The 115100-nt window shown below is 59.3% G+C and carries 107 protein-coding genes and 1 riboswitch (2 of these 108 running past the window's edge); of the genes, 31 read left to right on the plus strand and 76 right to left on the minus strand.

All coding sequences use genetic code 11. The features are described from left to right. From rfbA to mtnA, 14 genes are all read right to left on the minus strand, one after another. A protein-coding gene (gene rfbA, locus ACYZTR_RS19590; protein WP_461973384.1) for a glucose-1-phosphate thymidylyltransferase RfbA crosses the window boundary here: on the minus strand, positions 1-465 show its 5' portion. Its footprint begins 426 nt before the window's first position; 465 of the gene's 891 nt are visible here — the first part of the coding sequence; its start codon is at positions 463-465; its stop codon lies off the left edge, out of view. After that, a complete protein-coding gene (gene rfbD / locus ACYZTR_RS19595; RefSeq protein WP_461973385.1) occupies positions 462-1355 on the minus strand; it encodes a dTDP-4-dehydrorhamnose reductase in 894 nt (297 codons plus the stop codon). The genes rfbA and rfbD overlap by 4 nt, the downstream gene beginning before the upstream one ends. Continuing rightward, a complete protein-coding gene (gene rfbB, locus ACYZTR_RS19600; RefSeq protein ID WP_461973386.1) occupies positions 1352-2428 on the minus strand; it encodes a dTDP-glucose 4,6-dehydratase in 1077 nt (358 codons plus the stop codon). Before rfbB ends, rfbD begins: the two co-directional genes overlap by 4 nt. 229 nt (positions 2429-2657) lie before the next feature. Continuing rightward, positions 2658-2897, minus strand: coding sequence for a LapA family protein (locus tag ACYZTR_RS19605; RefSeq protein WP_461973387.1), 240 nt, complete (start codon positions 2895-2897; stop codon positions 2658-2660). A gap of 11 nt (positions 2898-2908) precedes the next feature. Next, entirely contained in the window at positions 2909-3217 is a 309-nt protein-coding gene (ihfB, locus tag ACYZTR_RS19610; protein WP_054051920.1) for an integration host factor subunit beta, read from the minus strand. 152 nt (positions 3218-3369) lie between these two features. Further along, entirely contained in the window at positions 3370-3648 is a 279-nt protein-coding gene (locus ACYZTR_RS19615; protein WP_461973388.1) for a hypothetical protein, read from the minus strand. 217 nt (positions 3649-3865) lie between these two features. After that, positions 3866-5560 carry a 30S ribosomal protein S1 gene (rpsA, locus tag ACYZTR_RS19620; RefSeq protein ID WP_140681797.1) on the minus strand — a complete coding sequence of 565 codons (1695 nt, stop codon included), beginning with the start codon at positions 5558-5560 and terminating at the stop codon, positions 3866-3868. 119 nt (positions 5561-5679) lie between these two features. Further along, a complete protein-coding gene (cmk, locus tag ACYZTR_RS19625) occupies positions 5680-6369 on the minus strand; it encodes a (d)CMP kinase (protein WP_461973389.1) in 690 nt (229 codons plus the stop codon). Next, complete coding sequence (locus tag ACYZTR_RS19630) at positions 6366-8573, minus strand: bifunctional prephenate dehydrogenase/3-phosphoshikimate 1-carboxyvinyltransferase (protein WP_461979806.1); 2208 nt, start codon at positions 8571-8573, stop codon at positions 6366-6368. Before ACYZTR_RS19630 ends, cmk begins: the two co-directional genes overlap by 4 nt. 28 nt (positions 8574-8601) lie before the next feature. After that, on the minus strand, positions 8602-9714 hold the full coding sequence (gene hisC / locus ACYZTR_RS19635) for a histidinol-phosphate transaminase (RefSeq protein ID WP_461973390.1): 1113 nt from the start codon (positions 9712-9714) through the stop codon (positions 8602-8604). Between the two features lie 12 nt (positions 9715-9726). Continuing rightward, entirely contained in the window at positions 9727-10821 is a 1095-nt protein-coding gene (gene pheA / locus ACYZTR_RS19640; RefSeq protein ID WP_045060590.1) for a prephenate dehydratase, read from the minus strand. Next, the gene (gene serC / locus ACYZTR_RS19645) at positions 10821-11906 is read right to left on the minus strand and encodes a 3-phosphoserine/phosphohydroxythreonine transaminase (RefSeq protein ID WP_461973391.1); all 1086 of its coding nucleotides are present in this window, start codon (positions 11904-11906) and stop codon (positions 10821-10823) included. The genes pheA and serC overlap by 1 nt, the downstream gene beginning before the upstream one ends. A 241-nt stretch (positions 11907-12147) precedes the next feature. Further along, positions 12148-14820, minus strand: coding sequence for a DNA gyrase subunit A (gene gyrA / locus ACYZTR_RS19650; RefSeq protein WP_461973392.1), 2673 nt, complete (start codon positions 14818-14820; stop codon positions 12148-12150). A gap of 424 nt (positions 14821-15244) precedes the next feature. Beyond that, the gene (gene mtnA / locus ACYZTR_RS19655; RefSeq protein ID WP_461973393.1) at positions 15245-16321 is read right to left on the minus strand and encodes an S-methyl-5-thioribose-1-phosphate isomerase; all 1077 of its coding nucleotides are present in this window, start codon (positions 16319-16321) and stop codon (positions 15245-15247) included. 108 nt (positions 16322-16429) lie between these two features. Here mtnA and ACYZTR_RS19660 point away from each other — a divergent pair, with 108 nt between their 5' ends. The 5 genes from ACYZTR_RS19660 (at position 16430) to ACYZTR_RS19680 (ending at position 21277) form a co-directional block, all read left to right on the plus strand. After that, complete coding sequence (locus ACYZTR_RS19660; protein ID WP_461973394.1) at positions 16430-17764, plus strand: TRZ/ATZ family hydrolase; 1335 nt, start codon at positions 16430-16432, stop codon at positions 17762-17764. 57 nt (positions 17765-17821) lie between these two features. Continuing rightward, positions 17822-18520, plus strand: a complete 699-nt coding sequence (gene ubiG / locus ACYZTR_RS19665) for a bifunctional 2-polyprenyl-6-hydroxyphenol methylase/3-demethylubiquinol 3-O-methyltransferase UbiG (protein WP_461973395.1) — start codon at positions 17822-17824, stop codon at positions 18518-18520. 4 nt (positions 18521-18524) lie between these two features. After that, entirely contained in the window at positions 18525-19196 is a 672-nt protein-coding gene (mupP, locus tag ACYZTR_RS19670; protein ID WP_461973396.1) for an N-acetylmuramic acid 6-phosphate phosphatase MupP, read from the plus strand. A gap of 185 nt (positions 19197-19381) precedes the next feature. Beyond that, the gene (locus ACYZTR_RS19675; RefSeq protein ID WP_461973397.1) at positions 19382-20122 is read left to right on the plus strand and encodes a YciK family oxidoreductase; all 741 of its coding nucleotides are present in this window, start codon (positions 19382-19384) and stop codon (positions 20120-20122) included. 228 nt (positions 20123-20350) lie between these two features. After that, positions 20351-21277, plus strand: a complete 927-nt coding sequence (locus ACYZTR_RS19680; protein ID WP_461973398.1) for a GGDEF domain-containing protein — start codon at positions 20351-20353, stop codon at positions 21275-21277. Positions 21278-21326: 49 nt separating this feature from the next. On the opposite strand, the gene ACYZTR_RS19685 is transcribed toward ACYZTR_RS19680, so the two are convergent. From ACYZTR_RS19685 to ACYZTR_RS19700, 4 genes are all read right to left on the minus strand, one after another. Further along, positions 21327-23201, minus strand: a complete 1875-nt coding sequence (locus ACYZTR_RS19685) for an MFS transporter (RefSeq protein ID WP_461973399.1) — start codon at positions 23199-23201, stop codon at positions 21327-21329. A 97-nt stretch (positions 23202-23298) separates the two neighbouring features. Further along, a complete protein-coding gene (locus ACYZTR_RS19690) occupies positions 23299-24450 on the minus strand; it encodes a TDT family transporter (RefSeq protein WP_461973400.1) in 1152 nt (383 codons plus the stop codon). Positions 24451-24554: 104 nt separating this feature from the next. After that, positions 24555-24866 carry a cupin domain-containing protein gene (locus tag ACYZTR_RS19695; protein WP_461973401.1) on the minus strand — a complete coding sequence of 104 codons (312 nt, stop codon included), beginning with the start codon at positions 24864-24866 and terminating at the stop codon, positions 24555-24557. A 43-nt stretch (positions 24867-24909) separates the two neighbouring features. Beyond that, positions 24910-26103 carry an MFS transporter gene (locus ACYZTR_RS19700; protein WP_461973402.1) on the minus strand — a complete coding sequence of 398 codons (1194 nt, stop codon included), beginning with the start codon at positions 26101-26103 and terminating at the stop codon, positions 24910-24912. A 91-nt stretch (positions 26104-26194) separates the two neighbouring features. Between ACYZTR_RS19700 and ACYZTR_RS19705 the strand changes: the two genes are divergently transcribed. Next, positions 26195-26734 carry a TetR/AcrR family transcriptional regulator gene (locus tag ACYZTR_RS19705; protein WP_461973403.1) on the plus strand — a complete coding sequence of 180 codons (540 nt, stop codon included), beginning with the start codon at positions 26195-26197 and terminating at the stop codon, positions 26732-26734. A 248-nt stretch (positions 26735-26982) separates the two neighbouring features. Further along, positions 26983-30453 carry a hybrid sensor histidine kinase/response regulator gene (locus ACYZTR_RS19710; protein ID WP_461973404.1) on the plus strand — a complete coding sequence of 1157 codons (3471 nt, stop codon included), beginning with the start codon at positions 26983-26985 and terminating at the stop codon, positions 30451-30453. 190 nt (positions 30454-30643) lie between these two features. Here the strand turns inward: ACYZTR_RS19710 and ACYZTR_RS19715 are convergent, their stop codons facing one another. Together ACYZTR_RS19715 and ACYZTR_RS19720 are read right to left on the minus strand one after the other, a co-directional pair. Next, positions 30644-32008: a DNA recombination protein RmuC gene (locus tag ACYZTR_RS19715; protein WP_461979808.1), complete on the minus strand. Its 1365-nt coding sequence runs from the start codon at positions 32006-32008 to the stop codon at positions 30644-30646. A 175-nt stretch (positions 32009-32183) separates the two neighbouring features. Continuing rightward, complete coding sequence (locus tag ACYZTR_RS19720; protein WP_461973405.1) at positions 32184-32507, minus strand: sel1 repeat family protein; 324 nt, start codon at positions 32505-32507, stop codon at positions 32184-32186. A gap of 996 nt (positions 32508-33503) precedes the next feature. On the opposite strand from ACYZTR_RS19720, the gene ACYZTR_RS19725 reads away from it, so the two are divergent. From ACYZTR_RS19725 to ACYZTR_RS19735, 3 genes are all read left to right on the plus strand, one after another. After that, entirely contained in the window at positions 33504-33728 is a 225-nt protein-coding gene (locus ACYZTR_RS19725; RefSeq protein WP_003214941.1) for a hypothetical protein, read from the plus strand. 277 nt (positions 33729-34005) lie between these two features. Next, positions 34006-34488 carry a hypothetical protein gene (locus ACYZTR_RS19730; protein WP_461973406.1) on the plus strand — a complete coding sequence of 161 codons (483 nt, stop codon included), beginning with the start codon at positions 34006-34008 and terminating at the stop codon, positions 34486-34488. Positions 34489-34633: 145 nt separating this feature from the next. Continuing rightward, a complete protein-coding gene (locus ACYZTR_RS19735; RefSeq protein WP_461973407.1) occupies positions 34634-35905 on the plus strand; it encodes an OmpP1/FadL family transporter in 1272 nt (423 codons plus the stop codon). Between the two features lie 87 nt (positions 35906-35992). Here ACYZTR_RS19735 and ACYZTR_RS19740 read toward each other — a convergent pair whose 3' ends face one another. The 14 genes from ACYZTR_RS19740 to cobO all read right to left on the minus strand — a co-directional run bounded on the left by ACYZTR_RS19740 (position 35993) and on the right by cobO (position 47427). Beyond that, a complete protein-coding gene (locus tag ACYZTR_RS19740) occupies positions 35993-36544 on the minus strand; it encodes a glutathione peroxidase (RefSeq protein WP_461973408.1) in 552 nt (183 codons plus the stop codon). Positions 36545-36599: 55 nt separating this feature from the next. Then, the gene (locus tag ACYZTR_RS19745; protein WP_256657562.1) at positions 36600-36722 is read right to left on the minus strand and encodes a hypothetical protein; all 123 of its coding nucleotides are present in this window, start codon (positions 36720-36722) and stop codon (positions 36600-36602) included. Further along, entirely contained in the window at positions 36719-37918 is a 1200-nt protein-coding gene (locus ACYZTR_RS19750; protein ID WP_461979810.1) for an MFS transporter, read from the minus strand. Before ACYZTR_RS19750 ends, ACYZTR_RS19745 begins: the two co-directional genes overlap by 4 nt. Before the next feature lie 61 nt (positions 37919-37979). After that, the gene (locus ACYZTR_RS19755; RefSeq protein WP_461973409.1) at positions 37980-38384 is read right to left on the minus strand and encodes a MarR family winged helix-turn-helix transcriptional regulator; all 405 of its coding nucleotides are present in this window, start codon (positions 38382-38384) and stop codon (positions 37980-37982) included. Positions 38385-38438: 54 nt separating this feature from the next. Beyond that, positions 38439-39170 (minus strand): adenosylcobinamide-GDP ribazoletransferase, encoded by a 732-nt coding sequence (locus ACYZTR_RS19760; RefSeq protein ID WP_461973410.1) that lies wholly within the window; start codon positions 39168-39170, stop codon positions 38439-38441. Between the two features lie 2 nt (positions 39171-39172). Continuing rightward, the gene (gene cobC, locus ACYZTR_RS19765; RefSeq protein ID WP_461973411.1) at positions 39173-39748 is read right to left on the minus strand and encodes an alpha-ribazole phosphatase family protein; all 576 of its coding nucleotides are present in this window, start codon (positions 39746-39748) and stop codon (positions 39173-39175) included. Further along, positions 39745-40800, minus strand: coding sequence for a nicotinate-nucleotide--dimethylbenzimidazole phosphoribosyltransferase (gene cobT, locus ACYZTR_RS19770; protein ID WP_461973412.1), 1056 nt, complete (start codon positions 40798-40800; stop codon positions 39745-39747). The genes cobC and cobT overlap by 4 nt, the downstream gene beginning before the upstream one ends. Next, positions 40797-41318 (minus strand): bifunctional adenosylcobinamide kinase/adenosylcobinamide-phosphate guanylyltransferase, encoded by a 522-nt coding sequence (gene cobU / locus ACYZTR_RS19775; protein ID WP_461973413.1) that lies wholly within the window; start codon positions 41316-41318, stop codon positions 40797-40799. Before cobU ends, cobT begins: the two co-directional genes overlap by 4 nt. A gap of 122 nt (positions 41319-41440) precedes the next feature. Then, positions 41441-42901, minus strand: a complete 1461-nt coding sequence (locus tag ACYZTR_RS19780; protein WP_461979812.1) for a cobyric acid synthase — start codon at positions 42899-42901, stop codon at positions 41441-41443. Positions 42902-42930: 29 nt separating this feature from the next. Further along, positions 42931-43923 (minus strand): threonine-phosphate decarboxylase CobD, encoded by a 993-nt coding sequence (gene cobD / locus ACYZTR_RS19785; protein WP_461973414.1) that lies wholly within the window; start codon positions 43921-43923, stop codon positions 42931-42933. Beyond that, positions 43916-44824 (minus strand): adenosylcobinamide-phosphate synthase CbiB, encoded by a 909-nt coding sequence (gene cbiB / locus ACYZTR_RS19790; RefSeq protein ID WP_461973415.1) that lies wholly within the window; start codon positions 44822-44824, stop codon positions 43916-43918. The genes cobD and cbiB overlap by 8 nt, the downstream gene beginning before the upstream one ends. Further along, a complete protein-coding gene (bluB, locus tag ACYZTR_RS19795) occupies positions 44821-45471 on the minus strand; it encodes a 5,6-dimethylbenzimidazole synthase (RefSeq protein ID WP_461973416.1) in 651 nt (216 codons plus the stop codon). The genes cbiB and bluB overlap by 4 nt, the downstream gene beginning before the upstream one ends. Next, a complete protein-coding gene (locus tag ACYZTR_RS19800; protein WP_461973417.1) occupies positions 45468-46805 on the minus strand; it encodes a cobyrinate a,c-diamide synthase in 1338 nt (445 codons plus the stop codon). Before ACYZTR_RS19800 ends, bluB begins: the two co-directional genes overlap by 4 nt. 10 nt (positions 46806-46815) lie before the next feature. Then, positions 46816-47427, minus strand: a complete 612-nt coding sequence (gene cobO, locus ACYZTR_RS19805) for a cob(I)yrinic acid a,c-diamide adenosyltransferase (RefSeq protein ID WP_461973418.1) — start codon at positions 47425-47427, stop codon at positions 46816-46818. A gap of 81 nt (positions 47428-47508) precedes the next feature. After that, positions 47509-47742, minus strand: a riboswitch (cobalamin riboswitch). 154 nt (positions 47743-47896) lie between these two features. On the opposite strand from cobO, the gene ACYZTR_RS19810 reads away from it, so the two are divergent. Together ACYZTR_RS19810 and ACYZTR_RS19815 are read left to right on the plus strand one after the other, a co-directional pair. Beyond that, on the plus strand, positions 47897-48481 hold the full coding sequence (locus ACYZTR_RS19810) for a hypothetical protein (RefSeq protein ID WP_449645672.1): 585 nt from the start codon (positions 47897-47899) through the stop codon (positions 48479-48481). A gap of 68 nt (positions 48482-48549) precedes the next feature. Further along, a complete protein-coding gene (locus ACYZTR_RS19815; RefSeq protein ID WP_461973419.1) occupies positions 48550-49863 on the plus strand; it encodes a PQQ-dependent sugar dehydrogenase in 1314 nt (437 codons plus the stop codon). Positions 49864-49867: 4 nt separating this feature from the next. On the opposite strand, the gene ACYZTR_RS19820 is transcribed toward ACYZTR_RS19815, so the two are convergent. The 6 genes from ACYZTR_RS19820 to ACYZTR_RS19845 form a co-directional block, all read right to left on the minus strand. After that, positions 49868-50521 (minus strand): O-methyltransferase, encoded by a 654-nt coding sequence (locus ACYZTR_RS19820; protein WP_461973420.1) that lies wholly within the window; start codon positions 50519-50521, stop codon positions 49868-49870. A gap of 15 nt (positions 50522-50536) precedes the next feature. Then, complete coding sequence (locus tag ACYZTR_RS19825; RefSeq protein WP_461973421.1) at positions 50537-51073, minus strand: C40 family peptidase; 537 nt, start codon at positions 51071-51073, stop codon at positions 50537-50539. A 166-nt stretch (positions 51074-51239) separates the two neighbouring features. Further along, complete coding sequence (locus ACYZTR_RS19830) at positions 51240-51890, minus strand: C40 family peptidase (protein ID WP_461973422.1); 651 nt, start codon at positions 51888-51890, stop codon at positions 51240-51242. A 214-nt stretch (positions 51891-52104) separates the two neighbouring features. Continuing rightward, entirely contained in the window at positions 52105-52809 is a 705-nt protein-coding gene (hda, locus tag ACYZTR_RS19835) for a DnaA regulatory inactivator Hda (RefSeq protein WP_008148645.1), read from the minus strand. A 1053-nt stretch (positions 52810-53862) separates the two neighbouring features. Beyond that, a complete protein-coding gene (locus ACYZTR_RS19840) occupies positions 53863-54936 on the minus strand; it encodes an AI-2E family transporter (protein WP_461973423.1) in 1074 nt (357 codons plus the stop codon). A gap of 39 nt (positions 54937-54975) precedes the next feature. Then, positions 54976-56034, minus strand: a complete 1059-nt coding sequence (locus ACYZTR_RS19845) for a DUF2066 domain-containing protein (RefSeq protein ID WP_461973424.1) — start codon at positions 56032-56034, stop codon at positions 54976-54978. 380 nt (positions 56035-56414) lie between these two features. Between ACYZTR_RS19845 and purM the strand changes: the two genes are divergently transcribed. From purM to ACYZTR_RS19860, 3 genes are read left to right on the plus strand one after another with little or no spacing between them, the layout of a single operon-like run. After that, positions 56415-57473 (plus strand): phosphoribosylformylglycinamidine cyclo-ligase, encoded by a 1059-nt coding sequence (gene purM / locus ACYZTR_RS19850; RefSeq protein WP_461973425.1) that lies wholly within the window; start codon positions 56415-56417, stop codon positions 57471-57473. Between the two features lie 11 nt (positions 57474-57484). Next, positions 57485-58135, plus strand: a complete 651-nt coding sequence (gene purN / locus ACYZTR_RS19855) for a phosphoribosylglycinamide formyltransferase (RefSeq protein WP_461973426.1) — start codon at positions 57485-57487, stop codon at positions 58133-58135. 8 nt (positions 58136-58143) lie between these two features. Beyond that, a complete protein-coding gene (locus ACYZTR_RS19860) occupies positions 58144-58857 on the plus strand; it encodes a DUF3108 domain-containing protein (RefSeq protein WP_461973427.1) in 714 nt (237 codons plus the stop codon). 64 nt (positions 58858-58921) lie between these two features. On the opposite strand, the gene ACYZTR_RS19865 is transcribed toward ACYZTR_RS19860, so the two are convergent. Both ACYZTR_RS19865 and ACYZTR_RS19870 read right to left on the minus strand, forming a co-directional pair. After that, the gene (locus tag ACYZTR_RS19865) at positions 58922-60100 is read right to left on the minus strand and encodes a cystathionine gamma-synthase (RefSeq protein ID WP_461973428.1); all 1179 of its coding nucleotides are present in this window, start codon (positions 60098-60100) and stop codon (positions 58922-58924) included. Beyond that, complete coding sequence (locus tag ACYZTR_RS19870; RefSeq protein WP_461973429.1) at positions 60097-61473, minus strand: pyridoxal-phosphate dependent enzyme; 1377 nt, start codon at positions 61471-61473, stop codon at positions 60097-60099. The genes ACYZTR_RS19865 and ACYZTR_RS19870 overlap by 4 nt, the downstream gene beginning before the upstream one ends. 277 nt (positions 61474-61750) lie before the next feature. Here ACYZTR_RS19870 and ACYZTR_RS19875 point away from each other — a divergent pair, with 277 nt between their 5' ends. Together ACYZTR_RS19875 and ACYZTR_RS19880 are read left to right on the plus strand one after the other, a co-directional pair. Then, positions 61751-62167 carry an OsmC family protein gene (locus tag ACYZTR_RS19875; RefSeq protein WP_461973430.1) on the plus strand — a complete coding sequence of 139 codons (417 nt, stop codon included), beginning with the start codon at positions 61751-61753 and terminating at the stop codon, positions 62165-62167. A 61-nt stretch (positions 62168-62228) separates the two neighbouring features. Beyond that, positions 62229-63116, plus strand: coding sequence for a pirin family protein (locus tag ACYZTR_RS19880; RefSeq protein ID WP_461973431.1), 888 nt, complete (start codon positions 62229-62231; stop codon positions 63114-63116). A 144-nt stretch (positions 63117-63260) separates the two neighbouring features. Here the strand turns inward: ACYZTR_RS19880 and htpG are convergent, their stop codons facing one another. The 3 genes from htpG to ACYZTR_RS19895 form a co-directional block, all read right to left on the minus strand. Next, complete coding sequence (gene htpG / locus ACYZTR_RS19885) at positions 63261-65165, minus strand: molecular chaperone HtpG (RefSeq protein WP_461973432.1); 1905 nt, start codon at positions 65163-65165, stop codon at positions 63261-63263. 81 nt (positions 65166-65246) lie between these two features. After that, positions 65247-65699, minus strand: a complete 453-nt coding sequence (locus ACYZTR_RS19890; RefSeq protein ID WP_461973433.1) for a PaaI family thioesterase — start codon at positions 65697-65699, stop codon at positions 65247-65249. Beyond that, positions 65696-66172 carry a PaaI family thioesterase gene (locus ACYZTR_RS19895; protein ID WP_461973434.1) on the minus strand — a complete coding sequence of 159 codons (477 nt, stop codon included), beginning with the start codon at positions 66170-66172 and terminating at the stop codon, positions 65696-65698. Before ACYZTR_RS19895 ends, ACYZTR_RS19890 begins: the two co-directional genes overlap by 4 nt. A 158-nt stretch (positions 66173-66330) precedes the next feature. On the opposite strand from ACYZTR_RS19895, the gene ACYZTR_RS19900 reads away from it, so the two are divergent. Next, positions 66331-66564 carry a hypothetical protein gene (locus ACYZTR_RS19900; RefSeq protein ID WP_109635983.1) on the plus strand — a complete coding sequence of 78 codons (234 nt, stop codon included), beginning with the start codon at positions 66331-66333 and terminating at the stop codon, positions 66562-66564. 76 nt (positions 66565-66640) lie between these two features. On the opposite strand, the gene ACYZTR_RS19905 is transcribed toward ACYZTR_RS19900, so the two are convergent. From ACYZTR_RS19905 to sdhC, 12 genes are all read right to left on the minus strand, one after another. Then, complete coding sequence (locus ACYZTR_RS19905; protein WP_282377557.1) at positions 66641-67042, minus strand: MAPEG family protein; 402 nt, start codon at positions 67040-67042, stop codon at positions 66641-66643. Beyond that, positions 67042-67779 (minus strand): DUF599 domain-containing protein, encoded by a 738-nt coding sequence (locus ACYZTR_RS19910; RefSeq protein WP_461973435.1) that lies wholly within the window; start codon positions 67777-67779, stop codon positions 67042-67044. Before ACYZTR_RS19910 ends, ACYZTR_RS19905 begins: the two co-directional genes overlap by 1 nt. Positions 67780-67937: 158 nt before the next feature. Continuing rightward, on the minus strand, positions 67938-69251 hold the full coding sequence (brnQ, locus tag ACYZTR_RS19915) for a branched-chain amino acid transport system II carrier protein (RefSeq protein ID WP_461973436.1): 1314 nt from the start codon (positions 69249-69251) through the stop codon (positions 67938-67940). Between the two features lie 402 nt (positions 69252-69653). Further along, the gene (gene sucD / locus ACYZTR_RS19920; RefSeq protein WP_003210566.1) at positions 69654-70535 is read right to left on the minus strand and encodes a succinate--CoA ligase subunit alpha; all 882 of its coding nucleotides are present in this window, start codon (positions 70533-70535) and stop codon (positions 69654-69656) included. Next, positions 70535-71701: an ADP-forming succinate--CoA ligase subunit beta gene (sucC, locus tag ACYZTR_RS19925; protein WP_103498765.1), complete on the minus strand. Its 1167-nt coding sequence runs from the start codon at positions 71699-71701 to the stop codon at positions 70535-70537. The genes sucD and sucC overlap by 1 nt, the downstream gene beginning before the upstream one ends. Positions 71702-71900: 199 nt before the next feature. Continuing rightward, positions 71901-73337, minus strand: a complete 1437-nt coding sequence (gene lpdA / locus ACYZTR_RS19930; RefSeq protein WP_461973437.1) for a dihydrolipoyl dehydrogenase — start codon at positions 73335-73337, stop codon at positions 71901-71903. A gap of 107 nt (positions 73338-73444) precedes the next feature. After that, on the minus strand, positions 73445-74665 hold the full coding sequence (gene odhB, locus ACYZTR_RS19935; protein WP_461973438.1) for a 2-oxoglutarate dehydrogenase complex dihydrolipoyllysine-residue succinyltransferase: 1221 nt from the start codon (positions 74663-74665) through the stop codon (positions 73445-73447). A 42-nt stretch (positions 74666-74707) separates the two neighbouring features. After that, positions 74708-77539, minus strand: a complete 2832-nt coding sequence (locus ACYZTR_RS19940; protein WP_461973439.1) for a 2-oxoglutarate dehydrogenase E1 component — start codon at positions 77537-77539, stop codon at positions 74708-74710. A 276-nt stretch (positions 77540-77815) separates the two neighbouring features. Next, a complete protein-coding gene (locus ACYZTR_RS19945; RefSeq protein ID WP_461973440.1) occupies positions 77816-78520 on the minus strand; it encodes a succinate dehydrogenase iron-sulfur subunit in 705 nt (234 codons plus the stop codon). 11 nt (positions 78521-78531) lie between these two features. Further along, entirely contained in the window at positions 78532-80307 is a 1776-nt protein-coding gene (sdhA, locus tag ACYZTR_RS19950; RefSeq protein ID WP_449642348.1) for a succinate dehydrogenase flavoprotein subunit, read from the minus strand. A 3-nt stretch (positions 80308-80310) separates the two neighbouring features. Then, complete coding sequence (gene sdhD, locus ACYZTR_RS19955) at positions 80311-80679, minus strand: succinate dehydrogenase, hydrophobic membrane anchor protein (RefSeq protein ID WP_007945134.1); 369 nt, start codon at positions 80677-80679, stop codon at positions 80311-80313. After that, positions 80673-81047 carry a succinate dehydrogenase, cytochrome b556 subunit gene (sdhC, locus tag ACYZTR_RS19960; protein ID WP_282377550.1) on the minus strand — a complete coding sequence of 125 codons (375 nt, stop codon included), beginning with the start codon at positions 81045-81047 and terminating at the stop codon, positions 80673-80675. Before sdhC ends, sdhD begins: the two co-directional genes overlap by 7 nt. A 363-nt stretch (positions 81048-81410) precedes the next feature. Here sdhC and gltA point away from each other — a divergent pair, with 363 nt between their 5' ends. Further along, on the plus strand, positions 81411-82700 hold the full coding sequence (gene gltA / locus ACYZTR_RS19965) for a citrate synthase (RefSeq protein WP_461973441.1): 1290 nt from the start codon (positions 81411-81413) through the stop codon (positions 82698-82700). Positions 82701-83574: 874 nt separating this feature from the next. Here the strand turns inward: gltA and ACYZTR_RS19970 are convergent. The 3 genes from ACYZTR_RS19970 to ACYZTR_RS19980 all read right to left on the minus strand — a co-directional run bounded on the left by ACYZTR_RS19970 (position 83575) and on the right by ACYZTR_RS19980 (position 86631). Beyond that, positions 83575-85233 (minus strand): cation acetate symporter, encoded by a 1659-nt coding sequence (locus tag ACYZTR_RS19970; protein WP_461973442.1) that lies wholly within the window; start codon positions 85231-85233, stop codon positions 83575-83577. Continuing rightward, a complete protein-coding gene (locus ACYZTR_RS19975; protein ID WP_461973443.1) occupies positions 85230-85541 on the minus strand; it encodes a DUF485 domain-containing protein in 312 nt (103 codons plus the stop codon). The genes ACYZTR_RS19970 and ACYZTR_RS19975 overlap by 4 nt, the downstream gene beginning before the upstream one ends. Positions 85542-85779: 238 nt before the next feature. Next, positions 85780-86631, minus strand: a complete 852-nt coding sequence (locus ACYZTR_RS19980) for a glycine betaine ABC transporter substrate-binding protein (RefSeq protein WP_461973444.1) — start codon at positions 86629-86631, stop codon at positions 85780-85782. A gap of 300 nt (positions 86632-86931) precedes the next feature. On the opposite strand from ACYZTR_RS19980, the gene ACYZTR_RS19985 reads away from it, so the two are divergent. Continuing rightward, positions 86932-88527: a glycoside hydrolase family 17 protein gene (locus ACYZTR_RS19985; RefSeq protein WP_461973445.1), complete on the plus strand. Its 1596-nt coding sequence runs from the start codon at positions 86932-86934 to the stop codon at positions 88525-88527. A 139-nt stretch (positions 88528-88666) separates the two neighbouring features. On the opposite strand, the gene ACYZTR_RS19990 is transcribed toward ACYZTR_RS19985, so the two are convergent. Next, entirely contained in the window at positions 88667-89035 is a 369-nt protein-coding gene (locus tag ACYZTR_RS19990; RefSeq protein ID WP_461973446.1) for a hypothetical protein, read from the minus strand. A 224-nt stretch (positions 89036-89259) separates the two neighbouring features. Here ACYZTR_RS19990 and ACYZTR_RS19995 point away from each other — a divergent pair, with 224 nt between their 5' ends. Both ACYZTR_RS19995 and ACYZTR_RS20000 read left to right on the plus strand, forming a co-directional pair. After that, on the plus strand, positions 89260-90558 hold the full coding sequence (locus tag ACYZTR_RS19995) for a serine/threonine protein kinase (RefSeq protein ID WP_461973447.1): 1299 nt from the start codon (positions 89260-89262) through the stop codon (positions 90556-90558). Next, the gene (locus ACYZTR_RS20000; protein ID WP_461973448.1) at positions 90551-91339 is read left to right on the plus strand and encodes an MlaA family lipoprotein; all 789 of its coding nucleotides are present in this window, start codon (positions 90551-90553) and stop codon (positions 91337-91339) included. Before ACYZTR_RS19995 ends, ACYZTR_RS20000 begins: the two co-directional genes overlap by 8 nt. Positions 91340-91503: 164 nt before the next feature. Here ACYZTR_RS20000 and ACYZTR_RS20005 read toward each other — a convergent pair whose 3' ends face one another. Continuing rightward, the gene (locus ACYZTR_RS20005) at positions 91504-92418 is read right to left on the minus strand and encodes a DUF808 domain-containing protein (RefSeq protein WP_461973449.1); all 915 of its coding nucleotides are present in this window, start codon (positions 92416-92418) and stop codon (positions 91504-91506) included. A 133-nt stretch (positions 92419-92551) separates the two neighbouring features. Here ACYZTR_RS20005 and ACYZTR_RS20010 point away from each other — a divergent pair, with 133 nt between their 5' ends. Further along, the gene (locus ACYZTR_RS20010) at positions 92552-93157 is read left to right on the plus strand and encodes a TetR/AcrR family transcriptional regulator (protein ID WP_461973450.1); all 606 of its coding nucleotides are present in this window, start codon (positions 92552-92554) and stop codon (positions 93155-93157) included. 129 nt (positions 93158-93286) lie between these two features. Here the strand turns inward: ACYZTR_RS20010 and ACYZTR_RS20015 are convergent, their stop codons facing one another. Both ACYZTR_RS20015 and ACYZTR_RS20020 read right to left on the minus strand, forming a co-directional pair. Further along, entirely contained in the window at positions 93287-93745 is a 459-nt protein-coding gene (locus tag ACYZTR_RS20015) for an REP-associated tyrosine transposase (RefSeq protein WP_461973451.1), read from the minus strand. A 196-nt stretch (positions 93746-93941) separates the two neighbouring features. Further along, positions 93942-94382, minus strand: coding sequence for a GlcG/HbpS family heme-binding protein (locus ACYZTR_RS20020; RefSeq protein ID WP_461973452.1), 441 nt, complete (start codon positions 94380-94382; stop codon positions 93942-93944). Positions 94383-94647: 265 nt separating this feature from the next. Here ACYZTR_RS20020 and gcl point away from each other — a divergent pair, with 265 nt between their 5' ends. The 6 genes from gcl to ACYZTR_RS20050 all read left to right on the plus strand — a co-directional run bounded on the left by gcl (position 94648) and on the right by ACYZTR_RS20050 (position 102173). Then, positions 94648-96423, plus strand: coding sequence for a glyoxylate carboligase (gcl, locus tag ACYZTR_RS20025; RefSeq protein WP_461973453.1), 1776 nt, complete (start codon positions 94648-94650; stop codon positions 96421-96423). 126 nt (positions 96424-96549) lie between these two features. Next, a complete protein-coding gene (gene hyi / locus ACYZTR_RS20030; RefSeq protein ID WP_461973454.1) occupies positions 96550-97332 on the plus strand; it encodes a hydroxypyruvate isomerase in 783 nt (260 codons plus the stop codon). Between the two features lie 50 nt (positions 97333-97382). Next, positions 97383-98273: a 2-hydroxy-3-oxopropionate reductase gene (locus ACYZTR_RS20035; RefSeq protein WP_461973455.1), complete on the plus strand. Its 891-nt coding sequence runs from the start codon at positions 97383-97385 to the stop codon at positions 98271-98273. A 160-nt stretch (positions 98274-98433) separates the two neighbouring features. Further along, the gene (locus ACYZTR_RS20040; protein WP_461973456.1) at positions 98434-99714 is read left to right on the plus strand and encodes a glycerate kinase type-2 family protein; all 1281 of its coding nucleotides are present in this window, start codon (positions 98434-98436) and stop codon (positions 99712-99714) included. Continuing rightward, positions 99704-101119, plus strand: coding sequence for a pyruvate kinase (pyk, locus tag ACYZTR_RS20045; protein WP_461973457.1), 1416 nt, complete (start codon positions 99704-99706; stop codon positions 101117-101119). Before ACYZTR_RS20040 ends, pyk begins: the two co-directional genes overlap by 11 nt. A gap of 139 nt (positions 101120-101258) precedes the next feature. Continuing rightward, a complete protein-coding gene (locus ACYZTR_RS20050) occupies positions 101259-102173 on the plus strand; it encodes an urea transporter (protein WP_461973458.1) in 915 nt (304 codons plus the stop codon). Positions 102174-102190: 17 nt separating this feature from the next. On the opposite strand, the gene ACYZTR_RS20055 is transcribed toward ACYZTR_RS20050, so the two are convergent. Together ACYZTR_RS20055 and ACYZTR_RS20060 are read right to left on the minus strand one after the other, a co-directional pair. Further along, positions 102191-103006, minus strand: coding sequence for an alpha/beta hydrolase (locus ACYZTR_RS20055; RefSeq protein WP_461973459.1), 816 nt, complete (start codon positions 103004-103006; stop codon positions 102191-102193). 61 nt (positions 103007-103067) lie between these two features. Then, positions 103068-105647: an autotransporter family protein gene (locus ACYZTR_RS20060; protein WP_461973460.1), complete on the minus strand. Its 2580-nt coding sequence runs from the start codon at positions 105645-105647 to the stop codon at positions 103068-103070. A 204-nt stretch (positions 105648-105851) separates the two neighbouring features. Between ACYZTR_RS20060 and ACYZTR_RS20065 the strand changes: the two genes are divergently transcribed. Both ACYZTR_RS20065 and ACYZTR_RS20070 read left to right on the plus strand, forming a co-directional pair. Then, positions 105852-106676 carry an ion transporter gene (locus tag ACYZTR_RS20065; RefSeq protein WP_461973461.1) on the plus strand — a complete coding sequence of 275 codons (825 nt, stop codon included), beginning with the start codon at positions 105852-105854 and terminating at the stop codon, positions 106674-106676. 104 nt (positions 106677-106780) lie between these two features. Beyond that, the gene (locus ACYZTR_RS20070) at positions 106781-107779 is read left to right on the plus strand and encodes a sulfate ABC transporter substrate-binding protein (RefSeq protein ID WP_461973462.1); all 999 of its coding nucleotides are present in this window, start codon (positions 106781-106783) and stop codon (positions 107777-107779) included. A gap of 147 nt (positions 107780-107926) precedes the next feature. Here the strand turns inward: ACYZTR_RS20070 and ACYZTR_RS20075 are convergent, their stop codons facing one another. The 10 genes from ACYZTR_RS20075 to ccmA all read right to left on the minus strand — a co-directional run. Then, positions 107927-108331 carry a hypothetical protein gene (locus tag ACYZTR_RS20075; RefSeq protein ID WP_461973463.1) on the minus strand — a complete coding sequence of 135 codons (405 nt, stop codon included), beginning with the start codon at positions 108329-108331 and terminating at the stop codon, positions 107927-107929. A 14-nt stretch (positions 108332-108345) separates the two neighbouring features. Next, on the minus strand, positions 108346-109548 hold the full coding sequence (gene ccmI / locus ACYZTR_RS20080; protein WP_461973464.1) for a c-type cytochrome biogenesis protein CcmI: 1203 nt from the start codon (positions 109546-109548) through the stop codon (positions 108346-108348). Continuing rightward, positions 109541-110014, minus strand: a complete 474-nt coding sequence (locus tag ACYZTR_RS20085; RefSeq protein WP_461973465.1) for a cytochrome c-type biogenesis protein — start codon at positions 110012-110014, stop codon at positions 109541-109543. Before ACYZTR_RS20085 ends, ccmI begins: the two co-directional genes overlap by 8 nt. Beyond that, the gene (locus ACYZTR_RS20090) at positions 110011-110547 is read right to left on the minus strand and encodes a DsbE family thiol:disulfide interchange protein (protein WP_347804879.1); all 537 of its coding nucleotides are present in this window, start codon (positions 110545-110547) and stop codon (positions 110011-110013) included. The genes ACYZTR_RS20085 and ACYZTR_RS20090 overlap by 4 nt, the downstream gene beginning before the upstream one ends. After that, positions 110544-112547, minus strand: coding sequence for a heme lyase CcmF/NrfE family subunit (locus tag ACYZTR_RS20095; protein ID WP_461973466.1), 2004 nt, complete (start codon positions 112545-112547; stop codon positions 110544-110546). Before ACYZTR_RS20095 ends, ACYZTR_RS20090 begins: the two co-directional genes overlap by 4 nt. 3 nt (positions 112548-112550) lie before the next feature. Then, on the minus strand, positions 112551-113006 hold the full coding sequence (gene ccmE / locus ACYZTR_RS20100; protein WP_461973467.1) for a cytochrome c maturation protein CcmE: 456 nt from the start codon (positions 113004-113006) through the stop codon (positions 112551-112553). Next, on the minus strand, positions 113003-113179 hold the full coding sequence (ccmD, locus tag ACYZTR_RS20105) for a heme exporter protein CcmD (protein ID WP_008145547.1): 177 nt from the start codon (positions 113177-113179) through the stop codon (positions 113003-113005). The genes ccmE and ccmD overlap by 4 nt, the downstream gene beginning before the upstream one ends. After that, positions 113176-113931, minus strand: coding sequence for a heme ABC transporter permease (locus ACYZTR_RS20110; protein ID WP_461973468.1), 756 nt, complete (start codon positions 113929-113931; stop codon positions 113176-113178). The genes ccmD and ACYZTR_RS20110 overlap by 4 nt, the downstream gene beginning before the upstream one ends. A 95-nt stretch (positions 113932-114026) precedes the next feature. Then, complete coding sequence (ccmB, locus tag ACYZTR_RS20115; RefSeq protein WP_090188533.1) at positions 114027-114695, minus strand: heme exporter protein CcmB; 669 nt, start codon at positions 114693-114695, stop codon at positions 114027-114029. Next, on the minus strand, positions 114692-115100 hold the 3' portion of the coding sequence (gene ccmA, locus ACYZTR_RS20120) for a cytochrome c biogenesis heme-transporting ATPase CcmA (protein WP_461973469.1). 227 nt of this gene lie beyond the right edge of the window; the window shows 409 of its 636 coding nt (coding positions 228-636); the start codon falls outside the window, past its right edge; it ends in the stop codon at positions 114692-114694. The genes ccmB and ccmA overlap by 4 nt, the downstream gene beginning before the upstream one ends.

Genomic DNA, 115100 nt, shown 5'->3' on the forward strand with positions numbered 1-115100 from the left:
GTTGTCGAACTCGACAACACCGAAGCGTTCCGGGTCGGAGACGTGGTAGCCGAATACGGTAGCGCCATGCTGTTGAGAGCTGGCGGAACGCAAGTTATCCGAGAAGTGCTGACCGTAGAAAATGTTGTCGCCCAGGATCAGACAGCAAGGATCTTTGCCGATGAACTCTTCGCCAATGATGAAGGCTTGTGCCAGACCGTCCGGACTAGGTTGCTCGGCGTAGGTCAGCTTGATGCCGTACAGGCTGCCATCACCCAGCAACTTGCGGAAACATGGCAAGTCTTCAGGCGTTGAGATAATCAGGACTTCACGCATGCCCGCCAGCATAAGCACCGACAGCGGATAGAAGATCATCGGCTTGTCGTAGATCGGCAGCATCTGCTTGGATACGCCGAGGGTCAACGGGTGCAGGCGCGTGCCCGAGCCGCCAGCGAGGATGATGCCTTTACGATTGGTCGTGCTCATTTATTCAGAACTTCCCTAAGCATTCGGGTTACGCCACTTTGCCAATCCGGCAAGTGTAGAGAAAAATTGTCACGCAGCTTCTGAGTATTCAAACGCGAATTCAGCGGGCGGCGCGCCGGTGTTGGATAAGCGATCGTTTCAATCGGATTGATCGCCGTTACGGCGAGCTGCTCACCGTTGGCTTGGGCGAAGCCGATCACATGGCTAGCATAGCCGTGCCAGGACACTTCGCCACTGGCCGCCAAGTGATACAAGCCCGCCAGCTCGGGACGTTGCAGAACTTGCTGAATGGCCAACGCGGTCACATCGGCAATCAAGTCTGCACCCGTCGGGGCTCCGATCTGGTCGGCGATGACGCTCAAGGTTTCGCGATCCTTGGCCAGACGCAGCATGGTCTTGGCGAAGTTGTTGCCGCGAGCGCCATAGACCCAACTGGTACGAAAGATCAGGTGTTTGCAGCCCGACGCGGTAATCGCCTGTTCACCAGCCAGTTTGCTGGCGCCGTAGTGATTCACCGGGGCGACTGCATCTGACTCTTGCCACGGAGCAGAACCCTGGCCACTGAAGACGTAGTCAGTCGAGTAGTGAACCAGCCAAGCACCCAGGGTCTTGGCCTCTTCGGCCATGACTTGGCTTGCCAGACCGTTTACACAGTCGGCCAACTCGGTCTCGGACTCGGCTTTATCGACAGCGGTGTAGGCCGCAGCGTTGACGATGATGTCGGGTTTTACCTGGCGGATCGTCGCGCGCAGGGCATCGAGATCGGACAGATCGCCGCACAAACCATCGACCACATGGCGGTCCAAGGCGACTAACTCACCCAGCGGCGCGAGGGAGCGTTGCAGCTCCCAGCCGACCTGGCCGTTTTTTCCGAGCAGAAGGATCTTCATGCCTTGTTCGAACGATCTGCGTAGTTCTGATCGATCCACTGCTGATAGCTGCCGCTTTTCACATGAGCGACCCATTCAGTGTTGTTGAGGTACCACTCGACCGTTTTGCGGATGCCGGTTTCAAAGGTTTCTTCCGGCGTCCAACCCAGTTCACGCTGGATTTTACTGGCGTCGATTGCGTAGCGTTGGTCATGGCCCGGGCGATCCTGAACGTAGGTGATCAGGCTGGCATGTGGACGGTGAGCAGAATCGGGACGCAGTTCGTCAAGCAGCGCGCACAGGGTATGCACCACTTCGATGTTTTGCTTTTCGTTGTGGCCACCGATGTTGTACGTCTCGCCGATCACGCCTTCGGTCACGACCTTGTACAGTGCGCGGGCGTGGTCTTCGACGTAGAGCCAGTCACGGACCTGATTGCCTTTGCCGTAGACCGGCAGCGGCTTGCCTTCCAGTGCATTGAGAATGATCAGCGGGATCAACTTCTCTGGGAAGTGGCACGGACCGTAGTTGTTCGAGCAGTTGGTGACCAAGGTCGGCAAGCCGTAAGTACGGCTCCAGGCGCGAACCAGGTGATCGGAACTGGCCTTGCTGGCGGAGTAAGGCGAGCTTGGCTGATACGGCGTGGTTTCGGTGAAGAGGTCTTCCGGACCTTCGAGGTCGCCGTAAACTTCGTCAGTCGAAATATGGTGAAAACGGAAGTTGGCTTTACGCGCATCATCCAGCGCCGCCCAATAGTGGCGTGCAGCTTCCAGCAAGGTGTAGGTGCCGATGATGTTGGTCTGGATGAATTCAGACGGGCCGGAGATTGAGCGGTCGACGTGGGACTCTGCGGCCAGGTGCATGATCGCATCCGGTTGATGTTCACGCAGGACGCGGTCGATCTGATCGCGGTCGCAGATGTCGACGCGCTCGAACACGTAACGCGAGTTCTGGCTAACTTCGGCCAATGACTCAAGGTTACCGGCGTAAGTCAGCTTATCGACGTTAACGACAGCATCGGTAGTGTTGGAGATGATATGACGGATGACTGCCGAGCCGATAAACCCGGCGCCGCCGGTTACTAGAATTTTCACGCGAAACCATACCCTTGAGTTACTGACAGGGCCGCCAACCGAGCACTGTCTAATCCATGAATGCAAAGGCCATCAAGTCAGCTGAGGCCTCTGACAGAGTCAGTTTGAACCGACGTGGCATATGCCACTATCGGACAAGCGCAGCATTTTACAGCTTAATGACGGTTTTACTAATGGATATAGACAAGCCGTGGCTAAAGTTTAGTGCGCCTTTCTAACTATGTCGCAGTCAGACAAGGCGCTTGCGTGAGACTCTGGACGTACGTCCCAGAAACCAGCCCAGAATCGGCCCAATCACCATCCCGATCAGCAGCGCAACAACCATGATCAGCGATACCGGAAGTTGCGGTCCCGCCCAACCCAGGAACAGCAGGGAAACCGATTGTTGATTTTCCAGGACAAACGCTAGAACCGCCAGAATCAGCAACAGGATAACTACGCCAAGGAGTACACGCTTGAGGTTACGCATACGCCGACCCTTTAGTTATGGAGGTCAAAACCTTCCTCCTCTTCCTCGTTCACCCGATCACGCAGTTCCTTGCCTGGCTTGAAATGCGGCACGAACTTGCCGTCGAGGCTGACGGACTGACCGGTTTTTGGATTGCGACCTACGCGCGGCGCGCGGTAGTGCAAGGAGAAGCTGCCAAACCCACGAATCTCGATGCGATCACCGGTGGCCAGGCATTGGGACATTTGTTCAAGCATGGTCTTGATGGCCAGCTCCACATCCTTGGATGAGAGCAGCCCTTGATGGGTGACAATTCGTTCGATCAACTCCGACTTCGTCATATTTTTCCCTTCTTTTTCAAGCAGCTAGATCAGCGCTTCAAAGGTTTTAGCACGCCCGGATCAATTTGAACAGCCCGAGTTTTTGACATATTCCAGCAGCGTTGAGATGCCCTCTTCCAGAGCAGCGGAACACTGATCGTGCACTCTCGCACTCACCTACAGATAACCAGCATGGTGCGCGTCAGATAGCCCGCGGGGTTGAAGCCAAAGGGGTACTCATCCTCGTCTTTGGCATCATCGGACCTGGCTACGACTTTGTAGCCCGCTGCCTTGCACTCCTTGTTCGCTCGCTTGTGGCACTTCTCCCACCCCGAACCCAATCCCGAACAATCAATCTCGATGCCACTGACCCCACGCACCGCGTGAGTCTTGGCATTAGTGGTACAGCCCGCCAGTGTCATTACTGCTATTACGGCAATGAGCTTGTTCATTCGCTTCCTTAGGCCGGGCACGCGCCAGACTGTCGTTCGCTTCAGGCTAGAGACTAGCTGTAAATAAACGATTGATCCTATTAAAGAAAGAGACAACTTGTCGGGAGGATTGGTTTCACGGCAATCAACTGCAGCGCCGCGTGACCCTCAGAATCACTAAATCACAGGCGCAAAAAAGGGCGACCGAAGTCGCCCTTTTTCTATGGTCTGACAGAACTTAGTTCTGTTTTTCCATTTGTGCACGCAACAGGTCGCCCAGAGTGGTAGGACCAGGAGCAGCGGTATCCGAAGCTGGCTTGTCGCGCAGGCTTTGGATGGCTTCTTTCTCTTCTTCAACGTCTTTCGACTTGATGGAGAGCTGGATTACACGGCTCTTGCGGTCAACGCTGATGATCTTGGCTTCTACTTCTTCGCCTTCTTTCAGAACGTTGCGCGCGTCTTCAACGCGGTCACGGCTGATTTCGGAGGCTTTCAGAGTCGCTTCGATATCGTCGGCCAGAGTGATGATGGCGCCTTTAGCGTCAACTTCTTTCACGATGCCTTTAACGATTGCGCCTTTGTCGTTCTCTTGAACGTACTCGGAGAACGGATCGCTTTCCAGTTGCTTGATACCCAGGGAGATACGCTCGCGCTCTGGGTCAACCGACAGGATAACGGTGTCCAGCTCGTCGCCCTTCTTGAAGCGGCGAACGGCTTCTTCGCCCACTTCGTTCCAGGAGATGTCGGACAGGTGAACCAGACCGTCGATGCCGCCGTCCAGACCAATGAAGATACCGAAATCGGTGATCGACTTGATGGTGCCGGAGATTTTATCGCCCTTGTTGAACTGGCCAGAGAAATCTTCCCATGGGTTAGATTTGCACTGCTTGATGCCGAGGGAGATACGACGACGCTCTTCGTCGATGTCCAGAACCATAACTTCCACTTCGTCGCCGACTTGTACGACTTTCGAAGGGTGGATGTTCTTGTTGGTCCAGTCCATTTCGGAAACGTGTACCAGGCCTTCAACGCCTTCTTCCAGCTCAGCGAAGCAGCCGTAGTCGGTCAGGTTGGTGACACGAGCGGTAACGCGAGTGCTTTCTGGGTAACGGGCTTTGATAGCAACCCATGGATCTTCGCCCAGTTGCTTGAGGCCCAGGGAAACACGATTGCGTTCGCGATCGTACTTCAGAACCTTGACATCGATCTCGTCGCCAACGTTGACGATTTCGGAAGGATGCTTGATACGTTTCCAAGCCATGTCGGTAATGTGCAGCAGGCCATCGACGCCACCCAGATCGACGAATGCGCCGTAATCGGTGAGGTTCTTGACGATACCTTTGACTTGTTGGCCTTCCTGCAGGGATTCCAGCAGAGCTTCACGCTCAGCGGAGTTCTCGGCTTCGAGGACGCTACGACGGGAAACGACAACGTTGTTGCGTTTCTGGTCAAGCTTGATGACCTTGAATTCCAGCTCTTTGCCTTCCAGGTGCGTGGTGTCGCGCACTGGACGAACGTCAACCAGAGAACCTGGCAGGAACGCACGGATGCCGTTAACGTCGACAGTGAAGCCGCCTTTAACCTTACCGTTGATAACGCCCTTGACCACTTCTTCGGCTGCGAAGGCTGCTTCCAGAACAATCCAGCATTCAGCGCGCTTGGCTTTTTCACGGGACAGCTTGGTTTCACCAAAGCCGTCTTCAACCGAGTCCAGAGCAACGTGAACTTCGTCACCGACGTTGATAGTCAGTTCGCCAGCATCGTTGTAGAACTGCTCAAGCGGGATGAGTGCTTCAGACTTCAGGCCAGCGTGAACGGTTACCCAGCGAGCTTGGTAATCGATATCAACGATAACACCGGTGATGATGGAGCCTGCCTGAAGGTTCAGGGTTTTTAGGCTTTCTTCAAAGAGTTCCGCAAAGCTTTCGCTCATTTTAATTCCTGATGATAAGGGCGAAGAATACGCCCATCTCCACATCCCAGACGACGTGGGTTACGTTCATTTAAAGAAACAGCGCAGGACTATGACTGGTCCCCTGCGGAGTCTCTTGGTCACCCGGCGATATCGCGGAGTGCGATCTCGCTCATGATGCGTTCCAGCACCTGATCGATGGATAATTCCGTGGAATCCAGCTGTATGGCGTCAGCCGCCGGCTTGAGCGGGGCTACCGCTCGCTGGGTGTCACGCTCATCGCGGACACGTATCTCATCTAGCAGACTCGACAGACTAACACCATCGACTTTGCCCTTCAACTGCAAGTATCGACGGCGCGCACGCTCCTCGGCACTGGCGGTCAGGAATATCTTCAATGGCGCGTCGGGGAAAACCACCGTGCCCATGTCGCGACCATCGGCTACCAGACCCGGCGGCTCCTGAAACGCCCGCTGGCGCTGCAGCAACGCGTCGCGCACCGCCGGCAACGCGGCCACTTGCGAGGCCCATGCGCCGACTTGTTCATTGCGCAAATCATCAGTGACATCGTCACCTTCGAGAATGATTCGTTGCGGATGACCTTCGGTCGCGCCGACGAACTGCACGTCCAGATGAGCGGCCAGTAGCTTCAGCGACTCTTCATTGGTCAGATCGACGCCATGGTTACGCGCGGCGAATGCCAGCAGACGGTACAGCGCACCGGAATCCAGCAGGCACCAGCCCAGACGCTTGGCCAGAATCCCGGCAATAGTGCCCTTGCCCGAACCGCTAGGCCCGTCGATGGTGATGACCGGCGGCTTGATAATCACGACTGAGCCTCTTGTGCAACACGGATACCGACCTGCGCACACAGCGCGAGGAAGTTCGGGAACGACGTCGCGACGTTGGCGCAATCATGGATGCGGATCGGTGCAGTGGCGCGCAGCGAGGCCACGCTGAAGGCCATCGCAATCCGGTGATCGCCGTGGCCGTGCACTTCGCCGCCGCCGATCTGGCCGCCGTCGATAATGATGCCATCCGGGGTCGGTTCGCATTTAACGCCCAGCGCCAGCAAGCCATCCGCCATGACCTGAATCCGGTCCGACTCCTTGACCCGCAGCTCTTCAGCGCCACGCAGGATGGTGCGCCCTTCGGCACAGGCGGCGGCCACGAACAGCACCGGGAATTCGTCGATGGCCAGCGGAACCAGCGCTTCGGGAATCTCGATACCCTTGAGTTTAGCTGCACGTACGCGCAGGTCCGCCACCGGTTCACCGCCGACTTCACGCTGGTTTTCCAGGGTGATGTCAGCGCCCATCAGGCGCAGAATATCGATCACGCCGGTACGGGTCGGGTTGATGCCGACGTGCTCAAGCACCAGCTCCGAACCTTCGGCGATCGATGCGGCCACCAGGAAGAACGCCGAAGACGAGATGTCGCCCGGCACTTCAATGTGGGTCGCGGTCAGTTTATGGCCGGACTCGACCGAAGCAGTCGCACCGTTGACGCTGACCGGGTAGCCGAAGCCGCGCAGCATGCGCTCGGTGTGATCGCGGGTTGGAGCCGGCTCGGTGACGGTGGTCTTGCCTTCGGCGTACAAACCCGCCAGCAACAGGCAGGACTTAACCTGGGCACTGGCCATTGGCATGGTGTAGGTCAGGCCTTTGAGCTTATTGCCGCCACGAATAGTCATCGGTGGACGACCTTCAGCCGCGGTCTCGATCACGGCGCCCATTTCACGCAGCGGATTGGCCACGCGATTCATCGGACGCTTGGACAGCGAAGCATCGCCCGTGAGCGTGCTGTCGAAGTTCTGCGCAGCCAACAGGCCAGACAGCAGACGCATCGACGTGCCGGAGTTGCCCAGATAGATCGGGCCCGGCGCAGGCTTCAAGCCATGCAGGCCGACGCCGTGAATGGTCACGCGACCGTGGTGCGGACCTTCGATCACGACGCCCATGTCACGGAAGGCTTGCAAGGTTGCCAGGGCGTCTTCGCCCTCGAGGAAACCTTCCACTTCGGTGACGCCTTCAGCCAGGGAGCCGAGCATGATCGAACGGTGGGAAATCGATTTATCGCCCGGTACACGAATCCGCCCAGTCAGGCGGCCACCAGGTTGTGCCAGGAAAATCAGGTCGTTGGAGTTCATAGCGTCCACATAGGCCCGGCGGGCCAGGATTTTACTGAAATGCTCGCGGGCAACCCGGGCGCGAGTGAACACGCCCAACAATTGGTGCCCATCCCCTGCATCGACCGCGTCGCGCAAGGCGTCGAGGTCGCTGCGAAATGTATCGAGTGTGCGCAGGACAGCTTCGCGATTGGCGAGGAAGATGTCGTGCCACATGACCGGGTCGCTACCCGCAATTCTTGTGAAATCGCGGAAACCGCCCGCAGCGTACCGGAAGATCTCAAGGTTTTCATTGCGCTTGGCCAACGAATCGACCAAACCGAACGCCAACAAGTGCGGCAAATGGCTGGTCGCCGCCAACACTTCATCGTGACGCTCGACCTGCATGTGCTCGACATCGGCGCCCAATTCGCGCCACAAACGGTCGACCATTGCCAGGGCTGCCGGGTCAGTTTGATCCAGCGGCGTCAGAATCACTTTATGGCGACGGAACAGCTCCGCGTTGGAGGCTTCCACCCCGCTCTGCTCGGAGCCGGCAATCGGATGCCCCGGCACGAAACGCGACGGCATGCCGCCAAACGCCTCGGTTGCCGCACGCACCACGTTGCCTTTGGCGCTGCCGACGTCGGTCAGAATCGCTTGCCTCAGGTCCATGGCGGCCAAACGGCCGAGCATTTTTTCCATGGCAAGGATTGGTACGGCGAGTTGAATCACGTCAGCGCCCTGGCAAGCAACGGCCAGGTCTTCTTCGCAGCGATCCACCACACCCAACTCGACCGCCAGTTTGCGCGACTGCGGGTCGAGATCGACCCCGATCACTTCGCGGCACAGACCGCTTTCACGCAAACCCTTGGCAAACGAACCGCCGATCAGCCCCAGACCGACCACCACCAGGCGACCGATCATAGGTTCAGCAGATGGCAGTGCAGTGACATCAACCACGAGCCAGAACCTTGGTCAGCGCTTCGAGGAAGCGGCTGTTTTCTGCCGGCAGACCGATGGTGATGCGCAAGTGGTTCGGCATGCCGTAGTTGGCCACCGGACGCACGATCACGCCTTCGCGCAGCAAACCCTGGAAGACTGGCGCCGCCACTTGCCCCAGATCGACGCAGATGAAGTTGCCTTTCGACGGAATCCAGCTCAACCCCAGCTCACGAAAACCCGCTTGCAGTTGCTGCATGCCGGATTCATTCAGGCGACGGCTTTCAGCCAGGTACTCGGTGTCTTGCAGCGCAGCGCACGCAGCGGCCAGGGCCAGGCTGTTAACGTTGAACGGCTGACGCACACGGTTCAGCACATCCGCAACCACCGCAGTGGACAAGCCATAACCGACCCGCAACGCCGCCAGACCGTAGGCCTTGGAGAACGTGCGCGAAACCAGCAGGTTCGGATAGGCCGCGAGGTAGTCCAGACCATCAGGCAAGTCGCTGCCTTCGGCGTATTCGATGTAGGCCTCGTCCAGCACCACCAGCACGTGCTCCGGTACGTCCTGCAGGAATTCGTCCAGCGCCTCGGCGTCGAACCAGGTCCCGGTCGGGTTGTTCGGGTTGGCGATGAACACCACACGGGTATTGGCATCGATCGCGGCCAGCATGGCCGACAGATCATGGCCCCAGTCTTTGGCCCGGATCACTTTTGCCTGAGCGCCAACGGCTTGGGTCACGATCGGATAGACCGCAAACGCGTGCTCGCTGAACACGGCATTCAAACCCGGCGCCAGATAGGCACGCGCGACCAGTTCCAGAAGGTCGTTGGAACCGTTGCCCAGCGTCACCTGATTGAGCTCGACGCGGCATTGATCGGCCAGCAGGGTCTTGAGTGCAAAACCGTTGCCGTCCGGATAACGGGTCAGCTCGGCCAGCGCTTCGTGAATCGCTGCCAGCGCCTTGGGACTGGCGCCCAACGGGTTTTCGTTGCTGGCCAGTTTGACGATGCTGGCCGGATCGATGTTCAGCTCGCGCGCCAGTTCGTCCACGGGCTTGCCGGGAACGTAAGGCGAAAGTTGTTGCACGCCCGGCTGTGCCAGAGCGAGGAAGTCACCACTCATTTGCTACCGCCCTTAGAGAACTGCTTTCGGGTAGGAACCCAGCACTTTGAGTGCCACTGCTTCCTGACTGATCTTTTCCAGCACACCTTTTATCAGCGGATCGCGGTGGTGGCCGACGAAGTCGATGAAGAACACGTAGGTCCATTTACCGCTGCGCGACGGACGCGTCTCGATGCGCGTCAGGTCGATGCCGTTATCGTGGAACGGCACCAGCAACTCGTGAAGTGCGCCGGGCTTGTTGCTCATGGAGACGATGATCGAGGTCTTGTCGTCGCCGGTCGGCGGCACTTCCTGGCTGCCGATCATCAGGAATCGCGTGGAGTTGTCCGGGCGATCCTCGATTTTCTCGGCCAGACGGGTCAGCCCGTACAAGCCTGCGGCCATGTCGCCGGCAATCGCCGCCGAGTTCCACTCACCTTTGACCCGCTTGGCCGCTTCGGCGTTGCTGGACACCGCCACGCGCTCGACATTCGGGTAATGGGCGTCCAGCCATTTGCGGCACTGGGCCAGCGACTGGGCGTGGGAGTAAATGCGGCTGATGCTGTCGGTCTTGGTGTTTTCACCGACCAACAGGTGGTGGTGAATCCGCAGCTCGACTTCGCCACAGATCACCATGTCGTGTTCGAGGAAGCTGTCGAGGGTGTGGTTGACCGCGCCTTCGGTGGAGTTTTCCACCGGGACCACGCCAAAGTTCACCGCACCGGCCGCCACTTCACGGAACACTTCGTCGATTGCTGCCATCGGCTTGCTGATCACCGCGTGGCCGAAGTGCTTCATGGCCGCCGCTTGGGTGAAGGTGCCTTCAGGGCCGAGGTACGCCACTTTCAACGGCTGCTCGAGGGCCAGGCACGAGGACATGATTTCGCGGAACAAACGCGCCATCTCTTCGTTGCCCAGCGGCCCCTGGTTACGCTCCATCACGCGCTTGAGCACCTGAGCTTCGCGCTCAGGACGATAGAACACCGGCACTTCGCCTTCGGCCAGCGAGGCCATCTTTACTCGCGCAACTTCCTGGGCGCAGCGTGCGCGCTCACTGATCAGCTCCATGACCTTGGTGTCCAGAGCATCAATGCGAACGCGCAGTGCCTTGAGTTCTTGCTCAGACATTAACCGTGTTCCTTCTCGAACTCTGCCATGTACGAAATCAGTGCGTTGACCGCAACGATGTCGACGGCGTTATAGATGGAGGCACGCATGCCACCCACGGAACGGTGACCCTTGAGGTTCAACAGGCCACGCGCTTCGGCACCGGCCAGGAATGGCTTGTCGAGACGATCGTCAGCCAGACGGAACGGCACGTTCATCCACGAGCGATCCGACTTGTTGATCGGGTTGCTGTACAAACCGCTGGCGTCGATGAAGTCGTACAGCGTGCGCTGTTTAACGTCGTTGAGCTTGCCGATGGCTTCGACACCACCCTGCTCCTTCATCCACTCGAATACCAGACCCGAGAGGTACCAGGCCAGGGTTGGCGGGGTGTTGTACATCGAGCCGTTATCGGCCGCGACCTTGTAGTTGAGCATGGTCGGGCACAGGGAACGGGCGTGACCCAGCAGGTCTTCGCGAATGATGTTCACGACGATGCCGCTCGGGCCGATGTTTTTCTGGGCACCGGCGTAGATCATGCCGAAGCGCGAGACATCCATCGGACGCGAAAGAATGTCCGAGGACATATCGGCGACCAGCGGGACATCACCGGTTTGCGGGATCCACTGAAACTCCAGGCCGCCAATGGTTTCGTTCGGCGCGTAGTGAACGTAGGCCGCGTCTTTGGACAGGTTCCATTCGTTCTGGCCGGGAATAGCGAAATAGTCGTAAGGCTTGGCAGTTGCAGCAACGTTGACGTGGCCGTAACGCGAGGCTTCTTCGATGGCTTTCTGCGACCAGATACCGGTGTCGATATAGTCGGCGGTGCCGCTTTCCGGCAACAGGTTCAGAGGGATCTGAGCAAATTGCTGGCTGGCGCCACCTTGCAGAAACAGCACTTTATAGTTCGAGGGGATATTCAGCAGATCACGCAGGTCCTGCTCGGCCTTGGTGGCGATGGACACGAACTCATCACTGCGATGGCTCATTTCCATGACCGACAGACCTTTGCCGTGCCAATCGAGGAGTTCACCCTGAGCGCGCTTCAGGACAGCTTCAGGAAGCGCCGCAGGACCGGCACAGAAGTTATAGGCTCTCTTGCTCACATCCAATCTCGCTCTGATTTGGTGGTATCACGCAATAAATCTATTTGATCTGTTGATCGTTCCCACGTCGAGGCGTCGAACCGTCCGCGTGGAATGCATCTAATGACGCTCTGCGTCATAGGGACGCGGAGCGTCCCGGGTGGCATTCCCACGCAGAGCGTGGGAACGATCAAACCATTCCACAGTTCCTGGAGGACAAACAACAAGGGGGCGAATTTTCATCCGCCCCCTGCTTGCCCGCTTATTCCTGCGGTTCTTCGTCGGCTGCGGCGGCGTCGAGTTGCTGGTCTTCGGCGACGTCGTCGATCACGACTTCACCGTCGAACACTGCACTCGCTTCACCTTCGAGCTCATCACCTTCCAGCTCTTCACCTTCGACTTCCGACGGTTCCTGAACCCGTTCCAGACCTACCAGTTTTTCATCGCTGGCCAGTTTGATCAGGGTCACGCCCTGGGTGTTACGACCCAGGCTGGAGACTTCGTCGACACGCGTACGCACCAGGGTGCCCTGGTCGGAAATCAGCATGATTTCCTCACCGTCGAGCACCTGGACTGCACCGACCAGACGGCCGTTACGGTCGTTGCTGACCATGGCGATAACGCCCTGACCGCCACGTTTGTACTCAGGGAACTCGGTGATCGCCGTACGCTTGCCGTAACCACGCGCCGAAGCGGTGAGGATCTGGCTGCCTTCTTCCGGGATCAGCATCGAAATCAGCTTCTGGCCTTCCGGCAGACGCATGCCGCGGACACCGCGAGCGGTACGGCCCATGGCGCGAACATCGGTTTCCTTGAAGCGAGTGACCTTGCCGCCGTCGGAGAACAGCATGACTTCGCGCTCGCCATCGGTAATGGAGGCAGAAATCAGCACGTCGCCTTCGTCCAGCTCCAGCGCGATCAGACCGACGCTGCGTTGACGGCTGAAGGATTCCAGCGGGGTCTTCTTCACGGTGCCGTTGGCGGTGGCCATGAAGATGAAGTGACCTTCGGTGTACTCATCGACCGGCAGCATGGTGGTGATGTATTCACCCTCGCCCAGCGGCAGCAGGTTGACCAACGGACGACCACGGGCAGCGCGGGACGCTTCCGGGATTTCGTAGGTTTTCAGCCAGTACACTTTGCCTTTGCTGGAGAACAGCAGCAGCGTGGTGTGGCTGTTGGCGACCAGCAGGTGAGCGATGTAGTCCTCATCCTTGACGCCGGTCGCCGATTTGCCTTTACCGCCACGACGCTGAGCCTGGTACGCAGCCAATGGCTGGGTCTTGGCGTAGCCGCCGTGGGAAATGGTCACGACGCGCTCTTCTTCCGGGATCATGTCACCCAGGGTCAGGTCGAGACGGGCATCGAGAATCTCGGTGCGACGCACATCGCCGTATTCGGCGCGGATCACTTCCAGTTCTTCGCGGATCACTTCCATCAGGCGCGTGGCGCTGCTGAGGATGCGGATCAGTTCGCCGATCTGGTTGAGGATCTCTTGATACTCGGCCAGCAGCTTTTCGTGTTCCAGACCGGTCAGACGGTGCAGACGCAGTTCCAGAATGGCTTGCGCCTGTTCCGGCGACAGGAAGTACTTGCCTTCGCGCAGACCGTATTGCGGATCCAGGGTCTCTGGACGGCACGAATCGGCGCCGGCACGCTCAACCATCGCGACCACGGCGGAAGATTCCCACGCAGTCTTGATCAGCGCTTCCTTCGCTTCCGACGGCGTCGGCGAAGCCTTGATCAGGGCGATGACCGGGTCGATGTTCGACAGGGCAACGGCTTGACCTTCCAGAATGTGACCCCGTTCGCGCGCTTTACGCAGTTCGAACACGGTACGGCGGGTAACGACTTCGCGACGGTGACGAACGAAAGCTTCCAGCAGGTCCTTGAGGTTCAGGATGCGTGGACGGCCGTCGATCAGCGCAACGATGTTGATACCGAACACCGCTTGCAGCTGGGTCTGGGCGTAGAGGTTGTTGAGGATCACCTCAGGCACTTCGCCGCGACGCAGCTCGATCACGACGCGCATGCCGTCCTTGTCGGACTCGTCGCGCAGTTCGGTGATGCCTTCGAGCTTCTTCTCTTTTACCAGCTCGGCGATCTTCTCGATCAGACGGGCTTTGTTCAGCTGGTAAGGGAGTTCGGTGATGACGATCTGCTGACGGCCACCGACCTTGTCGATGTCTTCGATCATCGAGCGGGCGCGCATGTAAATGCGCCCGCGACCGGTGCGGTAGGCTTCGATGATGCCGGCGCGACCGTTGATGATCGCGGCGGTCGGGAAGTCCGGACCGGGGATGTATTGCATCAGCTCATCGATGGTCAACTCAGGGTTGTCGATGAGTGCCAGGCAACCGTCGATGACTTCACCGAGGTTGTGCGGCGGAATGTTGGTCGCCATGCCCACGGCGATACCGCTGGAGCCGTTGACCAACAGGTTGGGAATACGGGTCGGCATGACCGCCGGGATCATTTCGGTGCCGTCGTAGTTCGGCACCCAGTCCACGGTTTCTTTGTGCAGGTCAGCCAGCAGCTCGTGCGCCAGCTTGGTCATGCGCACTTCGGTGTATCGCATGGCGGCGGCGTTGTCGCCGTCCACGGAACCGAAGTTGCCTTGACCGTCTACCAGCAGGTAGCGCAGCGAGAATGGCTGCGCCATCCGAACGATGGTGTCGTACACCGCGGTATCACCGTGAGGGTGATACTTACCGATCACGTCACCGACAACACGGGCAGATTTCTTGTACGGCTTGTTGAAGTCGTTGCCCAGCTCGCTCATCGCGAACAGCACACGCCGGTGCACGGGCTTCAAGCCATCGCGCGCATCCGGCAGTGCCCGCCCGACAATTACGCTCATCGCGTAGTCGAGGTAGGACTGCTTCAGCTCGTCTTCGATATTGACCGGGAGGATTTCTTTGGCCAGTTCGCCCATGAGAAGCCTGATTCCTTTTTCTGGTGAAACCTCGTCACATCCATATGGGACGAACGAAGCTCGCCGCTGCAGGCTGAGTGCCATGCACCGACTTACGACAAATCAACGAGTTATGCCATGGATCTGCGCAGTAAAGGCAGCCACATCGGGCTACCTTGGAAACCGCCGAATGTTATCACAAGAGCCGCCACGCACCTATCCCCCTGATGCGCATGGAGTGTAGTTAGTTGACTGGTGACAGGCTGATAGGGGACGAGAGAGGCTTAGAGAGTTGTCGAATGAGGATTTCAGGCTGATTTGTTGACTTTGCGGGCCCTATCGCGAGCAAGCTCGCTCCCACAGTTGACCGTGCCTGATTGAAGAACGCGATCAAATGTGGGAGCGAGCTTGCTCGCGATGGCGATTTATCTGACACCAGAGACCATCAATGCAGACGCTTGCGGCACATCAACTGCGCCATTTTCGCGGTGTCCGGGCGCTCGACGATGCCTTTTTCGGTGACGATCACATCGATCAAGTCAGCCGGCGTCACGTCGAATACCGGGTTGAACGCATCGACATCGGCGCCGACCCGCTTGCCGCCGACTTCCAGCAACTCGCGACCATCGCGCTCTTCAATCGGGATGTCATCACCGCTGGCCAGGTTCATGTCGATGGTCGAACTCGGCGCCACCACCATGAAGCGCACGCCGTGGTGCATGGCGTTCACTGCCAGCTGATAGGTGCCGATCTTGTTGGCCACGTCGCCATTGGCGGTGATCCGGTCAGCGCCGACGATCACCCAGGTAATGCCTTTGGTCTTCATGATGTGCGCAGCAGCGGAGTCGGCATTCACCGTCACAGGAATGCCTTCATTCGCCAATTCCCATGCGGTCAACCGCGAACCTTGCAGCCAGGGACGGGTTTCGTCGGCATAGACGCGCTCGACCATGCCCTCGATGAACGCCCCACGAATGACGCCAAGTGCCGTACCGAAGCCGCCGGTGGCCAGTGCGCCGGTGTTGCAGTGGGTCAGAATCGCCTGGGCGTTGCCCTGATGCTTGCGGATCAGGTCCACACCCAGTTGCGCCATGGTCAGGTTGGCTTCGCGGTCACTCTCGTGAATGGCGATAGCCTCCGCTTCCAGCACCGCCAGCGGATCGGCGTGATGCTTCAGACGCTCAAGTCGGTCGCGCATGCGGCCCAGGGCCCAGAACAGGTTAACTGCGGTGGGACGGGAATCGGTGAGCAGCGCGAAATCCTCTTCCAGCGCCGCCTGCCAGTCGCCGCCCTGGGCAAACCGCGCGCGAGCCGCCAGCACGACGCCATAGGCGGCACTGATGCCAATCGCCGGCGCGCCGCGCACCACCATCGAACGAATGGCCTCGGCCACGCCAGCGGCGCTGGTGTAGGCAATCCACGTTTCCTCGAACGGCAAAATACGCTGATCCAGCAGGTACAGGGCGCCATCACGCCAATCGATGGCCTTCACCTTCTCCGCAGCCAACAGTCGATCGCGCATCCCACACCCCGCACTCATGAACAAAAGCCGTCGATTATAGCGATCACCCTGCGAAGACGCTCGGGTATACTTCGCCATCCTTTACAAAAGCTCTGGAACCGACTCTCGATGCCGAACACTGCCGCTGCGCTCGACCTGTTATTACTGCCGACCTGGCTGGTACCGGTCGAACCCGCTGGCGTTGTCCTTAAAGAGCACGCCCTCGGCATCCGTGACGGGCGCATTGTCTTTATCGGCCCGCGCGCCGCAGCACTGAAGCTTAACGCAACCGAAGTCCGCGAATTGCCGGACATGTTGCTTTGCCCTGGCTTGATCAATGCCCACGGGCATGCGGCGATGACGCTGTTCCGTGGTCTGGCCGATGATTTGCCCCTGATGAGCTGGCTGGAAAACCACATCTGGCCGGCCGAAGCCAAGTGGGTCGATGAAGCGTTTGTACGTGACGGCACTGACCTGGCGATCGCCGAGCAGATCAAAGGTGGCATCACCTGCTTCTCTGACCTGTATTTCTTCCCGAAGGTTGCCAGCGAGCGCGCCCATAACAGCGGCATTCGCGCGCAAATCGCGATTCCGATCCTCGACTTCCCGATCCCGGGCGCCAGTACGGCGGACGAAGCCATTCGTCAGGGCGTCGAATTGTTCGGCGATCTCAAGCACCACGAGCGCATCAAAGTGACTTTCGGCCCTCACGCACCCTACACCGTGGGCGACGAGACCCTGGAGAAAATCCGGGTGATCACTGAAGAACTGGACGCCTCGATCCATATGCACGTGCATGAAACGGCTTATGAAGTGCAGCAGTCCGTCGAGCAGCGCGGTGAACGCCCATTGGCCCGCCTCGGGCGTTTGGGTTTGCTGGGGCCGCGCTTTCAGGCGGTTCACATGACTCAGATCAGCGATGAAGACCTGGTGTTGCTGGTAGAAAGTAATACCAACGTGATTCATTGCCCGGAATCGAACCTGAAGTTGGCCAGCGGGTTCTGCCCGGTGGAACGCTTGTGGCAGGCTGGCGTCAATGTGGCGGTCGGCACCGATGGCGCGGCCAGCAACAATGACCTGGACCTGCTCGGCGAAACCCGCACCGCCGCATTACTGGCCAAAGCCGTCGCCGGCTCGGCCACCGCACTCGACGCCCATCGCGCCCTGCGCATGGCCACGCTCAATGGTGCCCGTGCGCTTGGGATCGAGGCTGACGTCGGTTCGCTGGAAGTTGGCAAAGCGGCAGACATCGTCGCGTTCGACCTCTCCGGCCTGGCGCAGCAACCGGTCTACGACCCGGTTTCGCAGCTTATATATGCCACCGGCCGCGATTGCGTGAAACACCTTTGGGTCGCCGGCAAGCAACTGCTCGACGACCGTCGCCTGACTCGCCTGGATGAAGAACAGCTGTGCGCCACCGCCAAGGCCTGGGGCCAGCGCATCAGCGGCCATACCGAATCGTAAGCACCCCGGACCTACCACCGGGGCAACAGGATTTTTCAAGTTTTAGAGGACTTAACCATGAGCAACGTCGACTACGCCGAAATCGCCAAATTCGAAGCCCTGGCCCATCGCTGGTGGGACCGCGAGAGCGAGTTCAAACCGCTGCACGACATCAACCCGCTGCGGGTCAACTGGATTGACGAACGCGTCAGTCTGGCCGGCAAGAAAGTCCTCGACGTCGGTTGCGGCGGCGGCATCCTCAGCGAAGCCATGGCCCAGCGCGGCGCTACCGTCATGGGCATCGACATGGGCGAAGCGCCGCTGGCGGTCGCGCAACTGCATCAACTGGAATCCGGCGTGAGCGTCGAATACCGGCAGATCACCGCCGAAGGGCTGGCCGAAGAAATGCCTGAGCAGTTCGACGTGGTCACTTGCCTGGAAATGCTTGAACACGTGCCGGACCCGTCCTCGGTGATCCGCGCCTGTTTCCGCATGGTCAAACCCGGCGGCCAGGTGTTCTTCTCCACCATCAACCGCAACCCGAAGGCGTACCTGTTCGCCATCGTCGGCGCGGAATACATCATGAAGCTGCTGCCGCGCGGCACCCACGACTTCAAGAAATTCATCCGCCCGTCCGAGCTCGGCGCCTGGAGCCGCATGGCCGGCCTGACCGTCAAGGACATCATCGGCTTGACCTACAATCCGCTGACCAAGCACTACAAACTGGCCGGCGACGTGGACGTCAACTACATGATTCAAACCCTGCGCGAGGAATAAGCCGATGCGTATCAGAGCAGTTCTTTTCGACATGGACGGCACGCTGCTCGACACCGCGCCGGACTTCATTGCCATCTGTCAGGCAATGCGCGCCGATCGTGGTCTGCCGCCAATCGATGACAAGCACATTCGCGACGAGATCTCCGGCGGCGCCAAGGCGATGGTCGCGGTGACCTTCTCCATGGACCCGGAATCACCGGGTTTCGAGGCGTTGCGCCTGGAGTTCCTGGAGCGCTACCTCGCCGGTTGCGCGGTTCACAGCAAACTCTTCGACGGCATGGGCGAACTGCTGGCCGACATCGAGAAGGCCAACCTGATCTGGGGCGTGGTCACCAACAAGCCGCTGCGGTTTGCCGAGCCGATCATGCAGCAGCTTGGGTTGGCCGAGCGCTCGGCGCTGTTGATCTGCCCGGACCATGTGAAGAACAGCAAACCGGACCCCGAGCCGTTGATTCTGGCGTGCAAGATGCTCGACCTGGACCCGGCCTGCGTGCTGTTTGTGGGTGATGACTTGCGCGATATCGAGTCCGGTCGCAATGCCGGCACCAAAACGGCCGCCGTGACCTATGGCTATATTCATCCGGACGACAACCCGCGGCATTGGGGCGCGGATGTGGTGGTGGATCATCCGCTGGAGTTGCGCAAGGTGCTGGATAGCGCTTTGTGTGGTTGCTGATCTGACTGGCTTACCGGGAACATTGTGGCGAGGGGATTTATCCCCGCTGGGTCGCGAAGCGGCCCCAAACCGGTAATTGCGGCGGATCAGATACGCTGCATGCAATGATTTACGACTGCTTCGCAGCCGAACGGGGATAAATCCCCTCGCCACTAGTTCGATGCACGATTTTGTTGAGGTTTTTTATGTTTGATTATTCCGCCCGCCCAGAATTGCTCAAGGACCGGGTCATCCTGGTCACCGGCGCTGGCCGTGGCATCGGCGCTGCCGCCGCGAAAACCTTCGCCGCGCACGGCGCCACCGTGCTGTTGCTGGGCAAGACCGAAGCCAATTTGACTCAGGTCTATGACGAAATCGAAGCCGCCGGCCATCCACAAGCGGCGGTGATCCCGTTCAATCTGGAAACCGCCCTGCCCCATCAATACGATGAGCTGGCAGCGATGATCGAAACCGAATTCGGCCATCTCGACGGCTTGCTGCACAACGCGTCGATCATTGGCCCGCGTACGCCGATCGAGCAGCTGTCTGGCGAAAACTTCATGCGCGTGATGCACGTCAACGTCAACGCCATGTTCATGCTCACCAGCACCCTGCTGCCGCTGCTCAAGCTGTCTCAGGATGCCTCGGTGGTGTTCACTTCCAGCAGCGTCGGTCGCAAGGGTCGCGCGTATTGGGGCGCTTACGGCGTCTCCAAGTTCGCCACCGAAGGTTTAATGCAAACATTGGCCGACGAAGTCGATACCGTGGCACCGATGCGCTCCAACAGCATTAACCCGGGCGCTACCCGCACCAGCATGCGCGCCCAGGCTTATCCCGGTGAAAACCCGCTGAACAACCCGACGCCCGAGGAGATCATGCCGGTCTACCTCTACCTGATGGGTCCGGACAGCACCGGCATCAACGGCCAGGCGTTCAACGCTCAGTAACGCCCGCGCAATGCTTTTGTGCTGCGACGGCTTCCCGTCGCGGCACTCAACGTGCGCCACAGCCACACTGATGCAAGTCAAACAACTGTCACCGCGTTCGGAAAAATTTTTAAAACAACTATCAAGCTATTGATTTATAACGCTTTATATTCGACTGAACTGAATGGCACGACTTTCGCTCTAAATTTGCTCAGACACGCAGTGTGAAAGCAATCGGGCGGACGCCATATGAAATCACCTTCCCAGACCAACGCAATTGACTTCGATGTTGCCAAATTGCAACGCCTGGGCCTTGGTCAGCAATCTTCCCTTCGGGAGAGGCCTGTCAGCCTTGCGCAACTGCGCCAGAAGCTGAGCCTGCAGCTGCAAACCAGTCTTGAGCCGCAACGCATTCTCGGGCTCTTCTTTCGTGAAATTCAGCGACTTGTACCGCTCGACACCTTGATCTATCAGCACAAGGCCAGCGACTTGCGCCTGGAGTTCGGCCTGCGCGGCCATCACTCGATCAGCTACAGCCTCAGCCATGAAGGCGAGCATCTGGGTGATCTGATGTTCCGCCGCAATCAGCGGTTCAGTGAACAGGAACAGTGCCACCTTGAGTCGCTGCTGTCCGCATTGATGTATCCGATGCGCAATGCCTTGCTCTACCGCGCCGCCACCCAAAGTGCCTTGCGCGATCCGCTCACGGACACCGGCAACCGCATCGCCATGGATCAGACCCTGCAACGGGAAATCGAGATGGCGCGTCGGCATCTGCAACCCTTGTCGCTGCTGATGCTGGACATCGATCACTTCAAACACATCAATGACAACCACGGACACAGCGCCGGCGATGACGTGCTCAAGGCCGTCGCAGCCTCGATCAAAAGCCAGTTACGCAACGTGGACATGGTTTTCCGGTTTGGTGGCGAGGAGTTCCTGATCCTGCTGTCCAACACCAACCGAGAAGCGGCCGCCCTGGTCGGCGAGCGACTGCGGTTTGCCGCGCAGGCTGAGGATTATGCTGCCGATGGCAATAGGGTCGAGCTGACGGTCAGCCTTGGCTGCTCGACCCTATTGCCCGGCGAGTCTGCCGATAGCCTGTTGCGACGGGCCGACAGTGCGTTGTATGTGGCCAAGCGCGAGGGGCGCAACCGATTGGCGATGGCGGGCTGAACATCCGCCAGAGCGGGCTCGCTGGTGCAGCGGCCCGCATGGACAGGTATTAGCGACTAGTACCGCGCAAATCCCCCACCAACCCTTGCAACCGGACGGGTTCTGCCGATTCAACCGACACCGCAGGCCCTGCCACCAGCGTCACCCGCGACCACAACCGGCGAAACACGCCCTTTTGCGGGTCGCGGCTGAAGAAACTTCCCCACAAACCCTGCAATGCCAACGGGATCACCGGCACCGGCGTCTGTTCGAGAATCCGCGTCAGCCCGCCCTTGAACTCGTCGATCTCGCCATCGGCGGTCAATTTGCCCTCAGGGAAGATGCACACCAACTCACCGTCCTTCAGATATTGAGCAATGCGCGTGAACGCTTTTTCATAGATCTGAATGTCTTCCTGCCGCCCCGCGATCGGAATGGTCCCGGCCGTGCGAAAGATAAAGTTCAGCACTGGCAAGTTGTAGATCTTGTAATACATCACAAAGCGAATTGGCCGACGCACCGCACCGCCAATCAGCAATGCATCGACGAAGGACACGTGATTGCACACCAGCAACGCCGCGCCTTCATCGGGAATCAGCTGCAGATTGCGATGCTCCACGCGGTACATGGAATGGCTGAGCAGCCAGATCATGAAGCGCATGCTGAACTCGGGGACGATGCTGAAGATGTAGGCGTTGACGCCGATGTTCAGCAGCGACACCACCAGGAACAACTGCGGGATCGACAGCTTGACCATGCTCAGCAAGACGATCGAGACAATCGCCGAGATCACCATGAACAGCGCGTTGAGAATATTGTTGGCGGCAATCACCCGCGCCCGCTCGTTCTCGGGGGTACGTGATTGAATCAGCGCGTACAGCGGCACGATGTAGAAACCACCGAACACGCCAAGCCCCAGAATGTCGATCAACACCAGCCAGGCGTGGCCAAAACCCAGGACTTCGATCCAGCCATGGCCGGTAACGCTGTCGGGAATCCCCCCGGAATGCCACCACAGCAGCAGACCAAACACGGTCAGGCCGAACGAGCCGAACGGCACCAGACCGATCTCGACTTTGCGTCCGGACAGTTTTTCGCAGAGCATCGAACCGAGTGCGATACCGACCGAGAACACGGTAAGAATCAGCGTCACCACGGTTTCGTCGCCGTGCATCCACTCCTTGGCGTAGGCCGGGATCTGCGTCAGATAAACCGCCCCGACAAACCAGAACCACGAGTTGCCGACAATCGAACGCGACACTGCTGGGGTCTGCCCCAAGCCCAGCTTCAACGTGGCCCAGGACTGGCTGAAGATGTTCCAGTTCAGACGCATTTCAGGTGAGGTGGCCGCCGCCCGTGGAATGCTGCAACTGGCCAGATACCCGAGCACCGCAATACCGATGATCGCGGTGGAGACGATTGGCGCGTAATAACTGGACGACATCATGATCCCGGCGCCGATGGTCCCGGCGAGGATCGCCAGGAAGGTGCCCATTTCCACAAGGCCGTTGCCACCCACCAGCTCTTCGTCACGCAAGGCCTGCGGCAGGATCGAGTATTTCACCGGCCCGAACAGCGCTGAGTGAGTGCCCATGGCAAACAGCGCCACCAGCATCAGCGACAGGTGATCGAACATGAAACCGACTGCGCCGACCGCCATGATGGCGATTTCCCCGAGCTTGATCAGACGGATCAATGCGTCCTTGGCGAACTTTTCACCGAACTGCCCGGCCAGTGCCGAGAACAGAAAAAACGGCAGGATGAACAGCAGCGCACACAGGTTGACCCAAATCGAGCGATCACCCTCGATAGTCAGCTTGTAGAGAATGGCGAGGATCAGCGACTGCTTGAAGATGTTGTCGTTGAACGCCCCGAGCGACTGCGTGACGAAGAATGGCAGGAAGCGCCGGGTGCGAAGCAAGGTGAACTGTGAGGAGTGACTCATCTTCCATGTGTCCCTGATGTGGGGTAGAGAGTGGCGTGGATACCGTTATTGGAATATCGAACGACGATCCAGGCCACACATTACCTATCTTCGCCGGTTATTTCTTCAATCCGGCTATGCACGGCGAGACAAATAACTCGCCCCGCCACGCCCCTTGCACCGTCCGTTTGGCGACGATCAGCCACATCACCGCCAGCAACACCACCAGCACGCAGCCGAAAGCACTGAAAAACGTCAGGTTCAAGGTGCTGGCCAGTTTCAACGTCGCCAGAGAATAGACGCCCAACGGGAAGGTAAAACCCCACCAGCCGAGATTGAAAGGGATACCAACGCGCAGGTAACGCAGGGTGATGAGCACCGCGAGCAGCATCCACCACAGACCAAAGCCCCACAGCGTAATCCCGGCCACCAACCCCAGCCCTGCGGCGATTTCACCGATGCCCGGCAGACCGTTGGCCGCAAAGATGGCCGGCGCATCGGCACCCAGCAGCAACATGCCCAGCGCTCCGGTGCCGATTGGGCCCAGCGCCAGCCAGCTGGAGGCGGCCATGTTTTCGTGGGGTAACTTATGCAGCGCCATGCGCAGCAGCAGGATGGTCAGAATGCTGAACGCCACCGGTAAGGAATAGGCCCAAAGCACGTAGCTCGTCACCAGCACCACCTGTTGCGAATGGGCATCCGCCAGGTGCGGCGCCAACAGACCACCGCTGGCGGCCGCCACTTCCGCCGCCACCACCGGCAACAGCCAGACGGCAGTCATCTGGTCGATGCTGTGTTCCTGACGGGTGAACATCAGGTAGGGAATCAGCACGCCGCACGCCAGCGACATCGCCACATCCAGCCACCACAGCACCTCGGCGACATGAATCACGCCATCGCCCCGACGCGGCAAACCGAACAACAGAAAGCCATTGATGATGGTCGCCAGGCCCATAGGGATGGTGCCAAAAAACATCGACACCGTGGAGTGGCCGAAAATCCGCCGCGCCTCATCAAAAAACAGCACCCAACGCGCCGTGTATAACGTCGTGAACAAAACGAACAGCCCAATGTTGAACAGCCAAAGGGCTTCGGCAATCGCGCGCAAACCGGGGTTTGCAAAAGGCAGCTGCGCCAGCGCCAACGCCAACACGCCGGTGCCCATGGTGGCGGCGAACCAGTTCGGCGTGAACTGGCGGATGACTTCGCGTGGGTGCTGCAAATGACTGAAAGGCTTGAAACCGGCTGGGGCAGTGTTGGGGCATGTCATGGTGAACTCCTGTCCTCTGGTGAGGTGGAGCTCATGGTAGGTCTGAATCGAATATCGATATAACGGTTAATATCTCTAACTGTTATCTGTTTTGCAGATAAGCGTCAGACGCTGCCTTCAGTCTCGATCACCAGGATTCGCGCCGCCCCCTGCGGATGGGCAACGTGCTCGGTACCGACATCGGCGTAAAAGATATCGCCTACGCCCAATACCACTTGTTTCTCCTGACCGTCTTCGCGATAACGCATCTGCACGACGCCATCCAGCACCACGAACACTTCTTGCCCATCATTGACGTGCCATTTATAGGGCTGATCGGTCCAGTGCAAACGCGTGGTGATGCCGTTCATGTTGGCGATATCCAACGCGCCCCAGGCACGGTCAGCGGTGAAGGAGTTGCTGCGGATGATTTTCATGCGGAGGGTCCGTCGAAATGAATAGCGGTGCCAAGGCTAGCGGTCATCGAACTTCGACGCCACAGACTTTCACGGACCGCTGACGCATCAATGTGAGCAGAGCGCCGACCGAGAGAATAATCAGCACCGCGCCGTAACCATCGGTGGTGGCCACCAGCCCAAAGGTCCGGGTCAAGCTCCCAGCCAGCAACGACGGCAAGCAGAAAGCCAGATAACTGAGCACGTAGAAAGCCGACATCAACCCTGCCCGTTCATGGGGCAAGGCCAGCGGCACGACACTGCGCAACGCCCCCAGGAAACCGGCGCCGAAACCGCACCCGGCCACCAGCGTCCCGACGAAAAACAGCGTCAGGCTGGCGCTGTGCACCGCCATCAGAATCAGCGCGATGCCGACAGGCAGCAGACTGCCGCCCAATCGCAAGACCTTGTCGGCCGGCTGATTGCGCAGGGTGTAGATCATCAACGCGCCGGTCACCGTCAACACAGCCACCGTCGCACCGCCAATCAGATTTGAGGTCGATCCGGTGGCCGTGCGAACCAGAGACGGAGCCAAAGAAGCGTAAAAACCACCGAGCGCCCACACCGTGATGTTGATCGGCAGCACCAACCACAACGCGCGCCGCGCCTGGATCGGCACATGCAATGTCGGGCGCAGCGAAGCCCAGGCTCCCGGTTGCCGACTGACGCTTTCCGGCAAGCGCCAGACGTACAGTGCCTGCATCACAAACAGTGCGACCAACACCCAATAGGTCAACTGCAACGGCAGCGGTGCAAACTCGGCCAACAAGCCGCACCCCATGGCACCCGCCGCCATGCCCAGCAACGGCGCAACACTGTTGACCAGCGGCCCTTGCTGGCGATCGGTGTCCAGCAGCGCCGCACTCAATACGGCAGTGGCCATCCCCGTGGCAAAACCCTGAAGCACTCGTGCACTGATCAACCAGGCGACACTGTCTGCATCGATAAACAGCAGCATCGCCAGCATGTTCAACATCACAGCGGTAAAAATCACCGGTTTGCGCCCCAGGTAATCCGAGAGCGAACCGACCGTGAGCAACGCCGCCAGCAAGCTAATGGCGTACACGCCGAAAATCAGGGTGAGGGTCGCTGCCGAAAACTGCAGGTGTTCCTGGTACAAGTGATACAACGGCGTCGGCGCCGTGGACGCGGCGAGAAAACTGAGTAAGGTAATCGCCAGGAACCACAGGCTTGAACGATTGGAAGTTGAACTGGACATGGGCATACTCCGCAAAAGCTAACTTTTCGCTTTTGCGGAGTGTGCTACTGGCTGGCGCTTAAAGCAAATTCTTTGTCTTAAGGTTCGATGCATGGCTATTAAAGAAGGATTACGCCCGGGCGGTAGAAGCGCCCGAGTGCAAGAGTCGGTTCATTCGGCGGTCCGCGATCTTCTCGAAGAACAGGACCGTGCCACCGTGACCGTCCCGCAAATCGCCGCGCGCGCCGGCGTCACGCCGTCGACCATCTACCGGCGCTGGGGCGATCTGTCGGTGTTGCTGGCGGATGTTGCCCTCGCCCGCATGCGCCCCGAGAGCGAGCCGGCCAATACCGGCAGCCTGCGCGGTGACGTGCGCGCCTGGGCGGAGCAGTATCTGGACGAGATGAGTTCCGAGCCCGGCCGCCACATGTTGCGCGACGTGCAATGCAGCACCACACCGGCCGTATGCGCGACGATCATTGGCGGGCAGTTGCAGACGATTATGGATCGTTACCCCGGTCAGCCAAAGCCCAACGTTGATCGGCTGATTAACATGGTGGCGGCGCCGACGGTGTTTCGTATCCTGTTTTCGGCGGCGCCGCTGGAGGTTGGGGAATTGCATCGGTTGATCGAGATTGCGTTGAGTCAGTAAGGCCGCCTTCGCGGGCAAGCCACGCTCCCACAGGTTTCGTGTTGACCGCATGATTCGGATACGACACGAAACCTGTGGGAGCGTGGCTTGCCCGCGAAGAGGCCCGCTTAGGCGCCCAAGATCCAACTGGCACACACCCTGCGGCACCCCGCCGCGCCGCGACCTTGGTCGACACTGACTAACCCCTGACATCGTGCGAGACTGTCTGTCCGGGCGCGAATCCCGGGTGTCTTTTGTCTGGAGTTCCCATGTCGCTGTCCAGCGGGCTGATCGCCGCCGTCGCCCTGGCCTATATGGCCATCTTGTTCGCCATCGCCTTCTACGGCGACCGTCGCAGCACGCCGTTGCCGCCGCGGGTGCGCGCCTGGGTGTACAGCCTGTCGCTGGCCGTTTATTGCACCAGCTGGACCTTCTTTGGCGCCGTGGGCCAGGCCGCCGAACAGCTCTGGTCTTTCCTGCCAATCTACCTCGGGCCGATCCTGCTGCTGGTGTGCGCGCCGTGGGTCCTGCAAAAAATGGTGATGATCAGCAAGCAGGAGAACATCACCTCCATCGCTGACTTCATCGCCGCGCGCTATGGCAAATCCCAGTCGCTGGCGGTGGTGGTGGCGCTGATCTGCCTGGTCGGCGTGTTGCCCTACATCGCGTTGCAACTGAAGGGCATCGTGCTCGGGGTGAACTTGCTGATCGGCGCCGGTGCCGACGCCATGGGCACGCGCGCCCAGGACACCGCGTTGATCGTGTCGCTGGTGCTGGCGCTGTTCACCATCGTCTTCGGTACCCGCAACCTGGACGCCACAGAACACCACCGCGGCATGGTGCTGGCGATTGCGTTCGAATCGCTGGTCAAGCTGTTCGCTTTTCTCGCGGTCGGTGCGTTTGTGACCTACGGCCTGTACGACGGTTTCGAAGACCTGTTCGACCAGGCCATGCTCGCACCGCGCCTCGAAGAATATTGGAAGGAAACCATTAATTGGCCGTCGATGGTGGTGCAGACCGGCGTGGCAATGATGGCCATCATCTGCCTGCCCCGACAGTTCCACGTAACCGTGGTGGAAAACATCGACCCTCAGGATCTGCGCCTGGCCAAATGGGTGTTTCCCGCCTATCTGGCGCTGGCGGCACTGTTTGTCGTTCCCATCGCCCTCGCCGGCCAGATGCTGCTGCCGAGCTCGGTACTGCCGGATTCTTTTGTCATCAGCCTGCCGCTGGCCCAATCCCATCCTGCCTTGGCGATGCTGGCGTTTATCGGTGGCGCCTCGGCGGCAACCGGCATGGTGATCGTCGCCAGCGTGGCGCTGTCGACTATGGTTTCCAACGACATGCTGTTGCCATGGTTGCTGCGGCGCAACAACGCCGAACGGCCGTTCGAAGTGTTCCGCCAGTGGATGCTCTCGGTGCGCCGAGTGAGCATCGTGGTGATTCTGCTGCTGGCCTATGTCAGTTATCGCCTGCTCGGCTCGACGGCGAGCCTGGCGACCATCGGCCAGATCGCCTTCGCCGCCGTGACCCAACTGGCGCCGGCCATGCTCGGCGCGCTGTACTGGAAACAGGCCAATCGTCGCGGTGTGTTCGCCGGTCTCGCTGCCGGGACGTTCCTGTGGTTCTACACCTTGATCCTGCCGATTGCCGCCAACAGCCTCGGCTTGTCCTTGAGCAGTTTCCCCGGCCTGGCCTGGTTACACAGCAACCCGTTGAACCTGCCGATTACCCCGCTGACCCAGGGCGTGGTGCTGTCGCTTGCGGGCAACTTCACGCTGTTCGCCTGGGTTTCGGTGCTGTCACGTACCAGGGTTTCGGAACACTGGCAGGCGGGTCGCTTCATCGGCCAGGAAATCAGTGCCCGCCCCAGCGCCCGTTCGATGCTGTCGGTGCAGATCGACGATTTGTTGCAACTGGCGGCGCGCTTCGTCGGCGAAGAACGCGCCCGTCAGAGTTTTATCCGCTTCGCCTACCGCCAAGGCAAAGGTTTCAACCCGAACCAGAACGCCGACGGTGAATGGATCGCCCATACCGAACGTTTGCTGGCCGGTGTGCTCGGCGCTTCTTCGACCCGGGCGGTGGTAAAAGCCGCTATCGAAGGTAGGGAAATGCAACTCGAGGACGTCGTCCGTATCGCCGATGAAGCCTCGGAGGTGCTGCAATTCAACCGCGCGCTGCTGCAAGGCGCGATCGAGAACATCACCCAGGGCATCAGCGTGGTCGACCAGTCGCTGAAACTGGTGGCCTGGAACCGGCGCTATCTGGAGTTGTTCAATTACCCTGATGGGCTGATCAGGCTTGGCCGACCGATTGCCGACATCATTCGCTACAACGCCGAGCGCGGCCTGTGCGGCCCCGGCGAAGCCGAAGTGCACGTCGCCCGCCGCTTGCACTGGATGCGTCAGGGCCGCGCCCATACCTCTGAAAGACTTTTCCCCAATGGCCGTGTGATCGAGCTGATCGGCAACCCGATGCCGGGCGGCGGTTTCGTCATGAGCTTCACCGACATCACCGCGTTCCGCGAGGCTGAGCAGGCGCTGACCGAGGCCAACGAAGGTCTGGAGCGACGGGTTACCGAGCGGACCCACGAATTGTCGCAACTTAACGTTGCCCTGACCGACGCCAAAGGCACCGCGGAGTCGGCCAACCAGTCGAAAACCCGTTTCCTCGCGGCGGTCAGCCATGACTTGATGCAACCGTTGAACGCCGCGCGACTGTTCTCCGCCGCTCTTTCCCACCAAGACGACGGCTTATCCGGCGAGGCGCAGAAACTGGTCCATCACCTGGACACTTCACTGCGCTCGGCCGAAGATTTGATCAGCGACCTGCTGGACATTTCCCGCCTGGAAAACGGCATGATCAACCCTGATTCAAAACCGTTCGTGCTCAATGAGTTGTTCGACACCCTCGGTGCCGAGTTCAAGGCGCTGGCCCGAGACCAGGGGCTGAAATTCCGTGTCAGGGGCAGTACGTTGCGAATCAACAGCGACATCAAACTGCTGCGTCGAATCCTGCAGAATTTTCTGACCAATGCCTTCCGCTACGCCAAAGGCCCGGTGCTGCTGGGCGTTCGCCGGCGCAAGGGCGAGCTGTGCCTGGAGGTCTGGGACCGTGGTCCGGGCATTCCAGAGGATAAACAGCGGGTCATTTTCGAAGAATTCAAACGCCTCGACAGCCACCAGACCCGTGCGGAAAAAGGCCTGGGGCTGGGCCTGGCCATTGCGGACGGACTGTGTCGCGTACTGGGTCATACCTTGCGCGTACGCTCCTGGCCGGGGCGCGGCAGCGTGTTCAGCGTCAGTGTGCCGTTGGCTACCGCTCAAACCGCCCTGCCGACCAGAACCGCCGAACTCAACGGCAAATTGCCGGGCGGCGCGCAGGTGCTGTGCATCGATAACGAAGACAGCATCCTGATCGGCATGAACAGCCTGCTCACCCGCTGGGGTTGTCAGGTTTGGACCGCCCGTAACCGCGATGAATGCGCGGCGCTGCTCAGTGAAGGAATGCGACCGCAATTGGCGCTGGTGGATTACCACCTGGACCATGGCGAGACCGGAACCGAGTTGATGGCATGGTTGCGCACCCAACTGGGTGAGCCGGTGCCTGGGGTAGTCATCAGCGCCGATGGGCGACCAGAGAGGGTGGCCCAGGTGCATGCGGCGGGGCTGGATTACCTGGCAAAACCGGTGAAACCGGCGGCGTTGCGGGCGTTGCTGAGTCGGCATTTGCCGTTGTAGAGATCACTTCTGGTTAGCCCAAACCTGTGGCGAGGGAGCTTGCTCCCGCTCGACTACGTAGTAGTCGCAAAACCTGTGAACCCGATTTGTCAGGCAAACTGCGGTTGCAGAGTTTGGGGCTGCTTCGCAGCCCAGCGGGAGCAAGCTCCCTCGCCACAAATACAATGCAGTCTGAACCTTTCGTATTGGCTTACTCCGGCAACTCGACCAAGCCATCCACATCGGTCATCGCCCGCTCCAGCAAGTCTGCCGGAAGGCTCTTGCTCGCCCGCGCGCCAAGCAACTTGAGCTGCTCGCTACGGCTGACCAGATTGCCACGTCCCTCTGTCAGCTTGTTGCGCGCAGAGCTGTAGGCCTTATCCAGTTGCTGTAACCGATTGCCGACTTCATCCAGATCTTGGATGAACAACACGAACTTGTCGTACAGCCACCCGGCGCGCTCGGCGATTTCCCGGGCGTTCTGGCTTTGGCGCTCCTGCTTCCACAGGCTGTCGATGACGCGCAGGGTCGCCAGCAAAGTGGTCGGACTGACAATCACAATGTTACGGTCGAAGGCCTCCTGAAACAGCGTCGGCTCAGCCTGCAATGCGGCGGAAAACGCCGCTTCGATCGGTACGAAAAGCAGGACGAAATCCAGGCTGTGCAAGCCATCGAGACGCTTGTAATCCTTGCCGGCCAGCCCTTTGACGTGATTACGCAAGGACAGCACATGCTGCTTGATGGCGATCTCGCCGATGGCATCGTCTTCGGCCGCGACGTATTGCTGATAGGCCGTGAGGCTGACCTTGGAGTCGACCACCACCTGCTTGTCACCCGGCAGATAAATGATCACGTCCGGCTGGAAACGCTCACCGTCCGGGCCTTTGAGGTTGACCTGGGTCTGGTACTCACGCCCCTTCTCCAGGCCTGCGTGTTCAAGCACCCGCTCAAGAATCAGCTCACCCCAGTTGCCTTGGGTTTTCTGGCCTTTCAAGGCGCGGGTCAGGTTGGTGGCTTCATCGCTAAGGCGCAGGTTCAGCTGTTGCAGCCGCTCCAGTTCCTTGGCCAGGGAAAAACGTTCGCGGGCTTCAGCCTGATAGCTTTCCTCGACGCGCTTTTCGAAGGACTGGATGCGTTCTTTCAACGGATCGAGCAACTGACCGAGGCGTTGCTGACTGGTTTCGGCAAAGCGCTGCTCGCGCTCGTCGAAGATCTTGCCGGCGAGCTCCGCGAACTGCGCTCGCAGTTCGTCTCGCGAGCCCTGCAGGTCGTCCAGGCGCTGCTGATGGCTTTCCTGCTGCTCACGCAGCTCGGCGTTGAGCGAGGCGGTCTGGGCGTCCAGACGGCGCAACTCGGCCTCTTTGCCGGCGCGTTCCAGATTCCAGGCGTGGGCGGCATCGCGGGCATCGTCACGTTCGATCTGCAGCAGTTCGACTTCACGGCGCACGGCGGCCAGGTCTGCTTGCTTGGCAGCATTGGCCTGGCCCAGATCACCGACTTCATCGCGACAGGCTTCGAGTTGGGCGTTCAATCCGTCCTGGGCCAGATGGGCCGTGGCCAGACGCTCTTCAAGCAGCGCAACCTTTGACTGCGCGGCGCTCGCTCGACGTTGAAGTTCCCAGGCCAGTACCAATAACGGCAGCGCAGCGCCCGCCAGACCGAGCAATGCGCTGGTCAAGTCCATAGCCATAGCCACTCCTGCCAATTGAATAAAGCTTGAAGGTTAACCAAGGCGTCAGGTCTTGGACAGCTCAGTCTTCGATCAGACCAAGCTCCTGCTGGGCGCGCCGATCCCCTGCCCGCGCGGCCTGACGCAAAAGGTCCTGGCCGATTCGGCGATCCCGGGCATTCCCGCATTCACGGCACATCAACTGACCGAGACGGCTTTGCGCGGCCACGACCCCGTCACGGGCCGGCTGTTTGAGCAAACGTCCGGCGAGATGTTTGACGTTGGAGTTTTCGCCCAGACGCGGGCTGTCCAGCAACCACTCAGCCACACGCATCGAAAATCGTTTGGGCGGGGTCACGCTGGGAGGTGTCGAGGTTGCAGAAACTGATACTGAACGAAACTTCATAAAGCACTGTGGGGCAGATCGGAAGGCGCGCCACTCTACTCTTTTTTTCTGACAGGTAAAGCCTAAAAAACCCTGCACGCCCGTCCTAGAGCAAGCGCTTGGGACAATCCACAGAAGCTGTGGATAAGTCAGTGGACAACCGCCTTTGAACTCTCGCAAAGCCCTATGGAATGGGGCCCGCAGTCAAACTGACGATTTTTTCACCAGTTAAAAAAAGCGATGTTTTTCATTGACTTAAATTTCGGTTACAGGCACCCACTGCGTTTGAAGGGAAGATGACAGCGTCGTGACAACGTGCGTGACTTATGTGCACAACTATCTTCGAGGCAGTTATATCGATGCGCTTTTTCGGCGCATTTGGTCGTTTGCTTGGGGGTAAACCTTGGCAAACCCGCGGTCCAGGCTGATCCTGGCCCATTGAACCTCGACTACCAACGGTCGGAATTTGTGCTATTACAGGGCGCGTCTGCGGGTAAAGACCTTCCGAACGCCAAGCCGGACGTTGAATGAGGGGAGTTAAGAGAACTTTTTTCGCTAACTCACTTCCCTTCAGCTATTCAATCCGTTAGTATCCGCGGCGTTAGTACCAAGCTGAAAGTCAATTCTGGTCGAACAAATCCCCCCGGTCAGCCTTCCCCAAGGAAGCCTCCACCGACAAAGCGGGATCGACCACCTCGATGGTTTCCAGGTAAACCTTGCGCCAACACAGCCTTTGAATCGAAAGCAAAGGGTGTTGCGAAGCTCACTTACTCTGACCGAACCAACCTGCAAATTGATCAGGATCTTCACCCCGGGCCCAGAACCTTTGCCCTTGATGTGCTGCCTGCCCTCCTAAGTACCTACCTGCCAGCCCAAGCGCGCCAATTTATCAGCGCTTCAAACTGGCTGCTTTGTTCCAGTCGGGTTCTTCGTTCGACCAATGGTGGTCGTCGTCACTGGAACGTTTTAACTTTGCACGGTTCTTATCCGTGTCGCTTGTAGGAACACCCAATGACTATGTCTACTCAAATCCACACCCAGGATGCGATCCGCACCCTAACCAACGCTTTTGCACCAATGAACTGCCTGATCATGGCTGCTCGCAAAGGCTGCTTCAGCTTCACCCTGGTCAACGAACACGGCATCGCTCGTCACAGTGAACGCCTGTACCCCGATCAATACTCCAGCGCCGAGCCGCTGCAGGCCGTGATCGATCGTACCCGTCAGGCACTGGTTGCCTGATACGCCAGAGAGACTGAAAACCTCAAAAGCCCTGCTCAAAAAGCGGGGCTTTTTATTGCCAAAAAATTCTCTTTTCGCTGTCACCGCTTAAGCACTAACCGATATAACGGTTATAACTCGGAGCCGGAAATATTTTAAAAACAGGCCTTTACGGCGCGAATATGACACTACACTTCAACTCAAGCGGATTGATCCGCTTCCGGCGAGCCTGAGTCGATTCACCCGCTGCCAACGCTCCCTTCAGGTATCGCCGACCCTTTGATGTGTCGAGGGCTTTATGGGTATCGCTGCCAGCGAACTGTGTCGTTATGTGATCCGCCCGACATTGATTTACCTCGGGCGCCATAGCGCAACTGCCGAATCCCTACTGCTGGGCATCGCCGCCAGCCAGTCAGCCTTGGGTACTGCCCTGCATGACCGCCGTGGACACGGCCTGTACCGAATCGCCGAACCCCGCCACCAGGCACTTTGGGACCACTACCTGGCACTGGACCCGGAACGCGCAAGCCTGGTTCGTGGTTTGGCCAGCCAACATGCTTTCCTGAGTGGTCCGCACCTCGAATTGACCGTCAACCTGCGTTACGCCACTGCCATCGCCTGGCTGCTGGTAGAAGAACAGAACACCCCGCTCCCCGAAGCAGACGACCTGCTGGGAATGGCCCGCATCTGGCGCCAGACCTTCCAGCCTCAAGGACGCCTGAGAGACTTCACCTGCGCCTGGCAAACCTGTGTATCAGCGCTGAATCAGGTCGCCTGCTAATCCGCTATTTCCACAAGATCGCGCAAATGCTGCGAATTTGGTCGGATTGTCCTACAAAACCGCTCTAAATCAAGCGATACAGCCTATAGCGCTGGGACGAAAATGTTGGTAATTTTCGCCCCGGTGATCACAAGGAGTTCTAATAATGAAAAAAGTAATGCTCAAAACCACCCTTAGCCTCGCCGTTACCTTGGCATCCACCCAGATCTTTGCAAGTGGCTTCGCCATCAACGAACAGAGCATCAGCGGGATGGGTACAGGTTTTGCTGGGCGATCTTCAGCTGCCGACGACGCAAGCACTATTTTTGGCAACCCTGCCGGCATGTCGCGTCTCAAGCGCGAACAAGTGACCGGCGGCGCTGCATTCCTCGACGCACACACCGATATCAGTGATGCCAGTTCCCGTCCGAACGGTGGCACCAACGACGGCGACATGGTTCCATTCATCGCCGTGCCGATGGGCTACTACGTAAAGCCAATCGATGACCACTGGGCATTCGGTATCGGCGTGTATGCCCCGTTCGGCCTGGTCACCGATTACGAGAACGGCTTTGCCGGCCGTTACTTCGGTAGCAAAAGCGAAGTCAAAATCGTGACCCTGCAGCCAACCGTCAGCTACGCCTTCAACGACAAGGTGTCGATCGGTTTCGGTCCGACCATCAACCGCATTGACGGCAAGCTGGAGTCGAACGTGTCGCTGAACCCACGCGCAGCGGACGGCACCGTCAAGATCAAGGGCGACGACACTGCGCTGGGCTACAACATCGGTATCCTGGTTCAAGCCACCGACAGCACTCGCGTCGGCCTGACCTACCACTCGAAAGTGAAGTACAAGCTTGAGGGCGATACCAAGGTCAATTACAGCCTGCTCGGCGCACTGGGTCAGAACCCAAGCCAGAAGTACGACGCGTCGCTGGACATCACCACGCCCGAGTCCGTGGACTTCTCGGTCACTCACCAGCTGGACGACCAATGGACTCTCTACGCGGGCAGCACCTGGACCCGCTGGAGCCGCCTGAAAGAAATCTCCGTCGAGAACGAAGGCGTTCCTGCCGCTCTGGCCGCACGCGGCTTTGGCACCATCACTGAAGAACAGAACTGGCACGACACCTGGGCTCACGCTATCGGCGCTTCCTACCAGCTGAACAAGCAATGGGTACTGCGTACCGGTCTGTCGGTTGACCAGGCACCGACCAATAACGAAAACCGTTCCCCACGCATCCCGACTGGCGATCGCAAGATTTTCAGCCTGGGCGCTGGTTGGAGCCCGACCGACGACCTGACCATCGACGTTGCGTACTCGTACCTGGTCGAAGAGTCGGTCAAGGTCAACAACAGCAACGGCCGCCAGACCTACAGCGCCAAGTATGAAAACTCGGCGAACGGTTTCGGTGTTGGTGCGACCTACCGTTTCTGATTCACGGCGCGCCTGAATCCCTCGCCGCCTGAATTGAAAAAGCCCCGCTCTCTTGTACAGAGGCGGGGCTTTTTAACGGGTGGTGGATCAGGGTGGCGAGGCCAAGGCTTTCTCCACTGCAGCGATGAACTCGGGATCGTCAGGCGTGGTCAGGCTGGAGAAATTGGCGATCACCTTGCCTTTGCGATCGACCACGTATTTGTAGAAGTTCCACTTCGGCGCGGTGCTCTGCTTGGCGATGATTTTGAACAAGTGAGTCGCGCCATCACCGCGGACTGTCTGCGGTTCAGTCATGGTGAACGTCACGCCGTAGTTCACGTAACAGACCTTGGCGGTCTCTTCGCCATCCTTGGACTCTTGCTTGAAGTCGTTGGACGGAACGCCAATCACCTCCAGCCCCTGATCCTTGTAACGCTGATTCAGCGCCTCAAGGCTTTTGAACTGCGGGGCGAAACCACAGAAGCTTGCGGTATTGACCACCACCAGCGGTTTACCGGCGAAGCGCTGGCACAGGTCGATGGATTCCTTGGCGCGCAGCTTGGGCAAGGAGCCTTGCAAAAGGTCCGGGCACTCTGCCGCTTGAGCCCATCCACTAAACGCTACCAGTAACGCGGGAACAGCGAGCCAGCGCATCAGCATGTCGGTGCATCCTTGAGAAGTCGTCAACAACGAAGTTACTCGCCCTCACCTCCTGCTAGCAAGCACCCATGCCCAGTTGCATCAACGCCAGCCCGCCCTGATGCCAGCCCCACCACGACAGGGCCAGCAGCAAGGCGCAGGCAGCGACGACAGCGATCCGCGGCCAGAGGCTGTTCATAGCGCACTCATCTGTTTTTGCAGACGCACCACCGGCCGCTCACGCACCGGCCAGTTCAGGGCTGCGGCGAACAGGCTCAAGAGAATCGCTACTTGCCAGATCAAGTCATAGCTCCCGGTTCGGTCGTACACCACCCCGCCCAACCAGCCGCCGAGGAACGATCCGAGCTGGTGAAACAGGAAAACAATCCCACCGAGCATGGACAGATTTCGCACGCCGAACAAGGTCGCGATGGTGCCGTTGGTCAAGGGCACCGTCGACAGCCACAGGAAACCCATCGCCATGCCAAACAGGTACGCGGTGGTCGTCGTGACCGGCGCCCACAGGAACAACCCAATCACCACCGCCCGCAGCAGATACAGACCCGTGAGCAAACGCGGCTTGGACATCCGCCCGCCGAGCCAGCCCGCCGTGTAGGTACCGAAAATATTGAACAGCCCGATCAACGCCAGCACCGTAGTGCCAACAGTCGCCGGCAGGTGCTGATCCACCAGATAAGCCGGCAAGTGCACGCCGATGAATACCACCTGGAAACCGCAGACAAAGAAGCCGAACGCCAGCAGCCAGAACCCCGAATGGGAACAGGCTTCGCGCAAGGCTTCGGACAGCGTTTGTTCATGGCCGAACACCGGTAGCGGCTTGTCCTTGAGCATGCTCACCAGCGGCACGATCAGCGCCACCAGCAGGCCCAACACCAGCAATGCCGCAGACCAGCCGAGCCAGCCGATCAACCCCAGCGTACCGGGCACCATGGCGAACTGGCCGAAAGAACCGGCGGCGCTGGCAATGCCCATGCCCATGCTGCGTTTCTCTGGCGGCACCGCGCGGCCAACCACGCCAAGGATCACAGAGAACGAAGTGCCCGACAGGCCAATACCGATCAACAAGCCGGCACTCAGGGACAAGGTCACGGCCGAATCCGACAGGCCCATGAACACCAGACCCAATGCATACAGGACACCGCCGATCAGCACCACTTTCGCGGCGCCAAAGCGATCGGCCAGCGCACCGGTGAATGGCTGCGCCAGGCCCCAGATCAGGTTCTGCAAGGCAATGGCGAAGGCAAACGTCTCACGCCCCCAGCCGAACTCGGCACTCATCGGCGCCAGAAACAGCCCGAAGCCGTGCCGTACGCCCAAGGACAACGCGAGAATCAGCGCACTCCCCAACAGAATCCAACCGCACGTACGCCACATCGATGTCATTCTTATTCTCCGGTAGCGGGTATATACCCGCTTAAGATCGGAAAAACCAGCATCACGCCAGTTCGTCCAGCAGTCGCAGCAAGGTTTCACGTTTCTCGGCACCCAGACGGTCGATCAACCGCTGCTGCGCCGCTTCCCACGCCGGCAAGGCCGCTGTCAGCCGTTCAGCACCGGCCTCGGTGAGCAGGACGATGCGGTTACGCATGTCTTCGCCCTCGACCAGCATCAGCAGGCCCTCGCCTTCCAGCACCCGCAGATTGCGCCCCAAGGTGCTGCGATCCAGCCCCATGGCCTCGGCCAACGTGGAAATACTCGGTTTATCCAGACGCTGCAAATTACACAGCAGAGAATACTGGGCAACGTTGATCCCGAAGCCGTCGAGCGCGCCGTCGTAGTGCCTGCTGACGCCACGGGCGGCGCGACGCAGGTTGATGCATAAACATTGGGAGTCGAGCATGGTGCGTGTATATACCCGCGGTTGAGTTAAATCAAGTGACATGATGTGGGAAGTTCAGCAGATCGCCAATCCCACCAGTACCGCGACTTCGAGGATTTCCAGCAACGCCCCCGCCGTATCGCCCGTCGTACCGCCTAATCGCCGCAGCATCACCTGCCGCAACCAGACAAACACCAACGCCGCCAATGCCACTGCCAACACGCCGCTGAGCCCGGCGATCAAAACACACGCCAACGCACTGACCGCCAACACCAGCTTGCCCGCCAAACGTGGCAGGTGATCGGCCAGCGCTTGCCCCAACCCGCCGGCACGCACATAAGGCGTGGTCAGGAATAACCCCAGCATCGCGCTGCGTCCGATCATCGGAACGATGATCAGGACAACGGCGTGTTGCTGCTCGATCAATGCCAGCAACGCGGCGAACTTGAGCAGCAACACCAGCACCAGCGTCACGACCGCAAGCGGGCCGCTGCGCGGGTCCTTCATGATCTTCAACGTGCGCTCACGATCGCCGAACCCACCGAGCCACGCATCGGCGCTATCGGCCAGGCCGTCGAGGTGCAAGGCACCACTGAGCAACACCCAAACGCTCAGCAACAGCGCTGCATGAAGCAACAACGGGGTGCCCAGTAACAGCCAGTTGAACGCCCATAAAATCCCGCCAAACAGCAGGCCGACGAGGGGGTAAAACAGCAGCGACCGTCCCGACTCCTGTGGCGTCGGCATGCCCGGCAGACGAACCGGCAAACTGCTCAAAAATTGCAGGGCGATCCAGAACGGCAACATGGTCAGGTCGCTTCCCTTAACAACACGCCGGATTCGACCGACAGCGAAAACAACGCGCCATGCCCGACTTCGACGTTGAGCAACTGCTCACGAGGCAAACCCCGCGCCTGAGCCAGCAACAAACGCATGACCCCGCCGTGACTGATCAGCAACACCCGTTCGCCGGCGTAGGCGGCATGCAAACGCTCAACGGCCGCCAACACTCGCGTCGAAAAATCCACCACCGGCTCACCCTGAGGTGGCGTAAACGCATAAGGGTCGGCCCAGAACGATCCCAACGCCTCGGCATCGGTGTCCATCAGCGCCGCGGCGCTCTGCCCTTCCCAGGCGCCGAAGTGCAGCTCCTGCACGTCTTTATCCAACTGCACCGGCAAACCCAGTTGCGCGCCGAGTTCTTGTGCAAATCGCGCACACCGCTGCAGTGGCGAGCTGACCAAACGATCCCATGGCCCCTGCTCGACCACCGCCGCGCGCATCTGCGCCCAGCCCTTGTCGGTCAGCGCATCGTCAAGGCTGCCGCGCAAGCCGCCGCCGAGTTCGGTTTCGCCGTGGCGCAACAGGTCCAGGCGCAAGGTCATGCCGGACGGTCCGCCACAGCGGCCTCGGCGAAGGTCGCCATCTGCCCGTGAAGGTCGCACGCCAGACGCAGCAACGGCACGGCCAGCGCCGCGCCACTGCCCTCGCCCAGACGCAGGCCGAGGTCCAGCAGCGGTTCGGCATTCAGGGTTTCCAGTACATGACGATGACCCGGCTCGGCGCCGCGATGACCAAACAACAGCCACTGACGGCATTCAGGATTCAACCGCACCGCCACCAACGCCGCGACGCTGCAAATGAACCCGTCCACCAGCACCGCGACGCCTGCCTGGGCACACGCCAGATACGCGCCGACCAGCGCAGCGATTTCAAAACCGCCGAGGTTGTACAGGGTTTGCAGCGCATCGCCGCGTTGAGCGTTGTGCAGTGCCAAAGCACGCTCGATAACGTGAGCTTTATGGCTGACACCCGCCGCATTCAAACCCGTACCCGGCCCGGCAAGATGCACCACCGGGCAATCGAGCAAGGCACACGCCAACGCGCTGGCTGCGGTGGTATTGCCGATACCCATCTCGCCACCGATAAACAACTGCGCACCCGCCGCGATGGCGCGCTGCACGCTGTCGCGGCCGGCCTGCAAAGCGAGTTCGCCGTGAGCCGGCGTCATGGCCGACCCTTCGACGAAATTCGCTGTGCCCGGGCCGATGTTCAAATGACGCACACCCGGCAAATTCAACGACGGCGTGACGGTCCCAAGGTCGACCACTTCCAGGGAGGCCCCGAGTTGCCGCGCCAACACGCTGATCGCCGCGCCACCGCTGACGAAGTTGTGCAGCATCTGCCCGGTGACTTCCTGAGGAAATGCCGACACCCCTTCCGCGACCACGCCGTGGTCACCGGCAAAAATCGCGATCCACAGCTGATCGAGTCTCGGCTTGACCTGCCCCTGTAACCCGGCCAATTGCACGGCGACCGACTCAAGCCGACCGAGGGAGCCGGCAGGCTTGGTCAGCTGCTGTTGACGGGCCTGCGCCTGCTCGACCGCTTGAGCATCGATCGGCTTGCAGGGGTTCAGCCACCAGGATTGAGTCATAACGCAGTTCCTTTCAAAGTCAGGGGCAGGCCGGCGACGGTCAGGACGACTCGCTCACAGCGCTCGGCCAACGCTTGATGCAGCCAACCGGCTTCATCGACATAGCGGCGAGTCAACTCGCCCAGCGGCACGACACCCATGCCGGTCTCGTTGCTGACAAAAATGATTTCACCCGGCAACGACGCCAGGCAGTCCAGCAACGCATCACGTTCGGCCGACAGCCGCTCGGTGTCGTCGAGCATCAGCAGATTGGTCATCCACAACGTCAGGCAATCCACCAACAGGCACCGATCGGCGCTGGCGGTTTCGCGCAGGACGCGGGCGAGTTCCACAGGCTCTTCAACCAATGCCCATTCGGCCGGACGACGGGCGCGGTGATGGGCGACCCGTTCGTTCATTTCACCGTCGAGTGGTTGACTGGTGGCGATGTACGTCACTGCCAGTGCGCTGTTGGAGGCGAGTTTTTCGGCCAGGCGACTTTTGCCGGATCGGGCGCCGCCGAGGATCAGTTGGAGCATGGTTCATTCCTTCAAATTGGCGGTGTGGTGTCGGGCCTCTTCGCGGGCAAGCCTCGCTCCTACAGGTACGGTGGCGTCCTTGTAGGAGCGAGGCTTGCCCGCGAAGGCGTCCTCAAAACACCTCAAATCCCACAGAGCTGACGCAGCAGCGAGGTATCCAGATGCTTCTCCACCAGATCCGCCAGCCGTTCGATATCGCGCTCACGCAACGCGTGATAATCCACGTCCTGCACCGCCTGCAAACCTGCCCAGCGCAACAGCGCACTGCACGCCGCGGGCGATTCAAACAGCCCATGCAGATAGGTGCCGAAAATCTGCCCGTCCTCGCTTTGCGCACCGTCGCAGCGACCGTCGTCCAGTTGCACGGCGGCGTTTTCCAACGCCGGCCCGGTGGTCACGCCGGCATGAATTTCATAGCCGCTGACCGGCGCGTCTTCCAGCGCCAGACGCCCGCGCACATTGCGCAGCTGCTTCTCCTCTTCGAGCTGCGTTTCGAACGCCAGCAAACCCAGACCGGCGCTGGAACCCGGTGCACCTTCAAGGCCCAGCGGATCGTGTACCTGTTCACCGAGCATTTGCAGACCACCGCAGATGCCCAGCACTTTGCCGCCATAACGCAGATGACGACTGATCGCAGTGTCCCAGCCATTGGCCCGCAGATACGCGAGGTCGCTGCGCACGCTTTTCGACCCGGGGAGAATCATCAGGTCGGCCGGTGGAATCGCCTGGCCAGGGCCGATGAATTGCAGATCCACCTGCGGGTGCAAGCGCAGCGGATCAAAGTCGGTGTGGTTGCTGATGCGCGGCAGTACCGGCACCAGCACTTTCAGCACCTGGTCGGCCTTGTCAGTCTGACGCTGGTCGATGCCGTCCTCGGCTTCCAGGTGCAGGTCCATCACGTAAGGCAGCACGCCGATCACCGGTTTGCCGGTGCGCGCTTCCAGCCAGTCGAGGCCCGGTTGCAGCAACGCAATGTCCCCGCGAAAACGGTTGATGATGAAGCCTTTGACCCGCGCCTGCTCGCTGGGCGACAGCAGTTCCAGGGTGCCCACCAGATGCGCGAAAACCCCGCCGCGATTGATGTCGGCGATCAGCACCACCGGGCAATCCACCGCCTCGGCAAAGCCCATGTTGGCGATGTCGCCGGCGCGCAGATTGATCTCGGCCGGCGAGCCCGCGCCTTCGACCATGACCACCGGATACGCCGCGCTCAGCCGCTCATGGGAGGCCAGCACCGCTTGCATGGCGATGGTTTTGTAGTCGTGATAGGCAACGGCGTTCATCGTCGTGACCGCACGACCATGGATGATCACTTGGGCGCCGGTGTCGCTGTTGGGTTTGAGCAGCACCGGATTCATGTCGGTGTGCGGCTCAAGGTTGGCCGCCTGAGCCTGCACCGCTTGCGCGCGACCGATCTCGCCACCGTCGGCGGTCACGGCACTGTTGAGCGCCATGTTCTGCGGCTTGAACGGCACGACGCTGACGCCCTGACGCGTGACCCAGCGGCACAACGCCGTCACCAGCGTACTTTTACCGGCGTCGGACGTAGTGCCCTGCACCATCAAAGTGGCGCCCTGCACCATTAATGTGGCGCCTTGCACCTTCAACCCAGTCATTGGCTTTCCTTGGCGTAGGCTTCGAACGCTTGCGCGAGACGTGTCCAGTCGGCGTCATCGGCGGGCAAACCGAAACGCAGGCTGCTGGTGTGCGTGAACAAGCGCAGCAGAATGCCGCGCCGGGCCATGAACTCATGCAGTGCTTCGGCGCGTTCGGTAATCAGCCATTGAAACAAGGCGCAGCCGCCCTGGGGTGTGTAGCCGTGCTGTTCAAGCAGCAGCGCCAGACGCTCACTGGCCTCTTCAGCGCGAACCCGTTGCCGGGCTTGCCCTTCGGTATCCAGCAGACAAGCCTGACCCAGCATCCGAGTCGGCCCGCTGACCGCCCACGGTCCCACTTGCTCGGCCAGCAATTTGAGCAACTTGCGCTCGGCCAGCACGAAACCCAGGCGCACACCGGCCAAACCGAAAAACTTGCCGAAGGAACGCAACACGATCAACCCGACCTGATGGGCAAAAGGTGCCAGGCTCAGCGGCGGCGTGTTGTCCATGAACGCCTCGTCCACCACCAGCCAGCCACCGCGCTGGGCCAGCCGCGAGTGCCAGTCCAGCAGCCGACTCGGTGTCAGGCTCAGGCCAGTAGGATTGTTCGGGTTGACCACCACCAGCACGTCGAGGCTGTCGAGATAGAAGTCGACTTCCTGCTCCAGCACTTCACGCACGATGTAGCCATTGCGTCGCCACGCTTCGGCGTGTTCGGCGTAACACGGCGAGAGCACGCCGACCTTGCCCGCCCGGCGCAAACGCGGCAGCAACTGGATCGCCATTTGCGAGCCGGCTACTGGCAGCACCTGAGCGGCGCCGTAATAATCACAGGCCGCCTGCTCCAAACCGTCATCGGTTTCCGGCAAACGCGCCCAGGCCCGCAACGGGATCTCCGGCACCGGAAACGGCCAAGGCGCGAGGCCGCTGGACAGGTCGAGCCAATCGGCTTCGGCGATGCCGTACTCGAGCGCCGCCTTGCGTAACCGACCACCGTGCTCAAGCATAGAATTCAGCCCCCACGCAGAGGATCAGCAACCAAAACCATACCCCGCGCTGGACCAATTGCCAGCCACGGTCGATGGAGTCGGCGTCCGCCGGCACGCCTTCGCCCAGTTGTGGACGCTGATGCAGTTCACCGTGATAAATCGCCGCCCCGCCCAACTCGACACCGAGCGCACCAGCACCCGCCGCCATCACTGGGCCGGCATTCGGGCTGTCCCAGGTCGGGCCTTGGGTACGCCAGCATTTCAACGCCAGTCGGGTTTTACCCAGCAGCGCATAGGTCAACGCCACCAGGCGTGCAGGAATGTAGTTGAGGACGTCGTCGATCTTCGCCGCCGCCCAGCCGAAACGTTCGAAGCGTTCGTTGCGGTAACCCCACATCGCGTCGAGGGTGTTGCTCAAACGGTAGAGCACCACACCGGGCGCACCCGCCACGGCAAACCAGAACAACGCGGCAAACACCGCGTCGCTGCCATTCTCCAATACGGATTCAGTGGCGGCGCGGGCGACTTCGGTTTTATCCAGTTCGCTGGTCTGGCGGCTCACCAGATAACCGACACGTTTGCGCGCCTCGTCCAGATCATCGCTGCGCAGCGCCTTGGCCACCGGTTCGACGTGTTCACCGAGGCTGCGCAGGCCGAGGGCGCAATAGAGCACGAGAATTTCGACAATCCAGCCGACATAGGGCGCCCAGGAAAACGCCGTGGCCAGCAGGGTCAGCGGCAACACCGCGATCACCCAGGCGGTGACGCCGTGGCTACGCCAACCGCGACCGCCGGAGTTGAAACGTTGCTCGATGCGATCGGCAAAACGGCCGAACGCCACCAGCGGATGCCAGCGTTTGGGTTCACCCAGCAGCGCATCCAGCGCAACCGCGGCGACACTCAACAACGCCACACTCATTGACTTACTCCCCAATAGTTTTCGTACAGCAGCTCACTGAGCGGACGCGCCTGCGCCCAACCTTCGAGTACCAGCATCGGCGCTGGATAGAATGCCTTGACCGGCCCCAGGCAAAGCACGGCCAAGGGCTTGGCGCCGGCCGGCAAACCCAGCAGGTCCGCCAAGGCTTGCGGCTCGAACAGCGACACCCAGCCCATGCCCAGTCCTTCGGCGCGGGAGGCCAGCCACAGGTTCTGGATCGCGCAGGACAACGAGGCCATGTCCATTTCCGGCAAGGTGCGACGGCCAAAGATATGGCGCTCGCGATCGTCCATCAACGCGGCGACCAGCACCTCGGCGCAGTCGTTGATGCCTTCAACTTTCAGCTTCATGAATTCGTCGGTGCGCTCGCCAAGGGCTTCGGCGGTGCGGATGCGTTCTTCGTCCACCAGTAACTGGATCTTGCCGCGCAGGGCTCGATCGCTGATGCGGATGAACCGCCAAGGCTGCATCAGGCCGACACTCGGTGCCTGATGTGCCGCTTCGAGCAGGCGCCGCAGTAATTGCGGCTCGACGGTGCCGCCGCTGAAATGACGCATGTCGCGGCGTTCGCCGATGGCTCGGTAGACCGCTGCGCGTTCGGCCTGGCTGAATGCGTGGTCAGTCATGGCCTCTTCGCGGGCAAGCCCGCTCCCACAGGGTTTTGGTCAGGCGCAAATAGCGCGGCAACCGCCGATGGATTGGACGGGAAATAGAAGTGCACATAAGTGGCGGTCATCCGCCCTTCACGATAAACCGCCTCTGCCCCACGCCCGCCGTTAGGGCTCAGGCCACGAGCGATTGGCTCAAGCTCGGTGCTGGTCAGCGAATGGTGATAGGTGTGCCCGCGCAACAAGCCTTCGGGCAATTCGACCGCCTGCAACGCCAACGCAGCCAGACGCTTTTGCATCACTGCATCCCCTGCCAGCAGGCCGACCAATTCAGCGCGAGTGCCCTCGACATCGGTCAACGAGTCGAGCAGATACAGCATGCCGCCACATTCGGCCAGCAAGGGCTTGCCAGCCGCGTGGTGGGCGCGGATCGCGGTCAGCATCGAGCTGTTTTGCGACAGCGCCACATGGTGCAGCTCGGGGTAGCCGCCCGGCAGATAGAGACTGTCGGCATCGGGCAATCGGGTATCGCGGATCGGCGAGAAAAACGACAACTCAGCGCCCATCGCCCGCAACAAATCCAGGCTGGCACCGTAGGTGAAGGCGAACGCTTCGTCACGGGCCACGGCAATTCGCACACCCGTCAGCAACGGCTCGGCTTCAAGCACATCCGGGGCGGCGAATTCGACGGCCGGTGGCAGCGCGACCTCGCAACTGCTGGCCAACGCATCGGCGGCCGCATCGAGGCGCAGATCGAGATCGTTCAACTCACTGGCCTGAACCAGACCCAAATGGCGACTTGGCAATTCGATCCCGGTTTCCCGGGACAAGGCGCCGTACCAGCGCAAACCTTCAGTGAGGCTGCCTTCAAGTAATTGCGCGTGACGCAGGGTACCGACGCGGTTGGCCAGCACACCGGCAAACGGCAAATCCGGCTGATAGCGCGCCAACCCCAACGCCAGTGCGCCGAAGGTCTGGGCCATGGCGGTGCCGTCGATCACACCCAGCACCGGCACACCGAAATGCCGCGCCAGGTCAGCGCTGGACGGCGTACCGTCAAACAGCCCCATGACGCCTTCGATGAGGATCAGGTCAGCTTCGCCGGCGGCTTCCCACAACAGACGACGACTTTCCTGCTCGCCGACCATCCACATGTCCAGTTGATACACCGGCGCACCACTGGCGCGCTCAAGAATCATCGGGTCGAGAAAGTCCGGGCCGCACTTGAACACGCGAACCTTGCGCCCCTGATTGCGATGCAAACGGGCCAGCGCAGCGGTGACGGTGGTCTTGCCCTGACCGGAGGCCGGCGCGGCGATCAGCACCGCCGGGCAGTGATGGCTGATTTTCATAAAGTAGTATTCACAGCTCGACGCCTTTTTGCGCTTTGATCCCGGCCTGGAACGCGTGTTTGATCACGCCCATTTCGGTGACCGTGTCGGCCAGTTCGATCATCTCCGGTTTGGCGCCGCGACCGGTAACCACCACATGCTGCATCGGCGGACGCGCCTGCAAATCGCTGAGCACCTGATCCAGATCGAGGTAACCGTGCTTGAGCGCAATGTTCAACTCATCCAGCACCACCAGGCCAATCGACGGATCACGCAGCAATTCGCGGGACACCGCCCACGCAGCTTCGGCGGCGGCGATGTCACGGTGGCGATCCTGGGTTTCCCAGGTGAAGCCCTCGCCCATCACATGAAAACGCACCTGTTCCGGGAAGCGCCGGAAAAACAGTTCTTCGCCGGTGCTGTTGCGCCCCTTGATGAACTGCACCACGCCACACTGCATGCCGTGGCCCATGGACCGGGCGAGCATGCCAAAGGCCGAACTGCTTTTGCCTTTGCCGTTGCCGGTCAGCACCAGCAGCAGGCCGCATTCATTCGGGGAGTTGGCGATGCGTTCGTCGATCACGGCTTTTTTGCGCAGCATGCGCGCCAGATGACGTTCGTCACGATCGGGGGTATCAGTCATGGGGGAGCTCTCCGTTGAGGCTGGATAACGGCGGGCAGGCACAAGAATAGACGGCAAAAAGCCTGGCATCGCCCACCGTGATGCCGCTGGATGGATCAGGCCGGTCTCCGGGCTCATGAGCGGCGATTCGCCTGACTGCGCGCCTTCCCATGTCGACATCAACACAGTGGCTCAAGGCGCAGTCTTCACTCATTTACCGTTGCGGGGGCAGCGCCGGGATCGTGGTTCTTCATTAGTTGAATGAACGCACTCACCGGCTTCCCTGTTTCACTCTGTCGACCAAGGTCACAGAGCACCTGAAACAAGCCGCGAAGGTTAGAGGGTTGGGGATGGAGCGTCAATTGAAGACGGGCGGCCTGCGAGCGAATAACTGCCGTCGATCAATTATCTGACGCCAATCTTGTGCCACACTCTCAGCAGTGATATCAAAGAGCCATAATCTCACAACACAAAAACAAAGGTGAGCCACATGCAAGGCATGATCATCAGCAATCCGAAGCTGGAATTCCTGCGCCCGGTGCTGGAACGCTGGTTTGACTGTATTGACCGCTACAACGCCGTGCGCGGCGATAACGACACGCCTTACTGGTTCGATGAAAAAGCCAACCTGAGCCTGCTGTCCGCCGCTGCGTGGATGGCGGAAATGGTGACACTGCAACAAACGCCGACCCGTAAACAGACCGAAGAAGGCGAACGCAATGGCCGCGCCGATCTGTTTATCGCGACCCGCGAAGAACGCGCTTACCTTCAGGCGACCCAGCGCTGGCCACGCGTCAACAGCCTGAACCTGACTCAAGCATTGCAGGACATCACCAGCGACGCCAAGCGCATCAGCTACGCCAGCGACCTGAAACTCGGCTGCCTGTTCGTTGCGCCGCAAAAAGCCCAACAAAGCGCTACCCCGGAAGAACTCCAAGACATGGTCGACGACCTGCAAAAGGAACACACCTGCGCGGTGGCCTGGTATTTCCCCTACGCGTATCGCAAGTTGCGCAACGAAGCCGGCAACTATCACCCCGGCATCGCCGTGCTGTTCAAGGAAGCCCGCGGCTGACCGGTTGAACCATCGTGCACCTGCGCTTCTCTATTGATTAGGTCAATGCATTCATAGGGAAGATCAGCATGCGCAAGCCTCAGCTCGCTCTCGTCATTGTGCTCGCCGGAGGGCTTGCCGCCTGTGGTGAAACCTCCAGGCTGCAAGTCTCCGACGGCACCGGCCCCTCGCCCAAGCTGCCAGAACCCAACAAAACCCTGATCCCGACGATGAACATCGCCCCCGCGATCGGCTGGCCGGACGGCGCGAAACCCATCGCCACGACAGGGACTCAGGTGGCGGCCTTTGCTGAAGGTCTCGATCACCCGCGCTGGCTTTATGTGCTGCCCAATGGCGACGTGCTGGTCGCCGAAACCAACGCGCCACCTAAACCTGATGACGGCAAAGGCATCAAGGGTTGGGTCATGAAGAAAGTCATGGGCCGCGCCGGTGCCGGCGTCCCCAGCCCGAACCGCATCACGCTGCTGCGCGACAGCGATCACGACGGCATCGCCGAAACCCGTACGGTGTTTCTGGAAAACCTCAACTCGCCCTTCGGCATGACGCTGGTCGGCAATGACCTGTACGTCGCCGACACCGACCGCTTGCTGCGCTTCCACTATGAAAACGGCGAGACGGTGATCAAGTCGCAGCCGATGAAAGTGATCGACCTGCCGGGCGGTACGCTGAATCACCACTGGACCAAAAACGTCATCGCCAGCAAGGACGGCAGCAAGCTGTACGTCACGGTGGGCTCCAACAGCAACGTCGCCGAAAACGGCATGGACAAGGAAGAAGGTCGCGCGGCGATCTGGGAAGTGGATCGCGCCACCGGCAACAGTCGAATCTTCGCCTCGGGGATTCGTAATCCAAACGGCCTGGCTTGGGAACCTCAGAGCGGCGCGCTGTGGACGGCGGTCAACGAGCGCGACGAAATCGGCAGCGACCTGGTGCCGGACTACATCACTTCAGTGAAAGACGGCGGGTTCTACGGCTGGCCTTACAGTTATTACGGCCAGCACGTCGACATTCGCGTCGAGCCGCAAAACCCCGACCTCGTGGCCAAGGCCATTGCTCCGGACTACGCGGTCGGCCCGCATACCGCATCGCTGGGCCTGACGTTCGCTGAGGGCAACACGCTGCCGGCGCAGTTCAAGGAAGGCGCATTCATCGGCCAGCATGGCTCATGGAACCGTAAGCCGCACAGTGGCTACAAAGTGATTTTCGTACCGTTCAACGCGGGGAAACCGATCGGGCAGCCGATTGATGTGCTCACCGGTTTCCTCAATGACGAGGAAAAAGCCATGGGCCGTCCGGTAGGCGTGGTGATTGATCAGCAGGGTGATTTGTTGGTGGCGGATGACGTGGGCAATAAGGTGTGGCGCGTATCGGCGACCAAGTAAGCGCTTAGCGCTTGCGGCACAGGGTCAATCCATCGCCCAACGGCAACAATGACAGATCCACACGCGAGTCATCTTTCAAGGCGCGATTGAGCGCCTGGATGGCTCGGGTGTCTTCGCTCTCGGGATTGTCTTCAAGCACCCGTCCACTCCACAGCGTGTTATCAAACACCGCCAGACCGCCGACGCGCAGCAGACGCAGGGCGTGCTCCAGATAACGTGGGTAGTTGGCTTTGTCGGCATCAATGAAGATCAGGTCGAACGGCTCTTGCTGATCCAGCAGAGCCAGGGTTTCCAGCGCAGGTGCCAGGCGTAGGTCAATCCGCTCAGCAAGCCCCGCCTCCTGCCAGTAACGCCGCGCAGTGTCGTTGTAGTCGCCGGGTATGTCGCAGCAGATCAGCGAACCGTCATCCGGCAACGCAGCCGCCATGCACAAGGCGCTGTAACCGGTGAAGGTGCCGACTTCCAGCAGACGTTTGGCGCCGGTGAGTTTCACCAGCAGCGCGAGGAACTGGCCCTGCTCCGGCGCCACTTGCCAGCGCGCCATGGGCAGCGCCTGGGTTTCGTCACGCAGGCGCTTGAGCAGCGGCGTTTCGCGCAGGGAAACATCGAGCAGGTATTGATACAGGGAATCGTCGAGATTGAGTGTGCGAGCAGTCATGACAACCTCTGCAGTTTAGGGGTTGCGTGCCAAGTGCTCAGGTTGCAAGACGCGCTTGGCACTCAGGTAGGCTTTCTGCCAGTAAGCTTTGGACAAGCTGTCGAGCTTCACCGTGCCGCCGGTGGCGGGCGCATGGACGAAGCGACCTTCGCCGACGTAGATCCCGGCGTGACTGACCTGGGAGCCGCCATTGGTGGCGAAGAAGATCAGGTCGCCGGTTTGCAGACCTTCCTTGCCCACGCTGGCTGCTTGCATGCTGATCAACTCGCGGGTGGTACGCGGCAGGGAAATGCCGGCAACGTCATGGTAGACGTAACCGATCAGCCCGCTGCAATCGAAACCCGAATCCGGCGTGTTGCCACCCCAACGGTACGGCGTGCCCACCAGGCCGAGCGCGCGAAACAGTACGTCTTCTGCCTCAGGGGAGAATGCTTGGGAGGAACTGAAAATAATGGGCGCGCGAACCACCGACGCAGGTGGCGGTGTACGGCTGGCGCAGGCGCTGAGCAGCGCTGCGAAGAACATGATTGCTAGGCGGGCCGACGTCGACATAGGCAGAACATCCTGATCTGGCTGCGGCTTTTTCTGCAGGGGGACGCAGAAAAGAAAACCGCCAGCGCAGGACGCAGGCGGTTTGCCATCAATAATAGATCAGGATTCTAGCGGCTACGCGGCAAACTTCAAGTAAGACTTTAAGTTCACCTTACAAAATGTCTGCTTACTTGCGTGCCGTGACGATAGCCGGGACTGCAGTAGGCGCCATCGCCAGTGCGCGCTTGGCTTCGATGAAGGTCTTGCTCCAGTAGCTGTCGCCCAGGCTATCGATCCGGACACCACCGCTGCGGCGGCTGCTGGAATGGATGAATTGGTTGTCACCCAGGTAAATCCCGGCGTGACTGACGCGGCCGCGACGGCCATTGGTGGCGAAAAACAGCAAGTCGCCAGGCTCCAGTTTGCTGCGCGAAACCAACGGAGCGTCCACGTTGATCATTTCGCGAGTGGAGCGTGGCAGGTTCAGGCCGGCTTCTTCACGAAACAGGTAGCCGATGAAGCCGCTGCAATCAAAGCCAGCTTCGGAGGTGCCGCCGAAACGGTAACGGGTACCGATCAGGGACATGCCGCGTTCGAGGATGCTGTCGGCCAGAACCGGAAGCTGGTACGACTTGCCGCCGCCGAAGTCTGCCAATTCTTTTTCGGTGGCCGCGTCTTCCTGTTCAAGCGCTTGCTGATAAAGAACGGAAGATTGGGTGGTAACAGAATTTTTAGCCTGCTGTTGCTGCTCTTGCTGGGACACTGGAGAGTGAGCAGCGCAACCGAACAACAGGGTAACGAGTGCGAGGGGCACGAGGGGTGCAAAGCGATTTAGCATGGGCACGACCGTGGCTGATAGTTGTAAAGAGGGCGAGACTATGCCCGCTATCAACCTCATTTGCAAATTCAATCGATGTTGATGTGACTTATCGGTTTCTCGTTTACATCTAAGCGCTTAAGCCCGTTTTAGACGTTCGCGCAGCTTGCGACCCTGCAGGAAAGCGCAATTGTTGACGCCTGAAATATGCCAAAACCCGCCGCAGGCTTGGGGTTTACCAGCCTAAAGTTTCTTTCAGAAAGGGGATCGTCAGCTTGCGCTGAGCTTGAAGGGAGGCCTGATCGAGGCGTTCAAGCAGCTCGAAAAGCGCACTCATGCTGCGCGTACCGCGGGTCAAAATAAAATGCCCGACTTCATCGGTCAGGTGCAGACCACGACGAGATGCGCGCAGTTGCAAGGCACGCAATTTGTCTTCGTCGGAGAGCGGACGCATCTGAAAGATCAACGCCAACGTCAGACGGGATTTGAGGTCCGCCAGCTTCACCGGCAGTTCGCGCGGGGAGGTCGAAGCGGCGATCAGCAGGCGTCGACCGCTGTCACGCAGACGATTGAACAGATGGAACAGCGCCTCTTCCCAATCCGCCCGACCGGCTACCGCCTGCAAATCATCCAGGCAGACCAGTTCGTACTGTTCAAGGTTGTCGAGGATGGCGATGCCACGATCAAGCAGCTCGGCCAACGGCAAATACACCGCTGGCTCCCCCAGTTGTTCGAAGCGCAGGCAGGCCGCCTGCAACAAGTGCGTACGTCCTACCCCGTCCTTGCCCCAGAGATAAATCAGGCTTTCGGTCCAGCCGGCGTCGGCTTCGCATAGCCGCTCGACATAGCCGAGTGCAGCGGCATTGGCGCCTGGGTAGTAATTGATAAAGGTAGCGTCATCACGCAGACGCACACCTAGGGGCAGCTGAATCGGTTTCATGCTGACTGAACAGTTCCAAGGGAACCGTTAGTGGCCTCTGTGTAAAGTTTGCGAAGTTTATACCCGTGAAGCTGACCGCACAATGCGACAGACCACAAGCAAAATCAAAGGTTTGCGTTAACACACTGGTTTTATGACAGTTTCTTTGGCGGCGCATGTGACAGCCGCGCGAGGGATTCGGGTCAACCTGGCGATGAACCAGGCTGGCCGCGACGGGTGATCCGAGCCCTTAGGTTGGGTACATATCCGTTTCTGCGGTCACGGCGGCTGGCGGTTTCGCTTTTACAGCGAGTCACTTTCGAAAAGCGCGAAAGTAAACAAAGCGCTCTTGCCCCGCCATTCGGTGCCTCGCCTAGGCTCGGCATGCCCTCTCTCCGGCATGCTCCGGGGGCCCGCCGCCATCGGCCATCCATGGCCGGGGGCGGCTACCGCGGCATCCTTGCCGCGGTGCCCCCTGCGCAACGCCTGCGTTCGGCCTCTGGGAAAGGGGCGGCAGATCTGAAGCCAAAGCAAAGCAACAGCAACAGCAACAGCAACAGCAACAGCAACAGCAACAGCAACAGCAACAGCAAGTTCAACAGCTTCGCGAGCAGGCTCGCTCCCACATAAAGCAGATCGGCGTCCAACTTTCGCTTCTCACCACTCAACAGGCCGAGCGTTAGCTCGCCTGCAGCTTTTTGATCTTGATGCACCGCCCCATCGAGAGGCCGAGTGGAGGTTCTGCGCAGTGGGCAACCCGGCATGGATGCCGGGTTAGCCGCCCCCGGCCATGGATGGCCGATGGCGGCGGGCCCACGGAGCAGGACCGGAGCGAGGGCATGCCGAGCCTAAGCGAGGCACCGAACGTCAGGGGCAAGAGCGCTTGGTTACTTGGCGCTCTTCCAAGTGACTCGCTGTAAAAGCGAAACCAATAGCGGCCATTACCACAGAAACGGATATGCTCACGATCAACACAAGATAGGTCGGCCGCCTCGCTTTTGCGCTTGATCCACCGCCCCATCGCTACGCAAGTGTGTGCCTGGAAACATCGAGCTTAAGTGAACAGCATTACCCTTAAAGCTCGGGCTCATCAACACCGCTGTAGATATCCGAATCTTTATACGAATCATGCACGTGGCGCACCAGAACCATGATCACCGCCGCCACCGGCAGCGCCAGCAGCACACCGGTAAAACCGAACAGCTCACCCCCTGCCAGAATCGCAAAGATCACCGCCACCGGGTGCAGACCAATCCGGTCTCCCACCAGCAATGGCGTCAGCACCATGCCCTCCAGCGCCTGCCCGACCATGAACACCGCAACGATACCGATCATGGGATACAGATCGCCACCAAACTGGAACAACCCGGCTACTAAGGCCGCGCCAATTCCGATGACAAACCCCATGTACGGCACGATCGCCGCCAGACCGGCAATCAAACCGATCAACAGCCCCAATTCCAGCCCCACCAGCATCAGGCCCGCCGCGTAGATGACGCCCAACGCCACCATCACCAGCAACTGTCCGCGCACGAACGCACCCAACACCTCATGGCATTCACCCGCCAGGATTACTACGCGCTCTTCGCGATCACGGGGCAGCAGGCTGCGGATCTTGGCCATCATCAGGTCCCAGTCCCGCAACAGATAGAAGGCCACCACCGGGATCAGCACCAGATTCGCCAGCAAGCCAATCAATGCAAGGCCGGAAGCCGTTGCCTGACTCAGCACCACACCGACAATGTCGGTGGTCTGGCCCATGTGCTCGCTGATCGCAGCCTTGAGTTTGTCGAATTTCCAGAAGCCATCCGACAACCCGAACTTCGATTGCGCCCACGGCAGCGCGGTGTTCTGCAACCAATCGAGCATCTGCGGCGCCAGTTCGTACAAGCGAAACAGCTGCTTGGCGAGCATCGGCACCAACACCAGCAGCAATGTCGTGAAGATCAAGGTAATCAGCGCAAACACCGCCACCACGCCCCAGGTGCGAGACAGCCCGGCCTTCTCCAGTCGATCCACCAATGGATCGAACAGATAAGCCAACAGCAGCGCCACCAGGAACGGCGTCAGGATCGGATGCAACAGCCAGACAAACGCGCAGAGCAGGATTATCCCGCCCAACCAGAACCAACGCCGCGTATCGGCCATGTACAACTCCCTATGCATCTATATAAAGAAAGAAAACCGTTACCAACGGAATCGCAACTGCGGCACAGGTGCCGGAGTGGGCACTACTACCGGCGCCGAACCCTCGGCCGGCTGAACCGGTGCGACTGGCGCCGGTTCTTCACCGGCCGGAACCTCCTGCAACTTCGCCAGCGACAATTGCGCCTTCAATTGCTCGGCGCTGCCATTGACCCGGTAGAGAATCCGGTCGCCGTCGACACTTTGCAGACGCGCACCAAACGGCTCCAGCAAGCGCCCAAGTGCCGCGTAACGCTCCAGGTTCACGCCCTGCACTTCGAGCAGTTGTTCACCCGAAGCACCTGGCTTGACCACAAAACGAGGCGCCAGCCGTTGACTGACCGCCAGCATCACCGCATCAGCCACAGCAGCCTGATCCGCGCCCTGAACACTGCCCGCCTCCTTCTTGTCGCCCAGCCACAACTGCCACTTGGCCTGCCACTGGCCGCCCTCTTCACGGGCATGCACAGCGAGCAAAGCGTCAGCGTTGTAACGCTCCGATGCCCCGCGCAGTGGCGTTGCGTCCGCACCTTCCAGATTCGGTGCAGTGGCGACAATCTGCTCATTCAGATCGGCCAGCGGCAGACGCAGCGGCAGACCACGGTGTTGCGCCGCTCGACGCAGCGGCGCAGCGCTGGCCTGGCCATCGCCCACCAGGCTCGAACCCTCGGCGGAATCGTTCAACCACCAGCTGAGGATCGATGGCCGGTTCGCCCCCCACAGAGACAGCCCGGCACGGCGCAACGCTTGCTCAGTGGTGGCCGGGTCGAAATCGACCTTCAGCACTTCCGGTGGGCCGGCGTCAAAGCCGTACTGACTGATGATCTGCTGCGGGTCCTTGCGCAGTGCCGCCAACCCCGGGCTTTGCGCAGCCTTGGGATCACCGGTCAGACGCAACACCAACGTATCCAGCGCTTGCTGGGTCGCCTGATCGCGTACCTCAGGGGATTGACCACTGACAGGCTGTCGCACCTGATACAGGCTTTTGACGGTCTCGGCATGACTCGCCAGGCTGACCACTGACAAACAGCCCGCAAACAAACATCTAGAAAAAAAACGCATGGAGGATTCCTGACGACAAGAGCGGCTGGAACAGGCCGCGTGAACCAGATTGAGCAAGGCTGTGACCACGCCCCCAAGCAAAACATTCACCCGACCCCGGTAAGTTTTTGCACTGTCATAACGATAGACGGTTAATAGCGATACTTTATACAGCCATGAAGGAGGCGACCAACACGGGCAATAACGGTTTTTTTAAGCCGATATGCCCCTGCCGTCGGCGTGAGGATGGCCGCTGCCCCTCAAGCCTGATAAAATCGCGCGCCTTCGCAGACCGGCAACAGCCGGGCACCCTGAAATACGCTGGGCAATCGCCTTCGTCAGTTTCGGTGGTCCCACTGGACTCGGTCGTTACCCCTGAATCCCCCCTAAAGGCCTGGATCATGAGCAAGCAACCCTCCCTGAGCTACAAGGACGCCGGTGTAGACATCGACGCCGGTGAAGCATTGGTCGAACGCATCAAGAGCGTCGCCAAGCGCACTGCGCGCCCGGAAGTCATGGGCGGCCTGGGCGGTTTCGGCGCCCTCTGCGAAATCCCGGCCGGCTACAAGCAGCCAGTGCTGGTTTCCGGCACCGACGGCGTCGGCACCAAGCTGCGTCTGGCGCTGAACCTGAACAAGCACGACAGCATCGGCATCGACCTGGTTGCCATGTGCGTGAATGACCTGGTGGTCTGCGGCGCCGAGCCGCTGTTCTTCCTCGACTACTACGCGACCGGCAAACTCAACGTCGAAACCGCGACCCAGGTCGTGACCGGTATTGGCGCGGGCTGCGAACTGTCCGGCTGCTCCCTGGTCGGCGGCGAAACCGCTGAAATGCCAGGCATGTACGAAGGCGAAGACTACGACCTGGCCGGCTTCTGCGTCGGCGTCGTGGAAAAATCCGAAATCATCGACGGTTCGAAAGTTGCTGCCGGCGATGCCCTGCTCGCCCTGCCGTCTTCCGGCCCGCACTCCAACGGCTACTCGCTGATCCGCAAGATCATCGAAGTGTCCGGTGCCGACATCGAAAACATCCAGCTCGACGGCCAACCACTGACCGACCTGCTGATGGCCCCGACCCGTATCTACGTGAAGCCGCTGCTCAAGCTGATCAAGGAAACCGGCGCCGTTAAAGCCATGGCCCACATCACTGGTGGTGGCCTGCTGGACAACATCCCGCGCGTTCTGCCAAAAGGCGCACAAGCGGTGGTTGACGTCGCGAGCTGGACCCGTCCTGCCGTGTTCGACTGGCTGCAAGAGAAAGGCAATGTCGACGAAAACGAAATGCACCGTGTGCTGAACTGCGGCGTCGGCATGGTCATCTGCGTCGCTCAAGAGCACGTTGAAACCGCCCTGAACGTCCTGCGCGAAGCCGGCGAGCAGCCTTGGGTGATCGGTCAGATCTCCACCGCTGCCGAAGGCGCGGCTCAGGTTGAACTGAAGAACCTCAAGGCACACTGATGCAAGAGCGGATGTCCCAGACCTGTGATGTGGTGGTGCTGTTGTCCGGCACCGGCAGTAACTTGCAGGCCTTGATCGACAGCACGCGGACCGGCGACAGCCCGGCCCGCATCGCTGCGGTGATTTCCAACCGCGCCGACGCCTACGGCCTGCAACGCGCCAGGGCCGCGGGTATCGACACCCGCACCCTGGATCACAAGGCTTTCGAGGGCCGCGAGGCCTTCGATGCCGCGCTGATCGATCTGATCGACGCGTTCAACCCCAAACTCGTGGTACTGGCCGGCTTCATGCGTATTCTCAGCGCTGATTTCGTGCGCCACTACCAAGGTCGCCTGCTCAACATCCATCCCTCGCTGCTGCCCAAATACAAAGGGTTACACACTCATCAGCGCGCGCTGGAAGCCGGCGACACGGACCACGGCTGCTCCGTGCACTTCGTCACCGAGGAACTCGATGGCGGACCACTGGTCGTACAGGCAGTAATACCGGTAGAGTTGCACGATTCGCCGCAGAGTCTGGCGCAGCGGGTCCACGTCCAGGAACACCTGATCTACCCGCTGGCCGTACGCTGGTTTGCCGAAGGTCGTTTATCACTCGGCGAGCAAGGTGCTTTACTGGATGGAAAGTTACTCGCGGCCAGCGGCCACTTGATTCGAACCTAGGAGACTTTATGCGTCGCGCCCTGCTCTTCGCTTGCGCTCTGCTCGCACTGCCTTTTGCGCAGGCTGCAGAACTTCAACCTTTCTCCGCCAGCTACACCGCTGACTGGAAGCAGCTGCCCATGAGCGGCACCGCTGAACGCAGCCTGACCAAGCAAGCCAATGGCGCCTGGAAGCTCAGCTTCAAGGCCTCAATGATGATCGCCAGCCTGACCGAAGAAAGCACCCTGACCCTGGACAAGGACACGCTGCTGCCGCAGTCCTACCACTTCGAACGTGGCGGTCTGGGAAAAACCAAGAAAGCTGACCTGGATTTCGACTGGACCAACAAAATGGTCACCGGCACCGATCGCGGTGACCCGGTCAAGATCCCGCTCAACCGCGGCATGGTCGACAAATCCACTTATCAGCTGGCCCTGCAGCACGACGTGGCCGCTGGCAAGAAAAGCATGAGCTATCAGGTCGTCGACGATGGCGAAGTCGATACCTATGACTTCCGCGTGCTGGGTTCGGAAAAAGTCGACACCAAGGCTGGCCAGATCGAAGCGATCAAAGTCGAACGCGTGCGCGACCCGACACAAAGCAAGCGCACCACCGTCCTGTGGTTTGCCAAGGATTGGGATTACCTGCTGGTTCGTCTGCAACAGGTTGAAACCGACGGCAAGGAGTACAACATCATGCTCCTGGACGGTACGGTCAACGGCAAGGCTGTCAAAGGCAGCTGATCCGGATCAACACGAAAATCCGGAATCCGATGAGGATTCCGGATTTTTTTATGCCCGCTACAATTCAAATCCGCGCCAGTGCCTGGGCCAGATCGGCGCGCAGGTCTTCGACGTCCTCGACACCCACCGACAAACGCACCAGCGCATCGCCAATGCCGAGCTGCGCGCGGGTGTCTGCAGGGATGCTGGCGTGGGTCATGATCGCCGGGTGTTCGATCAGGCTTTCCACCCCACCCAGGCTTTCGGCCAGAGCGAAAATCCGTACACTCTCGAGCAAACGCGTGGCGCCCGCCAGATCGCTGTTCAGATCGAGGGAAATCATTCCGCCGAAACCGCGCATCTGCCGCTGCGCCAGTTCGTGCTGTGGGTGCGACGGTAGGCCCGGATAATAGACGCGCGCCACCTGCGGCTGACGCTCCAGCCATTGCGCCAGATCCAGCGCGTTATTGCAGTGGCGTTCCATGCGCAGCGCCAGGGTCTTCACGCCGCGCAGGGTGAGGAACGCGTCGAACGGCCCGGCGATAGCGCCTACTGAGTTCTGCAGGAAGCCCAGACGCTCCGCCAGGTCTGCGTTTTTTCCGACCACCGCGATACCGCCGATCACATCGGAGTGGCCGTTCAGGTACTTGGTGGTCGAGTGCAGCACGATGTCGAAGCCAAGCTCCAGCGGGCGCTGTATCCAGGGGCTGGCAAACGTGTTGTCGGCCACACAGATGATGCCTCGATCGCGGCAGATGCGCGCGACAGCGGCGAGGTCCGTCAGGCTCAGCAAGGGATTGCTTGGCGTCTCGACCCAAACCATCTTCGTGTCGGGCTGCAGTGAGGCTTCGAATCCCGCCAGGTCAGTCAGATCGACGAAGCTGAAGCGATGCCCGGCGCTGCGTTTGCGCACCTTGTCGAACAGTCGAAAGGTGCCGCCGTACAAATCATTGCCGGAAACGATGTGCGAGCCCGCATCTAGCAGCTCGAGCACCGTGGAGATCGCCGCCAGCCCGGAGGCGAACGCGAAGGCCTGGGTGCCGCTTTCGAGGTCCGCGACGCAACGCTCCAGCGCAAAGCGCGTCGGGTTGTGCGAGCGCCCGTAATCGAAGCCCTTGTGCACGCCGGGGCTCTGCTGCAAGTAGGTGGAGTTGGCGTAAATCGGCGGCATCAGCGCCCCGGTGGAAGGGTCGGGCGTCTGCCCGGCATGGATCACACGGGTGGCGAAGGCGCGTGGTACAGCGGTTTCATCGTGTTGACTCATGCAAGCGATCTCCGTAAGTGAATGAGCATGTCGACTCGAGTAATCAAGCCGTGGAAGCCCGAGGCGTCAGCAATGATCGCCACCAGCCCACGGTCGAGCTCCGCCCGCAATTCAGCCAGGCTGGCGCCGGGAGGCAGGGTTTGAAGCTGATCGGTCATCGCGCTGGACACACTCGTGCGAAAGTGCGAAGCATCTTCTTGCATGCCAAGCAGAATATCGGACTCGTCGATCACGCCAACCAGCCGCTGTCCGCCCTCCAGCACCGGCAGTTGCGAGACATCAGCCAGGCGCATGCGCTGGAAAGCGGTGAGCAGCGTGTCGTCCGGGCCCACGCTGATCACCCGGCCATCCTCGAAGCGCCGTGAGATCAGGTCGCGCAGATCGCCGTAATGCTTGTACTGCAGCAGGCCCTGATCGTTCATCCACTGGTCGTTGTAGACCTTCGACAGGTAGCGGGTGCCGGTGTCGCAGACGAAGCTCACGACCCGCTTCGGCTCGGTTTGCTCGCGGCAGTAACGCAGCGCCGCCGCCAGCAGTGTGCCGGTCGAGGAACCGCCGAGAATGCCTTCGGCGCGCAGCAGTTGGCGGGCATGATCGAAGCTTTCCTCATCACTGATCGAGTAGGCGTGGCGCACGCTGGACAGGTCGGCAATCGACGGAATGAAGTCCTCGCCGATGCCCTCCACCGCCCACGAACCGGGTGTGCCGAGGGTGCCGCTGCGGCTGTATTCGGCCATCACCGAGCCGACCGGATCGGCCAGCACCATGGCCAGGTTCGGTTGCACACGGCGAAAGAAGCGGGTCAGCCCGGTCAGCGTGCCGGCCGAACCGACGCCAACGACGATGGCGTCCAGATCATGCTGAGTCTGCGCCCAGATCTCCGGCGCAGTGCTGCATTCGTGGGCCAGCGGGTTGGCCGGGTTGTTGAACTGATCGGCGAAGAAGGCGTCGGGAATGTCCTGCGCCAGCCGCGCAGCAACGTCCTGGTAATAATCGGGATGACCCTTGCCGACATCGGAGCGGGTGATGTGCACCTCGGCGCCCATCGCCTTGAGGTGCAGGACCTTCTCGGTGGACATTTTGTCCGGCACCACCAACACCACCCGGTAACCCTTGGCACGGCCGACCAAAGCCAGGCCGAGGCCGGTGTTGCCGGCGGTAGCCTCGACGATGGTGCCACCGGGTCGCAGGCGGCCATCGCGTTCGGCGGCGTCGATCATCGCCAGGCCGATGCGATCCTTGATCGAACCGCCGGGGTTCTGCGATTCGAGCTTGAGGAACAGCGTGCACGGGCCGGTATCGAAGCGGCTGACGCGCACCAGCGGCGTATTGCCAATCAGTTCGAGTACGGCGGGACGGGAGTCAGTGGGCATGTCGTCACCTCGCTACGCAAATTAGCACTGGATGGACAGCAACCGGCGGTGAATCATCGCGCGCCAGTCACAGGCAAAGTCTCGCTTGGACCATAGGCCGGGATGGCGCCACCCGCAACCGTGCACAGCCAGCCGGTAGCGTCGCCGGAACGACAAAGCCTGCCGCCGCAACCTGGTTCAGCCTGTAAGAAAGTGGAACGTGCATCAGTAGGAATGCTCTATAACTTCAAGGTCTTTTTTGATCGAATGACTTTTCCTGTTGCCTACGAGGTTTCCCATGACTGTCACCGTCAACACCGTCTCCGCCGAAGGTTTTCGTCACAGCGTCCAGATCGATGACCACGAACTCTTTGCCGACGAACCGACATCCGCCGGCGGCGAAGGCTCGGCGCCCGAGCCACACGATTACTTCGACGCGGCACTGGGTGCCTGCAAGGCCCTGACCCTGAAGATGTACGCGAAGAAGAAAGACATCCCGCTGACCGGTGTCACGGTCGAGGTCAAACGTGACAACAGCGAAGAGCAGAAAGGTAAATATGCCCTGCACGTCAAACTGACACTCAAGGGTGTGCTCACCGACGCCCAGCGCGATGAGCTGCACCGCGTGGCCGACCGTTGCCCGGTCCACAAGCTGATGACCACCACCGAGATCAGCATCGAAACCCATCTGTCCGAAGGCGCTTTCAGCCAATAGCGGCAAGGGCTGTGCAGGCGGGTTATGCTTCACGCGTCACCCGCTTAGCCTGGAATGCCCCATGAACACTCCGCTCGTGATCCGCGCCCGCGCCGAAGATGTCGAAGGCCAGCCGATTCTTCGCCCGCTGCCGTCAGCCAAATGCCGCAGCGTCGGGCCTTTCGTGTTTTTTGACCACATGCTGCAAACCCGTTATCCGGCGGGTAAAGGCATGAACATCCGACAGCATCCGCACATTGGTCTGTCCACCCTCACCTACTTATTCGAAGGGCAAATCCAGCACAAGGACAGCCTCGGCTCCGATCAAGTGGTGGACGCCGGTGATGTCAGCTGGATGACTGCAGGCAGCGCGATTGCCCACGTCGAACGTACGCCTGAGGCGTTGAAGGATAAGGGCTTCACGATGCACGGTTTGCAGATTTGGCTGGCTTCACCCAAGGATCATGAGCACGGTCCGGGACACTACAGTCACTATCCGGCGACCACGCTGCCGGTCAGCGATAACCTTGGGGTGAAGATCCGGATGATTGCCGGGTCAGGCTTTTGCCTGGAATCACCGGTCCCAGTGCTTTCTCCGACGCTGTACGCCGAATTGAACCTGCAAACGGCAACAACGCTGCTGATTCCTACCGAGCATGAAGAGCGGGCGTTGTATGTGCTGGACGGCGAGGTGCAACTGGAGGGCGAGCTGATAGAACCGCATTCGCTGGTGGTGTTGCCGGTCGGGGAAGAGATGACGCTGTTCGCTGAAAGCGACTGTCATGCCGTATTGTTCGGTGGTGCCCCGCTGGATGGGCCACGGCGGATCAACTGGAATTTTGTGGCGAGTGACCCGGCGTTGATCGATGAGGCTCGCCGGCGCTGGGCGGCCGGGGATTGGCCGACGGTGCCGGGGGAAAGTGAGCGGATCGAACTACCTAAACACCGAAGCCCGCCAACACCCCTGTAGCTGATCATTCCCACGCTGCGTGGGAATGCCTCTAGGGACGCTCCGCGTCCAGTGACGCCGAGCGTCACGGGCTGCATTCCCACGCAGAGCGTGGGAACGATCAAATGAAAAAAACCCGCCGAAGCGGGTTTTTTTACAACGCAGTTAAACCGACAGCTCAACCAGTAGCTTGTTGAGACGGCGCACGTACGCAGCCGGGTCTTTCAAGCTGTCACCGGCTGCCAGAGCCGCCTGATCGAAGAGAATGTGCGACAGATCGCCGAAGCGCTCATCGCTCTGCTCGTTGTCGAGCTTCTCGATCAGCGGGTGAGCCGGGTTGAATTCGAAGATCGGCTTCGATTCCGGAACTTTCTGACCGCTGGCTTCCAGGATCTGGCGCATCTGCATGCCCAAGTCCTGCTCACCGATGGCCAGAATCGCCGGGGAATCGGTCAGGCGGTGCGAAACCCGCACTTCAGCCACCGAGTCGCCCAGTGCAGTTTTCAGACGCTCAACCAGACCTTCTTTGGACTTGGCGACTTCTTGCGCCGCTTTCTTGTCCTCTTCCGAGTCCAGGTTGCCGAGGTCCAGGTCACCGCGAGCCACGTCGACAAAGCTCTTGCCGTCGAAGTCGCTGAGGTAGCTCATCAGCCACTCGTCTATGCGGTCGGTCAGCAGCAGCACTTCAATGCCTTTCTTGCGGAAGACTTCCAGGTGCGGGCTGTTTTTGACTTGCGCGTAGGTTTCGCCGGTCAGGTAGTAGATCTTGTCCTGACCTTCCTTGGCGCGAGCCAGGTATTCGGCCAGACCCACCACTTGCTCGCCTTCATCACCGTTGGTCGATGCGAAACGCAGCAGGCCAGCAATTTTCTCTTTGTTGGCGAAGTCTTCTGCCGGGCCTTCTTTCATGACCTGGCCAAAGTTTTTCCAGAAGCTTTTGTATTGCTCAGGCTCGTTCTTCGCCAGCTTTTCCAGCATGTCGAGAACGCGCTTGGTCAGCGCCGACTTCATGGAATCGATGATCGGGTCTTTTTGCAGGATTTCCCGCGAGACGTTCAGCGACAGGTCGTTGGAATCGACCACGCCTTTGATGAAACGCAGGTACAGCGGCAGGAACGACTCGGCCTGATCCATCACGAACACGCGCTGCACATACAGCTTCAGGCCTTTCGGCGCCTCACGCTGGTACAGATCGAACGGAGCACGGGCCGGCACGTAGAGCAGCGAGCTGTATTCGAGCTTGCCTTCGACCTTGTTGTGGCTCCAGCTCAGCGGGTTCTCGAAGTCGTGAGCGACGTGTTTGTAGAACTCCTGGTATTCCTCGTCCTTGACCTCGGTACGCGGACGGGTCCACAGGGCGCTGGCGCGGTTGACGGTTTCCCATTCAACGGCCGGTTGCTCTTCGCCTTCGGCGGCTGCCACTTCTTTCGGCAACTCGATCGGCAGAGCGATGTGGTCGGAGTACTTCTTGATGATGTTGCGCAGACGCCAGCCATCGGCGAATTCGTCTTCAGCCGCCTTCAGGTGCAGGACGATGCGGGTACCGCGCTCGGCTTTCTCAACGGTGGCAACTTCGAAATCGCCTTCGCCCTTGGACGACCAGTGCACGCCTTCGCTGGCAGCATCGCCGGCACGACGGCTGAACACGTCAACTTTGTCAGCGACGATGAATGCAGAGTAGAAACCCACACCGAACTGACCGATCAGGTGCGAGTCTTTTTTCTGATCGCCAGAGAGATGTTTCATGAAATCGGCAGTGCCGGATTTGGCGATGGTCCCCAGGTGGGTGATCGCCTCTTCTCGGCTCATGCCGATGCCGTTGTCTTCGAGAGTGACGGTTTTAGCGTCCTTGTCGAAGCTCACACGGATTTTCAGCTCGGCGCCACCTTCCAGCAGTTCAGGCTTGGACAGGGCTTCGAAACGTAATTTGTCGACAGCGTCAGAGGCGTTCGAGATCAATTCGCGAAGGAAAATTTCCTTGTTGGAATACAGCGAATGGATCATGAGGTGCAGCAGTTGCTTCACCTCGGTCTGGAAGCCCAGGGTTTCCTTTTGAGTTTCCACACTCATGGTTATCAAACTCCAATCAGATGGCAGTGGCCGCGACCTTGAGGGTCGGCGGCGGGTTGTCATCAAAGTTGGGGGCAGTGTTCAGGATTTCAAGGGCTCTTCGATTTTGAAATGGGCGCGGGCCGTGGCAATCGGTTCAGCTTCGGTACTTTGCCAGGCCGTAATCGCAACGTTGGCCACCCGGCGACCCTGACGGCAAACCTGGCATCGGGCCCAGGTGTCGCGAAACTGCCCCGCACGCAGGTAGTCGAGGGAGAAGTCGATGATCTTCGGCACACCCGGCGAACCGGTGAAAATCAGCAGGTGCAACGCTGCAGACAGCTCCATGAACCCGGCGATCACGCCGCCATGAATCGCCGGCAATAAAGGGTTACCAATGTTGTCCTTGTTGGCCGGCAAGCGAAACAGCAGATCATCCCCCACCCGCGAACATTCAACGCCGATCAGTTTGGCGTAAGGAATCAGGTGCAGCAGCGAAGCGTATTCGCCCTGCTCATGTGCCTTCTGAAGTTGTGCCTTGAAGGCGTCGGTCATTTCGCACCTCTGGCGATGACGCCGCCAAAACCTTTGGTGCCTTTGATGGCTTTGCCCATGCGCATGAAGGTACCCACCACGTGGGCGATGGGTTGCTCGGGATCGTCCTGATAGGCAAAACCGCGAGCAAAGATCACATCCGTGGTCACCCGGTAGCACTGAGCAAAACCGTAGACATCTTTGTGTGGTTCAGCGGCGTGCATGTAGTCGATGCGCAGGTCGAGGGTCGGGCAGACCTCAAATTCGGTTAGCACGCAGAGGGTCGACATGCCACAGGCAGTGTCCATCAGCGAGGTCAGCGCTCCGCCATGGATCACCCCGGTTTGCGGGTTGCCCACAATTTGAGGACTGTACGGCAGGATGACGGTTAGCCCTTCGCTGCTGGCGCTGTGAACCCGCAGCCCAAGTACCTGACAATGTCGCAGCGCCGATAGAAATCGCGTGGCGCGCTCAAAAACGGGGTTTTCGGCCATTTTTATCCAACTCTTCGTAGTGTTCTGGCAACGCACTAGGCGCCTTAGTAAAAGTCCCGTCAGAATAATCTTATATATTTGTATAAATTGAGGAACTTAACGTTGCGGGCTAAGCTCGAAAGGCCAGTAGATATATTTTCCATAAGGAGAAACACCCCATGCGTAAGACTTTAGCTATTGCCTTGATGTTGACCGCTTCCCTCGGTCTCGCTGCCTGCGATAAAAAATCCGAGGACAAAGCTCAAGATGCTAACCAACATGCTGAGCAAGCTCAGCAAGACATGAACAAAGCTCAGGATAAAGTGAACGACGCTGCGAAAGAAAACGCCGAAGCCGCCAAAGCTCAGGCTGAATCGGATGCAGCGGCAGCAAAAGAAGCACCTAAAAACTAAAACAGTTTTTAGCGTGATAAAGAAAACCCGCCAAGTGCGGGTTTTCTTTTGTCTGCTTTTTTTTGCAGTGCAGGCATTACAGCAAAATAGTTCTAAAAGTCGGACTAATCATCAACAGCAACGAACACACGAGTCCGACGAACCACACCAAGCTCCGTTGCCAGGCCAGATCAACCCAATAGCACAGTAAATAAATGATTCGCGTAATCACGAAGACGATTGCCAACAAGTCGATCAGCCACCCCGCCGTCTGCGTGGTGTGAGCCATCAACACCCCCACCGCGAACAGAATGAACGCCTCAAAACAGTTCTGATGAGCCGCCAACGCACGGGCACCAAAGCCTGTCAGTTGCGCCTGTTGCTGACGCGGCAGATGGTTGTCGTAACCGCCCTGCTCGTTCATCGCTTTGGCCACGGGAATCTTTGCCACGAAAATCAGCAAGGCACTGATAAACACACACCAGAACGGAATACTCATCAAGCGGCCTCTTTGTTCGCTTCGGGCAATGGCGCCTCTGTAGGTGTATAGACCATCACGTCGAGAACGTCGGAATGAAACTCCCGGCGATACAACACCAGCACGACGCCGGTGCTCATCAACATGAACAACCAGGGGCTGACGAACCAGGCCAGCATGGTCATGCCGAAGTAGTAAGCGTGCAGGCCGAAGTTGAACTGGTTGGCGGCCATAGAGATGACGCGCGCCGCACGGGCAGCAAAGGCTTTGCGCTCCTGCTCGGAAACGTGACGCTCCCCGACCATCGGCGCCGAGCCAATCAGAATGGCCGCGAAGTTGTACTGGCGCATGCACCAGCTGAACGTGAAGAACGCATAGACAAACACCAGCGCCAGGCACAGCAACTTGATCTCCGACATCCCTTGAGAGGCCTGCTGCACTATCGGGATATCCGCCAGCAACGACACGGCTCTTTCCGAGGCACCGAGCACCGTGAGAATGCCGGCCAGGATAATCAGTGTGCTGGAGGCGAAGAACGAAGCATTGCGCTCCAGGTTGCCGACCACGCTGGCGTCAGCGATACGGTTGTCGCGCAACAGCATGCGGCGCATCCAGTCTTCGCGATACAAGTGCAGCACACTGGCCAGACACGCGGTGTCGCGGCCCTTCCACGACGCATAGCGGGTGTAGCCGCCCCAGCAGATGACGAACCAGAGCGCGGCGAGGATGTGGATCATATTGGCGTGGATGAACGACATGCAGGTCCTTGTGATGTGTTTGGCAAAGCAAGTAGTGCTTCGACGTTAGCTCAAGGAAAAAGACACTGCACCGACTCCAAAAAAAATGCCCCGTATCGATTGATACGGGGCATTTCCATATGTGCTTGAGACCCGCTTGTGGCGGGCCATGAAGCGGCTTAAGCCAGGGCTTCTTCGCGCTTGCCCAGCAGACGATCGCAGACCACCGCGACCACCAGGGTCATGACCGCCGGCACCAGCCAGGCCAGGCCTTGCTCGCTCAGCGGCAGGTGGGACATCTGAGCCGGCATCCAGTCCGCCAGGCCCGCGCCCTTGAGGGCGTCGATCAGGCCGAAGATGAACGAGACCAGCATCACCGGGCCGACGATGCGGCCCTGCTCATGCCAGAAGTCCTTGCAGAAGCTCAGGGCTACCAGGGCAATGCACGGCGGGTAGATCGCGGTCAGCACCGGGATCGAGAACGCAATCAGCTTGGTGAGCCCAAGGTTGGACACCAGCAGCGAGAACACGGCCAGGATGATGACCAATGTTTTGTAGGACAGCGGCAGCACACGGCTGAAGTATTCGGCGCAGGCGCAGGTCAGACCCACCGCCGTCACCAGACAGGCCAAGGAGATCAGCACCGCCAGAAAACCGCTGCCCAGAGAACCGAAGGTGTGTTGCACGTAAGCGTGCAACACCGCCGCGCCGTTGGTGGCACCCGCAGCCACTTCATGGCTGCCCGAACCGAGACGGAACAGGCTGACGTAAACCAGCGCCAGACCCACGCCGGCAATCAGCCCGGCAATGATCGCGTAACGGGTAATCAACACCGGCGACTCGACGCCACGGGAACGGATCGCGTTGACGATGACAATGCCGAATACCAGCGCACCCAGGGTATCCATGGTCAGGTAACCATTGATGAAGCCTTGGGAGAACGGTGCCGCCACGTATTCCGGGGTGGCTACGCCGACATCACCGGCCGGCAATGCAAACGCTGCGATGCCGAGAGCGGCCAAGGCGATGATCTTCAGCGGCGCGAGGAAACGTCCTACGGTATCCAGCAAACGGCCTGGATAAAGCGAGATGAAGAACACCAGCAGGAAGTACACCGAACTGTAGAGGAACAACGCCAGTGGGCTCTCGCCGGTCAGCGGCGCCAGGCCGACTTCGAACGACACGGAGGCGGTGCGCGGTGTCGCGAACAGCGGGCCGACAGCGAGGTAGCACGCGGCCGCCAGCAGGCCACCGGCGACTTTACCGATCGGGCTGCTCAAGGCATCCATGGCGCCACCGACCTTTGCCAGGGCGATCACGGTGATCACTGGCAGACCGACCGCGGTGATCAGAAAGCCCAGCGCCGCCATCCAGACATTTGGACCGGACTGCAGACCGACGATAGGCGGGAAGATGATGTTGCCAGCCCCGACAAACAAGGCAAAAGTCATAAAACCAAGTGCCAGGATGTCCTGGCCTTTCAACACTTTCATTAAGGAAATACCACACTACTGAATCGGAATTTAGAGAGGGATTTCCCTGAGGGGTGAGGGAAATGCTGTCGGTCCGTATAGGACTGACCCGTTTAGCGCGGAGCAACCTTGTGGGCTGCGGACGCAAAAATGGCTGCTAGCCTAACGAATTTGCCCGACAAACGCACTGTTAGGGTGCGAACTATCCGATGCACGACATTTCTGTGTCGCGTTTTTGCATGTTAATGGTTGTCGCCTGTAAGTCCGCCTTCGCGAGCAAGCCCGCTCCCACAGTGGAATGCGGTCAAATGTGGGAGTGGGCTTGCTCGCGAAGGGGCCCGAACGGCCAACACAAACCCCGGAAACGACAAAGGCCACCCGAAGGTGGCCTTTGTCTGGTAAAGCGTCAGATTAGCGCGAGGCTTACTTGACTGCCCAACCGGTCAGCTCGGACAAAGCCTTGCCGATGTCTGCCAGCGAACGCACGGTTTTGACGCCTGCGTCTTCCAGGGCAGCAAACTTCTCGTCTGCAGTGCCTTTGCCGCCAGAGATGATTGCGCCAGCATGGCCCATGCGCTTGCCTGCAGGGGCAGTCACACCAGCGATGTAGGAAACAACTGGCTTGGTCACGTGTGCCTTGATGTAGGCAGCCGCTTCTTCTTCAGCCGAACCGCCGATCTCGCCGATCATCACGATCGCTTCGGTCTTCGGGTCTTCCTGGAACAGCTTCAGGATGTCGATGAAGTTCGAACCCGGGATCGGGTCACCACCGATGCCGACGCAAGTCGACTGACCGAAACCGGCGTCAGTCGTCTGCTTAACAGCTTCGTAGGTCAGGGTGCCGGAACGGGAAACGATACCGACTTTACCTGGCAAGTGAATGTGACCTGGCATGATGCCGATCTTGCATTCGCCTGGAGTGATCACGCCTGGGCAGTTAGGACCGATCAGGACTACACCCAGCTCGTCGCACTTGACCTTGGCATCCAGCATATCCAGGGTAGGAATGCCTTCAGTGATGCAAACGATCAGCTTGATGCCGCCGAAGGCTGCTTCCAGGATGGAGTCCTTGCAGAAAGGAGCCGGAACGTAGATCACGCTGGCAGTGGCGCCAGTGGCAGCTACAGCGTCTTTCACGGTGTTGAACACTGGCAGACCCAGGTGCTCGGTGCCGCCTTTGCCCGGAGTTACGCCACCGACCATCTTGGTGCCGTATTCGATGGCTTGCTGGGTGTGGAAACTACCTTGCGAACCGGTAATACCCTGGCAGATAACTTTGGTGTCTTTATTGATCAGGACGCTCATTATTTGCCCTCCGCAGCTTTGACAACTTGTTGAGCAGCGTCGGTCAGGCTGGTAGCAGCGATGATGTTCAAACCGCTTTCTGCCAGTACTTTAGCGCCCAGCTCAGCGTTGTTGCCTTCAAGGCGAACAACAACCGGGATTTTCACGCCGACTTCTTTCACAGCGCCGATGATGCCTTCGGCAATCATGTCGCAACGAACGATGCCGCCGAAGATGTTGACCAATACTGCAGCGACGTTAGTGTCGGACAGAATGATCTTGAACGCTTCGGTAACGCGTTCTTTGGTAGCACCGCCGCCCACGTCGAGGAAGTTGGCTGGTTTGCCGCCATGCAGGTTGACGATGTCCATGGTACCCATGGCCAGGCCAGCACCGTTGACCATGCAACCGATGTTGCCTTCCAGTGCTACGTAGTTCAGTTCGAACTTGGCAGCGTGCGCTTCGCGCGGATCGTCTTGCGACGGATCGTGGAAAGTCTTCAGCTTAGGCTGACGGTACATGGCGTTGGCGTCGATGTTGATCTTGGCGTCGAGGCAATGCAGATCGCCGTCAGCCTTGATCACCAGCGGGTTCACTTCCAGCAGAGCCAGGTCGTGATCCTTGAACAGCTTGGCCAGACCTACGAAGATCTTGGCGAACTGAGTAACTTGCTTGCCTTCCAGACCCAGTTGGAATGCCAGCTCGCGCCCCTGGAATGGCTGAGCGCCAACCAGTGGATCGATAGTGGCCTTGAGGATTTTCTCAGGGGTGTCGTGAGCGATTTTCTCGATGTCCACGCCACCTTCGGTGGAAGCCATGAACACGATACGACGGCTCGAACGGTCAACGACAGCGCCCAGGTACAGCTCTTTAGCGATATCAGTGCACGATTCAACCAGGATCTTGGTGACTGGCTGACCATTGGCATCAGTCTGGTAAGTCACCAGACGCTTGCCCAACCACTGTTGAGCGAATGCTTTGGCGTCTTCTTTGCTGCGAACCAGCTTGACGCCGCCCGCTTTACCGCGACCACCTGCGTGAACCTGGGCTTTGACAACCCACTCGGTCCCGCCGATCTTGTCGCACGCTTCTGCTGCAGCTTCCGGGGTGTCTACGGCGAAACCCTGGGATACTGGCAGGCCGTATTCAGCGAACAGCTGCTTACCCTGATACTCGTGAAGATTCATGCTAATTACCGTCTTCGTTAGGTACTGCGCATTCGGTGCTGCACTTGTTCAAGTGCCGCACCACCTGTGACTGCTGCTTGCGTAGGTGTTCCGGATATCCGGTGAACTACGCAAGGCTGCGTCCGGCGGACATTCCGCGGTGAGTCTTGCACGCAAGGCTCACGACGGGCCTTCCGCCGTGGTTTCTTATTGTCTTGTCTTAACGCTTCTTGCGGTTGGCGATGTGAATGGCGCCGCCATTCACTGCCAGAGCTGCTTCGTGCAAGGCTTCGGACAGGGTCGGATGGGAGAAAACCATCATGCCCAGGTCTTCGGCACTGGTGCCGAATTCCATACCGATCGCGCCCTGCTGAACCAGTTCTGCAGCGCTCGGGCCAATCACGTGGACGCCCAATACGCGGTCAGTCTTGGCATCAGCAATGACTTTCACGAAACCGCCGGTGTCGTTGGCTGCCATGGCACGGCCACTGGCTGCAAACGGGAAAGTGCCGACGTTAACTTCAACGCCTTCAGCTTTCAAGGTTTGCTCGGTTTTACCGACCCAAGCGATTTCCGGGTGAGTATAAATAACAGACGGGATCAGGTCATAGTTGATCTGGGCTTTGTGGCCCTTGATGCGCTCAACAACCATGATGCCTTCTTCGGACGCCTTGTGCGCCAGCATCATGCCGCGAACCACGTCGCCGATCGCGAAAACGCCCGGAACGCTGGTCGCGCACTGGTCGTCAACGAAAACGAAACCACGTTCGTCGATGTTTACACCGCTGTCAGCTGCCAGCAGCTCGGTGGTCACTGGACGGCGACCGACGGCAACGATCAGCTTGTCGAAGGTGATGTTCTGTTCGCCATTGGCATCGGTGTAGTTCACAACGACTTCGTCGCCGTTCACTTTGGAACCGGTGACGCGAGCGCCCAGCTTGATGTTCAGACCTTGTTTGGTCAGGGTTTTGTAGGCTTCTTTGGAAACGGCGTCGTCAGCCGCTGGCAGGAACTTCTCCAGTGCTTCCAGAACAACCACTTCGGAACCCAGGCGGGACCAGACCGAACCCAGTTCCAGACCGATTACGCCAGCGCCGATCACGCCCAGACGCTTAGGAACCGATTGGAATTCCAGCGCGCCAGTCGAATCGACGATCACGTTCTGGTCAACCGGAGCCGGTGGAATGTCGATCGGACGCGAGCCCGAAGCCAGGATCACGTTCTCGGCTTCGATGATTTCGACGGTGCCGTCTGGCTTGGTCAGTTCGACTTTCTTGCCGGCCAGCAGTTTGCCGTGGCCTTGCAGGGAAGTGACGCCGTTCGCCTTGAACAGGGTTGCAACGCCAGAGGTAAGGCCTTTGACGATGTTGGCTTTACGGCCAACCATTGCAGCCACGTCCATGGTCACGCCAGCGTGATTGATACCGTGGATCGCGAAGCCTTCTTTGGCTTCCTTGTATTTCCAGGAGCTGTCCAGCAGCGCCTTGGAGGGAATGCAGCCGACGTTCAGGCAAGTACCGCCGAGGGCCAGTTTGCCTTCCTTGTCGGTGTATTTCTCGATGCAGGCAGTGGTGAGGCCCAGTTGCGCTGCTTTAATGGCCGCCACGTAGCCGCCAGGGCCCGCGCCAATCACTACCACGTCGAATTTCTGAGTCATGTGTCATTCCTTCTCGAATCAAACCGGACGGGCCCTTTGGAGGACCGTCGTGGGACGAAGCTGGTCATTACAGAAGGGCCGTCCACTGGACGGCCCGTGCAACGGAATCAGATATCCAGCAGCAAACGAGCCGGGTCTTCCAGCAGGTTCTTGATGGTAACCAGGAAGGTCACAGCTTCTTTGCCATCGATCAGACGGTGATCGTAGGACAGAGCCAGGTACATCATCGGACGTATAACGACTTGACCGTTGATCGCCATCGGACGCTGCAGAATGTTGTGCATGCCCAGGATAGCCGCTTGTGGTGGGTTGACGATCGGGGTCGACATCATCGAACCGAAGGTACCACCGTTGGTGATGGTGAACGTACCGCCGGTCATCTCGTCCATCGACAGTTTGCCGTCACGAGCCTTCTTGCCGAAGGTGGCGATGCCGCCTTCGATTTCAGCCAGGCTCATCAGTTCGGCGTTACGCAGAACCGGTACAACCAGACCGCGGTCGCTGGAAACAGCCACACCAACGTCGGCGTAGCCGTGGTAAACGATGTCGGCACCGTCGATCGAGGCGTTCACAGCCGGGTAGCGTTTCAGCGCTTCGGTCGCCGCTTTCACGAAGAACGACATGAAGCCCAGGCGCACGCCGTTGTGGGACTTCTCGAACAGGTCCTTGTACTTCGAACGCAGCGCCATGACTTCGGTCATGTCGACTTCGTTGAACGTGGTCAGCATCGCCATGTTCGACTGGGCTTCAACCAGACGCTCGGCAACCTTGGCGCGCAGACGGGTCATTGGAACGCGTTTTTCAACACGGTCACCGGCGGCGAACACCGGAGCAGCAGCGGCAGGTGCAGCAGCCTTGGCAGGCGCGGCAGCCGGAGCGGCTTTCTTGGCAGCAACAGCCGCTACCACGTCTTCCTTGGTCACACGACCGCCTTTGCCGGTACCGGCAACGGAAGCGATGTTGATGCCGCTTTCTTCAGCCAGCTTGCGAGCAGCCGGTGCAGCAACAGGATCGTCTTCGCCTTCAGCGGCTGGAGCAGCAGCCTGTGCAGCGGCCGGAGCAGCGGCAGCGGCTGGAGCGGCAGCAGCGCCACCCGCTTCGATGGAGCCCAGGACTTCGTCGGACAGAACGGTGTCGCCTTCGTTCTTGACGATAGCGCCCAGCACGCCGTCAGCGGTGGCCAACACTTCCAGTACGACTTTGTCGGTTTCGATGTCGACGATCAGATCATCGCGCTTGACGGCGTCGCCCGGCTTTTTGTGCCAGGTGGCAACGGTGCCATCGGCAACCGATTCCGGGAAAGTGGGGGCTTTGATTTCGATAGCCATTATCTGTGGGTCCTTAAATTCGGTTTCAAGTGCGCGAAGGCGTTAAACAGTAAAGGCGTCTTGCAGCAGTTTTTCTTGCTGCTCAGCGTGCATCGATGCGTAACCACAAGCAGGTGCAGCAGAGGCATCACGGCCCGCGTACTCGAGTACGAGAGACTTGTTGTGATTACCAACGATGCGACGCATGTGGTGTTGGCTGCAGTACCACGCACCCTGGTTCATCGGCTCTTCCTGACACCAAACGATATGTTTGAGGTTGGTGTACGGAGCCAGGACTTCGTTCAAGTCGTCCTCAGGGAATGGGTACAGCTGCTCGATACGCACGACGGCGATGTCATCACGACCTTCGGCACGGCGTTTTTCCAGCAGGTCGTAGTAGACCTTGCCGCTACACAGAACAATGCGCTCGACCTTTTTCGGGTCTTGAACATCGATTTCCGGGATAACGGTCTGGAACGAACCTTCGGCCAGATCTTCCAGGGTCGACACGGCCAGTTTGTGACGCAGCAACGACTTCGGCGTCAGGACGATCAATGGCTTGCGCAGCGGGCGAATCACCTGACGACGCAGCAAGTGGTAGATCTGCGCCGGCGTGGTCGGCACGGCTACCTGAATGTTGTGCTCGGCGCACAGTTGCAGGTAACGCTCCAGACGAGCCGAAGAGTGCTCCGGACCCTGACCTTCATAACCGTGCGGCAGCAACATGGTCAGACCGCAGAGACGGCCCCACTTGTGCTCGCCACTGGTAATGAACTGGTCGATAACCACCTGGGCACCGTTGGCGAAGTCGCCGAACTGGGCTTCCCAGAGAACCAGCGCCTCAGGTGTGGTGGTCGAGTAACCGTATTCGAACGCCAGTACGGCCTCTTCAGACAGGAACGAATCGTACAGGTCGAAGCGTGGCTGACCTTTGTACAGATTCTGCAGCGGAATGTAGCTGCCCGTGTCTTTCTGGTTGTGCAAGACAGCGTGACGGTGCGAGAACGTACCGCGCCCGATGTCCTGACCGGTCATGCGAATCGGGTGACCCTCGAACGCCAGGGTCGCGTACGCCATGGTTTCGGCGTAACCCCAGTTGATCGGCAGGCCGCCGACTTGCATCTTCTGACGGTCTTCGTAGATTTTCGAGACCTGGCGCTGAACCACGAAGCCTTCCGGAATTTCCAGCAGCTTGGCAGACAGTTCCTGCAAGGTTTTCAGATCGAAGCGAGTGTCGTGACGCGCGGTCCAGGCATGGCCCAGATACGGACGCCAGTCCACGAACAACTCTTTGTTCGGCTCTTTGACCAGGCTTTTTACAACATGCAGACCGTTGTCCAGCGCGTTGCGGTATTCGTCGACTTTCGCCTGAACACGCTCAACGTCCAGCACACCGCCCTGGGTCAGACGATCGGCATACAGTTCACGCGTGGTGCGCTGCTTGGCGATTTGCTGATACATCAGAGGCTGGGTACCGCTTGGCTCGTCGGCCTCGTTGTGGCCGCGACGACGGTAGCAGACCAGGTCGATCACCACGTCGCGCTTGTACTGCATGCGGTAGTCGATGGCCAACTGGGTCACGAACAATACGGCTTCCGGATCATCACCATTCACATGGAGGATGGGCGCCTGGATCATTTTCGCAACGTCGGTCGCGTACTCGGTGGAACGCGAGTCCAGCGGGTTGCTGATGGTGAAACCGACCTGGTTGTTGATGACGATGTGCACGGTGCCGCCGGTTTTGAAACCGCGGGTCTGCGACATCTGAAAGGTTTCCATCACCACGCCTTGACCGGCGAATGCCGCGTCGCCGTGGATGGAAATCGGCAGAACCTTTTCACCGGTAGGGTCGTTACGACGGTCCTGACGGGCACGGACCGAACCCTCGACCACTGGAGATACAATTTCCAGGTGGGACGGGTTGAACGCCATGGCCAAGTGAACTTCACCACCGGTGGTCATGACGTTGGACGAGAAGCCCTGGTGATATTTAACATCACCGGAACCCAGCTCGACCTTCTTCTTGCCTTCGAACTCGTCGAACAGCTCGCGCGGGTTCTTGCCAAAGGTGTTGACCAGCACGTTCAGACGACCACGGTGGGCCATGCCGATAACGATTTCCTTGGTGCCGTAGGAACCGGAACGCTGGATCAGCTCATCGAGCATCGGAATCAGACTTTCGCCGCCTTCCAGACCGAAACGCTTGGTGCCCGGGTATTTGGTGCCCAGGTATTTTTCCAGGCCTTCGCCGGCCGTGACGCGCTCGAGCAGATGACTCTTGATGTCGGCGGAGTACGTCGGACGGCCACGCACGCTTTCCAGACGCTGCTGGAACCACTGGCGCTGCTCGGAATCGGTGATATGCGTGAATTCAGCGCCGATGGTGCGGCAATATGTCTGCTGCAACGCTTCGTGAATTTCGCGTAGGCTCGCTTCCTCTTTGCCGATGAACAGGTCGCCGGCACGGAAGGTCGTATCAAGATCGGCATTGGTCAAGCCGTAATGATTGATCGACAGGTCTGCAGGTGCAGGACGCTGCCACAGCCCCAGCGGATCAAGCTGGGCTGCCTGGTGGCCACGCATACGGTAGGCCTGGATCAATCGCAGCACTTCAACTTGCTTCTTCTCGTGCTCACTGCTCACGCTGCCGGCGGAAACCGGTTGGGCGCGGCGCTGGTTCTTTGCCAGCAAGACGAAATGATCGCGAATTGTCGAGTGCGAAACATCGGTGGCAGTGTTGCCGTCAGCTGGCAACTTCTGGAAGTAGGTGCGCCACTCTTCTGGCACAGCGTTAGGGTCGTGCAGGTAGAGCTCATAGAGCTCTTCCACATAGGCAGCGTTACTACCAGATAGGTAGGCGCTGTTCCACATGCGCTGCATCACGCTTTCTTGCATGCTTGGTCACCCTCGGTTAGGGGAACACCACCGGCGTCGACACCGAGCACACTTGCAGAAGTCCGAATGCAGCGACTAAAACAAGCCACTTAGGATCACGCTGATAGTCCGGGTACCAGCCCGGATGCCCCTGCTTGTCTCATTTCTTCAAAATAAGAGCCGCAGCCTTATAAGCTGCTGCTCAGGTTAAAACTACGGCGCCGGTTGAAGCCTGCGCCGTAGCATCTACGGGTACAGCGGTCCTACATTTACAACAGCCGGGTTACAGCAGCTGAATCACACGCCGCTTTGCAGCAACATGTTACGTACGTGACCGATGGCCTTAGTCGGGTTCAGGCCTTTCGGGCAGACGTTGACGCAGTTCATGATCCCGCGGCAGCGGAATACGCTGAACGGGTCATCCAGCGAAGCCAGACGCTCGGCAGTCTTGGTGTCGCGGCTGTCTGCCAGGAAGCGATACGCTTGCAGCAGAGCAGCTGGACCCAGGAACTTGTCCGGGTTCCACCAGAAGGACGGGCAAGAGGTCGAGCAGCAAGCGCACAGGATGCACTCGTACAGACCGTCGAGCTTTTCACGCTCTTCAGGGGTCTGCAGACGTTCGATGGCCGGAGCCGGCGTGTCGTTCTGCAGGTATGGCTTAACCTTCTCGTATTGCTTGTAGAAGATGCTCATATCGACGACCAGGTCACGGATAACCGGCAAACCTGGCAGAGGACGAACGATCAGCTTGTTACCTTTTACGACAGCGGACAGCGGCGTGACGCACGCCAGAGCGTTTTTGCCGTTGATGTTCATGCCGTCGGAACCGCAAACACCTTCACGGCAAGAGCGACGATAGGAGAAACCCTCGTCCTGCTCTTTGATCAGGGCCAGCACGTCCAGCACCATCAGGTCTTTACCGTTGGTATTGACCGAAAATTCCTGCATGAACGGCGCGGCGTCCTGATCAGGGTTGTAGCGATAAACACTGACTTGCAACATGGCGGCCACCCTTAATAAGTCCGAATCATTGGTTCAAAGGTCGGGACTGTTTTTGGCGAGAAATTCACGGCACGCTTGGTAACGCGCTTCTCACCCGGGAAATACAAGGTGTGGCACAGCCAGTTAACGTCATCGCGCTCTTCGAAGTCTTCACGGGCGTGAGCGCCGCGTGACTCTTTGCGGATTTCTGCGGCGATGGCGGTAGCTTCAGCCACTTCCAGCAGGTTCTGCAATTCCAGAGCTTCGATACGAGCAGTGTTGAACGCCTGGCTCTTGTCGTTGATCTTGACGTTGGCGATACGGCCACGCAGATCAGCCAGCTGGGCAATACCCTTCTGCATGTATTCGCCGGTACGGAATACACCGAAATAGTTCTGCATGCAGCTTTGCAGCTCTTTACGCAGGGTGGCGACGTCTTCGCCCTCGGTACGCGAGTTCAGGCCATCGAGACGCGCCAGGGCAGCGTCGATGTCGGACTGGCGAGCGCGAGTGTAATCGACGCCTTCTTTCAGGGTCTGCTCCAGGAACAGGCCGGCAGCACGACCGAATACCACCAGGTCGAGCAACGAGTTACCGCCCAGACGGTTGGCACCGTGAACCGATACGCAGGCCACTTCGCCTACTGCGAACAGACCCGGGATGATCTGGTCAACGCCGTCGGCGTCCTGAGTGATCGCCTGACCGTGAATGTTGGTCGGCACGCCGCCCATCATATAGTGGCAGGTTGGAACGACCGGAATTGGCGACACGGCTGGATCGACGTGGGCGAAGGTCTTGGACAGTTCCATGATGCCTGGCAGACGGCTGTGCAGAACTTCTTCACCGAGGTGATCGAGTTTCAGCATTACGTGGTCGCCATCCGGACCGCAACCGTTGCCAGCGATGATTTCTTTAACCATCGAGCGAGCAACCACGTCACGACCAGCCAGGTCTTTGGCGTTCGGAGCATAACGCTCCATGAAACGCTCGCCGTGCTTGTTGATCAGGTAACCGCCTTCACCGCGGCAACCTTCAGTAACCAGCACACCCGCGCCGGCGATGCCGGTTGGATGGAACTGCCACATTTCAATGTCTTGTACCGGCACGCCAGCACGCAGAGCCATGCCGACGCCGTCACCGGTGTTGATCAGGGCATTGGTGGTGGACGAGTAGATACGACCTGCACCGCCGGTCGCCAGTACGGTGGCGTTGGCGCGAACATAGGAGGTTTCGCCGGTTTCGATGCAGATGACGATCATGCCGACAAAGGCACCGTCTTCGTTCTTCACCAGGTCGACACCGTAGTATTCGTTGAGGAATACGGTGCCGGCCTTGAGGTTGGCCTGGTACAGGGTGTGCAACAGCGCGTGACCGGTACGGTCGGCAGCGGCGCACGTACGGGCAGCCTGGCCACCTTTACCGAAGTCTTTCGACTGACCGCCGAACGGACGCTGATAGATGCGGCCTTGCTCGGTACGGGAGAACGGCAAGCCCATGTGCTCGAGTTCAAAGACCGCTTCCGGGCCTACGGAACACATGTATTCGATAGCGTCCTGGTCACCGATATAGTCGGAACCCTTGACGGTATCGTACATGTGCCAGCGCCAGTCATCGTTCGGATCTGCCGAGGCGATGGCGCAGGTGATGCCACCCTGGGCGGATACAGTGTGCGAACGAGTCGGGAAAACCTTGGTAACTACGGCAGTCTTGTGACCGCCCTGTGCCAGCTGCAGCGCAGCGCGCATGCCAGCACCGCCGCCGCCAATGATGATGGCGTCGAACGAAAGCGTGTTAACTGTATTAGACATGAATCAGATACCCCAAAGAATCTGCACACCCCAGACGAAGTACGCGAACATCGCGACGCCGCATACCGCCTGGAAGAGGAAACGTATTGCAGTCGCGGACTTGCCGAACGCCATTGGCGTCAGGTAGTCGGTCGCGATGGTCCACATGCCGACCCAGGCGTGAGCGCCGAGGGCAACGAGGGCCAGGAGACTGAAAATACGCATCCAGTTGCTTGCGAACAGTTCATGCCATTGGGCGTAGCCGATGCCAGGGTTGGCGACGACGTATCCGATCAGGAAAATGAAGTAAGCCGCGAGAACGACCGCAGACACACGTTGTGCCATCCAGTCATAGAGGCCCGAACGCGACAGGTTCGTGACGTTAGTTACCATATCCAAACTCCTGCGAGAACGATTACCACCACGGAAATGGCGATAACGATTTTCGAGCCCAGTTTGCCGCCTTCAAGCGACTCGCCAATGCCCATGTCCATCATCAAGTGGCGCACACCGGCAACCAGGTGATACAGCAGAGCGGACAGGATGCCCCATGTCACTAGCTTGGCTAGCGGACTGGTCAGACACGCTTTCACCTGACCGAAGCCTTCTTCCGAGTCGAGCGACTTGTCCAATGCATAAAGCATGATGGCCAGGCTGACAAAGAGGATGATTCCGGAGATTCGGTGAAGAATGGACGTGTAAGCAGTGACTGGGAGTTTGATGGTCCTTAGGTCTAGGTTTACAGGTCGTTGGCTATTCACGGCTTTTTTTCACACTGAAGAGCCCCTAACAATCAGGGCAAAGTTGTTGGGGAGTGCACTGGTCAGGTACCCACCACCCAGGGAGTGCGACCCCCAGTAAAGCAGGCCCAAAAGCCCCTGGCGGTCGGAGGCCGAGTATAGACAGTTAGGCTACTAATGACAACGCGTTCGCCTCCCCCTAATAGCGCATTGCACAAGTTAGATAAAAGGCGTAAATGGCAGCCAATTTCGAGGAAAAAGTTCGGTTAAAGCCTTCTGGAGCAAGACTTTAGGCAAATTGACATTCGAATTTATCTCACTATAGTGGTGCGGGCCCTGCGTGGGGGGTCTGTCTGATGATTTCAAGCATAAATAGGAGGCCACATGGCTGACAAAAAAGCGCAGTTGATCATCGAGGGCGCAGCCCCCGTCGAGCTGCCCATTTTAAGCGGCACCGTTGGTCCCGATGTTATCGATGTCCGGAGCCTGACGGCCACGGGCCGTTTCACCTTTGACCCTGGTTTCATGTCGACCGCTGCCTGCGAGTCGAAGATCACCTATATCGACGGTGACAACGGGATCCTGCTGCACCGCGGCTACCCGATCGAACAGCTGGCTGAAAAATCGGACTACCTGGAAACCTGCTATCTACTGCTCAACGGCGAACTGCCGACCGCAGAACAGAAAGCCCAGTTCGTCAGCACCGTCAAGAACCACACCATGGTTCATGAGCAGCTCAAGACCTTCTTCAACGGCTTCCGTCGCGACGCCCACCCGATGGCCGTTATGTGCGGTGTAGTCGGCGCCCTCTCGGCCTTCTACCACGACTCCCTGGACATCAATAACCCGCAGCATCGCGAAATCTCCGCGATCCGTTTGGTTGCCAAGATGCCGACGCTGGCAGCGATGGTTTACAAGTACTCCATGGGCCAGCCCATGATGTACCCGCGCAACGACCTGACGTACGCGGAAAACTTCCTGCACATGATGTTCAACACCCCGTGCGAGATCAAACCGATCAGCCCGGTACTCGCCAAGGCCATGGACAAGATCTTCATCCTCCATGCCGACCACGAGCAGAACGCATCGACCTCCACCGTACGCCTGGCCGGCTCTTCGGGTGCTAACCCGTTCGCCTGTATCGCCGCCGGCATCGCTGCACTGTGGGGCCCTGCCCACGGCGGCGCGAACGAAGCTGTTCTGACCATGCTCGATGAAATTGGCGATGTGTCGAACATCGACAAGTACATCGCCAAGGCGAAGGACAAGAACGATCCGTTCAAACTGATGGGCTTCGGTCACCGGGTTTACAAAAACCGCGACCCACGCGCCACAGTCATGAAGCAGACCTGCGACGAAGTACTGAAAGAACTGGGCATCACCAACGATCCGCAACTCGAACTGGCCATGCGCCTGGAAGAGATCGCCCTGACCGACCCGTACTTCATCGAACGCTCGCTGTACCCGAACGTCGACTTCTACTCGGGGATCATCCTCAAGGCGATCGGCATACCAACCAGCATGTTCACCGTGATCTTCGCCTTGGCGCGGACTGTCGGCTGGATCTCTCACTGGAAAGAAATGCTCTCCAGCCCGTACAAGATTGGCCGTCCGCGCCAGCTGTACACCGGCTACGAGTCGCGTGATATCACCAAGCTGGAAGACCGCAAATAAGACCTGTCTTGCGATAACGTCTTAGCCTGCACCGGAAACGGCCTCCATTTATATAGAGGCCGTTTTTGTTTGTGCGGTGTCGGTTAACTGGGATTCAGATTGGGTACATATCCGTTTTTACGGTATCGGCCGCTTATGGTTCCGCTCTGACAGCGGGTCACTTTGGAAAAGCGCCAAAGTAACCAAAACGCTCTTGCCCCTTTCGTTCGGTGCCTCGCCTAGGCTCGGCATGCCCTCGCTCCGGTCCTGCTCCGTGGGCCCGCCGCCATCGGCCATCCATGGCCGGGGGCGGCTAACCCGGCATCCATGCCGGGTTGCCCACTGCGCAGAACCTCCACTCGGCCTCTCGAGGGGGCGCACACCGCAAAAGCACAAGCGAGGCGGCCGACCGGCCGGCCTGATTTCCAGAGCACACGTTCCTCCTGGGCTGCCGAAGGCTGCGATCTTTTTAAATTTTGATCTTTGCTTGGCTTTGGCTTTTGATGTTGTTCCTGCTTTTGATCTTTCGCCCCTTCGGCAGGCCGAGTGGAGGTGTTCATCAGGGGGTTAGGCGCGTAGCGCCGTGCGGCGAAGCCGCACACATCGAGAGGAGGTCGTCGCGAAGCAGACCGTAGGCGATGCCCCCTGATGGGCACCGTAGCGAGGGAACACTGAGCTTTAGCGAAGTGCCGTACGCCGGGGCGAAGCCTTTTGGTTCCTTTTTGGCGTTTGAAAAAGGGACTCGCTGTAAGAGCGAAACCGCCAGAAGCCGTTACCGCAGAAACGGATATGTACACCATCAAACCGCCCTGCAAGCCACCCAACAAAAAAATGCCCCGATCTCTCGACCGGGGCATTTCTGTTTAACGCAGCTTACATAAGCAAACCTGAAGCCTTAGTGAGAAACCGCCCCACTCGCCCCCAACCCCGTCTGCGAACGAACAAACTGAGGGAAGAACAGCGCCCGCTCATTGTCAGCCGCGGTCGACTTGTCAGTAATCGAGAAGAACCAGATCCCGATAAACGCAATGGCCATGGAGAACAACGCCGGGTACTCATACGGGAAGATAGCCTTCTCGTTATGCAGGATCTGCACCCAGATGGTTGGCCCAAGCACCATCAAACCCACAGCACTCACCAGACCCAACCAGCCACCGATCATCGCTCCGCGAGTGGTCAGATTCTTCCAGTACATGGAAAGCAACAGCACCGGGAAGTTACAGCTCGCCGCGATGGAGAACGCCAGGCCCACCATGAACGCGATGTTCTGGCTTTCGAACAGAATGCCCAGACCGATCGCCAGCACGCCCAGAAAGATGGTGGTGATTTTCGAGACGCGGATCTCGTCCTTGTCGTTGGCCTTGCCCTTCTTGATCACGCTGGCGTAAAGGTCATGAGACACCGCCGTAGCACCGGCCAGCGTCAAACCAGCCACCACAGCCAGAATGGTTGCGAACGCGACTGCCGAGATGAAGCCCAGGAAGATACTGCCACCGACCGCATTAGCCAGGTGCACCGCCGCCATGTTGTTGCCGCCCAACAACGCGCCAGCAGCATCTTTAAAGGCAGGGTTGGTGCTGACCAGCAGGATCGCGCCGAAGCCGATGATGAACGTCAGGATATAGAAGTAGCCAATGAAGCCGGTTGCATACAGCACGCTCTTACGAGCTTCTTTCGCGTCACTCACAGTGAAGAAGCGCATCAGAATGTGCGGCAGGCCAGCGGTACCGAACATCAGCGCCAGGCCAAGGGAGAACGCGGAGATCGGGTCTTTCACCAGACCGCCCGGGCTCATGATCGCCTCACCTTTAGGGTGAACCTTGATCGCCTCGGAAAACAGCGCATTGAAGTCGAAGTTGACGTGTTTCATCACCATCAGCGCCATGAACGACGCACCAGACAGCAGCAACACTGCCTTGATGATTTGCACCCAAGTGGTCGCCAACATGCCACCGAACAGCACGTACAGGCACATCAGGACACCGACCAGGATGACTGCAATGTGATAGTCGAGACCGAACAGCAGCTGAATCAACTTGCCGGCACCGACCATTTGCGCGATCAGGTAGAACGCCACCACCACCAGCGAACCGCAAGCGGACAGCGTGCGGATCTGGGTTTGCCCGAGACGATAGGACGCCACGTCGGCAAAGGTGTATTTACCCAGGTTACGCAGGCGCTCGGCGATCAGGAACAGAATGATCGGCCAGCCCACCAGGAAGCCGATCGAGTAGATCAGGCCGTCGTAGCCGGAGGTGAACACCAGGGCGGAAATACCCAGGAAGGACGCCGCGGACATATAGTCGCCGGCAATTGCCAAACCGTTCTGGAAGCCGGTGATCTTGCCACCCGCCGCATAGTAGTCAGCCGCCGAATTGTTGCGCTTGGAGGCCCAGTAGGTGATGCACAGGGTCAAACCGACGAACGCAACGAACATAAGAATCGCGGAGACGTTAAGCGGTTGTTTATTGACTTCGCCAGTCAGAGCTTCAGCGGCCCAGGCACCCGGCGCGAAAGCTGCGATGCTCAATAGAGCCATTAGACGCCGGATCATTGCTGAGCCTCCTTGAGAATCGCATTGTTCAGGTCGTCGAATTCGCCATTGGCGCGTCGTACGTAGATTGAAGTCAGGATAAAGGCCGAGAGAATCAACCCGACACCAATGGGTATCCCCCAGGTAATCGAAGACTCAGGGCTTATTTTCGCGCCCAGAATATGCGGCCCGTAAGCAATCAACAGGATGAATCCGGAGTAAAGCCCAAGCATGATCGCCGAAAGAATCCAGGCGAACCTTTCTCGCTTACTAACCAGCTCCTTGAAGCGCGGGCTGTTTTGAATCGAGAGGTAAATGCTGTCGTTCATTGTTTTTATCCTCGCAGCACAGATGAAGTTGTAACGTCATCCACTCTAAGCGGCTACAGAACTGGTTCCAGACGACCTTAGTATTAGAACGACATGACGGTTTTGCCATTTTCAGCAATTAATAATTAGCCTGCTTTGCACCCGTCTTCTCTCTACAACAAATGCGGGAATGCAAAAGGCCGCTTGGCAGTGATGCCAAGCGGCCCTGGAAGGTGCTGACTAGACGCGTCAGCTCAAATCATTTGATCCAGTCTGCAACGCGTTCCGGGTGTTTGGCCACCCAATCCTTCGCTGCGGCTTCAGGTTTGGCACCATCCTGAATGGCCAACATGACTTCGCCGATTTCGTCTTTCGACGCCCACTGGAAGTTCTTCAAGAACTTGACAACTTCCGGAGCCTTGGTGGCCAGTTCTTTACTGCCGATGTTGTTCACGGTTTCAGCCGCACCAAAAACGCCCTTAGGGTCATCCAGGAAGCGCAGTTTCCACTTGGCGAACATCCAGTGCGGCACCCAACCGGTGACGGCGATGGATTCGTTTTTCTTCTCGGCACGGGTCAGCTCGGCGATCATCCCGGCGCCGGAACTGGCCTTGAGTTGATAGCCGGTCAGATCGTAGTCCTTGATCGCCTGCTCGGACTTGAGCATAACGCCTGAACCGGCGTCGATGCCGACGATGCGTTTTTTGAAGCTGTCGTCGGTTTTAAGATCATCAATGGATTTGGCTTTGACGTACTCCGGCACAATCAAGCCGATTTTCGCGTCTTTGAAGTTCGGACCGTAATCGACGACCTGATCCTTGTTCTTGGTCCAGTAATCGCCGTGAGTCACAGGCAGCCACGCAGACATCATGGCGTCGAGTTTCCCGGTGGCCACACCCTGCCACATGATCCCGGTGGCGACGGCTTGCAACTTCACGTCATAACCCAGCTTCTGCTTGATCACTTCGGCCGCCACATGAGTGGTGGCAACGCTGTCGGACCAACCATCAACGTAGCCGATGCTCAGGGTTTTGCTCTCGGCATTGGCGAATGTGGAGCCAATCGCAAGCACCAGAGCGGCACTCGCGCCTAAAAGTCGTCGCATCTTCATCGTTACTTCCCCGAAAGTGCTGCGCTCGACGGATGCCGAGTCGCGTCAACGTATTGTTATGGTGCACAGCGCCCCCATCACGCCCACCGCAAACTCGTTCGAACATCAGCGCGATTTATCTATGAGAGCACTGATGCGTCGATAATCAACCTCACGCCAATAGCGACCTTCTCTGCCAGCGACCTCAACGCATCGAGAAACGACATCAGAACGCCATTAATCTAGACCACCGGAAGTCCGCCGGCCACTCCGCCCGAACTTTGCATGTCAAAATTATGCAGGCCACCAAGCACGCGGCAAATGAAGGTAACATGCGCGGCTTTGCTCCCAGACGGCCTGACCATGCCCGCGACATCACGCTTTCCTTTTTTTGCTTATCTATTCGCCTGCCTGCTGGGGCTTTTTGCCCTCGGTGGCTTCTGGTACGGCCTCGGTAAACCGGTGATGCTGCCGGATGTGGCCAGCGCGACGCACAAGCTGCAATGCGCCTCCTACACCCCGTTCGACAAGGATCAATCGCCGTTCGATCAGCCGTTCAAGCTGCGCCCCGAGCGCATGGACGCCGACCTCGCGCTGCTGGCGACTCGTTTCGAATGCATCCGCACCTACTCGATGACGGGCCTTGAGGCCCTGCCCGACCTGGCGCGCAAGCACGGGCTGAAGCTGATGATTGGCGCCTGGGTCAACAGCAATCCGGTAGACACCACCAAGGAAGTCGACCTGCTGATCGCCTCAGCCAACGCGAACGCGGACGTGGTGACGTCAGTGATCGTCGGCAACGAAACCCTGTTGCGCAAGGAAGTCACTGGCGCGCAGTTGGCAAAGCTAATTCATAAAGTCAAAAGCCAGGTCAAACAGCCTGTTACTTACGCCGACGTCTGGGAGTTCTGGCTCAAGCACCCGGAAGTCGCCCCGGCAGTAGACTTCCTGACCATCCATTTGCTGCCGTACTGGGAAGACGATCCCTCGAATATCGACGCTGCCCTGCAACATGTAGCCGAGGTGCGTCAGGTGTTCGGTAACAAATTCGCGCCCAAGGACGTGATGATTGGCGAAACCGGTTGGCCGAGCGAAGGCCGTCAGCGTGAAACCGCTCTGCCGAGCCGGGTCAATGAAGCCAAGTTCATTCGCTCTTTTGTCATCATGGCCGAGCAGCAAGGCTGGCATTACAACCTGATCGAAGCTTTTGACCAGCCGTGGAAACGCGCCAGCGAAGGTGCTGTCGGTGGTTACTGGGGGCTGTTCGACGCCGATCGTCAGGACAAGGGTGTGCTGGCAGGTCCGGTGTCGAACGTGCCGTACTGGTCGCAGTGGCTGGTGGTGGGTGGTTTGATCTTCCTCGGCACACTGATCCTCGGCGGGCGTGTTCGCAGCACTCGCGCAGCGTTGGTCCTGCCGCTGCTGGGTGCGCTGGCGGCTTGCTCGATTGGCGCTTGGGGCGATCTGGCGCGTGTCACCACCCGTTTTGCCAGTGAATGGTTGTGGGTGGCGCTGCTGACGGGTTTGAATCTGTTGGTGCTGGCCCATGCCGCGTTGACCCTGAGCGCTCGCACCGGTTGGCGTGAACGTGCATTCAATGCGCTGGAACGTCGGGCGGGCTGGTGGGTGGCAGCGGCGGGGTTTGCCGCTGCGGTGATCATGCTGGAACTGGTGTTCGACCCGCGCTATCGCAGCTTTCCGAGTGTCGCGTTCCTGTTGCCGGCGCTGGTTTATCTGTGCCGCCCGGTAAGCGTGCCGCGTCGTGAGATTGCCCTGCTGACCTTCATCATCGGTGCTGGCATTGCGCCGCAGCTGTATCAGGAAGGGTTGCAGAACCAGCAGGCCTGGGGTTGGGCGCTAGTGAGTGGGTTGATGGTTGCAGCGTTGTGGCGCAGTTTGCGGGTTCGTAAAGGCTAATCTTCAGCGAGGCGACTGGCCTCTTCGCGGGCAAGCCACGCTCCCACAGGGATTTTTGTCATATACAAACTCTGTATTCGCTGAAGAACCCTGTGGGAGCGGCGGTGCGACGATTCGACTTGCTTGCGATGACGATCTATCAGGCGCTGCGAGAGGCGCGAACCAGACGCAAAGCAGCAATCACCACCGCAAACACCGCCAAAGTCGTGTTGTACAACGCCAGTGCCGGAAACCCGAACACCAGCGCCAGCACGGCCAGCCACCACCCTGCCCGGCCCGGCAGCACAAAACCGATAACGGCTGCCGCCAATGCCACGAAACCCAAGACCTTGAAGTGAATCATCAACCCCAGGCTCGAACGAATCTGGCATTCCCAGCGACTCGCTTCGTCCACACAGATGCCGACCCATTGAGCATCCTCCATAAAGCCATAACGTGCGCCATAACTGGCGGCCAGCCATAACGGCAGGAGAACGAGTAGCAGAATCACAGGCAGGCGGCGGGACATGAAGCACTCCAATAAACGAAAACGGCGGCCAGCTTAATCTCCCGCCAGCGGTAAGCAAATGCGTGCAACAGATAATTGGTCACGAAATAGCTGCAAAGTGTATCGTCCAGCTACTATTAGTTCGAAACTAGGCCTGATTGGTGCCGATCCATGGCACTTTGGCGCAAACCCCGTGGTCATAGCCTGCGAACTTCATTTGGCACCTTTCTCTAAGAGATCTAGTCATGCTCCGTTCTTTGCGCTTCGCCGCCCTGTTTGGCGGCCTTATTTTGAGTGCGTCCGCACTGGCCGTCGACATCGACGCCGCCAGTTATGGCTACCCCTTGACCAACCCGTTCGAGGCGACAATCGCGACGACGCCGCCGGACCTGCGTCCGGAGTTACCGCTGGACGATGACATCGATCAGGCAACTCGCAGCGTCACGTTGCGCCCGGAGCGTGCATTCGATCTGCCGGACAACTTCTGGCCGGTGAAGAAACTCACCTATCGCATCGCCACCCAGGACAAAGCCGCACCGCTGATCTTCCTGATCGCCGGCACCGGCGCGCGCTATGACAGCAGCCACAATGAGTACCTGAAAAAACTCTACTACAAGGCCGGCTACCATGTGGTGCAACTGTCGTCGCCCACCAGCTTCGACTTCATGAGCGCCGCCTCACGTTTCGCTACACCCGGCATTACCAAGGAAGACGCCGAAGACTTGTATCGGGTGATGCAGGCTGTGCGGGCACAAAACCCGAAAGTCCCCGTCACTGATTACTACCTGACCGGCTACAGCCTGGGCGCACTGGATGCGGCATTTGTCGCACACCTGGACGAAACCCGCCGCAGCTTCAACTTCAAGAAAGTCTTGTTGCTCAACCCGCCGGTCAATCTCTACACCTCGATCACCAACCTGGACAAGCTTGTACAAACGGAAGTCAAGGGCATCAACAACAGCACAACGTTCTATGAACTGGTGCTGAACAAACTGACCCGCTACTTCCAGCAGAAGGGCTATATCGACCTCAACGATGCCCTGCTTTATGACTTCCAGCAGTCCAAGCAGCACCTGAGCAACGAACAGATGGCCATGCTGATCGGCACCTCGTTCCGCTTCTCGGCGGCCGACATTGCCTTCACCTCGGACCTGATCAACCGTCGTGGCCTGATCACCCCGCCGAAAACCCCGATCACCGAAGGCACCAGCCTCACGCCGTACCTCAAGCGTGCGCTGCAGTGCGACTTCGACTGCTACATCACCGAACAAGTGATCCCGATGTGGCGTGCACGAACCGATGGCGGGAGCCTGCTGCAACTGATCGATCAGGCCAGCCTGTATGCCTTGAAGGATTACCTGCATGACAGCCCGAAAATCGCGGTCATGCACAACGCCGACGACGTGATCCTCGGCCCTGGCGACCTCGGTTTCCTGCGCAAGACCTTTGGCGATCGTTTGACCGTTTATCCACTGGGCGGCCATTGCGGCAACCTTAATTACCGCGTCAACAGCGACGCCATGCTGGAGTTTTTCCGTGGCTAAATACCTCCTGCTTATCGCAGCGTTACTCTGTGCAGGCGTCGCCAATGCCGACAACAGCAAAGCCAACGCACCGGTTGTCATCGACAGTGACGGCTTCAAGGAGCCGCTGAGCAAACTCAAATTCAACCCGGGGCTGGATCAGCGCGAATTCGAACGCTCGACGCTTAACGCGCTGAACGTCTACGACCCGCTGGAAGAGTGGAACCGCCGCGTCTACCACTTTAATTACCGCTTCGACCAATGGGTGTTCCTGCCCGTGGTTGACGGCTATCGCTACATCACTCCGAGCTTCCTGCGTACTGGCGTCAGCAACTTCTTCAACAACATCGGTGACGTACCGAACCTGTTGAACAGCCTGCTGCAGTTCAAGGGGCAGCGCTCGATGGAAACCACCGCACGGCTGCTGCTCAACACCACCGTCGGCATCGCCGGCCTGTGGGACCCGGCCACCGCCATGGGCCTGCCACGCCAGAGCGAAGACTTCGGGCAGACACTGGGTTTCTACGGCGTACCGGGCGGCGCCTACTTTGTGCTGCCAATCCTTGGTCCTTCAAACATCCGCGACACCGGTGGCCTGGCAGTGGACTTCACGGCCGAGTCGGCGATCAACTTCCTGAACGTCTCCGAAGTCAGCTCCAACCACCCCGAGGTCTGGGTCCTGCGCAGCGTCGACAAACGCTACCAGACCGGCTTCCGCTACGGCCAACTGAACTCGCCGTTCGAGTACGAGAAAGTGCGTTACGTCTACACCGAGTCGCGCAAGTTGCAGATCGCCGAGTAAGTCCGACGGCAACAAAAAAAGGCCATTCAACGCGAGTCGAATGGCCTTTTTCATGTCAGTCACAAATCAAGTGTGGGAGCGAGCCTGCTTGCGAAATCAGTCCATCAGTCAACATAGATGTTGAATGTTATGACCTCTTCGCGAGCAGGCTCGCTCCCACAGGTTTAGGATTTCAGGGTTTTCCAGAGCTTGCTGGCAACCATCACACCCGCCAACACCACCGCACCCGCCACAATCCCCGCCACCGCATTCAGCAACGTCGGCACGATAAACCCGGCACCGCCCGCCCCCGCGCTGACGCTTTCAATCCAGTGATGAATCACCGGCACGCCGTGAGTCAGAATCCCGCCACCCACCAGGAACATCGCTGCCGTGCCGATCACCGACAGGCTTTTCATCATGTACGGTGCCGCACGCAGGATCCCGCCGCCGATGCTTTTGGCCATCTGGCCCGGCTTCTGGGTCAGCCACAGACCGAGGTCGTCGAGTTTGACGATGCCCGCTACCAAGCCATAGACGCCGATAGTCATGACGATGGCGATGCCCGAGAGCACGATGACTTGTTGGGTCAGTGAAGCATCAGCCACGGTCCCCAGAGTGATGGCGATGATTTCCGCCGAAAGAATGAAGTCGGTGCGGATGGCGCCCTTGATCTTGTCCTTTTCGAACGCCACCAGATCGACCGCTGGATTGGCCACGGCCTCGACCAGCTCGGCATGTTCGGCTTGATCTTCAGCTTTGCTGTGCAGGAATTTGTGGGCCAGCTTCTCGAAACCTTCGAAACACAGATAGGCGCCACCGACCATCAACAACGGCGTGACCAGCCACGGAATGAACACACTGATGGCCAGGGCCGACGGCACCAGGATCAGCTTGTTAAGAAACGAGCCCTTGGCCACCGCCCAGACAACCGGAATTTCTCGCTCGGCACGCACGCCGGAAACCTGCTGAGCGTTGAGCGCCAGATCGTCCCCGAGCACGCCGGCAGTCTTCTTGGCAGCCATTTTGGTCATCAATGCCACGTCGTCGAGTACCGCGGCAATGTCGTCGATCAGCAACAGCAAACTGCTTCCTGCCATGAATCAGGCTCCCTCGATAATGAATGCTGCGCAGCATAGCGCGGCCTAACACGCTGCGGGGCATTCTTGAGCGCCGCGCGAGGCCGGTGCTACCATGCGCAACCGCCAGAACAGGCAAGGAACCCCCTGGTTTATGAGCACTATCCGCGAGCGCAACAAACAACTGATCCTGCGTGCCGCCAGTGAAGAATTTGCCGACAAGGGCTTCGCTGCGACCAAAACCAGTGACATCGCAGCCAAGGCGGGATTGCCCAAGCCCAACGTCTATTACTACTTCAAATCCAAGGAAAACCTCTACCGCGAGGTCCTGGAAAGCATCATCGAGCCGATCCTGCAGGCCTCGACACCATTCAATGCCGACGGCGTGCCCAGTGAAGTGCTGAGCGGCTACATCCGCTCGAAGATCCGCATCTCCCGCGACCTGCCCTTCGCCTCCAAGGTGTTCGCCAGCGAAATCATGCACGGCGCCCCGCACCTGAGCGCCGATCTGGTGGAACGGCTCAACGGCCAGGCCAAGCACAACATCGACTGCATCCAGACCTGGATCGACCGCGGTCAAATCGCCCCCATCGACCCCAACCACCTGATGTTCAGCATCTGGGCCGCGACCCAGACCTATGCCGACTTTGATTGGCAGATTTCTGCGGTTACCGGCAAGGCCAAACTGGATGAGGCAGATTATGAAGCGGCGGCGCAGACGATTATCCGGTTGGTGCTGAAGGGGTGTGAGCCGGACTGATAGACCGAGTCGACCCCATCGCGAGCAAGCTCGCTCCCACAGTGGATTTGGGGTGAACACAAAATATGTGAGCACCAACAATCCCTGTGGGAGCGAGCTTGCTCGCGATGGCGGCAACTCGGTACCTGATCAAACCCAGATAGCATTCCACAGCGGATAGTCGCCAAGCCGCTCTACCAAGCCTGCCCGCAATGGGTTGGCCACGACATACCGAGCAAGTTTTACCAAGTCCTCATCTCGCCGCAGCGCCCGATCATGATAGCCCTGCTGCCAAAGACTACCTTTGCCCCCAATGGACAAGTTCACCGCTCTCGTACTCAAAGATTTGGTTTTTTGCATCAGCTTACTCAGCGAGCTCTGCTGCAACTCGATCAGCCAGTGGAAATGATCGGGCATGACCATCCAAGCCAGCGAGTTCGCCCAGCCTTGATCTTGAGCATAACGAAACTGACCCACGATCAACCGACCCAAAGAAAAATCCTTGAAAACAGGCGCTCGGCCAAGTGTATTGGTCGTAAGGAGATAGATGCGGTTTTGTTCTGCATAGCGACCAAGGCGCAGGCGATGTGAAGCTGGAAGATCAGGCATTCCTTTGCCTCTCTCATGATGAAGTCATGTAGAAGGCTAGACCTGTAAATGCTTGAGGGTGGGGCAGATTTTTAGCTGGATGTGTCCTGTAGATCGCCATCGCGAGCGAGTTCGCTCCCACAGTTGACCTCTGTCGTTCAGATAATCCCTGTGGGAGCGGGCTTGCTCGCGACAGCGGTCAATCAGTCACCACAAATCAAGCCGTCACCCCCGCATCCGCCCGCAACCCCATCGCCTCGATCGCACTGATCGCACACTGCTCATCAACATCGGACAGATCCCCGCTGATACCCACCGCCCCCAGCACGTTCCCGTCCTGATCCCGGATCAGCACGCCGCCCGGTGCCGGCACCACACTGCCCTGACCCAGACTATTCAAAGCGGCGATGAACGCCGGGCGTTGTTGGGCGTCCAGCGCGAGCAGGCGCGAGCCTTTGCCCAGGGCGATGGCGCCCCAGGCTTTGCCGATGGCGATCTGCGGGCGCAGCAGACTGGCGCCGTCTTCGCGTTGCAGGGCGACCAAATGCCCACCGGCATCCAGCACCGCGATGGTCAATGGAGCCGCCGATATTGCACGCCCCGCGGAGATGGCCTGACTGATCAAGTTGACTGCGACTTTCAAGGTTAAAGCGCTCATGGTGCCGTCCTCATTTTGTTACAGGGAAAGCTGCTGGACTGTTTTCGTTCAGAGTCCGATGCAACAAATAGAACACAATGAGTTATTTTTTTGTATACAATAATTCTCGAAAAGCGCCACATGCGACGAAAAGCCACAGTAGATCGGGCTTCCGACGAATGAAACAGTTGCTTGAGAAAATGGATTGACCTGCGCCGTCCGCCGTGAATACACTCTGCGCAAAGCCACTTGTATACAATTACAAAACGTACGAGGCACCAAAACCATGAGCAAAATGAGAGCAATCGAAGCCGCCGTTCTGGTGATGCGCCGTGAAGGGGTTGATACCGCTTTTGGCATCCCCGGCGCCGCGATCAACCCGCTGTACTCCGCCTTGCAGAAGGTCGGTGGCATCGATCACGTCCTCGCTCGGCACGTTGAAGGCGCCTCGCACATGGCCGAGGGCTACACCCGCACCAAGGCCGGTAACATTGGCGTGTGCATCGGCACTTCCGGCCCTGCCGGTACCGACATGGTCACCGGGCTCTATAGCGCCTCGGCCGACTCGATCCCGATCCTTTGCATCACCGGGCAAGCACCCCGCGCCCGTATGCACAAGGAAGACTTCCAGGCTGTCGACATCACCGCGATCGTCAAGCCAGTGACCAAGTGGGCAACCACCGTCATGGAACCGGGCCAGGTGCCTTATGCGTTCCAGAAAGCCTTCTACGAAATGCGCTCCGGCCGTCCAGGCCCAGTGTTGATCGACCTGCCGTTCGACGTGCAGATGGCCGAAATCGAATTCGACATCGACGCCTACGAGCCTTTGCCGCTGGCCAAGCCAACCGCTAACCGCGTGCAAATCGAGAAGGCCCTGGCCATGCTCGACCAGGCCGAACGTCCATTGCTGGTTGCCGGTGGTGGCATCATCAATGCCGACGCCAGCGAGTTGCTGGTCGAGTTCGCCGAGCTGACCGGTATCCCGGTGATCCCGACCCTGATGGGCTGGGGCACCATTCCGGACGATCACCCATTGATGGTCGGCATGGTCGGTCTGCAAACCTCGCACCGCTACGGCAACGCGACGATGCTCAAGTCCGACCTGGTACTGGGTGTCGGTAACCGTTGGGCCAACCGTCACACCGGTTCGATCGACGTTTACACCGAAGGCCGCAAATTCATTCACGTTGACATCGAACCGACTCAGATCGGCCGCGTGTTCACCCCGGACCTGGGCATCGTTTCCGACGCCGCTGCCGCGCTGACCGTATTCATCGAAGTCGCTCGCGAATGGCAAGCCGCCGGCAAGCTGAAAAACCGCAGTGCCTGGTTGCAAGACTGCCAGCAGCGCAAAGCCAGCCTGCAGCGCAAGACTCACTTCGACAACGTGCCGGTCAAGCCGCAACGCGTTTACGAAGAGATGAACCAGGTGTTCGGCAAAGACACCTGCTATGTCAGCACCATCGGTTTGTCGCAGATTGCCGGCGCGCAGTTCCTGCACGTCTACAAACCGCGTCACTGGATCAACTGCGGTCAGGCAGGTCCTCTGGGCTGGACCATTCCGGCAGCGCTGGGTGTGGTCAAGGCTGATCCGACCCGCAAGGTCGTGGCGCTGTCGGGCGACTATGATTTCCAGTTCATGATCGAAGAGTTGGCGGTGGGCGCGCAGTTCAAGCTGCCGTACATCCACGTTGTGGTCAACAACTCGTACCTGGGGCTGATCCGTCAGTCTCAGCGCGGTTTCGACATGGACTACTGCGTGCAGCTGGCCTTCGATAACCTGAACGCTCCGGAACTCAACGGTTACGGTGTCGACCACGTCGCGGTCGCTGAAGGCCTCGGCTGCAAGGCGCTGCGTGTATTCGAACCGGGCCAGATCCAGCCTGCCTTGCGCAAGGCTCAGGAAATGATCGAAGAGTTCAAGGTGCCGGTCATCGTCGAGATTATTCTGGAGCGCGTGACCAACATTTCCATGGGCACCGAGATCAACGCCGTCAACGAATTCGAAGACCTGGCGCTGGTTGGCAACGACGCGCCGACGGCGATTTCGCTGCTGGATTGATGATCGTTCCCACGCTCTGCGTGGGAATGCAGCCTGGGACGCTCCGCGTCCCAAGCGGACGCAGAGCGTCCATAGAGGCATTCCCACGCAGAGCGTGGGAACGAGAACTTAAAACGGGAGACCACCATGCCGCGTTTCGCAGCCAACCTGTCCATGCTGTTTACCGAACAGGATTTTCTTGCCCGTTTTGAAGCCGCCGCCAAGGCCGGTTTCAGTGGTGTCGAATACCTGTTCCCTTACGACTTCAGCTCCGCCGACATCAAGGCCAAGCTCGACGCCAACGGTCTGACCCAGGTGCTGTTCAACCTGCCGGCCGGTGACTGGGCCAAGGGCGAACGCGGTATCGCGTGCCTGCCGGATCGGGTTGAAGAGTTCCGCGCCGGTGTCGACCTGGCGATTGCCTACGCGAAAGTGTTGGGCAATACCCAGGTCAACTGCCTGGCCGGTATTCGTCCACAAGGCGTCGACGATGCCACCGTGGAAAAAACCTTCGTCAGCAACCTCAAGTACGCGGCCGACAAGCTGCAAGCGGCGGGCATCAAACTGGTGATGGAAGCGATCAACACCCGCGACATCCCAGGTTTCTACCTGAACAACACGGCGCAAGCCCTGTCGATTCGCGAACAGGTCGGCAGCGCCAACCTGTTCCTGCAATACGACATCTATCACATGCAAATCATGGAGGGCGACCTCGCCCGCACCATGGCCGCGCACCTGGGCGAGATCAACCACATCCAGTTGGCCGACAACCCAGGACGCAACGAACCGGGCACCGGTGAAATCAACTACCGCTTCCTGTTCGAACACCTGGACCGCATCGGTTATCAGGGTTGGGTCGGCTGTGAATACAAGCCGCTGACCACTACTGAAGCAGGTCTGGGTTGGTTGAAGACTCATAACGCTATCTGAAGCGCTCCCCATGTATGAGGGGGCAGCAATAAAAACAAGAGGAATTTCTCATGGCTAAAATCGGATTTATCGGCACCGGCATCATGGGCCACCCAATGGCATTGAACCTGCAGAAAGCCGGTCACAGCCTGTTCCTGTCAGTGCACCACGATCCCGCGCCTGCTGACCTGATTGCCGGTGGCGCCGTCGCCCTGGCGACCCCGAAAGAAGTGGCGCAAGAAGCCGAATTCATCATCGTCATGGTGCCGGATACCCCACAGGTCGACGACGTGCTGTTCCGCGCCGACGGCGTTGCGGCCGGTGTCGGCAAAGGCAAAATCGTGATCGACATGAGCTCGATCTCGCCGACCGCCACCAAAGCCTTCGCTGCAAAAATCAACGAAAAAGGCGCTCAGTACCTCGATGCGCCGGTGTCTGGCGGTGAAGTCGGCGCCAAAGCTGCGACCTTGAGTATCATGGTCGGCGGCGATGCCGATGCCTTCGAACGCGTTCTGCCGCTGTTCCAGGCGATGGGCAAGAACATCACCCTGGTGGGCGGCAACGGCGACGGTCAAACCGCGAAAGTGGCGAACCAGATCATCGTTGCACTGAACATTCAGGCCGTGGCTGAAGCCCTGCTGTTTGCCTCGAAAAACGGTGCCGATCCCGCCAAAGTCCGTGAAGCGCTGATGGGCGGTTTCGCGTCCTCGAAGATCCTCGAAGTTCACGGCGAGCGCATGATCAAAGGCACCTTCGACCCAGGCTTCCGCATCAGCCTGCACCAGAAGGACCTGAACCTGGCCCTGGCCGGCGCACGCGAGCTGGGCATCAACCTGCCGAACACTGCCAACACCCAACAAGTGTTCAGCACCTGCGCGGCCATCGGCGGCAGCAACTGGGACCACTCGGCGCTGATCAAGGGCCTGGAACACATGGCGAATTTCTCGATTCGCGATAAGTAAGCCACCTCCCCGCTCCCCTGTAGGAGCGAGGCTTGCCCGCGAAGGGATCGCCTCGGTGCAGCAGAAACACCGCGGTGTCCGGTTCGCGGGCAAGCCTCGCTCCTACAGAGGGCGATGCAAGGCCCGATATCCCCAATAACAAGAAAACCGGGAGCCCGCCATGTCGGTCGATCCGCAACAATTCCTGCGTGAGCTGTTTGCCACAGCCATCGACGCGGCCCATCCGCAGCAAGTCCTTGAAGCCCATTTACCTAAAGATCGCAGTGGTCGGGTGATCGTTATCGGCGCCGGCAAAGCCGCCGCGGCCATGGCCCAAGTGGTCGAGCGCTGCTGGCAGGGTGAAGTGACAGGTCTGGTGGTGACGCGTTACGGTCACGGCGCCCCGTGTGAAAAAATCGAAGTGGTCGAAGCCGCTCACCCAGTGCCCGATGCTGCCGGTCTGGCGGTCGCCAAACGCGTGTTGGAACTGGTCAGCAACCTGAGCGAAGACGACCGCGTAATCTTCCTGCTCTCGGGCGGCGGTTCTGCCCTGCTGGCACTACCGGCAGCCGGCATTACCCTGGCCGACAAGCAGTCAATCAACAAAGCCCTGCTCAAATCCGGCGCCAACATCGGCGAGATGAACTGCGTACGCAAACACCTCTCGGCGATCAAGGGCGGCCGCCTCGGCAAAGCCTGCTGGCCTGCCACGGTTTATACCTATGCGATTTCCGATGTACCGGGCGACCTCGCCACGGTCATCGCCTCCGGGCCCACCGTGGCCGATCCGAGCACCTCGGCCGAAGCGTTGGCGATCCTCAAGCGCTACGCCATCGACGTTCCGGTCTCGGTGCGAAACTGGCTGCAGAGCCCGGAATCGGAGACGGTCAAACCCGGCGATCCGAGCCTGGCGCGCAGTCATTTCCAGTTGATCGCCCGTCCGCAGCAATCGCTTGAAGCCGCTGCGGTGAAAGCCCGTCAGGCCGGCTTCAGCCCGCTGATCCTCGGCGACCTGGAAGGTGAATCCCGCGAAGTGGCCAAGGTTCACGCCGGTATCGCTCGTCAGGTCGTGCTGCACGGTCAGCCGCTGGCAGCGCCTTGCGTGATCCTCTCGGGCGGTGAAACCACGGTCACCGTACGCGGCAATGGTCGTGGCGGGCGTAACGCCGAATTCCTGCTGAGCCTGACCGACAGCCTCAAAGGCCTGCCCGGCGTCTACGCGCTGGCCGGTGACACCGATGGCATTGACGGCTCGGAAGACAACGCCGGCGCGATCATGACCCCGGACAGTTACGCCCGCGCCGCTGCACTCGGCCTGAGTGCCAGCGATGAACTCGATAACAACAATGGCTACGGCTACTTCAAGGCGCTGGACGCACTGATCGTCACCGAGCCGACCCGCACCAACGTCAACGACTTCCGTGCCATCCTGATTCTCGAGAACCCCAAAAATGACGCCTGACAAGAAGGTAAAAATCCTCGCCACCCTCGGTCCTGCCACCGACGGAATCGATGACATCCGTGAGCTGGTGCAGGCCGGGGTTAACATCTTCCGCCTGAACTTCAGCCATGGCGATCACGCCGACCACGCTCAGCGCTATCAGTGGATTCGTGAAGTCGAGCGCCAGCTGAATTATCCGTTGGGCATTCTGATGGACCTGCAAGGCCCGAAACTGCGGGTTGGCAAGTTCGCCGACGGCAAGGTGCAATTGTATCGCGGTCAGGCGCTGCGTCTGGACCTGGACCCGACGCCGGGTGATGAGCGCCGGGTCAACCTGCCCCACCCGGAAATCATCGCGGCGCTGGAGCCGGGCATGGACCTGCTGCTCGACGACGGCAAGCTGCGTCTTCGTGTGGTTACCAAATACGCCGACGCGATCGACACCACTGTACTCAATGGCGGCGAACTGTCAGACCGCAAAGGCGTGAACGTGCCACAAGCGGTGCTGGAACTGAGCCCACTGACGGCCAAGGATCGTCGTGATTTGAGCTTCGGTCTGGAGCTGGGTGTGGACTGGGTGGCGCTGTCGTTTGTGCAGCGTCCGGAAGACATTCGCGAGGCGCGGGAACTGATCGGCGACAAAGCATTTCTGATGGCCAAGATCGAGAAGCCATCGGCGGTGACTCAACTGCGCGAGATCGCTGAGTTGAGCGACGCGATCATGGTTGCTCGCGGAGACCTCGGCGTGGAAGTGCCGGCCGAAAGCGTGCCGCAGATTCAGAAAAACATCATCAGCATCTGCCGCGAACTCGGCAAACCGGTGGTGGTGGCCACGCAGATGCTCGAGTCGATGCGCTTCTCCCCTGCCCCGACCCGTGCGGAGGTGACCGACGTTGCCAACGCTGTGGCCGAAGGTGCGGATGCGGTGATGTTGTCGGCGGAAACCGCGTCCGGCGAGTACCCTCTGGAAGCCGTGCAGATGATGAGCAAAATCATCCGCCAAGTGGAAAACGGTCCGGATTATCAGGCGCAGTTGGACGTCAGCCGGCCGAAGGCTGAAGCGACGGTGTCCGACGCGATCAGCTGCGCGATCCGCCGCATCAGCAACGTGCTGCCGGTGGCGGTGCTGGTGAATTACAGCGAGTCCGGCACGTCAAGTTTGAGAGCCGCGCGGGAACGGCCGACGGTGCCGATCCTGAACCTGACGCCGAACCTGCAAACCGCTCGCCGGTTGACGGTGGCATGGGGCGTGCACTCGGTGGTCAATGACCGGCTGCGGCAGGTGGATGAGGTGTGCTCGACGGCGCTGGAGATTGCGCAGGCGCAGGGCATGGCCAAGCGTGGCGACACTTTATTGATCACGGCGGGTGTGCCGTTTGGGCAGCCGGGGTCGACTAACTCACTGCGCATTGAGACGCTGAATTAACCCCTACACGATGATCGTTCCCACGCTCTGCGTGGGAATGCAGCCCGGGACGCTCTGCGTCCCAACAGCAGACGCAGAGCGTCCATTGAGGCATTCCTTTGCGGCGCATGGGAACGATCTGTACTGAATGACACTTACCATGCCTGCCAACCACTTCAACACCCACTGCCCCGACTGGGCGACTGCCTTGCTCAACGGTTTCAGTCAGGTCTTCCTCCAGCGCCATCCGCTGTGCGGTCTGCTGTGCCTGTTGGCCATTCTTTTCACCGCGCCGGCTCTGCTGGGCGGTGCGCTGCTGGGCGGCGTCGCCGGGTTGCTTACCGCGCAACGACGCGGTTATGCCAAGGCCGATCGACAGGCAGGGCTGTTCAGTTACAACGGTATCTTGCTTGGCTTACTGCTGAGCCTCTATTTCCCATGGTCAGCGATGTTGCCGCCGTTGATCATTGCCTGCGGTGGCCTGAGTGCAATGCTGACCCAGCAATGGCTCAAGCGTGCCCGCGACCACCAATGCCTGCCCGCCTACACCGCGCCGTTTGTTGGATTGAGCTGGTTGCTCCTGAGTTTCGCTGCGCCCCAACCCCCAGCCCTCTTTATTGAATTGAATACCGTCAATCTCATCGTGGCCTCAATGAAAGGCTTCGGTCAGGTCATGTTTCTCGGCCATCCGTTGGCAGGCGCGCTGATTGCTATCGGGTTGCTGATCGCCGATCGCCGTGCCTTCCTTTGGGCCCTGCTCGGTTCCGCTGCCGGCCTTGGATTCGCCTTGCTGCATCACGAAACCTCTAGCGCTCTGCTCGGCTTGAACGGCTACAACCCGGTGCTCGCCGCCCTCGCCTTCAGCCAGGTTCGCCGCCAACCCTGGCTGCCGCTGCTGGGCATTGCGCTGGCGGTGTTGCTCACCCCGGGTTTCGCCGCGCTCGGTGTGGCCACGCTTACCGCGCCGTTCATCCTCGCCTGCTGGCTGATTCGCGCCGGCATTCGGGTGCTGCGCCAGGCCGTCGTGGATAGCGCGCCTTGCGCTATTGAGCGCCAAACCAATCGTGGCGCCTGAAAGGGCTGAATCTGCATTCAGCGCAATGGGTCAGTCTCGCAAGCCAATGGCAGAGCCGACCGCGAGCCCCAACTTTCATCGTATCCCTGATCGTGGGTGGCGAGCGTTTCGACGACTTCCAGGCATTTGCCTTGAAGCTGCGTGGTGTAGACCTGGAGCATTTGAGGCGGCACGATCTTATCATTCAAACCGATGAAATGGCGTTGCGGGAGCGCACGCAACTTGTCGCGAAACTCCAGAGGTGTCACCGGCTTCGAGAATGGCGCGAGCTGCATCAGCTTCGCCCACTTTACAGGGTCGAGATTCCCGGCAATCGTTTGCACCTGAGTTACGTCGTTACGAGAACCCGCAAGGATCAAGGCAATCGCCGCGCCCCCCGAGTATCCGACCAGTTCGAACTGCTCCACTGCAAAGCGACTTTTCAGACGATCAAGGGCCGCACTCATGGTCTCTATGACCAATGAATTGAAACGACCGGAAGTCCACAAATCAGTGTTGCAACCCGGTGATGTCACGAACTGACAAGGGCGCGCCAGATAGGCGCTGGGCCCCCGATCTCCAGCGGCCAATCTCGCCATCAAGGACACGCGAGGGGTCGGATCGATACTCGGTTGAGATCGTGTCGCCCACGCCCGACCATCGCCTTCAATGTAAACACGCAGATGCTTGTAGCCCCCTGGTGGCGGTAGCAAGGCCATGAGTGTGTAAGGTGAACTATCAAGCGTGCCAGGAGTAAGCGAAGTGCCTTGGCTTACCGCCTGCAAATCGACTTTAACCGCGCACCCGCTGAGCCCGAGGAGCGCGAAGCCGATGGCGGCCAGTGCTTTAAACATGGTTTCAACCTGTTGATCAGACGCAACGGTCCACCAGCGCAAACCGTTGCAATCCAGTCGATCAAAAAGCGTAGCGCGCTTCAAGGGTGAAGGTGTCGGCGTTAAAACCGGTCTTCGCTTGATAGCTGTAATGGGTCCCCAGGGTTAGAGCATCAATTTGATACTTCACTCCTATGCGACCTTCATAACTATCACGCACCGGACTGGCTCCCGCGACAATGAACGGCGAGCCCCCCAAGGTGAAACTGGAGGTCTGATTGATCTGGTCACCGATGAAATCATGGTAAGCCATCACGCTCGCTTCAGGTGTAAGGGTGCCATTGAGCAATGGCACGTCAGCGGCCATTCGCAACCCGGCACCCAGCTCGCCAATTTCGAAGCGCTGGGCATCGGAGTGCAGGGCGGCCGAAGAGCCATGCTCATTAAAACTGTCCAGCTGAATATTGGTGTAACGTGCGGCGACGCGCGGCTCGATAATCAGTTGGTCGGTGAGTTTGAAGGTATAACCGCTCAAGACGCTTAGTGCCCATGCGTCACTGTTGTAGCTGGCCTTGGCCACGCTGTCGGCGATGTAACGTTTGCTGTCATTGTCATTGCGCCCGTAACTGAGGCTGCCATCGACAAACCAGTTGCGCAGATCCCAGCTACCGTACAGCGTCAATGCGCTGCCCTGTACATCGGTTTTATTTCCGGTATCGGAAGTGACGTTAGTGTTCAGATAGGAATAGGCCAGACCCACGGTGGAGTTGGCATTCAGCTTGCCATCCGCCCCGACGGCAATACCGCTGCTGTTGGCCGAATAACCGGCGACCGCATCACGACTGTCCTGATCCTGGTTGCTGCTCAACCCCTGAACCCATACGCCGGTTTCTGCCAGCGAATCCCCTGATGAGAGCCCCGAGCGCAGACCGGACACGCGGTTGCCGATGGCTCCATTCATCATCGCCTGACCCGATACTGCCGCATTGACCGCCCCACCGCTGACTTCCGGAGCCAGTTGCTCACCGAGCTTTGCCAGTTCCTCTTGGGAGGAGGCGTTGGCAAAGGCTTTGAAGACCGCATCATCACTGTTCAATTGTCCCAGCGGGCCATTCTTGAAGCGATTGAGGATCTCGCGGGTGCTGCTGGAGGTGCCGATGCTCCCCTGCTCTTCATCCACCTGACTGTCACTTTTCAGTGTGACCAGTGCGTTGACGGTCTGAGCATCGGTTGTATAGCTGGCGACGTTCAACAACGAGGACGAACTGGTGACGCTCAACCCGTTGTTCTGCAGGCTGCTGGCCTTGACCAGTGTGTATTGAGTGCCGGCAGCGGTCGGCGTGAAATCACCTGGTTTGGCATTCAACGTCACTCTGGAGGACTGGGCGAAGGTGGCCTTGCCGTCCACCGTCAAATAAGGCGTACCGGATGTGACGCGATCCGAAAGCAACATATCGATGCCACTGTTGGCACCGACGTTCAGGTCACCGGTAATTTCGACCCCCTGGTTCTGAAGGTTTAGAGATCCCGAAACGATGGAAACCGTGCTGTCGATTTTGCTACCGGTGTAATTGGCCTGACCAGCGACATTCACCCCATTGAGGTTGAGCAGATCGCCCTTGATCGCACCGCCGGCCCAGTTCAGTTGCGCCAATCCTGCGCCATCGATGGCCGCCGCATGATTGCTGCGAATTTCGCCACCTTGCTGGTTGATCTCGAACGCTGATGTCTGGCCCGCATCGACCCGGATCGCAACACCGTCCGCAGTAATATTGCCGGAGTTGATAATACCTCGAGCGCCAGACACAGCATTCTGCGTGAAAGTGGCACCGCCGAGCTTGATGCCAACGGCGTCTTCACCCGATGCCTCAATAGTCCCGGTGTTGAGCAAATGATCGACTGAACCATCCAAAAACTCGATAGCCGCGGAGTTCTTGCCAACGCTTATGATCGACCCGCGGTTCTCGATCCTCAACGCGCTGGTTTGGGTCTCGACGTGAAAAGCGGAGGCGTTCTGGCCCGTGGCACGAATCGTCCCTGAGTTGAGAAGCCTGCCGGCGATGCTCACGGGATGCCCGGAATGGGAATCCAGAATCAACCCCATGGCATAGTTACCCTGCACATCGACAACACCACTGTTGATCAGATCGCCGCCAATAGTGGTCCCATGGAGGTAGATACCCTCAGGTTCGCCATAGATATTGGCTCCCGATGCCTGGGTGATGGAGACAGTCCCGGCGTTGATGACATTGCCGGTGATAGTGGTATTGCCGATCTCGATTCCTTCAGCGCTATTCACGTTGGAAAGAGAGAGCTTGCCGGCATTGATGAAGTCACCCTGGATGTTGCTGCCGCTGGAATTGGAGCCATGGAAACCGGCATCCAGTCCGATCCCGGTCACCGTCGCGCCTTGGGCGTCGAAAGTGAAGTCGCCCCGGTTAATGAGTGAGCCCGCGACAGTGTTCTGGAAGAACGTGACACCTTTATTGTCCATACTGCTCTGGCGGGTTCGTTGCCCGGTCAGGGTCAAGGTTTCACCAAGGGTTTGACCAGTCCAGTCCTTGAAACCCTGACTCAGGTCGTACTCGCTGGCAAATGTCTGAGCGGTCGAAGCGCTGACAACCATTGCCAGCAGGCTATTCTTGAAAAACTTACTTTTCATATCGCTTCCGTGTGGTACTGAAATCCAAGCCGCACATCAAAACAAAGGCTTTTGTTCTGTGGGAAGTCGATATATCGACGAGAGAATCAATTTCTTAAGCCATGAACGACTAGAACCGGCTGAACATGGCGTACTCGGCGTCCCGCTTGCGAAATCCTCGTCAATCGCCCAGGCTTCTCTCATTTTCGACTTGGGCAAGACCTTATGGAAAGCAACAACGACTGGCGCCATCGCCTCTACGTCATGATTTTCCAGAGCGACACAGTGGCCGGTCGGCGCTTCGACGGCATCCTGCTGTTGATCATCCTCGCCAGCATCGTGATCGTGATGCTCGACAGCATCGACACGATCCACAAGAACTACGCCAACGTGCTGGCGTACATCGAGTGGGGCTTCACTATCATTTTCGCCATCGAGTACGGCCTGCGCCTGTACTGCTCGCCGAAGCCGTTGCGTTACGCGTTCAGCTTTTATGGGCTGGTGGATTTACTGGCGATCGTGCCCGGTATCCTTGCGCTGTATTACGCCGATGCGCAGTACCTGCTGATCATCCGGATCATTCGGATGCTGCGGATTTTTCGCGTGCTCAAGCTCAGCCCGTATCTGAAGCAAGCCAACTATTTGATGGCAGCGCTGCGCGGCAGTAAGCAAAAGATCGTGGTGTTTCTGGTCAGCGTCTGCACGCTGGTCACAGTGTTCGGCACGCTGATGTACGTGATCGAAGGCCCGGAACACGGTTTCACCAGCATTCCCAAGGGTATCTATTGGGCCATCGTCACGCTCACCACCGTGGGTTTCGGCGACATCGTGCCCAAGACGCCGTTGGGCCAGGTGGTCTCGTCGCTGGTGATGATCACCGGTTACTCGATCATCGCCGTGCCGACGGGTATTTTTACCGCCGAACTGGCCAACGCCATGCGTGGCGAACAACTGCAACACGACTGCCCGGTGTGCAAGAAAAACAACCACGAACACGGCGCGGCATTCTGCTCGCGGTGCGGTAATCAACTTTTCAAGAAACTGGAATAAGCAAAGTTCTTTTTAATCTTTAAAGGACTATGCGAGCCCGGCTATAGTCGCGGGCAAATTGCCTCACCTTTTAAATAAAAACTTTATAGAACAAGGAATGCGCAGTGAAAAAACTCTTTGGCGCCTCACTTCTGGCCGCTGGCCTGGCACTGACCAGCGTGGCTCAGGCCGCACCGACCCTGCTCAATGTTTCCTACGACGTGATGCGAGACTTCTACAAGGACTACAACACTGCCTTCCAGAAACACTGGCAAACCGAGCATAACGAAAACATCACCCTGCAAATGTCCTTCGGCGGCTCCAGCAAACAGGCGCGTTCGGTGATCGACGGCCTGCCGGCTGACGTCATCACCATGAACATGGCCACCGACATCAACGCCCTCGCGGACATCGGCAAACTGGTCCCGGACAACTGGGTCACCCGCCTGCCGAACAACAGCGCGCCGTTTACCTCGGCCACCGTATTCATCGTCCGCAAAGGCAATCCGAAAGCCCTGAAAGACTGGCCCGACCTGCTTAAGGACGGCGTGCAGGTGATCGTGCCCAACCCGAAAACCTCGGGCAACGGCCGCTACACCTACCTCTCGGCCTGGGGTTATGTGCTGAAAAACGGTGGTGACGAAAGCAAAGCCAAAGACTTCGTCGGCAAGCTGTTCAAACAAGCGCCGGTCCTCGACACCGGTGGCCGTGCAGCCACCACCACGTTCATGACCAACCAGATTGGCGACGTGCTGGTGACCTTCGAAAACGAAGCGGAAATGATTGCGCGTGAGTTTGGTCGTGACCAGTTTGAAGTGATCTACCCGAGCGTCTCCGCTGAAGCTGAGCCGCCGGTGTCGGTGGTCGACAAAACAGTCGACAAGAAAGGCACCCGCGCGGCAGCTGAGGAATATTTGAAATACCTGTGGTCGCCGGAAGGCCAGGAGATTGCGGCGGCGAACTACCTGCGTCCGCGTGATCCGGCGGTGCTGGCCAAGTACACCGATCGTTTCCCGAAAGTGGATTTCCTGTCGGTAGAGAAGACCTTTGGTGACTGGCGAACTGTGCAGAAGACTCACTTCAATGATGGTGGGATCTTTGATCAGATTTACAGCGGCCAGTAATTCCTGAGGCACGGCAGCCGAGCGATGTAGCTGGAAATCATCCTGTCGCCAGTCATCCATCCACCGATCAAGCTACCCCGATTTGATGGACTATAAAAATCGGCGCAACACTGCCCAAAAAGGCGATCCTTAGATCGCCGTTTCTGTTTACTGCCCGAACTGCCTGCCCAACCCACCCGGCACGCCCTGGATATCGGTGTCTTCCCATGGCCCGTTCGGGCTGATCGACCGGCTCCAGCCGTTATTCCAGCGATAGTACGTGCGCTGGCGGTAGAAGGTGTTGGTCTGATCATCGAGAACGTACACGCCGAGCTTGGCATCCCAATGGCTGTTGCCACCCGGTGGCGGCGCGAAGCTGGCGGAGGTACGTGGCAGCGGTTTGGCGGGCTTGGCCGGAATGCTCGGTTTGCCCGGCGTGGGTGACGTAGACGGCGTGGGTCTGGGCTGCGAGGGCGGGATTGGCGGCAGCGGCTTCGGCTCGGGTCGCTGGACCGCACAAGCGCTTAACCCCATTACCAGACTGAGAAGGGTGATACGAGCGATGGCGGTCATGTTGGCGTGTCCTGTTATTTATCCGGGCTATCGATGGTCAATTGTTGCGGCGCGGTGGTGCTGCTGGCCAGAGGCTGGCTGCGACCGATCCATTCGCCGGCAGTCGGTTGGCCGGCGCGAGAGATGCGCGCAACCAGTTGGACTTCAGGGAAGTTCGACAGTTTCAACTGCGGCATCATTGCATCGGCATCGCCCAGCTCGACGGTCGCCGGTAAGTCGGCCACGGTCAGGCGCTTGGCGGCCAATGGTGCCGGTGGGCCTGAGGTGGCGCGGGCGAAGATGAATACGCTGTCGCCCGGCTGGACTTTGGCTTTCAAGTCTGGCGCCAGATCCACACGCACCTTCAGCAGCGCCGCGACCTTGGTGGCTGGCGCCTGGGCAACCTTGCCACCGCTGGCTTCAAGTTTCTCGGTGGCCCGGGTGATTCCGCCTTGCAGCGCGGCACGGGAACTGTCTTCCGGCGGCAGTTGCGCCAGTAAGCGTTTCCAGTAGTCGATGGCGTCCTGATAGCGCTCGCTTTCGAAGGCGGCGATGCCGAGCAGACCAAGGCTGGTGACTTCTTTCGGATCGGCTTTCAGCGCTTCGTCAGTCAAAGCCTGGACCTTGTCCGACCACTTCTTGCCGTCGGCGAAGTACTGGGCCTGAGCCCATTGGCCCAACAGTTCCGGCTGACGACCGGCCAGGTTCACCGTGCGTTCGAAGATCTTCGCCGCGTCGCCAGGACGGTCCTGGGCCATGTAAGTACGACCCAGGAAGTACAAGCCCTCGGCCGAATCCGGTTGAGCAGCGACTGCACGTTCCAGGCGACGGGTCATCTCTTCCATCGACTGTGGCGCCTGGGCGAATTCGCGGGTCAGTTCGACCTTGTCGCTGGCGCCAAAATGCAGGTACAGGCCAAGACCCAGCACCGGCACCAGAATCGCCGCCAGCAAGGGCCACGGTTTGCCCAGACGGGACACGCGCGGCGCCTCGACGCCTTCGGTGTCGGCGAGCAGTTCACGGGCGGCTTCGGCGCGGCCGGTGTCCATTTGCGCGGCATCGAGAACGCCCTCTTCCTGCTGAGTCTGCAACTCAGCCACGCGCTCCTGATACAGCGCGACGTTCAGGGCAGTACGATCCTCTTCAAGCTGCGCGCGACGACCACGCAGAACGGGGATCAGCAGAAAACTCAGGGCAACCAGAAGTAGCAGACCTGCAGCGAGCCAGAAATCAATCATTCTTGGTTTTATCCAACAGGTGGTCGAGGCGCTCGCGCTCCTCGGCAGAAAGCTCATCCTTGGTGTCAGTGCGTTGCACGCGACGACGGCGGACGATCACGGCGATGATCACAAAACCGCCCAGCAGCAGGCCGGCAGGGCCGAACCAGAGCAAAGCAGTCTTGGCATTCAGAGCAGGTTTGTAGCGGACGAAATCACCGTAGCGGTCGACCATGAAGTCGATGATCTGCTGATTGTCCTTGCCCTCGCCGAGCATGCGAAAAATCTCTTTGCGCAGGTCGGCGGCGATCGGGGCGTTGGAGTCGGCGATGTCCTGATTCTGACACTTGGGGCAACGCAGCTCTTTGGTCAGTTCGCGAAAACGCTCGCGATCACCTTCTTTGGCGAACTCATAGGTGTCGATGGCCGCGTGCGCCACGCCGGCCATGCTCAAACCCAATACCGCGGCGGCTATCCAGCGCTTCATGGCTTGGCCTCATCGACCAGCGCCTGATACTTGGCCGCCAGTTTTTCGCGCCAAACCTGTTCGTCGATCACGCCAACGAATTTGTCGCGGATGATGCCCTTGGCATCAATGAAGAAGGTTTCCGGCGCACCGTAGACACCGAGATTGAGACCCAATGTACCTGCGTCGTCACGGATATCCAGCTGATACGGATTGTGGAATTCGTCCAGCCACTTCAACGCATCCGCGTTGACGTCCTTGTAGTTGATGCCGTAGATCACCACACCCTGCTTGGCCAGCTTGTTCAGCACCGGGTGCTCGACCCGGCAGGAAATGCACCAGGTCCCCCAAACGTTGACCAGCGCAGGCTTACCCAGAATGTCGGCCTTGGTCAGGGTCTTGTCGCCCTGCACCGCCGGCAGGGAAAACTCCGGGAATGGCTTGTTGATCATCGCCGAGGGCAACTCGGCCGGATTCAAGAACAGACCGCGGTAAAGGAAAACAGCCACCACCAGAAAAATCACCAGTGGCAACAGCATCAACCAACGTCTCATGCCGTGGCTCCCGTCATGCCCAGTGCGTCACGCACACGGCTTTTCACTTTGACCCGGTAACGGCGATCCAGCGCCGCCAGCAACCCGCCCAAACCAGTGAGCAGACCGCCGAACCAGATCCAGCGCACGAACGGTTTGACGTGGACACGAACCGCCCAGGCGCCGTCGCCCAACGGTTCGCCGAGGGCGACGTAGAGGTCACGGGTGAAACCGGCGTCGATCCCGGCTTCGGTCATCACCGAGTTCTGCACGGTATACAAGCGTTTTTCCGGGTGCAGCACGCTGACTTCCTTGCCATCGCGGGTCACCCGAACGGTGCCCCTGTCGGAGGTGAAGTTGGGGCCTTCGAAATGCTTGGCGCCTTCGAACACGAACTGGTAACCGCCCAGGTCCATGGACTCGCCCGGCGCCAGACGCAAATCGCGCTCGGCACTATTCTGGCTCGACAGCACGACACCGAGGGCGCACACGGCGATGCCGAGGTGAGCGACCTGCATGCCCCAATAACTGCGGGTCAGGGTCGGCAGGCCTTTGATCAGGCCCTTGTGGCGAGTTTTGTCGAAGATGTCACGCACACCAGCCAGCAACACCCAAGCCGCGAGCATGAAGGTCGCGATCACCGCCCAGTTGAAGTCGCCGTAAGCGACGCCGGCTACGACGGCCAATGCGGCGCTGCCGAGCAACACCGGGGTCAGCATGTTGAACAGCCATTTGACCGGGGTGTCTTTCCAGCGCACCAGCATGCCGACCGCCATCACCAGCATCAGTAACGCCATCAACGGAATGAACAGCGCGTTGAAGTACGGTGGGCCGACCGACAGTTTGGCGCCGGTCATCGCATCGAGGATCAGCGGATACAAGGTGCCCAGCAGAATCATCGACGCCGCCACGACCAGCACCAGGTTGTTACCCAGCAGCAGGGTTTCCCGGGACCAGAGATTGAAGCCAACCTGGCTCTTCACCACTGGAGCGCGCAGGGCAAACAGCGTCAGCGAACCACCGACCACAAACAGCAGGAAGATCAGGATGAACACGCCGCGTTCAGGGTCGGACGCAAACGCGTGAACCGACGTCAGCACGCCGGAACGCACGAGGAAGGTCCCCAGCAAGCTCAACGAGAACGCGGCGATGGCCAGCAATACGGTCCAGCTCTTGAACACGCCCCGTTTTTCCGTGACCGCCAACGAGTGAATCAGCGCCGTGCCCACCAGCCATGGCATGAAGGATGCGTTTTCCACCGGGTCCCAGAACCACCAGCCGCCCCAGCCGAGTTCGTAGTAGGCCCACCAGGAGCCCAACGTGATGCCGATACCGAGGAAGGCCCAGGCAACAATGGTCCACGGACGGGACCAGCGAGCCCAGGCGGCATCAAGACGACCGCCCAGCAGAGCCGCGATGGCGAAAGCGAACGCCACGGAGAAACCGACATAGCCCATGTAAAGCATCGGCGGGTGAACGATCAGGCCGATGTCTTGCAGCAAGGGGTTGAGGTCACGCCCGTCCGCAGGAATCTGCGGCAGGATTCGGGCAAACGGGTTGGACGTGAGGATCAGGAACAGCAGGAAACCGGTGCTGATCATGCCCATCACCGCCAGTACGCGAGCCAGCATCACTTGCGGCAATTGTCGGGAGAACACCGACACCGCGAAGGTCCAGCCGCCGAGTATCAACGCCCAGAGTAGCAACGACCCTTCGTGAGCGCCCCACACCGCACTGAACTTGTAGTACCACGGCAAGGCGCTGTTGGAGTTACTGGCGACGTAGGCGACGGAGAAGTCGTCGGCCATGAACGCGTAAGTCAGGCAACCGAAGGCGAACAGCAGAAACGCGAATTGCCCCCAGGCGGCCGGTTGGGCCAGGCTCATCCACAAGCGGTCACCGCGCCAGGCACCGAGCAACGGCACCACGGTCTGAACCAGCGCGAAACACAGCGCCAGAATCATGGCCAGGTGGCCGAGTTCGGGGATGAACAGCCCTGAACTATAAAGTGCGGAAGTCATCAATTAGCCCTCTTTGACGGGAGTGGGCGCCGACTGGCCGCTGTCTTTCAGGGCCTTGGTCACTTCCGGCGGCATGTACTTTTCATCGTGCTTGGCCAGCACTTCGTCGGCCACCACCACGCCGTCGGCGTTGAGCTTACCGAGGGCAACGATGCCCTGCCCTTCGCGGAACAGGTCCGGGAGGATGCCGCGGTAGCTGATGGTCACGGATTTGCTGAAGTCGGTGACAATGAATTTCACGTCCAGCGAATCGCCGGAACGTTGCAGCGAACCTTTCTCGACCATGCCGCCCGCGCGGATGCGCGTGTCTTGCGGGGCTTCGCCGTTGGCGATCTGGGTCGGAGTGTAAAACAGATTGATGTTCTGCTGCAGGGCGCTCAGGGCCAGGCCGACAGCAGCGCCGACACCGACCAGGATCGCGAGAATGATGATAAGACGCTTTTTACGCAGCGGATTCACTTGCCGTTCTCCCGGCGCAGACGACGCGCCTCTTGTTGCAGATACCGCTTGCGGGCCAGGATCGGCGCCGCCACGTTGAGGGCCAGCACCGCCAGGCAGATGCCATAGGCTGACCAGACATACAGGGCATGATGGCCCATGGCGAGGAAGTCGCCGAATGAAGCAAAACTCATCGCGCGGCCTCCAGACTGTTCTGCACTTCGGCCTTGACCCAACTGGCGCGGGCTTCGCGCTTGAGCACTTCAAGGCGCATGCGCAGCAGCAGCACCGCGCCAAAGAAACAGTAGAAGCCCAGCACCATCAGCAGCAGTGGCAGCCACATCTCGACCGGCATTGCCGGTTTTTCGGTGAGGGTGAAGGTCGCGCCCTGGTGCAGGGTGTTCCACCACTCCACCGAGTATTTGATGATCGGGATGTTGATCACGCCGACAATCGCCAATACCGCGCAGGCCTTGGCGGCACTGTCACGATTGCTGATGGCGTTGCCCAGCGCAATGAGACCGAAGTACAGAAACAGCAGAATAAGCATGGACGTTAGTCGTGCATCCCAGACCCACCATGAACCCCAGGTCGGTTTGCCCCAGATCGCCCCGGTGACCAGCGCCACCGCGGTCATCCAGGCACCGATGGGCGCCGCGCACTGCAGGGCGACGTCGGCCAGCTTCATCTTCCACACCAGCCCGACGATGCCGCACACGGCCAGCATCACGTAGACGGATTGTGCCAGCATGGCGGCCGGAACGTGGATATAGATGATGCGAAAGCTGTTGCCTTGCTGGTAGTCGGGCGGCGCGAAGGCCAGGCCCCAGACTACGCCAACGCCAATCAGCAGTAACGCCGCGATGCTCAACCATGGCATCAGTTTGCCGCTGATGCCGTAAAACCATTTGGGCGAGCCGAGCTTATGAAACCAAGTCCAGTTCATTACTGTTTCCATCACGGTTGCTGCTCGCTGTCACGAGCAGTCAAGGGTCTGCCTTTCTTCAAAAGAAGTGGTTAAAAAACAACCAGACCTCATTATTATTCGCCGACGCTGATCTTCAGGCCAGCAGCTATTGCAAAAGGTGTCAGGGTTATCGCCAGGGCGGTCAGGCTACCAAGCCACAGGAGATAACCGGTCGCCGGCATGCCTTGCAATGCCGCCTGCAAGGCGCCACTGCCAAGAATCAACACCGGGATGTACAGCGGCAGAATCAGCAGCGCCAGCAACAGGCCGCCGCGTTTCAATCCCACCGTCAGGGCTGCGCCCACCGCACCGAGCAGGCTCAGCACTGGTGTACCCAGCAATAAAGAAAGCAGCAACACTGGCAGACAGGCGGTTGGCAAACCGAGCATCAATGCCAGCAATGGTGCGAGCAAAACCAGTGCCAGGCCAGAGAAGGCCCAGTGTGCCAGTACCTTGGCCAGAACCAAAAGAGGCAGGGGGTGCGACGAAAGGACCCACTGTTCAAGCGATCCATCTTCGAAATCACTGCGGAAAAGCCCGTCCAGCGAGAGCAAAACCGATAAAAGGGCCGCTACCCAGACCAGTCCCGGAGACAAGGTTTGCAACAATTGAGACTCGGGGCCGACCGCCAACGGGAACAGGGAAACGACGATCGCGAAGAATACGAGCGGATTGGCCAGTTCCGCAGGACGGCGGAACAACAAACGGGCTTCACGGGCGACCAACAGGCCGAAAACACTCATACGGCCCAATTCCCCAGATCAATGTCGCGATAACCGGCCGGCATCCGGGCCAGCGTGTGGTGAGTGGTCAAGACCACCATGCCACCGCGCTCGCAGTGGGCGGCCAGGTGTTCTTCAAGTTGCGCCACGCCTTGTTTATCGAGCGCGGTGAACGGCTCATCGAGGATCCATAGCGGCGGGCTTTCCAGGTACAACCGCGCCAACGCGACCCGGCGTTGCTGCCCGGCAGACAGCGTGTGGCAGGGAACATCCTCGAAACCGCGCAATCCGACAGCCGTCAGCGCTTGCCAGATCGCCTCATAGGAGGCCGGTTGATGCAGGGCGCAAAGCCAGCTCAGATTCTCTTCCGGCGTCAGCAGGTCTTTGATCCCGGCGGCATGGCCGATCCACAGCAGGTTGCGCGCC

The organism is Pseudomonas sp. Hz4 (assembly GCF_054898165.1).

Bases quoted from the DNA above. Each gene is read 5' to 3' on its own strand.
- ACYZTR_RS19730 (WP_461973406.1), top strand. From the start codon at position 34,006: ATGGGTATCGCTGCCAGCGAACTGTGTCGTTATGTGATCCGCCCGACA.
- gltA (WP_461973441.1), top strand. From the start codon at position 81,411: ATGGCTGACAAAAAAGCGCAGTTGATCATCGAGGGCGCAGCCCCCGTC.
- ACYZTR_RS19995 (WP_461973447.1), top strand. From the start codon at position 89,260: ATGCTCCGTTCTTTGCGCTTCGCCGCCCTGTTTGGCGGCCTTATTTTG.
- purN (WP_461973426.1), top strand. From the start codon at position 57,485: ATGTCCCAGACCTGTGATGTGGTGGTGCTGTTGTCCGGCACCGGCAGT.
- ubiG (WP_461973395.1), top strand. From the start codon at position 17,822: ATGAGCAACGTCGACTACGCCGAAATCGCCAAATTCGAAGCCCTGGCC.
- ACYZTR_RS20110 (WP_461973468.1), bottom strand. From the start codon at position 113,931: ATGAACTGGACTTGGTTTCATAAGCTCGGCTCGCCCAAATGGTTTTAC.
- ACYZTR_RS20075 (WP_461973463.1), bottom strand. From the start codon at position 108,331: ATGACCGCCATCGCTCGTATCACCCTTCTCAGTCTGGTAATGGGGTTA.
- ACYZTR_RS20060 (WP_461973460.1), bottom strand. From the start codon at position 105,647: ATGAAAAGTAAGTTTTTCAAGAATAGCCTGCTGGCAATGGTTGTCAGC.
- brnQ (WP_461973436.1), bottom strand. From the start codon at position 69,251: ATGAAAGTGTTGAAAGGCCAGGACATCCTGGCACTTGGTTTTATGACT.
- cobC (WP_461973411.1), bottom strand. From the start codon at position 39,748: ATGACCTTGCGCCTGGACCTGTTGCGCCACGGCGAAACCGAACTCGGC.
- ACYZTR_RS20095 (WP_461973466.1), bottom strand. From the start codon at position 112,547: ATGACTTCCGCACTTTATAGTTCAGGGCTGTTCATCCCCGAACTCGGC.
- ACYZTR_RS19760 (WP_461973410.1), bottom strand. From the start codon at position 39,170: ATGTTGCCGTTCTGGATCGCCCTGCAATTTTTGAGCAGTTTGCCGGTT.
- ACYZTR_RS20085 (WP_461973465.1), bottom strand. From the start codon at position 110,014: ATGAAGCGCTGGATAGCCGCCGCGGTATTGGGTTTGAGCATGGCCGGC.
- sucC (WP_103498765.1), bottom strand. From the start codon at position 71,701: ATGAATCTTCACGAGTATCAGGGTAAGCAGCTGTTCGCTGAATACGGC.
- ACYZTR_RS19615 (WP_461973388.1), bottom strand. From the start codon at position 3,648: ATGAACAAGCTCATTGCCGTAATAGCAGTAATGACACTGGCGGGCTGT.
- cobO (WP_461973418.1), bottom strand. From the start codon at position 47,427: ATGACTGATACCCCCGATCGTGACGAACGTCATCTGGCGCGCATGCTG.
- ACYZTR_RS19735 (WP_461973407.1), top strand. From the start codon at position 34,634: ATGAAAAAAGTAATGCTCAAAACCACCCTTAGCCTCGCCGTTACCTTG.
- ACYZTR_RS19780 (WP_461979812.1), bottom strand. From the start codon at position 42,901: ATGGTGCAGGGCGCCACTTTGATGGTGCAGGGCACTACGTCCGACGCC.
- ACYZTR_RS19705 (WP_461973403.1), top strand. From the start codon at position 26,195: ATGGCTATTAAAGAAGGATTACGCCCGGGCGGTAGAAGCGCCCGAGTG.
- ACYZTR_RS20015 (WP_461973451.1), bottom strand. From the start codon at position 93,745: ATGCCTGATCTTCCAGCTTCACATCGCCTGCGCCTTGGTCGCTATGCA.
- ACYZTR_RS19840 (WP_461973423.1), bottom strand. From the start codon at position 54,936: ATGGCCGATACGCGGCGTTGGTTCTGGTTGGGCGGGATAATCCTGCTC.
- ACYZTR_RS20035 (WP_461973455.1), top strand. From the start codon at position 97,383: ATGGCTAAAATCGGATTTATCGGCACCGGCATCATGGGCCACCCAATG.
- ACYZTR_RS19690 (WP_461973400.1), bottom strand. From the start codon at position 24,450: ATGACATGCCCCAACACTGCCCCAGCCGGTTTCAAGCCTTTCAGTCAT.
- ccmI (WP_461973464.1), bottom strand. From the start codon at position 109,548: ATGATTGATTTCTGGCTCGCTGCAGGTCTGCTACTTCTGGTTGCCCTG.
- ihfB (WP_054051920.1), bottom strand. From the start codon at position 3,217: ATGACGAAGTCGGAGTTGATCGAACGAATTGTCACCCATCAAGGGCTG.
- pheA (WP_045060590.1), bottom strand. From the start codon at position 10,821: ATGTCTGAGCAAGAACTCAAGGCACTGCGCGTTCGCATTGATGCTCTG.
- ACYZTR_RS19890 (WP_461973433.1), bottom strand. From the start codon at position 65,699: ATGACCGACGCCTTCAAGGCACAACTTCAGAAGGCACATGAGCAGGGC.
- cobT (WP_461973412.1), bottom strand. From the start codon at position 40,800: ATGACTCAATCCTGGTGGCTGAACCCCTGCAAGCCGATCGATGCTCAA.
- ACYZTR_RS19875 (WP_461973430.1), top strand. From the start codon at position 61,751: ATGACTGTCACCGTCAACACCGTCTCCGCCGAAGGTTTTCGTCACAGC.
- ccmD (WP_008145547.1), bottom strand. From the start codon at position 113,179: ATGAGTTTTGCTTCATTCGGCGACTTCCTCGCCATGGGCCATCATGCC.
- ACYZTR_RS19750 (WP_461979810.1), bottom strand. From the start codon at position 37,918: ATGTGGCGTACGTGCGGTTGGATTCTGTTGGGGAGTGCGCTGATTCTC.
- ACYZTR_RS20090 (WP_347804879.1), bottom strand. From the start codon at position 110,547: ATGAGACGTTGGTTGATGCTGTTGCCACTGGTGATTTTTCTGGTGGTG.
- ACYZTR_RS19980 (WP_461973444.1), bottom strand. From the start codon at position 86,631: ATGAAGATGCGACGACTTTTAGGCGCGAGTGCCGCTCTGGTGCTTGCG.
- ACYZTR_RS19800 (WP_461973417.1), bottom strand. From the start codon at position 46,805: ATGAAAATCAGCCATCACTGCCCGGCGGTGCTGATCGCCGCGCCGGCC.
- hda (WP_008148645.1), bottom strand. From the start codon at position 52,809: ATGAAACCGATTCAGCTGCCCCTAGGTGTGCGTCTGCGTGATGACGCT.
- hisC (WP_461973390.1), bottom strand. From the start codon at position 9,714: ATGAGTGGTGACTTCCTCGCTCTGGCACAGCCGGGCGTGCAACAACTT.
- rpsA (WP_140681797.1), bottom strand. From the start codon at position 5,560: ATGAGCGAAAGCTTTGCGGAACTCTTTGAAGAAAGCCTAAAAACCCTG.
- ACYZTR_RS19845 (WP_461973424.1), bottom strand. From the start codon at position 56,034: ATGCGTTTTTTTTCTAGATGTTTGTTTGCGGGCTGTTTGTCAGTGGTC.
- odhB (WP_461973438.1), bottom strand. From the start codon at position 74,665: ATGGCTATCGAAATCAAAGCCCCCACTTTCCCGGAATCGGTTGCCGAT.
- ACYZTR_RS19695 (WP_461973401.1), bottom strand. From the start codon at position 24,866: ATGAAAATCATCCGCAGCAACTCCTTCACCGCTGACCGTGCCTGGGGC.
- ACYZTR_RS19675 (WP_461973397.1), top strand. From the start codon at position 19,382: ATGTTTGATTATTCCGCCCGCCCAGAATTGCTCAAGGACCGGGTCATC.
- ACYZTR_RS19680 (WP_461973398.1), top strand. From the start codon at position 20,351: ATGAAATCACCTTCCCAGACCAACGCAATTGACTTCGATGTTGCCAAA.
- purM (WP_461973425.1), top strand. From the start codon at position 56,415: ATGAGCAAGCAACCCTCCCTGAGCTACAAGGACGCCGGTGTAGACATC.
- ACYZTR_RS19810 (WP_449645672.1), top strand. From the start codon at position 47,897: ATGCAAGGCATGATCATCAGCAATCCGAAGCTGGAATTCCTGCGCCCG.
- bluB (WP_461973416.1), bottom strand. From the start codon at position 45,471: ATGACTGACCACGCATTCAGCCAGGCCGAACGCGCAGCGGTCTACCGA.
- hyi (WP_461973454.1), top strand. From the start codon at position 96,550: ATGCCGCGTTTCGCAGCCAACCTGTCCATGCTGTTTACCGAACAGGAT.
- htpG (WP_461973432.1), bottom strand. From the start codon at position 65,165: ATGAGTGTGGAAACTCAAAAGGAAACCCTGGGCTTCCAGACCGAGGTG.
- ACYZTR_RS19685 (WP_461973399.1), bottom strand. From the start codon at position 23,201: ATGAGTCACTCCTCACAGTTCACCTTGCTTCGCACCCGGCGCTTCCTG.
- ACYZTR_RS20040 (WP_461973456.1), top strand. From the start codon at position 98,434: ATGTCGGTCGATCCGCAACAATTCCTGCGTGAGCTGTTTGCCACAGCC.
- ACYZTR_RS19605 (WP_461973387.1), bottom strand. From the start codon at position 2,897: ATGCGTAACCTCAAGCGTGTACTCCTTGGCGTAGTTATCCTGTTGCTG.
- gcl (WP_461973453.1), top strand. From the start codon at position 94,648: ATGAGCAAAATGAGAGCAATCGAAGCCGCCGTTCTGGTGATGCGCCGT.
- ACYZTR_RS19940 (WP_461973439.1), bottom strand. From the start codon at position 77,539: ATGCAAGAAAGCGTGATGCAGCGCATGTGGAACAGCGCCTACCTATCT.
- ACYZTR_RS19985 (WP_461973445.1), top strand. From the start codon at position 86,932: ATGAAGGTAACATGCGCGGCTTTGCTCCCAGACGGCCTGACCATGCCC.
- ACYZTR_RS19820 (WP_461973420.1), bottom strand. From the start codon at position 50,521: ATGACTGCTCGCACACTCAATCTCGACGATTCCCTGTATCAATACCTG.
- ACYZTR_RS19900 (WP_109635983.1), top strand. From the start codon at position 66,331: ATGCGTAAGACTTTAGCTATTGCCTTGATGTTGACCGCTTCCCTCGGT.
- ACYZTR_RS19975 (WP_461973443.1), bottom strand. From the start codon at position 85,541: ATGAACGACAGCATTTACCTCTCGATTCAAAACAGCCCGCGCTTCAAG.
- ACYZTR_RS19830 (WP_461973422.1), bottom strand. From the start codon at position 51,890: ATGCTAAATCGCTTTGCACCCCTCGTGCCCCTCGCACTCGTTACCCTG.
- mupP (WP_461973396.1), top strand. From the start codon at position 18,525: ATGCGTATCAGAGCAGTTCTTTTCGACATGGACGGCACGCTGCTCGAC.
- ACYZTR_RS20010 (WP_461973450.1), top strand. From the start codon at position 92,552: ATGAGCACTATCCGCGAGCGCAACAAACAACTGATCCTGCGTGCCGCC.
- ACYZTR_RS19630 (WP_461979806.1), bottom strand. From the start codon at position 8,573: ATGATCGGTCGCCTGGTGGTGGTCGGTCTGGGGCTGATCGGCGGTTCG.
- rfbD (WP_461973385.1), bottom strand. From the start codon at position 1,355: ATGAAGATCCTTCTGCTCGGAAAAAACGGCCAGGTCGGCTGGGAGCTG.
- ACYZTR_RS19710 (WP_461973404.1), top strand. From the start codon at position 26,983: ATGTCGCTGTCCAGCGGGCTGATCGCCGCCGTCGCCCTGGCCTATATG.
- ACYZTR_RS19870 (WP_461973429.1), bottom strand. From the start codon at position 61,473: ATGCCCACTGACTCCCGTCCCGCCGTACTCGAACTGATTGGCAATACG.
- ACYZTR_RS19755 (WP_461973409.1), bottom strand. From the start codon at position 38,384: ATGCTCGACTCCCAATGTTTATGCATCAACCTGCGTCGCGCCGCCCGT.
- ACYZTR_RS19970 (WP_461973442.1), bottom strand. From the start codon at position 85,233: ATGATCCGGCGTCTAATGGCTCTATTGAGCATCGCAGCTTTCGCGCCG.
- ACYZTR_RS20055 (WP_461973459.1), bottom strand. From the start codon at position 103,006: ATGTTTAAAGCACTGGCCGCCATCGGCTTCGCGCTCCTCGGGCTCAGC.
- ACYZTR_RS19815 (WP_461973419.1), top strand. From the start codon at position 48,550: ATGCGCAAGCCTCAGCTCGCTCTCGTCATTGTGCTCGCCGGAGGGCTT.
- cobU (WP_461973413.1), bottom strand. From the start codon at position 41,318: ATGCTCCAACTGATCCTCGGCGGCGCCCGATCCGGCAAAAGTCGCCTG.
- ACYZTR_RS19910 (WP_461973435.1), bottom strand. From the start codon at position 67,779: ATGTCGTTCATCCACGCCAATATGATCCACATCCTCGCCGCGCTCTGG.
- ACYZTR_RS19745 (WP_256657562.1), bottom strand. From the start codon at position 36,722: ATGAACAGCCTCTGGCCGCGGATCGCTGTCGTCGCTGCCTGCGCCTTG.
- ACYZTR_RS19865 (WP_461973428.1), bottom strand. From the start codon at position 60,100: ATGAGTCAACACGATGAAACCGCTGTACCACGCGCCTTCGCCACCCGT.
- cobD (WP_461973414.1), bottom strand. From the start codon at position 43,923: ATGCTTGAGCACGGTGGTCGGTTACGCAAGGCGGCGCTCGAGTACGGC.
- ccmB (WP_090188533.1), bottom strand. From the start codon at position 114,695: ATGAGTGTTTTCGGCCTGTTGGTCGCCCGTGAAGCCCGTTTGTTGTTC.
- ACYZTR_RS20020 (WP_461973452.1), bottom strand. From the start codon at position 94,382: ATGAGCGCTTTAACCTTGAAAGTCGCAGTCAACTTGATCAGTCAGGCC.
- ACYZTR_RS19825 (WP_461973421.1), bottom strand. From the start codon at position 51,073: ATGTCGACGTCGGCCCGCCTAGCAATCATGTTCTTCGCAGCGCTGCTC.
- mtnA (WP_461973393.1), bottom strand. From the start codon at position 16,321: ATGCGCGATCGACTGTTGGCTGCGGAGAAGGTGAAGGCCATCGATTGG.
- lpdA (WP_461973437.1), bottom strand. From the start codon at position 73,337: ATGACTCAGAAATTCGACGTGGTAGTGATTGGCGCGGGCCCTGGCGGC.
- ACYZTR_RS19860 (WP_461973427.1), top strand. From the start codon at position 58,144: ATGCGTCGCGCCCTGCTCTTCGCTTGCGCTCTGCTCGCACTGCCTTTT.
- gyrA (WP_461973392.1), bottom strand. From the start codon at position 14,820: ATGGGCGAACTGGCCAAAGAAATCCTCCCGGTCAATATCGAAGACGAG.
- pyk (WP_461973457.1), top strand. From the start codon at position 99,704: ATGACGCCTGACAAGAAGGTAAAAATCCTCGCCACCCTCGGTCCTGCC.
- ACYZTR_RS20005 (WP_461973449.1), bottom strand. From the start codon at position 92,418: ATGGCAGGAAGCAGTTTGCTGTTGCTGATCGACGACATTGCCGCGGTA.
- ACYZTR_RS19720 (WP_461973405.1), bottom strand. From the start codon at position 32,507: ATGAAGTTTCGTTCAGTATCAGTTTCTGCAACCTCGACACCTCCCAGC.
- ACYZTR_RS20050 (WP_461973458.1), top strand. From the start codon at position 101,259: ATGCCTGCCAACCACTTCAACACCCACTGCCCCGACTGGGCGACTGCC.
- sucD (WP_003210566.1), bottom strand. From the start codon at position 70,535: ATGAGCGTCCTGATCAATAAAGACACCAAAGTTATCTGCCAGGGTATT.
- ACYZTR_RS19990 (WP_461973446.1), bottom strand. From the start codon at position 89,035: ATGTCCCGCCGCCTGCCTGTGATTCTGCTACTCGTTCTCCTGCCGTTA.
- ACYZTR_RS19725 (WP_003214941.1), top strand. From the start codon at position 33,504: ATGTCTACTCAAATCCACACCCAGGATGCGATCCGCACCCTAACCAAC.
- ACYZTR_RS19905 (WP_282377557.1), bottom strand. From the start codon at position 67,042: ATGAGTATTCCGTTCTGGTGTGTGTTTATCAGTGCCTTGCTGATTTTC.
- ACYZTR_RS19945 (WP_461973440.1), bottom strand. From the start codon at position 78,520: ATGTTGCAAGTCAGTGTTTATCGCTACAACCCTGATCAGGACGCCGCG.
- ACYZTR_RS20065 (WP_461973461.1), top strand. From the start codon at position 105,852: ATGGAAAGCAACAACGACTGGCGCCATCGCCTCTACGTCATGATTTTC.
- cbiB (WP_461973415.1), bottom strand. From the start codon at position 44,824: ATGAGTGTGGCGTTGTTGAGTGTCGCCGCGGTTGCGCTGGATGCGCTG.
- ACYZTR_RS19740 (WP_461973408.1), bottom strand. From the start codon at position 36,544: ATGCTGATGCGCTGGCTCGCTGTTCCCGCGTTACTGGTAGCGTTTAGT.
- ACYZTR_RS19880 (WP_461973431.1), top strand. From the start codon at position 62,229: ATGAACACTCCGCTCGTGATCCGCGCCCGCGCCGAAGATGTCGAAGGC.
- sdhA (WP_449642348.1), bottom strand. From the start codon at position 80,307: ATGTCTAATACAGTTAACACGCTTTCGTTCGACGCCATCATCATTGGC.
- ACYZTR_RS19660 (WP_461973394.1), top strand. From the start codon at position 16,430: ATGCCGAACACTGCCGCTGCGCTCGACCTGTTATTACTGCCGACCTGG.
- sdhD (WP_007945134.1), bottom strand. From the start codon at position 80,679: ATGGTAACTAACGTCACGAACCTGTCGCGTTCGGGCCTCTATGACTGG.
- ACYZTR_RS19700 (WP_461973402.1), bottom strand. From the start codon at position 26,103: ATGTCCAGTTCAACTTCCAATCGTTCAAGCCTGTGGTTCCTGGCGATT.
- ACYZTR_RS19895 (WP_461973434.1), bottom strand. From the start codon at position 66,172: ATGGCCGAAAACCCCGTTTTTGAGCGCGCCACGCGATTTCTATCGGCG.